This is a genomic window from Mycobacterium tilburgii, from assembly GCF_902168065.1.
In the GTDB taxonomy this organism is placed as follows: domain Bacteria; phylum Actinomycetota; class Actinomycetes; order Mycobacteriales; family Mycobacteriaceae; genus Mycobacterium; species Mycobacterium tilburgii.
In genome coordinates, this window is sequence record NZ_LR655696.1 from 1 (window position 1) to 94081 (window position 94081).

Consider the following 94081-nt stretch of genomic DNA (forward strand, 5'->3'; position numbering starts at 1 on the left):
AAAGCCGATACCCTGGCACCCTCGGTCAAGGGTCTCGGGATCGCCCGCGGCGCGCGCCCGCCGGGTAAGCGCTGATCACAGATTGGCTTCTATCAGCAAAAATCAGTGGACAGCGGTGGCACGATGGGGGACGTGACCACTCACCAGGTGCCCGTACACAGCCCGGCGGGCCACCACCGGCAGCGCACTTTCGCGCAGTCGTCCAAACTGCAGGACGTCCTGTACGAAATCCGCGGCCCGGTGCACGAGCATGCGGCGCGGTTGGAGGCCGAGGGCCACCGGATCCTCAAGCTGAACATCGGTAACCCGGCCCCGTTCGGCTTCGAGGCGCCCGACGTGATCACGCGGGACATGATTCAGGCGCTGCCCTACGCCCAGGGCTACTCCGATTCCAAGGGCATCCTGCCGGCCCGCCGCGCGGTGGTCACCCGCTATGAACTGGTCGACCACTTTCCCCGCTTCGACGTCGACGACGTCTTCCTAGGCAACGGTGTCTCCGAGCTGATCACGATGACGCTGCAGGCCCTGCTCGACAACGGCGATCAGGTGCTGATTCCCTCACCGGACTACCCGCTGTGGACGGCCTCGACCTCGCTCGCGGGCGGTACGCCGGTGCACTACCTGTGCGACGAGACGCAGGGCTGGCAGCCCAATATTGCCGACTTGGAGTCGAAGATCACCGAGCGCACTAAGGCGCTGGTGGTGATCAACCCGAACAACCCCACCGGCGCCGTCTACGACCGCGAGGTCCTCACCCAGATGGTCGAGCTGGCGCGCAAGCACCAGCTGTTGCTGCTCGCCGACGAGATCTACGACAAGATTCTGTACGACGACGCCAAGCACATCAGCCTGGCCACGCTCGCCCACGACGTGTTGTGCCTGACCTTCAACGGCCTGTCGAAGGCCTACCGGGTCGCCGGCTACCGTTCCGGCTGGCTGGCAATCACCGGCCCCAAGGACCATGCCGAGAGCTTCATTGAGGGCATCAGCCTGCTGGCCAACATGCGGCTGTGCCCCAATGTTCCGGCCCAGCACGCCATCCAGGTCGCCCTCGGCGGCTACCAGAGCATCGACGATTTGGTGCTGCCCGGCGGGCGGCTGCGCGAGCAACGCGACGTCGCGTGGACCAAGCTCAACGAGATTTCCGGGGTGTGCTGCGTCAAACCGGAGGGTGCGCTGTATGCCTTCCCGCGGTTGGACCCCGAGGTCTACGACATCACCGACGACGAGCAACTGGTGCTTGACCTGCTGCTACAGGAGAAGATCCTGGTCACCCAGGGCACTGGCTTCAATTGGCCGGCACCGGATCACCTGCGGATCGTGACGCTGCCGTGGGCGCGTGACCTGTCGGCCGCGATCGACCGGTTGGGCAACTTCCTTAGCAGCTATAGACAATAGGTGGGTTCGCGCCGCCTCTACGGTGGAGCGCGTGACTCACTCGCACTCGCACAATTTGTCGTCAGGGCCCTCCCCGTTCGGGAAGCTGCCCGCGAAGATCGTCGTCGGCCTGCTCGTACTGATCGGGATGGCCGTGCTCGCGCGATGGCGCACCCGCGGTGCCGGTGGCCCTGGTGGTGGCGGCGATCCTCTACGTCATCATCTACCTGGCGCACGGGGGTCAGCCTGCGCACCAGCGCCACCCTGCTGGGCACCCTGTCTTCGTTGCTGCTGGCGGGCGGATTATCTTGGGCGGCAATCTAATTAACGCATATGAACGGGCTGTCGGATGAACAGAACTCGGCTGTCAGCGCCTATCTGGGCAGTGTGTCGATCAGCGGGCTGCTGCTCGCCGGGTTCATCATCGGGTCGCTGGGTGTGCTCAACAACGTCACCATGACGCAGGCGTCGACCGTGTTCGAACTGGCCCACCTCGGCGGGGACACCACGCGGCGGGCGATCTTCGTCAGCGCTATCCGGGTAGGGCGCGATCACATCGCCAGCACGGTGTACACGCTGGTGCTGGCCGACGCCGGCAGCTCGCTGCCGCTGCTGTTCAGCGTCGCCAACCGGTCGCTGAGCGATGTGCTGATCAGTGAGAACGTGGCCATCGAGTCGGTGCGCTTGGCGGTCGGCGGAATCGCGCTGACACTCTCGGTCCCACTGACCACCGGGATCGCGGGCGGTGTCGGCCAAGCCCGAGGGGAACGTCAGCCCCGTTCCATCAGTTCCAGCAGATAGCCACCGTATCCGGACTTGAGCATGGTGTTGGCGCGGGTGGCCAACTGGTCGTCGGTGATCCATCCCTGCCGCCACGCGATTTCCTCGGGGACACCGACCTTGAGTCCTTGTCGGCGCTCCAGGGTACGAACGTAGTCGCTGGCGTCCAGAAGCGAGTCGAAGGTGCCGGTGTCCAACCACGCGGTGCCACGGGCCAGCACCTCGACCGAGAGCCGGCCGCGGTTGAGGTAGGTCTGATTGACCTCGGTGATCTCGTACTCGCCGCGCTCGGATTTCTTCAAGCCCTTGACGATTTCGATGACGTCGTTGTCGTAGAAATACAGGCCCGGCACCGCGTATTTCGACTTCGGCGTTTCGGGTTTCTCCTGCAATGACACCGCCATTCCGTCGTCCCCGAATTCGACGACACCGTATGTAGACGGGTTCGCCACCCAGTAGGCGAAAATGGCGCCGCCGCTTACCGATTGGAAGCGGCTCAGATTCGTACCGAGCCCCGGGCCGTAAAAGATGTTGTCCCCCAACACCAATGCCGCCGAGTCGTTGCCAATGTGGTCGGCGCCCAAGACAAACGCCTGCGCCAGGCCGTCGGGCCTCTCCTGCTGGACGTAGCTGAGGTTGATGCCGAATTGCGAGCCGTCGCCGAGGAGCCGCTTGAAGCCGTCCGCGTCGTGCGGGGTGGTGATCACCAAAATGTCGCGGATCCCGGCCATCATCAACGTGGACAGAGGGTAGTAGATCATCGGCTTGTCGTATACCGGCAGCAACTGCTTGCTGATGCCCATCGTGATCGGATGCAGACGCGTGCCCGACCCGCCGGCCAAGATGATTCCGCGCATGTGTGCTCCTAAGCCCTAGGTGACAAGGTCGGCCTCGGTCATTTCGGTGGCCGCCAGCGCCGACGCCAAGTCCTGGTGCCGGAAAACCGAGGTGACCCGGTCGTGGACCACCCGGAACGCCAGCGCACTGGGCGCGGCCGCTTCCGATTGTCGGGACTGCTGGCCTTAAATTCGGCGACGACGATGCCGTCGTGCACATACATCTGTCTCAGCTCCGTGCCGGGGCGCTGCGAGCCCGCCCAACTGCGCAGCGCCTCGTGACCTGCTGGACACCATGCGCGTCGGCCAGGTCGATGTCGTCGCTGGACAGGGTCGCCAGGGTTTCGATATCGCCGGCGTTGAGCGCATCGTGCCAAGCCAGCACGGTGGCGATCTCTCCGAAGTGGTCATGTTTTGCAAATTACCGTATGCCCCATTTCCTGCACGCGGTTTCCCCGCCGATCTAGAGAGGCGTGCACTCCACCCAGTGTTGCCACACGGCATCGTCGCCGAACATCTCGATGCTGGTTTCGGAGAGTGACCTTCGCCGCGTCATGGCCAGCAGCAGCTCGGTGGCGCTGCCTCGCATCGCCAATGTGCCCTTGCCGTGCTCGTTCGCCCAGGTGAAGCGCCCGTGGACACGCTGGCCGTCCATTCGCCGCTCTCACTGAGCCCGGGATCGGTCGCGTGGAGGTGCAGTGTGCTGCCGTCCGCCAGCGGCAGCGGGGCCCTGTTGGCGCCGGCCTGGACGTAGATGCTGTCGAGGAACTCGGAGATCGCGTCGGCCGCGAGGTCGGGTCGCAGGGATAAGTCGCGTCCGAGCGCGAGCGCGGCGTCGGCGCGGTGCACCGCCGCTTCGTGCAGCCGACGGCGGATGCACCAGTTCGCCGGGCGCGCCCCGAGGAACGTCCACACCGGCGTCTCGACGCTAGACAGTTCGACAGCGTCGACAAGCAGCTGCGCCCCGCCGTGCAGCCAGGAGACCGCGTCCGCCGGGTCCGGAGGAGGTTTGCCCCCTTCGACGCTGCGTAGATCGAGCAGCTGGTCGAGACGATCCCGCACGATTTGCGCCGCCCAGCGATCGCCGCGGCCGACATCCCGAAAGTTGGTCGAGGCTCCATCCTGGGCACGTCGGCACCGGTAGCGACATCGGAATCGGTGAAAAGTCCCGCGAAGGCGCGGTTTTCGTCGAGAAAGGCTGCCGCGTAATCCACGGGATCAGGCTACTCACCCGGCCGGTCAAGGTCGTCGGGCACCGAGCCGGAAAACCCGCCAGCCCGCCCGATTCCAACGCGCCACGTCCAAGCAGTTGCGTCCGTCGACAACGACCCGGCCGTGCACCGCGTCGGCGAGGTCATCCGGGTCGAGTCCGGTGAACTCCGGCCACTCGGTCAGAAGAAGGACCGCGTCCGCACCCTCGCACGCTTCGGTAACCGAGACGGCGTAATTCAGCGTCGGGAACATCCGGCGCGCGTTCTCCAGCGCCTTGGGGTCGTAGACGTTGACCGCGGCGCCGTTGAGCTGCAGCTGGCCCGCTACATTGAGCGCGGGTGAGTCCCACACATCGTCGACTCGGGTTTGAAGGCCGCGCCAAGTACGGCGATGTTGGCGCCCAGCAGGGAGCCGCCGCACGCCGTGGTAGCCAGCTCCACCATCTTGGTGCGCTGGCGCATGTTGATGCTGTCCACCTCGAGCAGGAACGTCAGTGCCTGGTTGGCGCCCAGCTCGCCCGCGCGGGCCATGAACGCCCGGATGTCCTTGGGCAGGCATCCCCCGCCGAATCCCAGCCCGGCGTTGAGGAATTTGCGCCCGATGCGGGAGTCGTACCCCAGCGCGTCGGCCAACAGCGTGACGTCGGCGCCGGCCGCCTCGCACACCTCGGAGACCGTTGATAAAGGAAATCTTGGTCGCCAGAAAGGCATTGGCTGAAGACTTGACCAATTCCGCTGTCTGCAAGTCGGTTACCAGAAACGGGACACCGGCGTTGAGGAGCTGAGCATACAGCTCACGAATGACGACCTCCGAGCACACCGAGTCCTGTTGAACGCCAAGCACAATCCGGTCCCGCTCCAAGGTGTCGGCCACGCGTGGCCTTCACGGAGAAACTCAGGGTTCCAGGCAATTTCGACGTCCACCCCGGAGGGTTCCAGTGCCGCGGCCCCGCTGACTGAGCTCCGCGGCCGTGCCCACTGGCACCGTCGACTTACCGACGAGCACCGCCCCGAGCACGATATCCAAGACAAACCACTCTAAAAGCATTGCTCGACAAGCTAAGTCCGGGCAGAGAAAGAATCACGGACCACTTTATACTCCCGCACGGAGCCTGTGCGGTTACCCAGCCGAAGCTATGTGGTTCTTATGAAGTTCTCGTAGGAGCGGGACGGAGTCGGCCCCCGCTGCCCCTGATATTTCGAGCCAACGCGCGAACTGCCGTACGGGTGCTCGGCCGGTCTGGTCAGGCGCAGAATGCACAGCTGCCCGATCTTCATGCCGGGCCACAGCGTGATCGGCAGGATCGCGACGTTCGACAGCTCGAGCGTGATGTGCCCGGTGAACCCGGGATCGATGAAGCCCGCCGTCGAGTGCGTGAGCAGCCCCAGCCGGCCCAGCGACGACTTGCCCTCCAGACGGCCGGCGAGGTCCTCGGGCAACGTGAACAGTTCGAGGGTGGACCCGAGCACGAACTCCCCCGGGTGCAGGACGAACGGTTCCCCGGCAGCGGGTTCGACCAACGTCGTCAGCTCGTCTTGCTGCTTGGCCGGGTCGATGTGGGTGTAGCGGGTGTTGTTGAACACCCGGAACATGCTGTCGAGGCGAACGTCGATGCTGGACGGCTGCACCAGGGTGTCGTCGAACGGATCGATGCCCAACCGGCCCGCAGTGATTTCGGCCCTGAGGTCACGATCGGAGAGCAGCACGCGACGAGCCTAACCGTTGCCCGGCGCCCGGTGTCCTGCATTCAGTCGGCGAGGTACGTTCGCAGCTCCTTGCGTAGCCACCACCGGTCGTCGTGACGTGGACGTGGTCGAAATGCCCCCTAGCAGATTCGGTTGGGCGCCGCCGGACGTATAGTAGACGCCGCGCCAGATCGCGTCCTGGATGCCGAACCGGTGAAAGTTGCCGAGCACGTACGCGACGATCTGGTTGCCCAGCGCGATGCCCTGCGGGCTGTCGGGGTTGGGGATCATCACGTCCAACGCAAGCCGAAGGGATGCCAGGGCAGCGAGTCCGGCCGCACACCGCTGATTTCGTGAATCTGGGGGAACTGGGCGCTGATCGCTCGGGACACCGGGACCGTTCGAATCTGCAAACCCTACTCGGGGGCGAGCTCGACGGGCAGGAACCGGGATCGGACGTGGTAGCGCGAAGCGGCCGGCTGCCGGTCGGCGCTCAGGCCCGCCGCGCTGTGCGGCAGATTGGCTTCGGCCGCGACGAATTCCAAACGATTCGGCGTGACGTCATCAATAACGGCTTTAGCCTCGGCCGGAGCGGTGAATGGACCGACATCGCCGCCTACCACGAAGGAGATTGCGCCGGTAGCCAGCAGCGCTGCCAGGACTACTGACGACTTGCGCCGCTTCCTGGCTAATCTGTGACGACCCACCCCGAGCACATTACAACATGATCTCGAAAGAATAAATGTGAGCATTTTAAATTTGACGGAATAACTACATTCCTACGCTCGGGTCGCACGGCCTGAGCTAGCACCACATCCGGATGCTAGCCTTTCTTGGGCAACCGCGCCGATGTAGTTCAATGGCAGAACATCAGCTTCCCAAGCTGAATACGCGGGTTCGATTCCCGTCATCGGCTCCAAGTTGACCAGGGCAAACACTGGTCGCAACCGCACCCTTCAACAGTTCGTTTTCGTACGCGGACGGATACGCAAGTCGCGGTTGGCCGGGCTCCATTTGGTCGATGAGCTGACGCAGCGCGGGGGTGCCGAACACCGCGCCTCAATCGTCGGAAGACCGACACAGTTCGTATCGATGTAGTAAGCCGCAGCCAACCGACGCTAACACCACCGCCGACACCTTGATCTGCTGTGAAGCGTGAGGGTCGCGACGTACGGTTACCAGATCCACAGCAACCGTCACCCAGAAGCGGTCTTGAGATGGGACAGAAATACCTAGTAGCATGTCGAAACTGGCCACACCGGATCAATCGCGCTTCGGCACATACTTCGGTCGCCCCGCTTGGAGTTAGTTGGCCAACTGGTGCACAGCCCTGACAAGGTAGACTACGATTCTGGCGAGCTAGTCGGCGAGCCTGCCGTCGGCTCGCCGATTATCAGCGGTTCTAGCGCTATACGCATCCGCCGAAGAAGATCCGTCAGCTGAAACATTACCGACAGGAGCGTGCCCTCGACCTGCAACTGCTGACCCGGCGCCAAGTTTCGAGTCTCGGCCTCGACGATCGGGGACTCTTGTTGCAAGGCCTTCAACCCTGATTGCAATCGTCCGGGCTGAGGGCGTCCCAATTGTCGTGCAGATCAGAGATGTGGCGCTGAAAATCCTGGACTGCCACCAGAGCGGGTCGGGATCGACAACGGGACTGGACGGTGGCTGCAGCGTATAAATGTGGGCCGGCACCGGCCCGGCCATCATGTCCGCTTGGGCGGTGCCCGCGGCAAACGAAGTGCTGCTCACGACAGCGGCAATTGCCATCGCGTTAAACCTCATGGGGACTCCCTCGGGTGATCCAAACTACCTCGTCGCGGTAAGTCCATGCCCAGCATGCTGCTACCGATCCCAACATCGAAGCGGCGAGACGCCAACCAGCCAGCTATCTGCGGGCACGCATAGCTTCTACCTAGCTTCCGCAAGGTCCCGGCACAGTTTTCCCCGCAACGATCGGTTCGCAGGGCAATGGACGTCGTACTCGGAGTGTCGATAGCGCCGACCTCGGTTCAGATGGTCATGTTGCAAAAAGAAAACGCGGACGGCCTCACGATCGACGAGAACGCGTTCCCGATCACCCCGGCCGATGACTCGCCCACCGTCAGTGCCTCTGATCGCGTGATCGCCGCCATCGAGTGCACCCGCGAGGACGCGGCCGGCGCCGGCATCGAACTGGACTCCATCGGGGTGGCGTGCACCGACCAGATCGAAGCTGCGGTGCTGCCCGACGCACTCGCTGCCCACAAGATTGAGAACGTCATGTTGGTCTCGGCATTTCTGGCCCCGACCGCACTAACCCAATCCGTCGGCGGTGCAATGGGTTACGAGCGCACTGCAGTGCTCTTCGTGGAGCCCGACACCGCGACGTTGGCCGTGGTCGAGACATCCCACACGTTTCACCAGTGAACCCACCGAGCTTGCAGAACGGCATCCCCGGCTTGATCTGACTCGCGCTCAGCATGCCCCGCACGCGCTGACCGGCGACATCCCCGGCCGGCGTGCTCGCACTCGGGTCAAGGCGGATGATCGCGTCGTCGCGCAGGTCGCCTTCTTCCTCATTCGAGGTGACGGTGCCGAGCGGGATGTTCTCGTCGTAGGTGAACGGCGCACCGTGGTTGCAATGCTCGCTGGTGAACAGGTAGTAAGCACCGTCGCCGCCTTGCGCAGCAAACCCCGCGGTGCACTTGGTGATTCCGTCACTGAACTGGATTCCCGGCGCCGGCGGCGCAGCGGCGCGCGCCGTTGCAGCAATCACCGTCGCATCCAGCAAAGTGACACAGGCCAAGCCGAGCCCTCGCAGCCCACGTCTGAACATTGTGTTCTCCTCGCTTCGTGTCCGACCTCACGTTGTCATAACGGCCGGTCGTAGCAAAATCGTGACCGACATTTGACCAATTGCTAACGCGCCCTTGCGCTTCCGCAGATCAGCGCGCATCTACCATTCCTATTGCAACTCTGTCAGTTAAAGGGAAATTGAGGTCATGCGCGCAGGTTTTCGATGTGCCGTTGCTGTCATCGGGATCGGCGCTACTGTGGTCGGCGGGTCCGCCGTGCTGAACCTGCCGTCACCGGAGGAAGTGGGCCTGGCCGCCGCCAGCGAGTCGTATGTGCCCTTCCCGATCGCGTCGGTGCTACCCGCCAGCAACCAGGCGGTCGGTATCGCCCACCCCCTGGTGGTGACCTTCCGGACGCCCGTGACCAACAGGCCCGCCGCCGAGCAGGCTCTCAAGATCACGTCGGCGCCGCCGATGACCGGCAGATACGAATGGCTCGACAACAATACGGTGCAGTGGACCCCCGACCGATACTGGCCGGCGCACAGCACCATTGCGCTCACCGTGGAAGGCCAACCCACGCAGATCAAGACCGGCCCGGCCGTGATCGGGATCGCCAGCATCGCCGAGCACACTTTCACGGTCAGCATCGACGGCGTCGAGACCGGTCCGCCGCAGTCGCTGCCGTCGCCGCACCACCGTCCGCACTTCGGCGAACCGGGCGTGCTGCCCGCCTCGCTGGGCCGGCCAGAGTACCCGACGCCGGTCGGCTCCTATACGGTGCTGGCCAAGGACCGGTCGGTACAAATGGATTCCAGCAGCGTCGGCATTCCGGTCGACGATCCCGACGGCTACCTGGTTACCGTGAACTACGCCGTCCGCATCACCAACCACGGTCTGTTCGTGCACTCCGCTCCGTGGGCCGTCAATTCGCTCGGACTGGACAATGTCAGCCACGGCTGCATCAGCCTGAGCCCCGAAGACGCCGAGTGGTACTACAACACGGTTAATGTCGGCGACCCCGTCGTCGTGCGGGAACACACGAACGAACTACCCTCGTCGTAAACGCGTAAACGACTGTCGCACAGCTTTGTCGTTTTTTCGTCGGCGTCGGCATCACCGCGGTAAATCTGCCGCACACGAGCAGAAAAGACCCGCTGGGATCACCCAGCGGGTCTTTTTGAGTCGGATGCGGATCAGTTCCCGTGCACCGGAGCGGGTCCGGGCGAAACCGGCTGCCCGGCCACCGGGCCGCCGGTCGGCGGCGGGCTCGTCGGCGCGTCCTTGGCCCCGGCCATGTCGATCAGCGGTGCGGCCGGCAAGCCGTCGGCGACGCCACCCAGGGCCACCAGCGGGGCACCCAGCGGCAACGGCGCCGCGATCGGCACTGGCGGCGCGCCCAGGGGCACCGGCGGGATCGGCGGGATCGGCGGTCCGAGCGCAATCAGCGGTGCCCCAGCGGGAATCGGGACAACCCCGGGGCCCGGCACCACCAAGGGCACGCCGGCCATGTCGGTCAGCGGAGCAGCGCACGGTGCCGCGGCTGCCCCGGCCCCGCCCGCGGCCGGCCCGCCGGCCGCGGGCGCACCACCGACCTCACCGGCCTGCCCGTACATGCAGGCTCCACCCCCGGTCATGTAGGGGACGGCTACCGCGTCCGGGCTCAACGCTATGGCGGCACCGCATAAACCAGCGCAGGCAACAACACCTATGTTGAATCGATCGAAGATCGGCATCAACGTCCAACTCCTTCATTCGCGCAGCAGAACCACATAGCCGTAGGCAAGTCGCTTCGGCGACCGCCCCCATTGTTGGTGGCGCGTGTAGAACACGCCGTGCGCCGCACCGCGCCGTGTCCAAATGGTGACGTCACGACGTCGTCACAAGTCAGTAGCGCGAATGCTGCGGCGCGGCAACGGAAAAGCTCTCGGTGTGACTCTCAGCGCGGCCAGGGCCGGTTGTACAGCAGGATCAGCGCCGTGACCCCGGTGAACACGACGGTGAACAGCGCTGCGGACGCGCACGATTCGTACACGTCGGCGATCGCGATGGTTTTGCCGCCGCGGACCACGACGCCATCGGCGGGATGGATCAGGCCGGTGAAGACCTGGGCGGTGGTGGACAGCCAGAACAGGCAGCAACCAGTATGTGCGGCTTGCGGTGACGGGCCTGCCCGGGAATCGCGGTTCGACGAGTGCGACGAGGGTGAAGACCACCCAGCCCGTCAAGAGCCAGCCCAGGTAGTTGGTCAGTGACACCCCCGAGCGCGCCGCTCAGGTCGTCATAGGAGTACCAGGTGTGGGCTGTCGCCTCGATCGGGTCGTATGTTAAATTATACCCGTCGAGAATGAACGTGGGGATCGACGGGTGCCGAGCTGGCCGGGGTCATCGAGGTTCCCGACGGCGCGGTGCGCGGCTGGGGCGTGTTCGCACACGGCTTCAAGCTCGGCAGGCACGGTCCGGCCGCGTCCCGGATTTGCAAGCAGCTAGCCTCCGACGGCATCGGCATGTTGCGCTTCGACGCGCTGGGTCTCGGCGGGTCGACGGGCGACTGAGGTGACGGGTCGTTTCACCGTCAAGGTCGACGCCGTCGTCCGGGTCTGCGAGTTCATGGTTGAGCACGGAACACCGCCGGACATCCAGGTCGGGCATTCCTGGAGCGGGGCGGCGGTGATCGCCGCGGCGATGCGCACGCCGGGGGTGCGGGTGCAACGGCTGCTCAGTCGGCAGGGCGACACCGCGTGGGGTGACACCTACATGGTCAACGTCCCGGTCGACGGCGACGCCGCCGGCCGGCTGCGTCAGATCGTCGAGTCCCGGCACACGTGGCACACCGACCGCAGCGGCCGGGCCATGGAAAGCAACCTCGCGCTCGAGCGCGTGCTGCATCACAAGGAGCTGCATTCCCAGCAGTGGGCTGCCCGGGGCCACGCGCGCATGATTCACAGCCTATCTCTGGGAAGTGCTGCGCGACAGAGCGTTTGGTAAGACAAATCGACTCGAGGCGCAAGCCGGCCTGGCCGATAACCCACGCCACCCGGCTCAGAGCACACGAATTCCGTTGTGCAACACCATCAAACCGATCAACACCAGGATCACCGCGAGCATCGCGGCGTTGTTCTTCTCCGTCCAGTTCTTGACGCGTTCCAAATCGTCCAGGCGATGGCCCGCGGCCACATAGGCCAGGATCGAGACGGCGACCGTTGACGCGGACACCGCGACAAACACCACGCCCGCCGATAACTTGTCGATGTTGTCGAGGTGGCTGGTACCGATGGCCAGACTGGCCGCCATACACATCAGCAGCACCTCGAGCCGGACCACGGCCAACACCAGCCCGGTGATCGCCGCGCGCCGAGGAGGCATGGTGGAGAACGAACGCATCCAGGCCGGCGACTCGGTGTGACTACCCTGGTGACCCAGCAGACCCAGCACCACCCGGAGCCAGGATGCCCACCTCGGCGTCGAGTTGTGCATGTCGCCGAGCGCGCCGGAACCTTCGACGAACAGCACGGTCTGCACCACCAGCCCGAACACCCAACCGGCCAGGAACATCAGGCTGGCGGGCCGCGGTTGCGGCGCGTGCAGAACGAGGACAGCCGAGATGAGGGAGGGACAGCGGCGAGACAGCGACAACAAGAGCCAACGGAATGAGCGTCGTCAACAGCGAGCTCCAGCGGGCAAGCCATCTCTCGTCAAAATCCGTGCCGTGCCACCGACCGTGCCGTGCCACCGACCGCACCGCGCTTGCAGTCCCGGGTCGCCGAACATGCGCGGTGCGGTTGGATGTGTTTGCAGCGCAACCCCCGAAGGAAAACACTAGGGAAAATCGCGCGGCCCGGCTTCACGTTGGGCACATTTCGCCGATGCCGGCTCGCCGCCGCTGTCGCCACAATGGCGGACGGTCCTAGCCCTTGCGGCGCAGCGTCCACGCCGAGATCCAGTGCGTCACGCTGCACTGCTTGGACCCGTAGGTGATCGGGTAGGTCACCAGCCCCCACCAGTCGCCCTGCTCGCACAGACCCCAGCAGCTCAGTCGCCCCTCGACGACCTTGTGCAGCTGCAGGCCGTTGGGTTGATACCGACCCGACCGATGCGGCTGGCGCGGAAACAGCACCGTCAAGTCGAGAGCACCGTGATCGCCGAGCGCACCACCCGGAACGGCCTGCAGACCGGGTATCCGTCATAGCCGATCGACGTGAGCGAACCCATTGTATGATCATACGTTCGATCAGCCGGGTCCGGAACGGCTCTTGGCGAATGTCGTCCGGCGTTGCCCGCAACTCGATATAGTTCGCTGGCAACAAACCGATCGGCCGGGGAGCACCGTATGAGCAGGGTTATTGCCTCAGGCTTACTGGCACTGGGTGGGCTGATGACCGTTGCGGTGGGCGTGGCCCACGCCGACGAGATCGAGGTCGAGGGCAACTATTCCAGCGAACGTCACTGTCTGGCGGACGCCCCGCACGTCGAGCTCACCCACAACGACAACCTGTACACCCAGTACTCCTGCCGCTTCGGCCCCGACGGTTTCTGGCACGTGTGGCTGAATAACTAGCGCTCTTCACCCGGCCGCGGCCGCCGACCGGGTCCGGGGCCGGTTCTGGCAACATAGCGGCGTGTTCAGTGAGTCGCGGCGTCGCATCCTGGACCCGCTGATCATCGCCGCGCTGGGCACCGCGATCAGCCTCATCGGCGCCGGGCGCCCTTCGTTCTGGTACGATGAGGCGGCCACCATTTCGGCCGCCTATAGCCGGTCCCTGGCTCAGCTGTGGCAGATGCTGGGCAACGTCGACGCCGTCCACGGGCTGTATTACCTGCTGATGCACGGCTGGTTCTGGATCGCCCCGCCCACCGAGTTCTGGTCCCGCTTACCGAGTGGTCTGGCAGTCGGCCTCGCGGCGGCCGGAGTGGTGGTGCTGTCCAACCAATTCTCTTCTCGCACTGTGGCAATGCCCTCCGGGTTCATCTGCGTAGTGTTGCCGCGCGCGACGTGGGCCGGCATTGAGGCACGCCCCTATGCCGTCTCGATGGCTGCCGCGGTGTGGCTGACCGTGCTGTTCGGCTATACCGTCCAGCGCAGCAGTATCGCGAGTTGGCTGTTTTACGGTGTCGCCCATGCGGTTTCGATTGTGCTGGATGTATATCTCGCGCTGCTGCCACCGGTGTATCTGGTGTTCGTCTGCCTATTCCTGCGCCGCCGAACGATCGTGGTGCCCTTTGCTCTGACCTCGGTGCTGACCAGCTGCGCGGTGACGCCGTTTCTGGTGGTGGCCGCCGGGCAAGTGCACCAAATCAGCTGGGTCGCACCGATTGGACACCGAACGATCGAGGACGTGACGGTGCAGCAGTACTTCGAACGGTGTCCGCCGTTCGCGGTCTTGTCGGCGCTGGTGATCGCGGCGGCCGTCGTGGTGTGGCGCTGGACATCGGTGAAACTAGTTGCCGCGGAACGCCAGTTGCTGACCCTGGCGGGCCTGTGGCTGCTTGTCCCGACCGCGGTGATCGTGGCGTGGTCAGCGGTGGTGCACCCGATCTACACACCGCGGTACCTGAGCTTCACCGCGCCGGCACTGGCCCTGGTGCTGGGGGTGTGCATCGGTGCGCTGGCGGCCAGACCGTGGGTGACCGCGGCGATCGTCGCGCTGTTCGCCGTCGCTGCCGCACCGAATTACCTTCGGGTACAACGTAGCCCGTATGCCAAGTACGGAATGGACTACAGCCAGGTCGCCGACCTGATCAACGCCGAGGCGGCGCCGGGTGACTGTCTGCTGGTCAATGACACGGTCACATTCATGCCCGCACCGATGCGCCCGCTGTTGGCGGCGCGCCCTGACGCCTACCGCAAGCTGGTCGATCTCACCCTGTGGCAACAGGCCACCGACCGCAGGGATGTGTTCGACACCAACCTGATTCCCGAGGTCGTCGCCGCCCCGCTGAGCCACTGCCGTGTCGTCTGGATCATCACGCAGGCCGACGAGTCGATGCCGGCCCACGAGCAGGGCGTGGCGCTGCCGCCCGGTCCGCGTTACGGCGTGACTCCTGCCTTCGCGGTCCCGCACGATCTGGGCTTCCGCCTCGTCGAGCGCTGGCAGTTCAACCTGGTGGAGGTGTTCAAGGCCGACCGCTAGTCACCAGATGCGGATGTAGTCCACCAGCATGGCCGCCGGGAAGGTGCCCGCGGCCGGGTCGCCGGCACCGACGCCGCCGACGGCCAAGGTGAACATGGGCGTCATCCAGTAGCCGGGAGCGTTGAACGGCCACCGGAAGTCGTCGGGCGCGCCCCCGTGCACGTGAATCGGCTTGTTGGGCACCTTGAAGTATTCGGTGCCGTCTCGCGCGAACTCGAATCCCTCTTCGCCCCAATGCATTCGCCAGGTGTGCCAGTTGCCGTCCACCAGGCCGGGAATCGATTTGCCTTCCCAAGTCTTGCCGTTGGATGCGGCGTGCACCGTGGTACCGGGGGCCCAGTTGCCGTTGCCGTACCACTCGAAGATGTCGACCTCGCCGTCGGGCAACGGGTCCTCGTTGACGCCCCAGAACGACGGCCACAGGCCGGGGAACAAGCAGTCGAGCTTGATCTTGGCTTCCCAGGTCTGGTTGATCATGCTGCGGAAGTTGCCGCGCAGCTTGCCGCTGTAATAGGTGTTGGTCAGGAAATCGTGGGTGGCGCACAGGACGAGGTTGGAATGACCGTCCTGGAACACGTTTTGGCGGTCGTCCCGATAGATACCCTCGACTGGCGGGAAGACGTCGTCCTGCCAGGTCTGAATCGTCCACTTGGCCGGGTCGGGCGGAGAGCCGGCGGGGCCATCGAACTCGTCGGAGAAGATGTAGGGCCCGCTCGGGCCGGCCGAGGGCGGCGCCTTCGGTGCCGACGGGCGTGCCGCGGCCTGCGGGGACGGCATCGACGCGACCGCCGCCAGCACGCCGAGTCCCGTCGTCAACATCATGCTGCGACGATCCATATCCACCTACCACCAATCGCTAAAGCCGGGGTTTCCGGCTCGGCACGGTTCCCCCGCGGCCTTATCTCGCAAACGGTGTTATAAAATCATGCGCCGCGGACCGGCGCACGCTCCACCCAAGCCATCCGAACACCCGCACCCAGTCGACCAGCATTTCCGCCGGGTAGGACTCCGGTCGTCGGATCGCGCCCGCCCGAGCCGCCGACCGCGAAGTTCAGCATCAGGAACATCGTGTAGCCGACGTCGTTGAACGGCCACATGCGGATCGGGTCGTGCAGATCTTCGTCGTGCAGATCTTCGATGCCTGCCGCCGGCACACTGATGTGACGGTTCGGCGCCGTCGGCATAGTCCTTCCAGAAGTACATGCCGCCGGGGTTCCACGTCACCCGCCGGTGTGCCATTCGCCGTCGACCCTAATCGGGTGGGTCTCGAAGACCGTGCCGTCGGGATTGACGTGCACGGTGGTGCCCGAGGGTCACTCGCCGTTGCCGTACCATTCCAGCAGGTCGACTTCCCCGCTGCGGCCGGGGTCGTCGTTGGACAGCCACCAGGCCGGCCAGCAACCGCCGGTGAGGCAGTTGAGTTTGATGCGGGCTTCCCAAGTAGTGCCGATCGCCCCGCGCCAGATTCCGCTCACCAGACCGCCGAAATAGCTGCCGCCGTCCCGGGTCGCCCGCAGCACCAGATTCGAGTGACCGTCCACGAACACGTTTTGCCGACTGTCGCGGTACTGCCCGAAGAATTCGGGAAAACCCGGCCGGGTTCTTGATCGGCGTACGCTGCTTGGTCACAACCCATTTCGATGGATCCGGAGCCGAACCGGCCGGGCCGTCGAACTCGTCGTTGAACATGTACGTCCCGAATGACCGTCCCGGGGCGGCGCCCGCCGGCGCGGCGGGCCGTGCCGTGGTCAGGGCACCGAATCCCGCCAACAGCATCATCCGCCGGCGATCCATCTCGACCTTTCGGTTACGGGTTCCCGCAGCATAAAACAGTTGCTCGGGTTCGCTTTGCTGCTCGACAGTGAGTCGGGCAAGAATTCGCTGCTAGAGTCCGACGCGGAGCGCGGCGCGTCGATGTTTCCCACCCTGTCTCGGGTCCGCTGGCCCAGCTCAATCATCAACTTTGTTGACATTTCCGTTGTCAGTTGTATCAATTAGGTTGATTTTTTGATCGGAAAAGAACAATGTTCTGTGGTGGATTCCTAGGTAGCCCTGACGGTTTCGGGGGCACCGGCTTCGGGACCACCACCGTCTCGCCCTCCTTCGGCTTGCTGATGTCGGTCATGCCGAAGTAGGCGGTGGCACCCGTCGGGCCGTACACCGACATGATAGTCGGCTGGTCGTCCTCGCCCGAATGGGAGTGCTGCGCCCGGGTCCCAAAGCCGTGCAGGAACCGTTGATAGCCGGCCTCGTCGGCGTGGGCGCGAGCCAGCAGCGCCCGCAGCCGCAGCAGCGGGATCTGCAGCACGAAGCCGGGCTCGGTCGGCACGGCGGCGAGCCGGTCCACCGCCCGCTGAGCCGCCTCGAGGTCGCCCGGGCCGTCGCGGGCGAGCAGCGCCTCGACCAGGTCGGGTCGTCGCGGGTGCACGGAAGATCATGGTGCCGGCGTCGAACTGCGCGTTGAAAATTCGGTCCTCGAGGTCGACGGCGCCGTCGAGATCACCGGATCAGGCGTATTGGCAAGCGATTTCCATGTCGGTCATGTACCGGAGCGCGACGATCAGCTTCTCGTCGACGAGCATTTCCCGCGCCCTGGTCAAGAACTCGAAACCCGCGCCGGCGCACTCGTCGGAGCAATCGATCAGCGTGGTGGCCCGTTCACCAGCGCGTAGGCCAGCGCGGCGTTGTCACCGGAACGTTGTGCGATGTCCAGCGACTCGGCCGTCTGCGCCACGTCTTCTGCGGTGGGCAGCACCGCGCCGTTCTGAACCGCCGCCGCATACTTGTAGAGCTAGGCGAACGGGTGGGTGGTCGGGTCGAAAGAGCGGACCAGCGCGATGCCGTCTTCAAGGTCCCGGCGCCAGCCCGGACATCCCAAGAACATCTCCGCCGCGCCCTTCAGCGTGTTGGCCCAGGCCAGCGGTGACCCGATGACGAAGTCTCCCATGGTCGGATCGCCGTCGGCGACGTCGATGATCCGCTGCGCCAGCTGCAGGCACTCGGTCGCTTCGCCGAACTCCCACTTGGCTTGGGAGACAACGTAGAAAAGCCCGGTGATCATCGCCGGATCGCCGATTGATTCGACAAACGTGGCGAATTCCATTGCCATGCCCGCCGCCTCGCGGTGCTGGGAATTGAAGGTCAACGTGGTGATGTGACCGGCCATGCCGACGGCCAGGGGCCTCTTGTCGCCGGCCGCCGTGGTCAGCGCACGCAACTCGTGGAACCCGGTGTCGGCTGGTGTTCCGCCCCAGCGGACCTGAATATTCGGGTCTATAGACGACGGGCAGCGTTGCCCGCATCGCCGGTATCGCCGCGGCGAATTCGGCCAGCAGCGATTCGCTGACGGCGTCGATCCACTGGGTGTCCTCGATGACGTAGATCGTGGGTTCGGTGCGGTCCACCGAGATAGCCCTGATCAGGTCGACCAACCGCCGGCGCCGGGCATCCGGAGTGATGTCCGGGCAGGGCATGTCGGGGTCGCGGATGCCGAGCAGCACCCGATCCTCCGGGATCGCCGCGCGCTACCCGTGCCCCCGCCATCTCGAGCGTGAGCCCGCCGAGGCCGAAGACGGGCTGCAACAACCGGGAGATCACGTGGAAGGGGATCTCCCGGGTGTGGGATTCGCAGTAGGTGATGAACACCTCGAAACCCGCGCTGCGCGATGGCCAGCGCCTCCCGCACCAACCGGGTCTTTCCCACGCCCGGGCGGCCCGTCACCGCAAAAAGCACGGTCACTTGCTTGTATTCGGCGGGCTCGGCGTTCGGCGCCAATGGAGAACCGCAGGCATCACAAAACCGCGCACCCGGGCGCGGTTGAGCCGCACACCTGACACACCGACGATGCTGGTGTCACGCCTCGACCCTAGGCGTATTCCCTGCTAGAGGGAACGGACCCGGATCGGCGAATCACCCCGGCGCTGCCGCGTCATCGTCAAGCACGCTGACCGCGATGCCGTACGGCAGGAAACGCACCTTGCGCTTAGGATCGACGTTGTCCTTGTTGGCGCGCAACGCGTCAAGCTCGGTCGCAAAGACCTGTTCGACGCGGGCGTCACCCCCGGCGTCGACGGTGTAAATCGCCCAGACACCGTCACCGGCCTCGCCGGTCGTCTCCGGCGTCGGGCGGGCCCGCCGGGACAGGTCCTCGAAGAACGCCGCCCAACCCGTCCGGGCACCCGGGCCCGCGGCGAACCTGCCGACCCGCTCGAACACGTCGCGCAGCCCCTCGCTGCCCTCCCTGATCATCCAATCGAATTCCTCGGGATCAATTCCGAACGCACCGTATTCGCCCACGCGGCCTCCTTAGCATAGCGTTATGCCCAGTGTGCGCCTGCACGAGCTATACGCCAAGGACTTTGCTATGCGCCGAAACCGCCGCTAGTAACCGGGGCCCAGGAACGGGTTCTGCGAATACCCGCCACCGGGATAGCCGCCCCCGTATCCACCGCCCGGATATTGCTGGACCGGCGCCGGGTACTGCGGTGCCGGGTTCGCGGGCACCTGCGTGGCCGGCACCTGGATCGGGATCGGCACCGGCAGCAGCGGCACATGGATCCACTGCGTGGTCATGGGCACCGAGGTGGTGGTCGGCGTTGTCGTCGAGGGCGGTGGCGGCGGGGTGGTCGTCGTCGTGGTCGTCGTCAACGGTGGCGGCGGCGGTTGAGTCATCGTCTGCGCGGGCGGCGGCGAACGGTGCGTGGTGTACACCGGCGGCGGTTGGGTGGTCACGACGACCGGCGGCGGCTCCGGCGAGGGCGGCGGTTCCGGCGACGACGGTGGCGGTGGCGCCACCGAGCTGGGCACCGGGGCGGCCATCGGGGGTGGTGGCACGGCGGTCGGCGGCGGCGCGACGGGGCTGGGCACCAACGTGCTTACCGGTGGCAGCGGGACCGGAGCCACCGACGGCACCGGTGGCGCCTGTCGATTCCCGATTCCGGTCAGCGTGTACGCCACACCACCGATAGCCGTCATCGCGACCAGGGCGGACATCCCGACCATCAGCTGCGAGAACCGCAACCGGCGCCACGGCCGTTCCCGCGGCGGGTCGATCACGTTCAGGCGCATCGACCAACCGGCGGGATTGCTGTCCTCGTCGAAGGCCTCCGGGGTGTAGGGGACCCGGATATCGCCGGGGTATTCGGTTTGCGACCAGGCCAGCTCGCGATCGGTGAGGGCCTCCTCATCGATCACCAACAGGTCTCCGGCGGGCAATTCGATGATGTCGGCGCCCGACGACGCCGCGAGTAGCCCGATTGAGGTGCGGGTGCGGATGTCGACGTCTTCCCCGCGGGAGGCCAGCAGCAGGGCACCGGCCGCGGCGGCAAACGCCGGTTGCGACGGTGACACCACCGGACGACGACTATGCACCGAAAGACGTTCGTTGACAAGCGGAATACTGGCGCCACCGCCGACGGTGACCACCGTGCACAGGTCGCTCCAGCCCTTGCGGTGCCGGGACAACATGTCGTCGAAGGCGTAGATGAATCCGGTCAGCCGGTCCTGGATCAGGTCACCCAGCTCGTCGCGGGTGAACCTCATCGTGGCCCGGCGGCCGCCTAGCTCAACCGCGAATTCTGTTGCCGATTGCGACGATAACTGTTCCTTGGCGGTACGGCACTGCTCCCTGAGCCGGTCCAGCTGCCCGACAGCGGCGGTGTTGGCCGGATCGATGCCACTGACGTGCCCCAATTCCTCGAAGACACAGAGCATCAGCGCCTGGTCGATCACGTCGCCGGAGAAGTCGGTGTAGCGCATGGTGGCGCTGAGCTGCTTGAAATCGCCCGCGAGGTCGATCAGAGTCGCCGACGTGCCCGACCCGCCGAAATCTAGCAACCCCACGACCCCGTTTGCGGCAAGGCATAGCTCGGCGTTCGCCGCGGTCAACGCGGCGATCGCGTCGGAAACCAACCGCGGCGCCATGCCGCTTCGGACGAAGCCCAGATGAGTGCGCAGTCCGTTGCGTAATACCTGGGCGGTAACGGGTTTCCAGTACGCGGGAACGGCAATCGAGATCTCGGAGGACGCGACATCCGCACCCACCGCCAACACCATCGCGTCCAGCGCTTCGACCGTCAGCAGGTCCGGGTCGTGCGCGGAGCCGTCGGTGGACACCAGCACCACCGAATCGCCGATCCGCTCGACGAACCCGCTCATCAGTACGCCGGATTCTATGAGGTTGGAATCCTCCTCGGGCAGACCGATTTTCGGTGCACAGTGCGGATAAAGTGTCAGTACAGCACGACGCGAAACCGGTGGGTTTCCGTCACGCACAGCGACCAGGTTCGTGGTCCCGATCGACAACCCAAGTGGGTCGTACATAGAGCGAATACTTTCGTCTATAGGGGTCGGTGGCCAGCGTCAACGATAGTCTCGGACACGCGTAAAGCCGATGCTTCGCAATGCCATTGGTATCCGCTCGATGCGGTTGCGTCACCGAAGCGGTACCGAAAACCCCTTGACAAGAAACCTTGCGGCAGATCACGGTCAGCGGCAGCGAACGCCTCGGCTCGAACTGAAATGTCGCCCCGCCACTGACTCCCACCACCGAAACCTCAGGAAGTTTTACCGTGGCGACGTCGGTTTCGACCAGTTCGGCTGTCCAGTCGGCGGCCGTTCCGCTAACTCAGACTTTGATGTGCGGATCCACCGCGGTGGCGATCGCCTGTAGTGGCTGCACGGATTCAGGTTAAGCACAAGGAGATCCACGCACCGTCGCCGTGATTCGGCGACGGTGCACGTGCAGTCTGTTCCATTCCGTCTCTTCCACAACGTAGTCCGCCGGGTTCAACAACGGATGCAACTCCAGGACCCGCAGCGCTCCCTCGCTTCCGGCCGGGAGCGTGAGTGCGCGGTGAATACGTTCGGCGGCCAGGCCCGCGATGCCGGTCAGGCCACGGGTGCACACACCGAGCGCTTCTTCGTCGCTCGTGGCGCGCACCCGCACCGCAATCGCGAACGACAGGTACAGCAGGTGCATCTGCAGACACACCTCGTCGGCCATTCGCACCAATAGCCGAATGCGAGAAGGCTGCAAAATCGAAGTCGGACATCAACGGGCCCGAGTAATTGGCCTGCTCCTCGTTCACCGGGTCGATGGGTTCTAGGTCCCATGTCGCAGCACGGTTTGGCTGACGATGTCGAGGGCCGGGATGCTCTGCGCCTCGGGATAGGACTCGTCGATGATCACGGTCCAGGCTCAGTGCGGATGACGATCCGCCGGTGTGCGCGGCGGACGGTGGATGTGCCACATGCCGAACACGTATTTGTCTCCCATCGGTTTGACGTCCAGCAGCGCGCCGCAGTGGTCGAGGTGGAACTTGCCGTGCCAGCGGTCGTGCACCGTGTAGCGGAAGTCCATGAACTGCGGCAGGGCACCGATCTCGAGTGCAGGCCCTTGAAGATGGTGGGCACGTCGTTGCCCACGTAGTTCAGCGCCCTTTGCATGCGCCGGGTGTAGATCGGGCTGGAGCCCGCCCACTCTTCGATGGCGATCTGCACCATCTCCTCGCGGCCGAATGACGAGATGCACCAAGCCATCCCGGACCGGTCTATTAACTGCCCGATCAGCAGGAGTTCGGGGAGCAGACGGCGAGCTGACCGCGGGACAGTCGGGCTACTGCAAGGGGCTGCTCACGCTCATAACAATAGATTCAACTACGTTATAAAGCCAACAATATCTATTTCTGCAGGCCAGACCCGCTCGGTCGCCCCGATCCGGCGGATCAGCGCGCCGCGTAAACGCAGTGACGACACCCGGACGCGGATCATCGACGAGACGGTCCGCTGCATCCAGGATGAGGGTTTCTCAGCGGCGACGGCCAAGCACGTGGCCGAGCACGCCGGCGTCACCTGGGGTGTCATCCAGTACCACTTCTGCGATCGCAACGTCCTGCTGATGGCGGTCGTCGACGACGGGGTGAACAGGTTGATCGACAGCCTGTCGGCGGCGACGTGAGCGAGCTTCCGCCGCAGCGGCGCATCGAGGTCGTCATTGACATGGCGTGGAACTGCTACAGCAGCCCGACCTCGATGGCGGCGTTCGAAATTCTGCTCGCGACCCGCGGCGGCCTGGCGAGTCGTCCCGACGGCACCTGCTTGAGATGAACTCCGCGATCGCCCAACTCGGACGACTGATCACCGATGATGAGTCCAAATCAGGTGTGGCTGAAGTTATTTGGGCGACGTTGCGGGGTGTGGTGCTGGCCCAGATGGTCACCGGTACGGTAATCGATTGGAGCGTGGAACGACGAGCCCTGATCGACAGGGTCACCCGCGTGCTGCAGTGACGACCGCCGCCTGGCACGCCCGCCAACGCGACGCAACAGTGGGGTGCCGTTTGCCCGTGTGCTGCAATGACGGAATGACCTTCGACGATCTGGCCGACATCGAAGCCATCAAACAAGTCAAATACCGGTATCTGCGCGCACTGGACACCAAGCACTGGGACGACTTCGCCAACACCCTGGCCGAGGACATCAAGGCCGACTACGGACCGTCCAAACCGCTACTTGGTGATCGCGATGACCGCGCCCGGCCGCAGCCACTTCATGATAGACACCAGCTGAGCGTCGTCGACCGCGACACAACCCTCGGTGGGATGCCCATCGGTGGTGTGGAAGAAGAACGCGGCACCACCGCCCGGAACCTTGTTCTTGTTGACGCCCATCACGACCGCGTGCTTGTACTGCGGGATCTGCAAATTCTCGCTGTCGGCGGTGCTGAACGGGCACTGCGCCTTCTGGCAGACCTGCATCGAGTTGAACGTCGGGCTGTGGTCGTCGCCGCTCCACCAGTAGTTGGGTCCGACCACCTGGGTGTAGGGCAGCCCGGTACCGGGATTCGGCGTGGTGCCAAAGGCGGCGTCGAGACTGTATACGCCCATCGGTGTGGCCGGGACCCCGCTCTTGGCCTGCGGCGCCATGCCCGCCGACCCGACGTGGGTGGGGATACCGGTGCGCAATGCCTGCCAGCCGGCCGCGGTGCGCTGATAGATGTCCATGGTGGCGTTCGAGCCGCCGATGCCGACAACCGAAACCACCTGTGTGGCATTGCCAACCGCGTTCACAAACCAGGGAGTGCCGGCCGCAGCACCCACCGGCGCGGCGCCCGCGATCGGCGCCAGCGCGAGCGATACCAACCCGAAGCACGCCACAGTGCATAGCGAAACGAACAGTCGGCGCATACCGTCCATCGTCGGGTGACGTCCGGCGCGGGGTCAAGTAAAGCTTCAGCTCCCGTTTGATCACGGCGCTGTGATCAACGAAAAACCCGATATTCCAACGGTTTAGGACAGATCACCGCCAGGCACAGCATGACGTACAGATAGCCGAGGCACCAACCGGCCAGCACATCGGACGGGTAATGCACGTTCAGGGCGACCCGAGAGAAACCCACCAACACCAAATCCAGCACGCTCAGCGCGATCACAACCGCCGTCGTGGCCCGGCGCAGCGCCGGCAACACCACAGCCAGCAGTGCGAGCACCGCAGCCATCGTCTCCATCGCATGCCCCGACGGGAACGACGTCTGCGGCACGGCCACCAACATGGTCGACGGACGCGCCCGATCCGCCAAACTCTTGGCGGCCAACGTCATCAGCCCACTCAGCGGACCGCAGACCACCAGCAGCACCCCCGCCCGCACGTTGCGCCGCACGAACATCAACACAGCCACCCCGGCAGCCAGCACCCGCAGCAGGTCCGGTCCCAGCCAATAGGACACACCCGCCCAGATCGGCACCCACGCCGGGTGCTTGACCGCCACATCGTGCGAGGCGTTCAGCAACGACCAATCGAACCCATACAGCCAGCCCCAATGCAGACGAAAACCCGCCCACATCGCCGCGAAGACCGCCGCTGCTAGTACGGCGACAACTAGGGTCACACATTTCCGATGGGGCATGCCTCTAGCGATACCAGGGGGCGCGTCCGCCCTGCGCACGGGATGCGCACGGCTCCCGCAGCACTGCGTGGCCCGCGTCATACTGGCGTTATGGCCGTCTACGTCCGGCAGGTTGCTCGGGATCGGCAAACTGCCCGACGACCTGCATGCTCAGGTCGAGGCGAAGGGGCTGCTGTACCTCGCCGACTACGTCGCGGTGACCCGGCGCTTCAGCGAGGGTCATTCCCAAGGTGCGGTTACCGCACAGCGTCGCCTACTACACGGGTTCGCTGGCGTTGACCAGACAGGGGGATACTAGGGACGTTGTCAATGCTGCCCAAGCTGGCGGGCATGACCGTCGACGCCCGCTGGGACGGCGCCAGCGGCGCGGCGACCGCTGAGATCTCGTCGGCCGGCTTGGCGGTCCACGTCGACGTTTCGCGGGTCGACGAGAAGTTCAGTGGGGTCATCGTATCTTGCCAACTGCCGCCTCTTCTCGATGCCGTGGTACTACCGGGCGGGGTACGACGCGCTGTTGTACACGTTGCCCTTTCACGGCCAGCGCGCCGAGAAATGCTCGCCATTCAGTGGTTTCGGTTATTTCGCCGGGGACTGAGCGGATTCGCCGAATCGATGGCGCAGGCCGTGCACGACTTCCGGTCCGTCGTTGACTATCTGCGCCACACCGGTGTGGAACGCATTGCGCTGACCGGCATCTCGTTGGGCAGCTACACTTCAGCGCTGGTGGCCTCGGTGGAGGATCGGCTCGAGGTGGTGATCCCCAACTGTCCCGTCGTCACCCCGTCGACGATGTTCGACCAAGTGGTTCCCGGCCAACAAGCTGGTGCGCCTGGGGTTGCAGTTGTCAGGCATCAACCGCGCGGAGCTAGACGCCTGGCTGGCCTACCACTGCCCCGCTGAACTACCGGTTACTGGTTGGCAAGGACCGGCGGATGATCATCACCGGCCTCGCCGATCGGATGGCTCCGCCCGGGCAGGACGAAATGCTCTGGCACCACTGGGATCACTGTGCGCTGCACTGATTTCCCGGCAGCCACATCCTGCACGTCAGCCAGCTGGACTATCTGCGCCGGATGACCGCCTTCTTAAACGGCGTCATGCTGGACTAGTCGTACCGGATCAGGCCGCCCGGTGCGCGCCCGCCGAGGGGTGGGCCAGTCCAGACTCTCCAGCAGGCCGACGGGCGCGTCGGTGTGACCGTCCAGTCGTCGGGTGGACAACAGATCCAGCGCGGCCAGCGCGGGCCCCTGGTTTCCACGCTGGACGACCAGCCCGGGCACCGGCAGCGTCAGCCCGGGCGGGGTATCGGTGAGGAAGGCGCACGCCGCGGCGACGGTGAGCCGCTCGCGCGACGAGCGCGGGCGGGCGAGCTCCAGCGCGGTGCACGTCTCCCGAGCCGCGTGCGACCGGATGGCTTCAAACGTCCCGGGCAATCCGTCATCAACGGAAAGCTGGTATGCCGCAACGTAATCCGAATTACCCTGGTGTACCGCGCGCCACGTCTCGCGGGCTTTAGCGGTCAACCAGCGTGGCGCGTCGTCGGCGTGCACCACGTTGGCATCCCAGCCGATCTCGCGAAGGTGATCCGCGAGCCGCCGCGCTACAACCTCGGCGGTTTCGTGCAGCGGGATGCGCGACGCGCGTGCCTGCAACGCGGCCAGGTTCTCGGCGGCCGCGACGGTGATGGCAACCCAGGTCTCACGGCGTGACACGTCGGAAGCGTTGTTGCGGCTGGTGATACGGATCTTGTCCGCGCGGATTCCGTAGCGGTCCAGGTAGCCGGCGAGTAGCCCCAGTGGAAACACCGCATCGTCGGTGGTGCACGGGCCGATCCGCACCAACGCGGTTGTCTTTGCGTTAACCGCTGATTCGGCGGGCGGCACGTTGGTCGGGTTGGACCGACGGCCCATGATCGCCAGCCGGCGTCGCAGGATGGTGGTGAAATGCAGTCCGCGCCACCAGCCGAACAGCACAATCACCGTCACGGCGGCGATGCCGAGGAGCCAGTAGTCGCGATTCGAGTTCCACGGGTAAGTCAGCATTGCGGGCAGCACGGCCAGGGCCGCCAGGGTTATTCGGGCGCTGCCCGGGATCGGGATCGGGCTCACGGGATAGTCTCCTTCCGTCGGCGCGCGGTGATCGCGGATGCGGCGGCGACCACCGCGACGAGCACCGCCAGCGCGGCAGTCCCAGCGAACGCGACCGTCCGCGGAGTGGTGTCCTTGGGCGCCGGTGCCGGTGGCACGGCGACCGGCTTCGCCGGCGGCGCGGCCGGCCCGCCGCGAGCGGGTAGCTCCCAGGTCAACGCGGCCAGCGCATCGACACTGCCCGTACCGACGAGGTTCGACGGAGCGCGGGCACCGTTGTGCGCGGTCGCGGTGATCCGGCGGATCACGTCAGCCGCGGACATCGTCGGGTATTTACTGCGCACCAGCGCCGCGACTCCGGCCACATATCCGGCCGCGTAACTGGTGCCGCTGAGCGCATCCAACTGCTGGTGCTCGTTGGGTAGGCCGTTGGCGAGGTCGCCGCCGTCACGGTTACTCACCGACACGATCTTTTCGCCCGGCGCGGCGATGCCCACCCACGGCCCGGGCATGGTGAATCTCGACGGCTGGCCGTCGGCGGTCAGGGAGGCGGCCGACAGCACGTACGGCTGCCACCACGACGGGGTGGAGACCGACGTGACGCCGGCCCAATTCCGCGCATCGCCCGGATTGCTGAGGTCGATGAGCGGGTTTGCCTCACACGACATTCCACCGCCAAGCGAGCCGGCCGACCCGGTGTTGCCCGCGGCCGCCACGATCACCGCGTCCTTGTCCACCGCCGCGTAACGAATGGCCGCACCCAGCGCGGCCTGGTCGGTGGGCCGATCGGCGGGCACGCAGGTCGCCTCGGAGATGTCGATCACCCGGGCGCCGAGATCGGCGGCGTGCACGATCGCCCGGCCTAACGTCGCGACCTCCAGGGACACGCGCGCCACCATCGGATCGCCCCCCGGTGTACGCGGTGAGTACCTGCCCGACGCCGTGCGGATGGACAGCACCCGCGCCGCGGGTGCCACACCCGAGAAGCCGTCCTCGGCGGAGGGTTGACCGGCTACGATCCCGGCGACCAGCGTCCCGCGCCCGTCGCAGTCGGTCAGGCCGTCGGTCGTCTCCACGAAATCGCCGCCGGGTTCGACGTTGGGTAGCCGCGGCCCCGGCCGCACACCGCTGTCCAGCACCGCCACCAGCTGACCCTCACCGCGGGAAAACTGCCATGCTGCAGGAAGATTGAGCGCCGCTTGACTGGGTGTCACCGCGGTGCGGTCGCTGCCGGGGATGGCACCGGAGGCACTGCAGGGTCCACGCTGCTCCATCGGCTGCAGCGGCCCGGGGGCCCCGCTGGGCGGCTGCGCACCCGGGTCGACCACCGGCTGGGTGATCGCCGACGCCGACGGGCACGCCCACGGCACGACGACCGGGACGAACACTAAAGCCGCTGTGAAGCAAGCGGATCCGGCACGAATCATCGATTGAGCACCCAGGCGAAAAGACCGACCAGGTAGGCGATGACCGGGATCAGCGACGCATCCAGGCCGGACGAGACGAAGCCCAACAACCGGCGCAGCGGCAACGAATAGGTGTCCGGCGACGCGATACTCGGGTTCAGCGCCACCACGGCCCAGGCCAGCACCAGCACGACCAGCACCGTTGCCGCCACGAGTGCGCCCAGGTACCGTCTGGTCGAGGCGTAGCACACCAGCAGCACACCGGCGACCAGGAACGGCTGAGCCAGCAGCCACGCCTTGCACGCGGCTGAATCCCATACTCGGGCACGCAGCACCGAGGTGGCCGCGGTGGCCGCCAACACATACCAGCCCCACCCGCTCAACGATTCAGGGTGCAGCGCGATCGCGATCGATCCGAGGACGCTGAGCAGCACGGCACCGGCGATGAAACCGTTCTGATGGGCATCACCGACGCGGACCCGCCGGGGCAAATCCTCGAGCAGCCGCAGTCCCGGCGCCGCGGGGGTAGGGTCGCCCGGGGCCGGGATGACCGGCAGCGGGAAACGGGCCCACAGCGCGGACAGCTGCGCCGCCTGAATGGTCACCAGCAGCACGACCACGATCAAGCCCGCGCCGATCTTCAGCAGCGATAGTTGCCAAAGCAATTCGGCGCCGGCCGCCAGCAACACCCCGGCACCCACGACGGTGGCCGCGGTGAAGAAACCGACAACCCGCTCACGCTCGGAGCTCGGCACCATCAACACGATCAGCGCCCACGCGGTGACACCGGCCGCGGCGAGCACCAGCTGTGCCGGCCCGAATTTTCCGGGCACTGCCAAGGCCAGGGCGGCGCCGATGGGAGCCAGCGCAGCTATAGACAGCGCCATCCCGGTGCGTTCGGAACGCAGCGTGGCGAACAAGCCGGTGATCGCCGCCACCGCCGCGATCACGCTGACCGCAACCAGCCCGGTCAGCGCCCCGGTCGCCACCCGATAGGTGACACCCAGGCCGGTCGCCAGCAAAGCCACCACGATCGCCGCGGCCAGCGCGCCGCGACGGATGTGCTCGATCCCCCACGGCCTGAGCCGGGACGTCGAGAAGATCATCGCGGCGTCGGCGATGTCCTCGACGATGCCCGGAGCCGCCGGACCAGCCGGAACCGGCTGTAGCGCAAGCAGATCCCCATCGACGACGCCGACGGTGTCGAGGCTGGCGTCCAGGCTGAACGGTGCTCCCCCGATAGGCGCCAGGCTCAGCTGGGTTACCGTGCCGTCGCGCGTTGCGCCCTCGAGGTCGCCGCCGTCGCCGTTCTGGGCTGTCGGGACCACCAATCGCTGCACCGCGGGCAGGATTTCGCGCAGCGGTAGCTCAGCGGGCAGGGCAACTTCGGTCAGCCTGCTGTGCGCGAGGATGGCCACGCGCACGATCGGCATGACGGCGGTCACGGGACCCTCGAATCAGCCTGGAACATCGTGTTTCTCTCTATCTGGTTGTGGCTAGGCGTATTGGGTGGACAAGTCCCGGGACAGCCGCTGGTTTGGGAATCAGGGGCCGCCGGGCAGGCAAGCGGTCAGGTGCTCGATCGCGACGGCGATCGCGAACAGTGTGCCGGGGGCGAAGGTCGAGACCCATTCGCCGTCAAACGCGCGGTACGGGCTGACCAGAATCCGGCCTGCAGCAGTGTCGACGAGGCTCATTCCGACCTCGGTGGTGGTGTATTGGCCATCGCGATTGCAGCCGGCGACGACTTCGACATAGGCGCGCGGCCCGGTGAACACGGATTCCACCACCGCCCGCGCTGATTCGGGAATGCCCAGGTAATCAAGGACTTCCGTCAGCGCGGCGCCGGAGCGCAGCCGTTCGTCGGCGTGGGCGCCGACCCGTGCCGGCAGGCTGAACTCCGCAAACCGGGCCGGCGCCCGCTGCGCCAGCCCGGCGCCGAGCACCGGGACCAGCGCGCGGGCGTCGTCGATATTCATTGCGGTGAAGGTGACCAGTTGCGCGTTGCGCAGCGCAACGACGGTCTTCGAAAAAATTTGGCAAGACTTGCCGTTGGCACCGACGCGCCGGGCGACAATGCCGCGCAGCAGGTCACCGGAACCGCTCGCCGCGCCGGAGCCCACGTAGCGCAGATCGAGCCATTGGTCGGGAAAACAGACCACCCTGATCCAGTCGGCAACCACCGGGTGCACGCCACCATCCGGCGACATCAGACCCATTCCGGCCAGCTCGTCCTTCTGCTTGCGGAAGAACGCGTCACGTTCCGCGGCGTCGCGGTACGGCGTCGTGATCGCCAAAACCCAGGGGAAGCTGCCCGCCCCAATGGTTTCCGCGATGAACCACGCGTTGTCGACCGTCAGCTCGACGGCGTTGGGCTCCACACTCATCGAGGAAGGATTAACCGCCCCACTTAGCGGCCTCGGCCGTGTCACGGGCATACATGGCCAGCGTGTTGCTCTCGTGGGTGCTGGCCATCGTCTGGTAGGATTGTACTAACGCTTCCATGGCCTGGTTCCACTGTGCCTGCCAAACCTGGTAGGTCATACCGGTGTCGCCCTGCCAGGCGTTCTGCAGTGCGGCCTGCTCGGTGGCGATGTCGGCGCCTAGCCCCTGCATGGTGCCGGCAAAGCCGGACATGTCGGCGGCGTGGCCCAGCATCGCCGGGTAGTTGTACATGATTTGCGACATCACAAGTCCTTTCGCGGTTGCGAATTTGGGTCAGAAAGACGTGTAGCCGGACGCGGCGGCGGCGTCGGCGGCCACATAGGTGCCCGCGGCGTCGCCGAGGTTGGCCTGCGCGATGTCCAGCAGGGTGTTGACCCGCGCCGCCATCTCCACGAACCGGGCGTGCGCGGCCTGGAACGCCGCGGAGGACTCACCCTGGTGGAAGGCCTGGGCGGCCATCGCTTCCTGCTCGGCCGCGCTGATGGTGCTGCGCATCAACGCTGCCTTGGCGCTGAACGCCGACTGCGAGGCCACCAACTGCGGGATGTGTGCATCCAGAAGACTCATGACACTTCCTTTCTCTTGTGCTGCATACGATTTCGGCGATCGATCTGGTTAACTTTCGGGGCCCCTCTCTTCGCTTGGTCGAGATCCGCTGCGCCATCGCCGTTGTGATCCCAGGTGCCAGGGACCATCGGCATCCGCGGGCCGCTGCCGAAGTCGTCGTCGGCCAGTTTGGTCAGACCCGACGCCCGCAGATCCCGTTCCCGGCGCGCGGTGCCAGCGATGCCCAGGCGTCCAGCAGCGCTGCCGGAGACCATCGCGACGGCCAGCTCCCGCTCTTCGTCGGCCCCACCACCCCAGTCGGGATTGACGTCGACGTTCATGTCCGCAAACTCATCGGCGTGGTCACGCATCGCGGCCCGTCGCCGTGGGCGCGCCGCGGCCGCCCGGCCCGACACCACCGCGGTGGTGCCTTGGCCCCGCCACGGCCGGTCATGGTCGGGCCGAAACTGGTTTCGGGGTCGGCGCCCATGGCCACCGCGTAGCCGAATGCTCCAGCCACTGGCGCGGGTGCCGGAGCTGCGGGCGCGCTGGCTGCCGGGAATGGTGCCGAGGCCGGCGCCGCCGGAGCCGCCGCGGTCGAGGCCATGGCCACCACGGTAGGCATCGACGTTCCCTCGGCGACCGGAGCCGGCACCACCGGCACATCCGCCGGTAGCGCCCGCCTGAACCTGCCCGAGCAGCCCGCTGAGTTCGGCTGCCGCATTGGCGTATTTGGCGCTCAGCGCGTTCCACGCGCCGGCGGCCGCCAACAGCTGCCCCGGCCCCGGACCCACCGACAGCAGCGCCGAATGCACATCCGGTGGAGATGCCATCCAGACAGGTGCGGTCATGCTCAGGCGCCCGCCGCTCCGTAGGTGGCGGCCGCCGCGGCGTCTCCCGCCAGATAACTTGCCCCGCCTTCGCCCACGCCGACACCGGCGCGGCCCAGTTCCGCCACGCCCTCGGCGGCCACCACCGAGTGCATCTGGCCCTGGGCGCTGAACCCAGCGGCCGTTGTCAACGACACCGGGTCAGCCGCCGGCGGCACCACCGCGGTGATCGCCGGCGCGGCGGCCGCGTGCGCGCTCGCCAAGCGTGCGGTCAGCGCCTCGACTGCCGCGCTCGTCGCCGCCAGGCCTTCGGGAACTACTCGCAACGTCATAACCTCTCCTTCTGCGGTCCTGTTGTTGCCCGTTCACTCACCAATGGGTTGACCAACTGCACATATGTTGGACTTTCGCTGTCTCCCAACAGAATTCCCCGCCCGGCGGGCAGTCGGCCGAACCGTTGCCCCCGGATCTTGCCGCTGTCCTGTGGATTGCCGGCCAGCATCAGCGTGGTGGCCTGCAGGTCGTTGAAACGCCGGAGCAACGGACTAGTCATCAGCGCGTGACCCGATCCGGTGGCCCGCGCCGTGACTATCACCCGCAGACCCAGGTCGGCGGCCTGGCTGAGCTCCGGGATGAGGCTGCTCCACGGCCGCTGCCCGACGTATGGACCACTCATCGCCGGCGTATCCGGAATCTGGTCGACGTCGTCGATGATCAGGTAGTGGGTGTGGCCCTCGAAGCTCCACCGGGCCAACTCCGCCGCCGACAACCCGGCCGGCGGGCGCCGCGCGGCGATGATGTTGGACAAGCCCAGCACTGCGGGAATCACCCGGTCGATGTTGGCGGTGTACTCGTTGTCCGGGAACAGCGGCTCCTCGACCAGATGCAGCCTGCGGTCCAGCACCGTGAAGGCCACCTGGTCCGCGGCGGAGTTCTCACGAACGGTGCGAATGATGTGACGCAGCAACGTGGTTTTGCCGGCCTTGGCGTCACCGAGGACCATCAGCAGCGGGTTCTCGGCGAAGTCGAGCACGACCGGCGCCAGGTCTTCTTCACGTTGACCGATGACGATCTTCTCGGGCCCCCGATACAGCGGCGCGAGCACCTCGGGTGCCAGGTTGGTCGGCAGCAGCCGCACCGGCGGGGCGACCATATCTGGGTACCGGGCGTTGATCGCCGACACCTGCCCCAGTTCGGGTTCGGCGAACAGGAAGTGCTCGGCCGCCATGGTCAGACCGCGGCCCGGCTGGTCGGCTGGGACCGCCTCGGCGGGACGGCGCAGCGCCCCTACCACCCGTACATTGCTGTCCCGCGCGTCGTGCAGTTTGAGCTCGAGCCGCAGCCCGAGCCCGTCGCGCATCGCCAGCGGCACCTCCAGCCAGCTCGGGGTGGTGATGATGACGTGGATGCCATACGCAAGGCCGACGTTGACGAGCTCAGTCACCTTGGCCAGCAACGGGTTACGCGTGTTGAACTGGTCGGTGTTGTCCCGGGCGAACGCGTAGAGGTTGTCGATGACCAGGAACACCTCACCGAAACCATCGTCATGGGGGGCACCGTGCTTTTCCCGGAACGCCTCGTGGCGCCGCCGAGCGATCAGCAGCTGCTCCAGCTCACCGAAGGTGCGGCGGATGCGCTCCGGTTCCAGCGGTGACGCGACACTGCCCAGATGCGCCAGGTCCGCCAGGGAGCGCAACTGTCCACCGCCATAATCCAGGCAGTAGAAGGTGACGTCGCGCGGCGAGTGCAGGCTGGCGGCGGACAGGATAAACGTCTGCAGCGCAGACGATTTTCCTGACTTGGCGCCACCGTGGATGACCATGTTGCCCGACGCCGAGGTGGCGTCGAACAACAGCGGATCACGGCGCATCTCGAACGGCTTGTCGATCTCGCCGAGTGGCCAGCGCCATTGCCGATCCGGGACTCCGGCGTGCTCGAGCACCGTGGTCAGCGGGATCGGCTCGTCCAGCGGGGGCAGCCACAGCTGCGGTGCCCGCGGGCCGTACCGGGCCAGTTGCCCCCCGATAGTCGCGATCAGCTTGCGCGGCGTCCCGGTGAACTCTGCCTCGTCCGCACCGGTGATCACCGTGCCCTGATCGGGCTCCACCCGTCCCGCCGAGAACAGCTTGGGCTGCGGAGCCGAGTGCACCACAAGCGTTTTCGCGGTTTGCGGCGGCTCGTAGATGCCGTCGACGTAGGTGCTGCGGAACTTGATCGGCGCCGCACCGGGGGCGGGCACCAGAAAGCCCACGCCCTTGTGCTCCTTGCCCGCCTCAATGTGATAAGCGTCGTCCACGCCGATGATCTGGCGCGAAACGCTGGGACTGGCCACCTTCAACCCGATGCGGTAGGAGGTGTTCTTGTCGATGTCCTTGATCTTGCCGACGTCCAGCGTCTGGGAGGCGAACAGGATGTGGATGCGGAACGAGCGGCCTTTGCGCGCCACGTAATCGAACAGCTCCGCGTACTCCGGGTAGTCGGCCAGCATCAGCGTGAACTCGTCGGCGACCACGAACAGCGTCGGGATCGGCGGCAGATCGTGGCCGGCCTCGATGGCGTGCTCGTACTCGACCACCGAGTTGAACGCGCTGCCCTGCACCCGGCGCCCGGCCTCACGCAGCAGCGTCTCGCGCCGAGCCACCTCGCCGCGCAGCGTGTCGGCGAACCGGTCGGCCAGCGATTTCTTCTCGGCCATGTTCGAGATCACCGCGACGACCTGCGGAAAATCCCGGAAGCTGTCCGCCCCGGCCTCACCCTTGAAGTCGGCGTAGATGACGATCAACCGGTCGGCCGGATGGGTTGTCAACAGCGACAACAGGATCGACATTAGGGTCTGCGACTTGCCGGATCCGGTCATACCGATCATCAGGCCGTGCGGACCCATCCCGCCCTCGGCCTCGTCCTTGAGGTCAAAGTAAAGCGGCTCGCCGGTCACGGTGACGCCGATGGGCACCCGCAGTTCTTCGTCGCGCCGCCGCGGCGCCCACAGCGTCGCCACGTCGAGCTGCGACGCGTCCGGAATGCACAGCAGCGTGGTGAAGGTGGCGCCCCGGGTGGCGGCCGAGCGCAGCCCGGTGTGGGTGGGGCTGGAGTCCCAGCGCGACAGCTGGCGAGCCAGGTGGGCGGCTTGGTCGGCGGCCAGTGAATCGGCGTGGTCGACGTAGGGCTGCCAGCCGCCGGTCTGCCAGCGCTGGATGGCACCGCCATTGTCGGCGATGCGCAAAATCGGCTTTTCGGGATCCGAATACTGTTCCCGGTGCGGCGCGGTGGCGCCGCGGTGAATGACGGTCACACCGGCCCGCCCCACTGCGAGCGCCGAGGCGTTCACGTCGTAGTCGGGGTCGTCGACGATGATCAGCAGGTGGCGCAGCGCGCCGCCCGGCTGCCCGGTGAAGGCGGGCCGGTCGGCCAGCACGGGTCCGAGCAGCGCCGCCAGCTCGTCCGGGTCGGTGGCCAGAAAGCGGGCCGGCCCCACACCATCCACCTCGCCGGGAATGTCGATGTGCGGCAACCACTTCAGCCACGACCACTCGCGGCCCTCCAGGTCGCGGGTGGCCAGCGCCACGCCCAGCACGGTCGGGTCGTGCCAGGTGACCGCCTGCGCGACCCAGGCGCGTATCGCCGCGCGCACGTCGCCCGGCTCGCCGAGCACGGTGATCCGCGAGACCTTGGTTAGATCGATTCCGATCGGCACATCGCGGACCGTGCGCTGGGTGTCGAGCAGGCTGCGTAATGCGCTGTGCGACACCGGCTCCAGGTCGATCTCGTCGACGGTGTCCTGAACTCGGAACGCGGTGGCTAGCGGCACGTGATGCCGCCCGGCCCGCACTACCAGGAAGTCGGGGTCGTGCGGGTCACGTTCCCATTGCCGCCGGGATCCGGGCACCGTCGCCAGCGCCGCCGGTTCCGGATGGGACCACTGGGCGGCGGCCCGCTGCGCGGCGGCCTGGGTCCGGATGTTGTCCCGGACCACCGACAGGTAGCGCAGGTAGTCGGCGCGTTCGGCGTCGACCTCCTCGGTGCGCATCTTGTTGTCGTTGCCGCGATACAGCGCCGTTGCCGCCAACAGCAACACGAACGGGAAGAACAGCGTCTGCGGTGAAATCACCCGCATGCCGGTGGCGACCAGCGCGACGATCATCCCAACGATCAGGATCACCAGCACATAGGGCATCACCCGGCGCAGGAACGACGGCGGAATCACCCGCGGGAGCTCGGGCGGGGCCTCGATGGTGATGGTGCCCTGGCGGGTGGTGGGCGGCGCCAGCAGCCGTCGGGCTTCGAAGATCAGTCGACTCATCGGGGTTCTCCTTCGGCCGACACCGGACGACCGGGCCTGCTGTCGGGCGCCAACCCGTCGTGCGCAAGCAGCGCGTCGGCGCGGGATAGTGTCGGGCCCGCCGCGAACAGCGACAGTATCGACCAGGGAATAGGAACGGGAGGTGGGGTAAGACCAAGGGCCTCAACGGTTTTGCCGCGGCCGGTCGCTGGGTTTTCGGCCTCGTTGTCGATGCCGTAGCGCACGCCGGTGTCGGAGACCCAGAACGACGAGCCGGTGCCCGGAGCGGTCGCGCCGCCTCCGACGGTCTGCGCGAAGTAGCCGGTGCCCGGCGCCAGGGCAACACGCGTGGCGACGCCCTGGACGCCGCCACCGATCAAGTTCACGGTGCGCACCGAGTCGGGCACGGGCAGGGCGGATCCGGCCAGCAGGGTCAGCGAGCTGCTGGCGGCCCCGGCAGGCTTGCGCCAGTACGCACACGCGACGGGGTTTTTGGCCGCGTCGACGAGGGCGACCTGGTGGTCGGGGAAGCGGGTGGTGTCCAGCATGCGCGAGACCGGCAACTTGGCCACCTCGTCGGCGGCGAGCCGCGGCGGCTGGTCCAGACCGTAGGAGTTGGTGTTGCGTAACACCGCGGCAAGCACCGGCGAGATCGGTTGCAGCCCATCGGGTAACACCGCGTAGTGGCGCACCCCGCCCGGGTCTACGGCGTAGGAGGTCACCACGCCGCCGATCGGCGCCGGGATCGGATAGCCGGCCGGGGCGCCGGCGTTCGGGATGCCCGGCGCGGTCAGCGACGGCGATTCGGGGATCGCGTTGAACAGTCCGGCCGCGATGGGCCGCGGGGCCGGCACGTCAGAACCCAGCCCCAGCGCAGTGGTGATCGCCTGGTTGCCCAGGTCGATCCGGCTGCGCTTGCCCTCCCACAGCAGCCAGGTGCTGGGGCCGGCCTCGCCGGTGAACTCGACCAGCATCGCCTGGCCGGGCGCGATCGCGGCGGCACGAGCGCCCCTATTGTCGGGTGTCCCGGCGATCACCGTGACCCCGGTGCTGTGCACGGCGTGCGAGTCTTGGGCGGCTTCGCTCACCGCATCACACACCGTCCAGTTCGCGTCATGAGATGTGTTATGCACCATACGTTCCGGTGCTCCCGGTATGCCGATCAGATTTCCGCGCGGAAAACGGTCCAGCTCAGCGCTTTTCACGGTGACGGGATTGACCGGCTTACCGACGATCAGGCGGGCCGAGGTGAGGTTCAGCACCGGGTGCAGCTCGTCACCCACCCGGACGTACAGCGCGGCCGTCTCCCGATCGGCGAGCACCGCATTGCTGCCCGCCTGACCGTTGGGCTGGATCAGGGAGAACACGAAACAGCCCGCCAGCCCGGTGATCAGGATCAGCGCGCCCATCAATACCGCGCGCGACTGCGCGCGCAGCGGGTCGACCAGCATCCTGGTGTCGTGCAAGGCGATTCCCGACGCGATGCGGCGCACCACAAAGCGCCACCCGGTCACCTGGTGGCGCGTGACGAAGCCGCGCCGGTAGACCACCTTGTCGGGATTGTCGTTGGCGGGGGTGCGGGAGGAAAACGAACGCCGTGAGCCCGCCCAATCGCCGTCCGGCTCATTGTTGGCGCTCATGCCGGCACCGAGAGCCCTAGGCCGCGCAGCAGCGGCTCGACGGAATTACTGACATCTACGTCGGTGATCGTCATCAGCTCCTCGTCAGTGAACGCGCCGGTTCCGGCCTGCTCCGAATGAACCAGCCGGAACTCGCGCTCTTCCTCGGCACGCTCGACGATGTTGCGGACAAACCGCCCGTTACCCGCGATGTCGAGGCTGCGCCGCTCGATCCCATTGGCATCCGGCGTCGTCGAGTCCGCCAGCTTCCGGAACAGGACTTCCATGTGATCGAGGGTGGCCTGCTCGAAAATGCTGTCGCGCTGCTCAGCCATCTTGTGCGCGATCTCCACCAATTCATGGGAGGTGTAGGACGGGAAGGTGATGTTGCGGGTGAACCGCGACCGCAGACCCTCGTTCGTGTCCAGGAACTTGTCCATGTCGGCCCGATACCCGGCGATAATCACCACCAGCCGGTCGCGATCGTTTTCCATGCGGGCCAGCAGGGTGTCGATGGCCACCAGCCCGAAGTCGTTCTTGGCGCCGGTGGCGACCAGGGCGTAGGCCTCGTCGAGGAACAGGACTCCGTCCAGCGCGCTGTCGATAATCGCGTTGGTCTTGGCTTCGGTTTCACCGATGTGCTGACCGATGAGGTCGGCGCGGTGTACTTCGCGGATGTTCTCACGCTTCAAAAGCCCTAGGCCGCAATAGATTTTGGCGACCACACGCGCAATCGTGGTCTTACCGGTCCCGGGTGGACCGGCGAACACCAAGTGGTGCGCGCGCTGGGCGACCTGCAAACCACGCTGCTTGCGTACCAATTCCATGGCCACCGAACTCTTCAGCCGCGCCACCTGGTTCTTCACCTCGTCGAGGCCTATGAACCCGGTGAGCTGACGTTCGGCCTCGTGCAGCAGCGCGGCCTTGCGCTCGTGGGCGGCCGGGTCGACTAAATCGTCCACGCTGGGTTCGGTATCAGGATCCCACGGATCGGTGCGGGCCTCGATGCGGGCAGCATTGGTGGTCACAATGCTAAAGCTGGTGTCGGACAAGGCCTGTTCGACTTGTTGGTTCTCGGGATGCGCCGCGTACAAGTCCTTCAGGACCTCGCTCGCCGACTCCTCGTCGACGTGCGCCCGCAGCACGAGCGCCTTGGCCAGTGCGCCGTCGACGGCGGCCACCTGGACCGGGCCGTCGGGTTCTTCGAGATAGGACAGCGCCGGAGCGAACATGCCCAGCCGGGCCAGCGCGGTACCCAGGGTGACCTTGGCCGCATGGGCATAGGCTTCGCCGAGGTCGGAGTCGTTCACGATCGGTGTCAACAGCTTGACGACGTCGGACCACCGCTCGGCGCGATAGTTGGTGACCACCGAGATCCAGCGCGCCTCGCGCCAGCTCGGCCAGCGCGCGGTGAGGTGGGCGACGATCTCGTGCGCGTCGGCGAATCGTCCGGCCGTGGCCAAAGCGGCGGCGTACGCGAGCTGAAAATCGTCGGGGACCGCGGCACGGAATTGAAGGTAGAGACCGCTGTCGTAACGGAAGCCCAACGTGCCGGGCGCCAGATCGACCTGCCGCTGCAGCACGCCCGACGTCGCCGCCGTGCGCGCGATTGCCTCGAGCACCCGCGGCGATGCGTCCCCGGCGGCCGCGAGACCCGTCCACGCGTCGCATTGGTCATGGGCGATGCGGGTCAGGGCCGTGAACCCGGAGCGGGCGGCGGTCAGATCGGCCGGACGCCGGCGTTGGTAGACCGCGATGCCCAGGGCCCGGCAGCAGATAGCAAACCGGCTGACGACGTCGCCGTCGACTCTGGTGTCCGCCCGTGAAGTGCCGGGCTGAACGCCAACCACATCACTGTCAGCGCGTTCCACGGCCGCTGTTTTCCATGAAGATAGTCTCCCCTAACTTAATTGCTAAGTTAGCATTGCGTAAGCTAACTTTCGAGGTTCCCGAGCCCTGGACAGAGCCGGTCCGGGCTCCCTAGGGGCGCCCCTGAACTGGACTTTTGCAACATCATCGGTTGACCGCTCCCGTTATGACATTGACCGCATCGCCTCGTCGGCCCGAGCCTAGTGAGAATGATTTTCATCAGCAAACTCGACGCTGTCGACGCCACGCGGGCCGCGTCGGCTCCGACCGCCAACCCCCCTGGGCCGTTCGTCGCCAGCTGCGGCAAGGTGTGCGCACCTGGCGAAGTCCCCTTGCGTCACTCCGGTGAAACCGGGACCCCCGCCCCAGGCCTTGACGTTACGACGGGGCGAGCACCATTCCCATAGGTCGGGGCGCATTCGATGCCATCCGCCGCCGTCCCGCGACGAGCTGACCATCCACATCGGCGCGGTCACTGCGGCGACTCCTCACCGATCGAGACGGGCGCGGCGACCGCCTCCGCGAAAGGCGGCGCCGCGAGCAGGTAGTTAGTAGTCGGCCACCCGGCTCGAAAAGTTCCCCACCCGGGCCAGCGGCCTGGGTGGGGTGTCGAGGTGGAGAGCGGTCAAGCCCGGAAGGCGCTGACCAACGTGTTGGGCAATCATCGGCCCCGCCATCGGCCCCGCCTCGGTTCCCGGTCCGGAAACCGGTCGCCCGACCTGTCGTAAGTAATCGGCCAGCGGGGTACCCACCGCGTTCCACCCGTGCCGGCCGAACCACTCGGCGGCCGGGGCGTGCTGCTCATTGTAGACCAGCTGGAAAACAACCGCTTTTCGCCCCGCGCGACGGCGGCACGTTACCTCTTCCAGGGCGGCTCGAATGCGTCGTCCGGCAACGATGCGCCGTCTTCGACGGCGACATGGCTACCGGGAGCGGCCAAACTGTCGATGCCGGTGAAGAGCTGCTCCTGAGCCGCGGCCGGCAAATAGATGAGCAGACCTTCGGCAATCCACACGGATGGCTTGGCGGGATCAAACCCGTTGTCCCGCAGCGCTTGCGGCCAGTCGTCACGCAGGTCGACCGCGATCTCCTGGCGCTCGGCGCAGGGTTGGTCGCCGTGCGCGGTGAGCACCCCGCGCTTGAAGTCGAGAACTTGCGGACGGTCCAGCTCGAAGATCGTCGTCCCCGCGGGCCAGTCCAGGCGGTAGGCACGCGAGTCCGCCGCCAGCACCGCCATCATCCGGTCGAAGCATCGTCGCATGGCCGCGTCCCAGGGCAACCGCGTCTCGTCGCGAAACCGTTGCGACAGTAAAGCCGGTGGTGACCTGACCTCCCGCTACTTCTACGAAAGCTTCAGCGAAAGGGACGGATTTGCCGGCGCCGTGTTCGACTCGGTGGTCGCCGAACTGGCCGCCACGACGCAGGCCGCGGTGGCGTCAGTCGGTCATCAGGTCGAACCAGGCGCCACAGATCAGCAGCACGCCGGAGGTGAACGCCGCGAGCAGCAGTACCCGGCGCCGCAGATAGCCGAAAACCGCTGTCGCCGCCATGAATCCGACCAGCAGCTGGCCACTCGACCCCGACCTGGGCGAGACCGTTCGCGACATCGGCGGCTGCACTGTCGGCCTGGTCGGCTACGGCAACATCGCCAAGCGGGTCGAGGACATCGTGACGGCGATGGGAGCGACCGTCGTGCACAACCAGCACCTGCCGACGACGGGCGGCCCGGATGGTTACCGCTGCGCGAATTGCTGGCCGTCAGCGGCATCGTCATCGCTGCACCTGCCGTTGACGGACAAGACGCATCATCTGCTCGACCGGGATCTGATCGACGTGATGAAACCCGGCGCGGTGCTGATCAACACCTCCCGGGGCCCGATCATCAACGAGGAGGCGCTCGTTGCCGCGCTGCGGGACGGGCCGCTGGCCGCGGCCGGTCTCGACGTGTTCGAGGACGAGCCGGTAGCGCTCGACAACCCACTGTTCGAACTGGACAACGCCGTACTCACACCCCGCGTCACCTGGTACACGGTCGACACGATGCGGCGCTATTTGATCGAAGCGGTCGACAATTGCCGCCGCCTGCGGGACGGCGAACCGCTGGCGAACCTGGTGGCCCAACCGACTAGTTATTAAATTGGGGGTGCTTGGCCGAAACTAGCCCCGGGAGCAAGGGAAGGGGCGACCAATGCCGATCGCAATCAACCCCGAGCATCAAGATCTGGCCGACTCGGTGCGGTCTCTGGTGGCGCGCGTCCGCGCCGTCGGAGGTGCTCCACGCGACTCTAGAAGCGGCAACGACACCGGAAACACCCATCGAGAACCCGCCGCCGTACTGGCAGGCAGTGGCCGATCAAGGCCTGCAGGGGTGTGTGCACCTTCCTGAATCGGTCGGCGGGCAGGGCTTCGGTCTGCTCAAACTGGCCATCGTGCTGGCCGAGTTCGGCTATGGTGCCGTACCCGGGCCGTTCGTCCCGTCGGCGATCGCCAGTGCGCTGATTGCCACGCACGACCCCAGCGCCAAGGTGCTCGCCGAGCTGGCATCGGGCGCGGCCATCAGCGCCTACGCGCTGGACTCCGGTTTGACCGCCACCCGCAAGGGTGACCTGCTGGTAATCCGCGGCGAGGTCCGTGCCGTGCCCGCCGCCGCACAGGCGTCGGTGTTGGTGCTCCCGGTAGCGATCGACAGCGGTGACGAATGGGTGGTGCTCAACGCCGACCAGCTCGAGATCGAGCCGGTGCGCAGCAATGATCCGCTGCGGCCCATCGCGCACGTGCGGGCTGAGGCGGTCGAGGTCGGCGACGACGTACTGCTAAGCAGGCTGACCACGACCACAGCGTGCGCCCTGATGTCGACGCTGCTCTCGGCCGAGGCGATCGGAGTGGCGCGCTGGGCGACCGACACGGCCCGCGGAGTACGCCAAGATCCGCGAGCAGTTTGGCCGGCCGATCGGTCAATTCCAGGCCATCAAGAACAAGTGTGCTGAGATGATCGCCGACACCGAACGCACCACGGCGGTGTGAGAACGCGGCGCGGTCACTCGACGAGACCAGCCAGAACAACTGGGACGTCGTCGCCTCCGATGTGGAATTCGCGGCGCGGTTGCCGCGAGGCTCGCCCGCGGCTGCCGCGCAGCGGTGTACACAAGATTGCATCCAGGTGCACGGCGGCATCGGCTTCACCTGGGAACACGACACCAATGTGTACTACCGGCGCGCGCTGATGCTGTGCGCCTGCTTCGGCCACCGTTCGGACTACCCCCAGAAGGTGGTCAACACCGCGACGACCATCGGCATGCGCGCGGTGAACATCGACCTCGACCCGGAGACCGAAAAACTGTGGGAGGAAATCCGCCAGGAAGTCGCCGCGCTCAAGGCCATGGAGCGTGGGCCGCGCACGGTGGCCCTTGCCGAGGGCGGCTGGGTACTGCCCTATGTACCCAAGCCGTGGGGCCGGGCGTCGAGCCCCGTCGAGCAGATCATCATCGCGCAGGAATTCACCAGCGGCCGGGTCAAGCGGCCCCAGGTCGGCATCGCCGCGTGGATCATCCCGTCGATCGTTGCGTTCGGCACCGAGGAACAGAAGCAGCGGTTCCTACCGCCGACCTTCCGTGGCGAGATGATCTGGTGTCAGCTGTTTTCCGAACCGGGCGCCGGATCGGATCTGGCCGGACTGACCACGAAGGCGACCGCGCCGACGGCGGCTGGCGGATCACCGGCCAGAAGATCTGGACCACCGCCGCGCAATACTCACAGTGGAGCGCGCTGCTGGCCAGAACCGACCCCAACGCCCCGAAGCACAACGGCATCACGTACTTCCTACTGGATATGTGCAGTGAAGGTGTGACGGTCAAGCCGTTGCGGGAGCTCACCGGCAACGCGATGTTCAACACCGTCTACATCGACGACGTGTTCGTGCCCGATGAGTGTGTGCTCGGCGAGGTCAACCGGGGCTGGGAGGTCAGCAGCAACACATTGATCGCCGAACGGGTTTCGATCGGCAGCAGTGACGCGAATTTCCTGGCCACCCTCCACCAGCTCGTCGAATTCGTTCGAGACGGCCATCGCCTTTACTGCGATAATAACTCCGTATATCAACTACGCAAAAACTGCTCAAATTAGCAATTAAGGACCCGCACACCTACTGAGACCATTAACTGTCTGTCGTGATATCCAAGCAGTTCAAGTCAGAATTACTGATGTACTGGGGTAAGAATTCTCGGATTTCAGTGCATAATGAAAATATAAATTCAGCACCATACGACTCAGCCGTACGACCCTTGGTTACTTTAATCTGATGTGCGCCTCTATGTCGTTAGTTATAGCCTAACAACTCCAGTGCATAGTGCCCAACCAGATACACTGCAGCTAATCTAGTATTATTGCACGGCTGGGCCCCGCGCCAGCGTACGAGAGCGCGGTGACAACCGGCCCGCCACGGCCGCCACCCACCGTGCCCTCGACATCTGGCAACGCGAGGCCCCGACCGACTGGGCGTGGCCCGCGTCACCGGCCAGGAGGTGCTAACCGCACTGATCGACCAGCTGCTGGCCGATCCCAAACTCTCGGATCAGATCCACCCGGGCCACTCAAGAGCGGCGCTAGCGCCCGCTAGTCGATCTGCATTTCGCGCAGCTCGCGCTTGAGGATCTTTCCGGTCGGGTTACGCGGCAGCTCGTCGAGGAAGATCACGTCCCGCGGCACCTTGTACCGGGCCAAGTGGTCGCGCACGTAGTGCCTGATGGTGTCCTCGTCCAGGTCGGCGTCGCTCTTCTTGACCACGAACGCGCGCAGCCGGTGACCCCACTCCGTGTCCTCCACACCGATCGCGGTCGCCTCCACGACGTCGGGGTGGCCGCTGATCAGGTCTTCGACCTCGGCCGGAAAGACGTTCTCGCCCCCGGACACGATCATCTCGTCGTCACGCCCACTGATGTAGAGCAGACCGTGCTCGTCGAAATAACCGACGTCACCCGACGACATCAGGCCGTCGATGATCTGCTTGTGGCCACCGCCGGTGTAGCCCTCGAACGGGAACGTGTTGCCGACGAAGATGCGGCCCACCTCGCCCTGCGGCAACTCATTGCCGTTGTCGTCGAGGATCTTGACCTTCACGCCCTTGACGACCGGCCCGACCGTCGCCGCATTCTTCTGCAGATCCTCGGGCCGGGCGATGGTGGCGAACGCGATCTCCGTTGAGCCATACATGTTGTAGATGACCGGGCCGATGTCCTTCAGCGCGCGGGTGGCCAGCTCCGCGCCCAGCTGAGACCCGGACACAAAAATGATCTTCAGGCTGGACAGGTCGGGCTTGGAGTCCATCTTCTCGATCGTGTCGAGGATACGAGACAGCATCACCGGCACCACGACCATCGCCGTCAACTTGTGCTTCTCAATGTCCTCGAGCACCAGCGGCGGCTTGAACTTGCGCCGCAGCACCAGCGTGGAACCGAGGAACATCGCGATAGTGGCATGCAGATAACCCAGCGCGTGGAACATCGGCGCCGGCAGCGACGTGATCTCGTTGGCCTTGAACGGAACATGCGACAGGATGCCGCCGACGGGCGCCAACGTGGGCGGGGTACTGCGATTGGCGCCCTTCGGGGTGCCGGTGGTGCCGCTGGTCAGGATGATGATCGACGCATGCTTGCTGGCCTTGGGAGCGAGCTCCTTGCTGCTGCGCTTGATCAGGTCGGCCAGCGTCTCGTCGGTGCTGCCCGACGGCTCGTCGCTGTCCGGGTTCATCCCGAGCGCCCGCAATTTGCCGAGCTCTGGCTCGGCTTTGCTGACCGCCTTGGTGTACTCGTCGTCGTAGATGATCACCTTGGCGCCTTCGCGCTCGGAGACCTCTTTGATCTGCGGGATGGAGAATTCGCTGTTGAGCAGGATGATTCGGGCGCCGACCCGGGCGGCGCCGTAGTTCGCAACCAGGAACCAGCGGTGGTTGCGCGCCAGGATCGCCACGCCGTCACCGCCCTTGACGCCCATATCAAGTAGGCCGTTCGCTACCGCGTGCGCCGCCTCGTCGAGCTCACGGTAGCTGAACTCCCCCTCTTCGTCGATGCACGCCGCGCGGTCCGGGTGGCGCCGGGCGTTGAGCGAAGGCAGCATGCCGAACTCGCCCCATTTGACGATGTCGGAGGCCAGCGCGGCGTAATTTTGCGGCGGCTCCAGCCGGAACGCTCCTGCTTCGAAAATCTTTCGCGCGTAGTGCAACTCTACCGAGCCGCGTTCCACATACTGCAGGAGCTTGGCAACGGCTTGCCCGGGAAGGCTAGAAAGGTTAAGCATAACCTCACCCTATGTAACGTGGATCGCAACGACGCCAGAAAATTTCCCAGAATTACGATGAAGCCCATGACCGGTCCGGTGTCACTGGAGGTTGCCGGGCACGAGGTCACGATCATCCACCCGGAAAAGGTGGTGTTCGAAGCTCATGGTCAGATCGGGCCGTACACGAAGCTGGACCTGGTGCACTACTACCTTGCGGTCGCCGAGGGGGCGCTGCGAGGGGTTGGGGGACGGTCGATGATCCTGAAACGCTTCGTCAAGGGCATCTCGGTCGAGGCGGTGTTTCAGAAGCGGGCGCCGGTCCGGCTCCTGAGGCTTTCACATCTACGCCCGCACTGTCCCGCGCTGGGAGTTCCGCCAGGTCCAGCTGGCCGCCCAAACGGTGGCGCGCGAGGTCGAGCAGCGGGCGCCCCGACGTGGCAACCAGCCGCTGGTGGAAGGAAGAACGTAGGACGTCTTCGTCGACTCCAATCAGAACGCCAAAGACCGTACGGTCGCATCGGCCTACTCTCGGTGCGGGACACTCCGGATGCTCGGGTCTCCACGCCACTGCACTGGGACGAGGTTGCCGACTGCCGGCCGGAGGCATTCACGATCGCCACCGTGCCCGACCGGTTCGCCGACATCGGCGACCCCTGGGCGGGGATGGACGACGCGGCCGGGCAAGCTGGACCGGTTGCTGATGCTCGCCGAGGAGCTGGGCCCCCGGAGAAGGAGCCGCGGAGCTCGGGGAAACAAACCGACGGCAGGCGGCAGTCGTCGAAGCCGTTGATCGAGATCACCCGGACCAAGACCAAAAACGAGGCGATGGCGGCGCTGGACACCTGGCGCGCACCATCCCGCCGCGGCTGAGCGGTTGCAGCCGGTCGACGGTATGCTCGGCCCGAGCTCGATCTGGTATCGGACTCGGATCAACCTGGAGCACATTCCGGCCGGCGAACGCCCGGCCCAGGAGGGGCTGATCGCCGACTACAGCCCGTGAGCGAAATACCGGCACCGCCAGGAGCCGGGATGAGCGGTGCAACCGCACGGCACTGCAGGTCAGGGTCGCCGACGCGATACTGTCACGCGATGCGACAGGGATGGAATCGGCGGGGGTTTCTGCAGCTCGCCGCTACCACCGCAGCAGCCGGGCTGGCGGGTCCCCTATCGGGATGCTCGTCGCCCAAACAGGCGTCGAACTCCCCGGGTCCCGGAGGCGTGACGATCACCCATCTGTTCGGGCAGACCGTCATCAAGACACCGCCCAAGCGGGTCGTCAGCGCCGGCTACACCGAGCAGGACGACTTGCTCGCTGTCGGCGTCGCGCCGATCGCGGTGACCAACTGGTTCGGTGACCAACCGTTCGGCGTGTGGCCTTGGGCCCAACCCAAACTCGCCGGGGCGCAACCGGTGGTGTTGAACCTGGACAACGGAATTCCCGTCAACCAGATCGCCGGGCTGAAGCCCGACCTGATCGTGGCGATCAACGCCGGGGTGGACGCCGACACCTACCAGAAGCTGTCCGCGATCGCTCCCACGATCGCCCAATCCGGCGGCGACGCCTTCTTCCAGCCGTGGAAAGACCAGGCGACCACAATCGGCACCGCGGTGTTCCAGGCCGAGCAGATGAAAACCCTCATCGACGCCGTCGACACGCAGTTCACCGCCGTCGCGCAGAACCACCCCCAGTGGCAAACGAAGAAGGCACTTTTGTTGCAGGGCAGCCTGTTTCAGGGCTCGGTGGTGGCGACCGCGGCCGGCTGGCGGACGGACTTCTTGAACCAGATGGGCCTGGTCATCGCCGACAGCATCAAGCCCTTCATCACGGGTCACCGCGTGGTCATCCCGCGCGGTGAGATCAAGGCGGTGCTCGATGCCGCCGACGTGCTCATCTGGACGACCGAGAACCACGATCAGCAGAAGGCGCTGCTCGCCGACCCCGAGATAGCGCGGACGCAGGCAACCGCGCAGAACCGGCACGTCTTCACCACCAAGGACCAGGCCGGCGCGATCGCGTTCGCCTCAGTGCTGAGCTACCCCGTCGTCGCCGATCAGCTGCCGCCCCAGATCGCAAAGATCCTCGGCTAGGTCGTGCACTTTGAGCATTCGGTAAGGCCGCTCTGGCAGTGCTCGAAAATGACGTGCCGACCCCTTTCGCTTGCCCGATGCCGAAGTTACCGTCGAGTAATGAGCGTGACCGACCTCCCCATCGAATCGCCGGCCGAGCTAGACGTACATGTCGTTCTCGATTACGGCAACCAGGCGCTGCTGATCCAATGTGGCAGCACCGCCGAGGTGTTGGCATGGGCGGACGCGCTGCGCGCCGCGGCGCTGCCCGGGGTGCTCGACATCGTCCCGGCCGCTCGCACGGTGCTGGTCAAACTCGACGGCCCCCGGTATCAGGGCGTCATCCGGCAGCGGCTGCGCAAGCTCCGTGTCGCCCCGGAAACGCCGGCTCCGGCTGTGCGCTCGGCCGACATCGTGATCGACGTCGTGTACGATGGTCCGGACCTCGCCGAGGTCGCCGACCTCACCCGGCTGACCACCGCACAGGTGATCAACGCCCACACCTCGACGTTGTGGCGGGTTGGATTCACCGGTTTCGCACCGGGTTTCGCCTATCTGGTCGACGGTGACCTGCGGTTGCGCGTGCCGCGCCGCTCGGAGCCGCGCACCTCGGTGCCCGCCGGCTCGGTCGCATTGGCCGACGAGTTCAGCGCGATCTATCCCCGCCAATCCACGGGCGGCTGGCGACTCATCGGTCACACCGAAGCCGTCCTGTGGGATCTGACGCGACCCAACTCCGCCTTACTGACGCGCGGCATGTGGGTCCAATTCCGGGCCGCGTAGAGGAGGACAGATGACCACCCTGGAGATTCTGCGCACCGGACCGCTCGCCGTCGTCCAGGATCTGGGCCGGGTGGGACAGGCCGACCTCGGCGTCGGCCGGTCCGGCGCTGCCGACCGCCGCGCGCACAAGCTGGCCAACCGGCTGGTCGCCAACCCCGACGACCGCGCCACCGTCGAAGTGACGTTCGGCGGTTTCGCTGCCCGCGTGCGTGGCGGCGACCTCGACATCGCGGTGACCGGCGCCGACACTGACCCCTCGGTGAACGGAATCAAGTTCGGCACCAACAGTATTCACCACGTCCGAGACGGTGACGTGATTTCGATGGGCACCCCGCGGGCGGGTTTGCGGACCTACCTGGCGGTGCGCGGCGGCATCTGCGTGGAACCGGTGCTGGGTTCACGAAGCTACGACATGATGGCCGCGATCGGTCCCGCGCCACTGTCCGTCGGGGACGAACTGCCGGTCGGCGCGCACACCGACCAATACCCCGAGCTCGATCAGGCACCGGTGGCGGCCATCACCGGTGACACCGTCGAACTGCTGGTGGTTCCCGGACCGCGGGAGGACTGGTTCGTCGATCCCGACGTGCTGGTGCACACCGACTGGGTGGCCTCCGACCGCAGCGACCGGGTCGGGATGCGGCTGATCGGCCGCCCGCTGCAATACCGGGTACCGGACCGGCAGCTGCCCAGCGAAGGCACCTCCCGAGGCGCAATCCAGGTGCCGCCCAACGGGTTACCGGTGATCCTGGGACCCGATCATCCGATCACAGGCGGTTACCCCGTCGTAGGCGTGGTGATCGACGAGGACGTCGACAAGGTCGCCCAGGTGCGGGCGGGTCAACGGGTGCGGCTGCATTGGTCGCGCCCGCGCAGCCCGTTCGGGGCGCATGCCCGCGTGGGCGCGGCACTCTCCTGATGCGTGTGCGGCGATTAAGACGGTAGACATGGCGTGTGCACACCCAGGTCCAAATCACCCGCCTGGTCCATACCACCGATCTCGGCGACGACACTCGGGAACACATCCACCGGATGATCACCGAGGCTTTCGCAGGTGACTTTGGCGACCAGGACTGGGAGCACACCCTGAGCGGCATGCACGCCCTGATCTGGGATCACGGCGCAATTATCGCGCACGCCGCGGTGGTGCAGCGCCGGCTGTTCTACCAGGGCACCGCGCTGCGCTGCGGCTACGTCGAAGGCGTCGCGGTACGCGAAGACCATCGCGGGCACGGACTGGTACACGCCCTGCTGGACGGGGTCGAGCAGGTGACACTCGGCGCCTACGATCTGGGGGCTCTGGGTTCGCCCGACCGTGCCCGCGATCTCTTCGCGGGGCGCGGTTGGTTGCCGTGGCGCGGCCCGACCTCGGTGCTGACCCCGACGACGGAATGCTGTTCGTCCTTCCGATCCAGAGGGATCTGTACACCTCCGCCGAGCTGATGTGCGATTGGCGCGCCGGCGACGTCTGTTAGGCCGCGCGCGGGCCAAATCCCTTTGCTGTCATCGTGATTCATCACACCGCCGTCGGGTGCGCGATTAGGTATTCGCAGCTGTGCTGTGGCGTATGTTACACCATTTGCCACCCTCACATAGCTAACCCTAGATCGCGTTCCTGGGGCCACTGCTCGGGTCGCTGTCGCGGGTTTACGGTGGTAAGCTGGCCGACCGCATCGGCGGCGGCCGGGTCACGCTGGCCGTCTTCTTCTCCATGATCCTCGCCGCCGGAATCCTGATCGTTGCAAGCACTTTCGGCGGCCACGGCGCACACCGGATCCCATTGGCGATCATGGTCGGGTACGTGATCGGATTTGTCGCCCTGTTCATCGTGTCCGGCATCGGCAACGGCTCGGTGTACAAGATGATCCCGTCTACCTTCGAGGCACGCAGCCACTTGCTGCAGATCGACGAGGCGGAACGCCGGCAGTGGTCGCGGTCCATGTCCGGTGCGCTGATCGGCATAGCCGGCGCGATCGGGGCCCTGGGGCGGGGTGGGTGTCAACCTGGCGCTGATTTATACAGCGTCACCGCGACCTCGGCGTTCTGGGCGTTCATGTTCTGGTACGTCGCGTCCGCGGCACTGACGTGGGCGGTCTATATCCGCCGCCCGGTCGAGGTCATCGCGCCGACCGAGACCGAGGCACCCGCGGTCCTGGCTCACGTATAGGTCCGCATAGGTCGAAGCCGGATATCAACTCGATGGAAACCCCCCGAAATGTATTGCACATCACTTTGATTTCTACCGCCGACGGCATTCACCAATGGGTTCGTCGCTGCGACGCCTTCGCTGTCGACAGCGCCGGTCCTGAGCTGCGAGTTTCCGGGTGCGAATTCCCCTCAGGTTTTTGCCAGATAACTAGGATTCAACTTAGAGGGGAAATGCTGCGAAATGAGTTAACGGAGTTCGGTTCCGAATGTGAGCATCGGAACAGCGCGCGGCATGTCTTTCAACTCGGGACCGCCGCAAGGGCATTCAGAGTAAGACTCACCGCAGCTCTTCCCGTGATGGGTGGAGCTGTTCGACACCCAGACGATTCGACCGCTCGTCCACGAAAGGTACCGATTGCATGGGCCGCAACCACCGGATCACGGACTGGAACCCGGAAGATGCCGCCGCCTGGGAAGCCGGCAACAACAAGATCGCGCGCCGGAATCTGTTTTGCACCATCGCCGGCGATCACGTCGCGTTCTCGATCTGGACGCTGTGGTCTGTGATGGACTGCGGCAGCCAAGTCACCCTCGGTGTGCTTGGCGGCATGATTCTGGCAGCCGGCCTGTTGGTAGTCCTGAGCATGGTCGACGACCGACACGGGGGCGCCACGTCGATTGCCCTGGTCAGCTCCGTCGTCGGCTTTCTTGCGCTATTCGTCTTGTCCTGTACGGGCAACGGCTCGGTGTTCAAACCTGATTCCGTCCGTCTTCGAGGCGCACAGCCGCTCGCTGGACGTCAGTGAGGCCGAGCGCCGGCACTGGTCACGGGCGAAGTCGGGATCGCTGATCGGGATCTGCTCGGCGGTCGGGGTACTCGGCGGGTCGTCATCAACCTGGCGCTGCACGAGTCCTACCTGCACAGCGGCACCGAAACGTCGGCCTACTGCCTGTTTCTGGTGTCCTACCTCGTGGCCGCGACCCTGAACGTGGACGGTGTATGTGCGCCGCCCCGCGGGGGCGCCGAGCACGCCGGATCCAGCCGTCGACACCGAACCGGCGCGAGTGTAATGACAACCGCAACGCGAGCAATGCGTCAGCAATCGCCGGGTAACACCTGCGAAACCTCGTGGGCATACACAGGTCGTATGGACCGGCCCGACTCGGCGCCGCTTACCGGTTACCGGGTAGCGGTCACGTCGGCGCGCCGTTCCGAAGAGCTGTGCGCGTTGTTGAGCGGCAGGGCGCCGAGGTGTCCAGCGCGGCCGCGATCAACATGATCGCGTTGCCCAAAGATGAAGAGCTGCTAAGCACCACCGAGGCCGTGATCGCGGATCCGCCCTATATTCTGTTGGCCCACACCGGGATCGGGTTTCGCGGCTGGTGGCCGCGGCCGAGGGCTGGGGCCTGTCCAATCAACTGCTCGCGTCGTTCGCCGATGCACGCGTGCTGGCGCGCGGCCCAAGGGCGACAGTCGCCCTGCGCGCGGTCGGTCTGCACGAGGAGTGGTCACCGAAATCCGAATCCCAAGAGCTCCTCAGGTATATTCTCGAATCCGGGGTGTCCGGCAAGCGGATTGCGGTCCAGCTGCACGGCGCCGCCGATGCCTGGGACCCGTTCCCGGAATTCATCGGCGGGTTGCGCGCCGCAGGTGCCGAGGTGGTCCCCATCCGGGTGTACCGGTGGAAGTCCACCCCGATGGGCGGTAACTTCGACCAACTGGTGACCTGGATCGCCCGCCGGCAGTTCGATGCCGTCAGCTTCACCTCGGCGCCCGCTGCCGCGGCGGTGCTGGAACGCAGTCGTGACTTGAACATCGAGGCGCAGGTGATCGACGCGCTGCGCACCGACGTGCACGCGATGTGCGTTGGCCCGGTGACGGCGCAGCCGTTGCACCGTAAGGGAATTCCGGCCTCCGTGCCCGAACGAATGCGGCTGGGTGCGTTGGCCCGGCACATAGCCCAGAAGCTTCCGCTGTAGGTATCAGCACGGTCCGGGCCGCCGGTCACGTGGTGGAGATCCACGGAAACTGCGTCCTGGTCGACGGTACGGTGCAATCACTGTCAGGATCGGAAATTGCGGTATTGCGCGCACTAGCCCTGCGGCTCGGCGACGTTGTCGCCCGCGGCGACCTGTTGCGGGTGCTACCCGGCAACAGCAATGAACCGCACGCGGTCGACACCGCGGTGTTGCGTTTGCGAACGGCGTTGGGCGACAAGAACATTGTAGCGACCTTCGTCAAGCGTGGCTACCGGCTGGCAATCGATGAGCAAGCGTGTGTGTCGTGAGCCCGATTCTCGCCGCGCATGGCACCCGCCGCCCCGGCGGCGTCGCGATGATCGGTGATCTGGCGGCGCAGGTGAGCGGCCTGCTGAACCGGACGGTGCGGGCGGCCTTTGGCGACGTCCTGGGACCCACGCCCAGCGAGGTGCTGTCCGTCGCCGGCGAGCATCGAGCGATCATGGTGCCGGCGCTCCTCTCCCAAGTGCGCACCGATGTGCCCAATCACGTGGTGGCCAGCGGCCATCCGGATGTCGTCGTTACGGCGGCATTGGGGCCGGGCGGTGAGATCGCGCGTATCGTCGTCGATCAACTTGCGCAATCAGGTTGGCGTCCAGGCGACTCGGTGATACTCGGCGCCGAGGGAACGTTGGACCCGATCGCCCGCACCGACCTGCATACCATCGCCAGGCCGATGGGCTGCTCCAGGAGCCACTCCAGGATGCCTGTGCCGACATGGTCAGCCGTCCGCTGGGGACGCATCCGCGGCTGTCCCGGCTGATAGCGAACCGGTTTCGGCGCTCGGTGCCGTCGGCCGCCAGGCACCCGATCCGCCACTACCGGCTGGGCGCGCCGACACGGGTAGTGCTTGATCTTTGATCGCGCACGAGTGATCCTGGCAACATGCCCCGTCGCGAAGAGCCATCGCGTGGGCTCCTGGATCCGGTAGCGAAGTTGTTGCGGTTGCCGTTCGGCACACAGGAATTCATCGATCACATCATCATCGGCGGCCCATCGCGTCGCCGAAGCTCGCGACGTCGACGCCGAGCAGCTTGAGCTTGGTGGACAGATCCACTTCGGGGAACTCCGCGGCACCACCGAGTAGCCGGTCCACGACGACCTCGGCCGAGGTGTACCCCGGCCCGACCAGGCCGTAGAGCCGGCCCTCGATAGCCGCCACCTCGCCGATGGCGTAGATATCGGGATCGCTTGTCCGACAGGACAGGTCGGTGAGAACGCCGCCACGCTCGCCGAGGGCCAAGCCCGCGGCCGCGTCCAACTCGTCGCGCGGCCGTCGAATTACTCAACTCCGACGTTTCGGAATTGGACCTGGCCTGCGCCACGGTGCAGCAATCCGGTGCAGTTAATCCGCGGAAAAGATCACCATTCCGATACCCTAGTACGATAGCGATTTTTGCGCGATGTCGACGATGAGGGCGTCGGCGACCACCACAGATCCTGACAGTCAAGCCCCCCGAAAATTTGGGGTGCTTCTCTGTGTACCCTTCGACCAACAGCTTCGTTAAACAGCCCGTTCGAAGAGGAACACTTGATGAGCGCACCTACGGCGAACCGTCCTGTGTCCGGAGTTTTTTCCCCGAGGCGCGCCAGGATCCAGCAACGCACACTGCGCACCGATCGCTGGTGGATGTCGCCGCTGCGGATCGACCTGGGCTTAGCCGCATTCCTCATCTACGCGACGGCGCGGGCGTTCCAGCAGAACTACTTCTTCGTCCCGCAATACCACTACCTGACGCCGTTCTATTCGCCCTGTGTCAGCAAGGCGTGCGGCGAAGCAAGCAACTTCTGGCCCCAGCTCTTTCCGGACGTGTGGTGGCTGCCCTATGCTGCCCTGTCACTACCGTTTCTGCTGCTATTCCGGCTGACCTGCTACTACTACCGCGGCGCCTACTACCGCACGGTCTGGCAGTCACCCAGCGCCTGCACCGTCGCCGAGCCCCGGGTGCACTACACCGGCGAGACTAGGTTCCCGCTAATCATCCAGAACACGCACCGGTACTTCTTCTACATCGCCGGCATCATCTCGATCACCAACACCTACGACGTGATAGTCGCCTTCCACTCCGACGCGCCGGACTCGCCGGGCGGATTCGGGTGCGGGCTGGGCAACCTGATCCTGCTCGGCAACGTCATTATGCTGTGGATCTACACCCTGTCCTGCCATTCGTGCCGGCACGTGACCGGCGGCCGGCTCAAGCATTTTTCCAAGCACCCTGTGCGGTATTGGATTTGGACTCAGGTCAGCGCTATCAACACCCGGCACAAGCTGTTCGCCTGGATCACGCTAGGCACCCTGATGGTCACCGATTTCTACGTCGCGCTGGTGGCCAGCGGCGCTATTCACGACCCGAGGTTTGTTGGCTGAATCGCCATTTCACAGAAAACCCGAATTTAGCTAGCGAGGGATTTATGGCTGAGGTCGAGCGGCACTCCTACGACGTCGTCGTGATCGGTGCCGGCGGCGCTGGTTTGCGCGCGGTCATCGAAGCGCGCGAACGCAGCCTGCGAGTCGCCGTGGTGACCAAGTCACTGTTCGGTAAGGCCCACACGGTGATGGCCGAGGGCGGCTGCGCCGCGTCGATGGGCAACACCAACCCCAAGGACAACTGGCAAACCCACTTCGGCGACACCATGCGCGGGGGCAAGTTCCTCAACAGCTGGCGGATGGCCGAACTGCACGCCAAAGAGGCACCGGACCGGGTCTGGGAGCTGGAGACCTACGGCGCGCTCTTTGATCGCCTCAAAGACGGCAAGATCAGCCAGCGCAACTTCGGTGGGCACACTTACCCGCGACTTGCCCACGTCGGTGACCGCACCGGCCTGGAGCTGATCCGCACCATGCAGCAGAAGATCGTCTCGCTGCAGCAGGAGGACTTCGCGGAGCTCGGCGACTACGAGGCGCGCATCAAGGTGTTCGCCGAGTGCGCCATCACCGAGCTGATCAAGGACGGTGACGCGATCGCCGGGGCCTTCGGCTACTGGCGGGAAAGCGGGCGGTTCGTCGTGTTCGAGGCGCCGGCGGTGGTGCTGGCCACGGGCGGCATCGGCAAATCCTTTAAGGTGACCTCTAACTCCTGGGAGTACACTGGCGACGGCCATGCCCTGGCGCTGCGCGCCGGCGCGACGCTGATCAACATGGAGTTCATCCAGTTCCACCCGACGGGCATGGTGTGGCCGCCGAGTGTGAAAGGCATCCTGGTCACCGAGGGTGTGCGCGGCGACGGCGGAGTGCTGAAGAACTCCGACAGCAAGCGCTTCATGTTCGACTACATCCCGCCGGTGTTCAAGGGTCAGTACGCCGAATCCGAGCAAGAGGCCGACCAGTGGCTCAAGGACAACGACTCAGCCCGCCGCACCCCGGACCTGCTGCCCCGCGATGAAGTCGCGCGCGCGATCAACTCAGAGGTCAAGTCGGGCCGCGGCACACCGCACGGTGGTGTCTACCTCGACATCGCCTCCCGGTTGACGCCCGACGAGATCAAGCGGCGGCTGCCGTCGATGTACCACCAGTTCATGGAGCTGGCCGGTGTCGACATCACCAAGGAGCCCATGGAGGTCGGGCCGACCTGCCACTACGTGATGGGCGGTGTCGAGGTCGACCCTGATACCGGCGCGGCCAAAGTCGCCGGCCTGTTCGCCGCGGGCGAGTGTTCCGGCGGCATGCACGGCTCCAACCGGCTCGGCGGCAACTCGCTGTCGGACCTGCTGGTCTTCGGGCGGCGCGCCGGACTCGGCGCCGCCGACTACGCCCGCAGCCTGGCCAGCCGGCCGTCGGTCAGCGAAGCTGCCATCGAGGCCGCGGCGCGACGGGCACTGGCCCCGTTCGAGGGACCGGCCGACGGCGCCACCCCCGAGAACCCGTACACGCTGCAGCTGGACCTGCAGCAATCGATGAACGACCTGGTCGGCATCATACGCAAGCCGGAGGAAATCACCGAGGCGCTGGACCGGTTGGCCAAACTCCGCGAGCGGTTTAAGAACATCAAGGTCGAGGGCAACCGGCAGTACAACCCGGGCTGGAACCTGGCCATCGATCTGCGCAACATGCTGCTGGTGAGCGAATGCATCGCGAAGGCGGCGCTGGAACGCACCGAGAGCCGCGGCGGACACACCCGCGAAGACCACCCCGGAATGGACTCGCAGTGGCGCAAGGTCCTGCTGGTGTGCCGGGCCACCAACGGCGACGACGTCATCCCGGAGATCACCATCACCCGCGAAGATCAGGTGCCCATGCGCCCGGACCTCATGGAGCTGTTCGAACTCTCGGAGCTCCAGAAATACTTCACCGAAGAAGAGCTGGCCGGTCACCCAGGACGCACCACGAGGACGGAGAGCTAATGAGCTACAACGCAACGATGCGGGTGTGGCGCGGCGACGACACCGACGGCGCGCTGGAGAACTTCACCGTCGAGGTCAACGAGGGCGAGGTGGTGCTCGACATCATCCATCGCCTGCAGCAGACGCAGACACCCGACCTTGCGGTACGGTGGAACTGCAAGGCGGGCAAGTGCGGATCCTGCTCGGCCGAGATCAACGGCACGCCGCGGCTGATGTGTATGACCCGGATATCGTCCTTCGCCGAGGACGAGGTCGTGACGGTCACGCCGCTACGGACCTTCCCGGTGATTCGCGACCTGGTCACCGACGTCTCGTTCAACTACGAGAAGGCCAGGGAGATCCCGTCTTTCGCGCCCCCCAAGGAGCTGCAACCCGGCGAGTATCGGATGGCCCAGGCCGACGTGCAGCGCTCGCAGGAGTTCCGCAAGTGCATCGAGTGCTTCCTGTGCCAGAACGTCTGCCACGTGGTGCGTGACCACGAGGAGAACAAGAAGTCGTTCGCCGGGCCGCGATTCCTGATGCGCATCGCCGAACTCGAGATGCACCCGTTGGACACCCGGGACCGTTGCAATGAGGCGCAGGGACGGCATGGTCTGGGCTTCTGCAACATCACCAAATGCTGCACCGAGGTGTGCCCCGAACACATCAAGATCACCGACAACGCGCTGATCCCGATGAAAGAGCGTGTGGCCGACCGCAAGTACGACCCGATCGTCTGGGTGGGCAACAAGCTGTTCCGCCGCTAGCCGACGGCGAAACTCGGACGCCGACGGGCGTCAGTGTGATGTGAGGCGCCGAAACCCGCTGCGGTGAAACACGATCGGCGCGACCTCGGTATCGACGGTCACCTCGTTCACCTGTAATACCACGATCGTGTGATCCCCCGCGGGGATCAGTTGTTCGATCGCGCTCTCCAGCCACAGGCCGGTGCCCTTGATGAAGACCGCCCCGGAACCGGTGGACACCGTCTCCAAGCCGGCGAACCGATCACCGGTCTTGGCGGCCAGGGTGCGCGCGGCCTCGTCGTGCTCCTCGCCCAGCACACTGATGCCCAGCATCGGCAGGTCCTTTAGCTTGGGCCAGGTGGTCGAAGTGTTCTGCACGCAGAACGACACTAGCGGCGGTTCCAACGACACGGGAACGAAGGTGCTGGCCGCCAATCCGATGCGGATACCCGAAACTTCCGCGGCGATCGCCACCACGCCGGACGGGAAGTGGCCGAAGGCTTCACGAAGTGTCGAAGCGGTCAGCTTGTTCAATGCGTTCACTGGACTTCACTCGCCCCTTGCCGCCGACGACAAATTCGCTCGTCCGAGATTACCCGCCGAGTATCCGTGCTCCTCGGCGACGTCGGGATGGGCGCGCAATCTGCTTTTCTGCTTTTCCAGGCGTTGCGGCCGTAGACGGCGAAGATCGGATCGGACGGCTTGTGCGCCGGATTCCAAGACCGATCGGCGCGCGGCGAGTTCGGGCGGCAGCGACAGCACCGGCAGTTACACGTCAAGCCGGGGATTGAAAAAGATAGGGCACCGAGATGCGCTCGCTCGTTTGCCCGTCTAGGTTGACCCGGTTCGGTGGCACGCAGGTAGCCGCTGGTCGCGACCTCCAGAAGTTAGCCGATGTTCACGATAAACGCACCGTCCAGTGGCGCCATGTAGACCCATTCGCCGGCCCGATCATCGGGTGCCGGACGCCGCCGCACCTGCAACTCCCGGCTGCCCGTCTCGGCGAGCAGCCGCACGGGCGGGATAGCCGGATGACCTTGATCAAGGTAGCCGGCGTCTCGGCGAAGGCGTCGTCGAAGACCTCCGGCAGACTGCCCAGAGATGCCGCCCAATGCCGGAACAAGGTGCGGGCCACCCGGGGGCGACATCCCACTCCGCGATGAGACCCGGGAACTCTGGCAGCGCGGCCGGCCATTGGTTGGGGCCCTGCAGCCAGAGCAGCCAGAGGTAGTCCGGGCTTGCCGGGCCCGCCGATGGCGGGACGTTCGGGCCCGATATCAATCTGCTCGCGCCAATCCACTTCGCCGAGCGTCCTCTCGCCACCCATCCGGGTGTAGCCGCGGAAATGCGGGCTGCGCACCATGGCGACGGCGTCCTTGTCGGCATCGGGCAGCGCGAACAAACGCCGGGCCGCCCCGAGCAGCCGGGCGATCAGCGTCTCGGGTACGCCGTGGCCGGTCAGGTAGAAGAACCCCACCTCGTGCGCGGCCTCGCGCAGGCCTTCCCGCAGCTGCTCGGCACCGGCCCGCAAATCCACCACCGGTACCGCGGTGGTGGATTTGCGGGCCCGTCACGTGTCCATTATCGCCGCAGTTAGACGAGCCTTCGACGCCTAAGCGGTGCTTGCCAACCGGTTGGTTAATTAGACAATGAAATCTCGGTCACAGTCTCTTGCGCGAATCTAACGGCGCGGGATATTTTAGCGGTGTTACTGGTGGGTAACTTAGTCTAAGTACCCAACCGCATGTGGCGTTCTCAATGAGGAGGAAATAGAGTGAGCCACTACAAGAGCAACGTCCGCGACCAGGTATTCAACCTCTTCGAGGTGCTGGGCGTTGACAAGGCGCTAGGCCAAGGCGAGTACACCGACCTCGATGTCGAGACCGCCACCGAAATGTTGAACGAGATCAGCCGGCTGGCTGAGGGGCCGATCGCGGAGACGTTCGTCGAGGGTGACCGCAATCCCCCGGTGTTCGACCCCGAGACCCACTCGGCGACCTTGCCGGAGGCATTCAAAAAGTCTGTTTACGCCGTTCAAGAGGGCGGCTGGGACAAGGTCGGCCTCGACGAGGCCCTGGGCGGTGTGCCCGCCCCCAAGGCGCTGCTATGGGCGCTGCACGAGCACATCCTCGGCGCCAACCCGGCCGTGTGGATGTACGCCGGCGGTGCCGGATTCGCCAACATCCTGTACCACCTCGGCACCGAGGAGCAGAAGAAGTGGGCCGTCCTGGCCGCCGAGCGCGGGTGGGGCTCCACGATGGTGCTGACCGAGCCGGACGCCGGTTCGGACGTCGGCGCCGGCCGCACCAAGGCGGTGCAGCAGGAAGACGGTTCCTGGCACATCGAGGGCGTCAAGAGGTTCATTACCTCGGCCGACTCGGGTGACCTGTTCGAGAACATCTTCCACCTGGTGCTGGCCCGCCCGGAGGGCGCCGGCCCCGGCACCAAGGGGCTGTCGCTGTTCTTTGTGCCCAAGTTTCTGTTCGACTTCGAGACCGGGGAAATCGGCGAGCGCAACGGCGCCTTCGTCACCAACGTCGAGCACAAGATGGGTCTCAAGGTCTCCGCGACCTGCGAGCTCTCCTTCGGTCAGCACGGCGTGCCCGCGAAGGGCTGGCTGGTCGGCGAGGTGCACAACGGCATCGCGCAGATGTTCGAGGTCATCGAGCAGGCCCGCATGATGGTCGGCACCAAGGCGATCGCCACGCTGTCGACCGGTTACCTGAACGCGCTGGCCTACGCCAAGGAGCGGGTGCAGGGCGCCGACATGACCCAGATGACCGACAAGACCGCACCGCGGGTGACCATCACGCATCATCCCGACGTGCGCCGGTCGCTGATAACCCAGAAGGCCTACGCCGAGGGGCTGCGCGCGCTGTACCTGTTCACCTCCACCTACCAGGACGCGGCGGTCGCGGAGGCGATCCACGGCGTGGACGCCGACCTGGCGGTCCGGGTCAACGACCTGATGCTGCCCGTCGTCAAGGGTGTCGGGTCCGAGCAGGCCTACGCGAAGCTGACCGAGAGCATGCAGACCTACGGTGGCTCCGGCTTCCTGCAGGACTACCCGATCGAGCAGTACATCCGGGACGCGAAGATCGACTCGCTCTACGAGGGCACCACGGCCATTCAGGCGCAGGACTTCTTCTTCCGCAAGATCGTCCGTGACAAGGGTGTGGCCCTGGCGCACGTGTCGGAGCAGATCCAGCAGTTCGTCGACAGCGAGTCCGGCAACGGGCGGCTGAAGACCGAGCGGGAGCACCTGGCCAAGGCGTTGGCCGACGTCCAGGGCATGGCGAGCACGCTGACCGGCTACCTGATGGCCGCGCAGGAAGACGTCACCAGCCTCTACAAGGTGGGCCTGGGCTCGGTGCGCTTCCTGATGAGCGTCGGTGACCTGGTCATCGGCTGGCTGTTGCAGCGTCAGGCGGCGGTAGCCGTGGCGGCGCTCGACGCTGGTGCCAGTGGCGCCGAGCGGTCCTTCTACGAGGGCAAGATCGCGGTCGCGTCGTTCTTCGCGAAGAACTTCCTGCCGCTGTTGGCCAGCACTCGCGAGGTGCTCGAGACGCTGGACAACGAGATCATGGAGCTGGACGAGGCGGCCTTCTAAGCCGCCTCGTCCAGCTGGACCGCACGCGAATCCCCCGCTTCTGCCTCACTTCGAAGCGGGGGATTTGCCCAAAAGGCCGCCTCTGGATCCTCTCACTCCAGCGGCGGCCTTTTTCGTGCGCCCATAGTTTTCCTACCGGCGGCCGACTCAGGGATGCCCCGTGTTGCCGTCGGGGTCGGGGGTCAGACCACAACACGGGGCAATCCGGTCTTCGGTTACCCATCCCTCGGCGTTACTAATCCGCTGTGACGAACTTCATTCGCCGACGGTCACCATGACCCGGTCTACCGGGTTCAGGGCAGTTCACGCCTCCAAGATCGCGGCGACACCCTGGCCACCCGCGGCGCAGATTGAGATCAGCGCGCGCAGCGGCGCCCCACCTTTCGTCTCTTTCTTCTTTTCGGCGAGTTGCTTGGCGGCCTGGGCGAGGATCCGCCCGCCGGTGGCCGCGAAGGGGTGCCCGGCGGCCAGCGACGAACCATTGAAGTTCAGCTTGGACCGGTCGATCGAGCCGAGGGCGGCGTCAAGGCCCAGCCGTTCCTTGCAGTACTCCTCGGACTCCCAGGCCTGCAGATGCGCCAGCACGACCGACGCGAACGCCTCGTGGATCTCATAGAAGTCGAAGTCCTGCAGGCTCAGCCCGTTGCGAGCCAGCAACCGCGGCACCGCATAGGTGGGCGCCATCAGCAGCCCGTCGCGCCCGCTGACATAGTCGACCGCGGCGGTCTCGGTGTCCACCAGATACGCCAGGACAGGCAGCGAGTGATCGGCCGCCCACTGCTCGGTCGACAGCAGGGCGACCGAGGCCCCATCGGTCAGCGGGGTGGAGTTGCCCGCCGTCATCGTGGCGTCGCCGGCCTTCACCCCGAACACCGGGCGCAGCGTGGCGAGCTTTTCCACGCTGGAATTGGGCCGCAGGTTGTCATCGCGGTACAGCCCCAAAAACGGGGTGACGAGATCGTCGAAGAAGCCGCGGTCGTAGGCCGCGACCATGTTCCGGTGGCTAGCGACAGCGAGTTCGTCCTGGTCTATCCGCTTGATGCCCATCTTCTTGGCGGTGATGGCGGCGTGTTCGCCCATCGACAGCCCGGTGCGGGGCTCGCTGTTGTCCGGCACCTCGATGCCCAGGGTGGCGGGCAGCGCGCCGACCAGCTTCAGCCGTTCCAGGTTGGACTTGGAGCGGCGCAACTTCAGCAGCTGGCGCCGCAGGTTGTCGCTCAGGCCGATCGGCGGATCCGACGTGGTGTCCACCCCGCCCGCGGCGGCGACGTCGTAGCGACCGGACGCGATGCCGTCGGTGGCGGCGATGGCCGCCTGCAGGCCGGTGCCGCATGCCTGCTGAATGTCGAATGCCGGCGTGTATGAAGACAATTGGGAGCCGAGGACGCACTCGCGCATCAGGTTGAAGTCGCGGCTGTGTTTGAGCACCGCGCCGCCGACGACCGCGCCGAGGCGCTGGCCCCGCAGCCCGAACCGGTCCACCAGCCCGCCCAGGGCGGCGCTGAACATGTCCTGGTTGGACGCCTCGGCGTAGGCGCCGTCCGACCGCGCGAACGGGATGCGATTGCCGCCCAGGACGGCGACCCGCCGCGGGGATTTCAGGCTCGTCTGAGCTGCTTGATCAGTTGTTTCAGAACTTGCAGGGGCCACGTTCATCTCCGGTTATCAGTTTGGGGAATTGGCCGTTGCGACCCATACTACCGACTGTTCTTACTTTACAGTAAGTTAGTACTCGTTACGGTTGGTTTGTCCGATACGTTCGACCCAGAAAGACAACGGAAGGCAGCTCAGTGGCTCCCAATCGTTCCTCCGACCTGTTCTCGCAAGTCGTCAATTCGGGCCCCGGATCTTTTCTGGCCAAGCAACTCGGGGTCCCACAGCCGGAGAATCTACGCCGCTACTCCCCCGGCGATCCGCCGCTGGCCGGGTCTTTGCTGATCGGCGGCCCCCAGTACCGGCAAGGGCGGATCGTCGAGCCGCTGCGGGCCGCATTGGACGGCGACTACGACCTGGTCGGCAACAACCTCGGCGGCCGCTGGGCCGACAAGTTCGGCGGCCTAGTGTTCGACGCCACCGGCATCACGATGCCGGAAGGCCTCAAGGCGCTGCACGATTTCTTCACCCCGCTGCTGCGCGACCTGGGCCACTGCGCGCGCGTCGTGGTGGTCGGCACCACTCCCGACGCCGCCGCCAGCACCGACGAGCGGATCGCACAGCGCGCCCTGGAAGGCTTCACCCGCTCGCTGGGCAAGGAGCTACGCAATGGCTCCACCGTGGCGCTGGTCTATTCGTCGCCGGAGGCGAATCCGGCCGCCACGAGCCTGGAATCGACGATGCGGTTCATTCTCTCGGCGAAGTCGGCGTACGTCGATGGTCAGGTGTTTTACGTCGGCGCCGCCGATTCCACCCCGCCGACCGACTGGGACCGGCCGCTGGACGACAAGGTCGCCGTCGTCACCGGAGCCGCCCGCGGCATCGGCGCGACGATCGCCGAGGTGTTCGCCCGCGACGGCGCCCGCGTCGTCGCGATCGATGTGGAATCCGCGGCCGAAACCTTGGCCGAGACCGCCAGCCGGGTCGGGGGCACGGCGCTGTGGCTGGACGTCACAGCCGCCGACGCGGTCGACAAGATCACCGAACACCTGCGCAACCACTACGCCGGTCACGCCGACGTGTTGGTCAACAACGCCGGCATCACCCGCGACAAGCTGCTGGTCAACATGGACGCCGCCCGCTGGGATGCCGTCCTGGCGGTCAGTCTCCTTGCCCCGCAACGCCTTACCCAGGGTTTGGTGGCCAACGGCAGCATCGGCGAGGGCGGCCGGATCATCGGACTGTCGTCGATGGCCGGCATCGCCGGTAACCGCGGGCAGACCAACTACGCCACCACCAAGGCCGGGATGATCGGGCTGACCCAAGCGCTGGCACCGGAGCTCTACGAGAAGGGCATCACCATCAACGCCGTGGCGCCGGGGTTCATCGAGACCCAGATGACCGCGGCGATTCCGCTGGTCACCCGGGAGGTGGGCCGCCGGATGAACTCGCTGCTGCAGGGCGGCCAGCCGGTCGACGTCGCCGAGACCATCGCCTACTTCGCCAGTCCGGCATCAAATGCGGTGACGGGCAACGTCATTCGCGTCTGCGGTCAGGCAATGTTGGGGGCATGATGGACCAGCCGAGCGGCTTGAGAAACATGCTGTGGGCGGCCGCCGGGGCGCTGCCGGTGGTGCTCCGGACCGACCAGTTGCCCAGCCAGACGGTGACGGTCGAGGAGTTGCCGATCGACCGGACGAACGTGGCCGAGTACGCGGCGATCACAGGCCTGCGCTTCGGCAACAACGTGCCCCTCACCTATCCCTTCGCGTTGACCTTTCCAGCGCTGATGTCTCTGGTGACGGGCTTTGACTTCCCTTTCGCGGCAATGGGTTCGGTACACACGGAGAGCCACATCACCCAGTACCGGCCGATCGCGGTTACGGATACCGTCGGCGTGCGGGTACATCCGGAGAATCTGCGTGAGCATCGCAAGGGACTGCTCGTCGACCTGATCACCGACGTCAGCGTCGGCAACGAAACCGCCTGGCATCAGGTGACGACGTTCCTGCACCAGCAGCGCACCAGCCTGTCCGACGAGCCCAAGCCGCCGCCGCAGAAACAGCCCAAGCTGCCGCCACCGAGCGCCGTGCTGCGTATCACCCCCGGCCAGATTCGCCGGTACGCCGTCGTCGGGGGTGATCACAACCCGATCCACACCAACCCGATCGCCGCCAAGCTGTTTGGGTTCCCGACCGTCATTGCACATGGAATGTTCAGCGCCGCAGCGGTATTGGCGAACATCGAAGCGTGGATCCCGCATGCGGTGCGGTACTCGGTGCTGTTCGGCAAGCCGCTGATCCTGCCAGCGACCGCGGGGCTGTACATCGACGAAAAAGAACACGGCTTCGAGCTGTCGTTGCGCAACATCGCCAAGGGCTACCCGCACCTGACCGGAACCGTCGAGCCGCTGTAGCCGTCTCAGCTGACGCGTTCGTCCCGTTTGAGCCCCCGAAAGCTCAACAGCCTGCTCAGTCCGTGCGCGCCGGTCGAGGTCATCAAAAACACCAAGAGCAGCCAGAGCGGCGGCCGGGCCAGCTCCCAGATGAAGATCGCGGCCCAAATCGGTGAGCCCTGGGTGACCGCGAGCACCCCGGCGGACCCGGCCAGCGAGAGCGCCGGCACGTGCAGGTCCGTCCCCGCGATCCAGTTGATCGTCAGCACCAGCAGCGCGCCCGTCGCCGCGCCAGCGGCTGCCAAGTGTTGAGCATGATGCGGGCCGAGAACAACGCACCCGCCAGCGGCACGGCATACACGCGCCCACTCCGGCCCCGGTAGCGCAGGCAAGCAGGATCTCCCGGTCTCGCGAATCCAGACGCCGCAACCATCCGTTGCCGAAATCACCGAGCGCGGCGGCGAATTGGCGCGGCACCCCTTCCTATCCCAGCGACGCTCCCGAGCCGACCAGCTGCACCTGCAGCATGGCGTCGACGCTCCACGACAGCCGCGGTATCGGCTCGTGACGGGCGATGGTGCCGGCCAAGGGCGGCACCGCGGCCCGGCGCCGCAGCAGCCACCACCCCAACCCCGCCAGCGCGGCGCCGACCATCGGCCCCCAGCACCCGGCGCACCGGCTGCTGTCGCTCACCGCGGCCAACAGGGGGCCGAAGCTGTAGTGATAGGTCAGGTGCTGGACGAACCGCAGTACGAACGTGATCGACACCCCGGCGAACCCGGCCAGCAGACCGACGATGATGACCGTGCAAAAGAAGTCCACGTTGCGGCCCGGGGGCGGGCGGGCGAACGGGACACGGCATGAATCTAGCCCGCGAACGCCGCGCCAGCCGGACGCGGGTTAGGACGCGGGCCGCTGGGCGGGGCCGGTTTCTTGTTTCTCGGGCACCCCGCGCAGGCCGTGCCAGAACAAATCGATCATCAACTCGGCCGCCTCGTCGACATCGATGTGTCCGGTTGACAACCGGTTGGCCATCGCCTCACCGGCACCCACCAGCACCACCGCCATCATCTGGTGTTCGGCGTCGGTGCGCGGGGTGCGGCTGTTCTCCCGCACCAGCCCCGCGACCAGCTCGATGATCTGCTCGCGCCCTTCCCGGACAGTGTGCGCGAAAGCCTGCGAGCTGATCGCCTGGGTGTACATCACGATCCAGGACGCTTGGTTGGCATCGATGTAGCGCAAAAACGCCCCAATGGTGTTGCGCAGCAAGTCCCGCGGGCTTTGGGTGTAGTCGATGTCGGCGCGGACCGCGTCGATGAATCGGGTCATCTCGCGGTTGAGGCAGGCGCCGAACAGGTCCTCTTTGGAGCCGTAGTACAGGTACAGCATTGGTTTGGAGATCTCGGCGGCGGCGGCAATGGTGTCCATCGAGGTCTCGTGGTAGCCGTTGACCGAGAACATCTGCACGGCCGCGTCGAGCATCTGCTGTTCCCGAACGGCGCGGGGTAGCCGCTTGGTACCACCTGCCATCGCTCTGACCTTTCAAGCCCTTCGGGCTCCGCTTATCTGCCTCCAGGGTAACGATTGACCTGACGGTTAGTGTTCACAAGCCCGGCCGGGGCCCTTCATCATTGCCACCCGCAGCAGCGACTGGTCCACCGCAGGTAACGCCAATTCACCTGCGGCCAAAGCCTTTTCGAGACGGATCAGCACGGCGGGGACCTCGTCAGTGGTGACCCATAGCGCGATGTCGGTGCCCGCTTGCAGGGTCCGCAGCACGGCCTCGGCAACCCCATAGCGATCCGAGATCGCCGCCATGCTGGACAGGTCGTCGCTGAAGATGGGGCCGTTGAAGGGCGGGCCGCCGTACCTGGTTCCCTCGCGCAGCAGTTTGACCGCGGCGGGACTCAGGCTGGCCGGCTCGTCATTGGTGGTCAAGCCGGGCACCTGCAGGTGGCCGATCATCACCGCGACCGGGGCCTGAGTCACCAGCGCCTTATAGGGCACCAGGTCGTCGTTGATCAGCTCGGGCAGCGGCGGTGTGATGACCCCGCCCTTGTGCGAGTCACCGGAACCGTGGCCGTGGCCCGGGAAATGCTTGAGCACCGGCAGCACTCCGGCATCGCGCAGGCCCTGGGCGTAGGCCCCGGCGTAGGTGGTGACGGTAACCGGGTTGTCGCCGAACGAGCGGTCCCCGATCACGCTGTCGTTGGGCTCGCCGGTGACGTCGACGACCGGCGCGAAGTCGATGGTGATGCCCTCCTCGCGCATCTTCTTGCCGCGCTCGGCCGCCTGCGTGCGCACCTGCTCGGGGGTCTGGATGCGGGCCAGCTCCTTCGGCGACGGGGCGGTGCCGATCAGCGACTTCAACCGGGACACCCGGCCGCCTTCCTCGTCGACGCTGACCGCCAGTGGCAATGGCCCTGCGCTGCCCGCGATGTCGGCCAGCGGCCCCTGGAAGATGCCGAGATCGGTCCAGCTGCCGATAAAAATCCCGCCGACGTGGTAGCCGTTGACCACGGCACGGGCGTCGTCGGCGTTCTTCACACCCACCATCAGCAGCTGGGCCAGCTTGTCGCGGGTGGACAGCTTGGCCGTCGGGTCACCGCAGATCGGCGGTGCGGGCGGCGCGGCGGAATTGCTGGTCGTCGTCGAGCCGGGCGGTTTGGCACCCTCGTGACCACACGCCGCTACCAGCGTTGACACGGCGGCGAGCAGGGCGAGGGTGCGCGAAAAAGCCATCGGGACATGTTGTCACGGCCGGCGCTCACCCGGGCGCGGCCCCACCGCGCGGTCCGGCCCGGCAAATCCCGCCTGAACCAAAACACGCTTTACTGCGCGCCGCCAAGACCCAGCTTAAGTTAGCCGCAAGCCCAGTCCCGCAGGCACGGAGGAACCGCGATGGCCGCTTTCACCCTGGCTACCGTGGCGGGTGCCGCCGCGGGTCTGGCAATCGGTGCCGTCGCCACCATCGGCGTCACGCTGGCCGCCGAGGACCACACCATCGTGCCGGTCCGCGCGCCGTCGAGCCCGTCGTCGCCCTATCTGGTGCAGTACGCGGCGACCGGTGCATCGGCGGGTATTGCCCCTTCCCTGCGACAGCCCTGACAGCTGCCTGAACGAGTTGCCGGCGGTGCCGCCGGAACTGCAACCCTGACGACACCCCTGCTCGCCGCGCGCTGTGACCGCCCGCTGCCGTTAGGTTGGGCGTGGACCCACCCAAGGGAGGAGCCAGCGATGACGGGGTTCGCGCTGGCCACTACCGCCGGCGTCGTGGTGGGGCTGACGATCGGCGCCGCCGCATCCATCGGCGTAACGCTGGCCGTCAAGAACCAGGGCGACGGCGACGGTCGCGGCGATCACGGCGGTGACGCACGCACCAGCCGCGCCCGCGGGACGGAACCCGACCGGGCCGTATCTGGTGAACTACGGCGAGCGATGTTGGCACGGGCACTGCATCCCCTGGTCATGACGCTTCGCGACGCGAGGCCCGAAAGGCGACGGCTGTTCTGCTAGGTTGACGTTTGGGTAGCCCCCGTGACATCCACAAAACCCAAGGAGTAGCCAATGAACCGGATCATTGCGCCCGCCGCAGCGAGCGTGGTGGTTGGTTTGCTGTTGGGCGCGGCCGCGATCTTCGGGGTCACTCTGATGGTGCAACAGGACACGAAGCCGCCACTACCCGGGGGCGATCCGCAGTCGTCAGTGCTCAACCGGGTGGAATACGGCAACCGTAGCTAGCGGCGATCGCAAGCACGGCATTGGCGATCGCAGGCAGGAAGAAGCCACGCGCAGCGGGTCGGCGCCTTCGGAGTCCGCGGCGACACGAACGTCGCCCGCGGCACCCGCTGCGGACCTGTCGGTCGCACCCTTGTCCCGCCGCTGGTTGCTTCTGGTCGGCGCGATCTCGCTGACGCTGACGTTCGCGCAATCGCCCGGGCAGATCTCGCCCGACACCAAGCTCGACCTGACCGCGAACCCGCTGCGATTCCTGATGCGTGCGACCAACCTGTGGAACAGCGAGCTGCCGTTCGGGCAGACGCAGAACCAGGCCTACGGCTACCTGTTCCCGCACGGCACCTTCTTCCTGCTCGGCCACCTGCTCGGTGTGCCCGGCTGGGTGACCCAGCGCCTGTGGTGGGCGGCGCTGCTCACGGTCGGCTTTTGGGGCGTGGTGCGGGTCGCCGAGGCGCTGGGCATCGGCAGCCCGACGTCGCGGCTGATCGGCGCGATCGCGTTCGCGCTGTCCCCGCGGGTGCTGACCACACTCGGCTCCATCTCGTCGGAGACCCTGCCGATCATGCTGGCGCTCTGGGTGTTGCTGCCGACGATCCTGGCGTTGCGAGGGAGTTCGGGCCGGTCGGTGCGCGCGCTGGCCGGTCAGGCCGGGCTGGCCGTCGCACTGATGGGCGCGGTCAACGCGATCGCCACCCTGGCGGGTTGTCTGCCGGCCGTGATCTGGTGGGCGTGTCACCGGCCCAGCCGGGTGTGGTGGCGCTACACCGCGTGGGCGGCGCTGAGTCTGGTGCTGGCGATGCTGTGGTGGGTGGTCGCGCTGGTCCTGCTGCGCGACGTCAGCCCCCCGTTCCTGGATTTCATCGAATCGTCCGGGGTGACGACGCAATGGTCGTCGCTGGTAGAGATGCTCCGGGGCACCGACAGCTGGACCCCGTTCGTGGCTCCCAACGCGACCGCGGGTACCCCGCTGGTGACCGGGTCCGCGGCCATTCTGGCGACCTGCCTGGTCGCCGCCGCCGGCCTGGCCGGGTTGGCCAGCCCGCGGATGCCGGCTCGCGGGCGGCTGGTGACGATGCTGGTGGTCGGGGTGGTCTTGATGGCCGTCGGCTACTCGGGCGGTCTGGGCTCGCCGCTGGCGCATCAGGTGCAGCTGTTCCTGGACGCCACGGGCGCGCCGCTGCGCAACGTGCACAAACTGGAATCGGTCATCCGCATCCCGATCGTGCTCGGAATCGCCGAGCTGCTGGGGCGGGTGCCGTTACCCGCCTGGGGGCCGGACAGCGCGCCCAGGACGCAATGGCTGCACGCGTTCGCCCACCCCGAGCGTGACAAACGGGTCGCCGTCACGGTGGTGGTGCTGACCGCGCTGATGGTCAGCACCTCGCTGGCGTGGACCGCCCGGCTCACACCGCCGGGCACCTTCAGCGCCATCCCGCGATACTGGCACGACGCGGCCGACTGGCTCAGCACGCATAACACCGGCCGCCCCACCCGCGGGCGGGTGCTGGTGGTGCCCGGCGCCCCGTTCGCCACCCAGATGTGGGGCACCACCCACGACGAGCCGCTGCAGGTGCTCAGCACCAGCCCATGGGGCGTGCGTGACTCCATCCCGTTGACGCCACCACAGACCATCCGGGCGCTGGACTCGGTACAACGACTCTTCGCCGCCGGACTGCCGTCGGCCGGACTGGCCGATACCCTTGCCCGCCAAGGTATTTCGTACGTGGTGGTGCGTAATGACCTGGACCCGGACTCGTCGCGGTCGGCCCGCCCAATCCTGGTACACCGCGCCATCGACGGGTCCCCACGACTGCAGAAGGTGGTGCAGTTCGGCGAGCCGGTGGGGCCGGGAACCTTGGCCGGTTTTGTCACCGACAGCGGGCTGCGGCCCCGCTACCCGGCGGTGGAGATCTACCGGGTGGCGGTACCCGGGGATGCCGGCGCGCCGTACCTCGTCGACACCGACCGGCTGGCCCGCATCGACGGCGGGCCCGAAGTGCTGTTGCGCCTCGACGAGCGGCGCCGGCTACTCGGCCGGCCGCCCGTGGGCCCGGTCCTGATGACCGCCGACGCCGCGGCGGCAGGCCTCCCGCTGCCCCCCGGCGCCGCGGTAACGGTGACCGATACCCCGGTGGCGCGCGAGACCGATTACGGCCGGGTCGACGAGCATTCGTCGGCCGTGCGGGCCGACGGCGACAGCCGACACACCTTCAACCGGGTGCCGGACTATCCGGTCCCCGGTGCCGCCCCGGCCGTCGGCGCCTGGAACGGCGGGCGGATCACCGTGTCGAGTTCGTCGTCGGACTCCACCGCCATGCCCGACGTCGCGCCGGCGACCTCTCCCGCCGCCGCGATCGACGGCGACCCGGCTACCGCGTGGGTCACCAACGCACTGCAAGCCGCCGTCGGGCAGTGGCTGCAGGTCACCTTCGACCATCCTGTGACCAACGCCGCGATCAAGTTGACCCCCAGCGCAACCGCCGTCGGCTCCCAGGTCCGCCGCATCGTGATCGACACCGCCACCGGCAGCACCACCCTGCGGTTCGACCAGCCCGGCAAACCGCTCACCGCCGCCCTGCCCTACGGCGAGACTCCGTGGGTGCGGATCACCGCTGCCGGTACCGACGACGGATCCCGCGGCGCGCAATTCGGCATCACCGACCTGTCGATCACCCAGTACGACGCCTCCGGGTTCGCGCACCCGGTCGACCTGCGGCACACCGTGCGGGTGCCCGGGCCGCCGCCGGGGGCGGCGATCGCGGGCTGGGACCTCGGCTCGGAATTGCTCGGCCGGCCCGGCTGCGCGGCGGCCGCCAACAGCGTGCGCTGCGCGCCGTCATTGTCGTTGGCCCCGGAGGAGCCGGTCAACTTCAGCCGCACGCTGACGGTGCCCGCACCGGTGTCGGTGACACCGCGGGTGTGGGTCCGGCCCCGCCAGGGCCCCAAGCTGGCCGACCTGATTGCTGAGCCGAATACCGTTCGCGCTCAAGGCGATTCCAACACGGTCGATATCCTCGGTTCGGCGTTCGCGGTCACCGACGGCGATCCGGCCACGGCCTGGACCGCGCCACAGCGGGTGGTGCAGCACAAGACGGCCCCCACGTTGACGCTGACCCTGCCGTACGCCACCGAGGTCACCGGGCTGCGGCTGCTGCCGAGCCGGTCGACGTTGCCCACCCGGCCGACAATGGTGGCGGTCGATCTCGGCGACGGCCCGCAGGTCCGGGAACTGCGGGCGCCGGACGAGCCCGGTGACGAAGGGTCCGCGACGCCGCAAACGGTGCAGCTGCACCCGCGGGTGACCGACAGCGTCACCGTCAGCCTGCTGGATTGGCAAGACATCATCGACCGCAACGCGCTGGGTTTCGACCAGCTCAAGCCGCCCGGCCTGGCCGAGATCGCGGTGCTCGGCGGCGACGGCAATCCCGTCGCCCCCGCCGACGCGACCCGCAACCGATCCCGCGACATCGTCGTCGGCTGCGACCGCGGCCCTGTCATCGCGGTCGCCGGCCGGTTCGTGCACACCTCGATCCACACAACGGCGGCCGCTTTGCTCGACGGTGCACCGGTCGCCGTTGAGCCGTGCGATCACAACCCGATCGCGCTGCCGACCGGCCAGCAGGAATTCCTGGTCAGCCCCGGCGCCCAGTTCGTCGTCGACGGGGCACAACTGCTGACCACTGGCGTAGCCGAATTGCCCAGTACGACAAGTGTTTCGACGTCCCCAGCGACGACCGGAGGCTGGGGTCCCGACCACCGCGAGGTGCGGGCCCCGGCATCGGCCGTGTCCCGGGTTCTGGTAATCCCGGAAAGCATCAATCCCGGCTGGGTGGCCCGCACCGGCAGCGGCACCCGACTGACGCCGGTGGCCGTCAACGGTTGGCAGCAGGGGTGGGTGGTGCCCGCCGGTTATCCGGGCACGATCACGCTTATGTTCGCATCCAACTCGCTGTACCGGGCGGGGTTGTCTTTCGGTCTGGCATTGTTGCCGATCTTGACGCTGCTGGCGTTGTGGCGCACCCGGCGCGGGCGTTCGGACGACCCGCCCGCGACGCCATGGTCCCCCGGCCGTTGGGCCGCGGTGGCGGTGGCGGCGGCCGGGGGGCTGATCGCCGGGGTGGCCGGCGTCGTGGTGGTCGGCGCCGTTCTCGGACTGCGTTATGCGCTGCGGCGCCGCGACCGGGTCACCGTCACGATTGCCGCCGGCGGCCTGATTCTAGCGGGGGCGGTCCTGTCCCGGCACCCGTGGCGTGCCGTCGACGGTTACGCCGGCCATTCGGCGAGTGTGCAACTGCTGGCACTGATTTCGGTTGCCGCCGTCGCCGCTTCGGCGATCGTGCTGCCGAAGCGGCGGGGCGCGGGTCCCGGCGATTGACATTTCGAGGGCGTCCGGAAAGTGATGGCCATGGAATGGCTTTCCGCACCCGACTACTGGGTGAGCAGATTCGTGCTGGAACGCGGCATCGCGGCCATCTACCTTATCGCGTTCGTCACGCGGCCAGACAGCTCCGGGCGCTGATCGGCGCCGACGGGATGCGGCCGGTAACCCACATATCTGGCGCGACAGTCATTTTGGCAATCGCCGAGCACTTTCCAGCTGCGCTATTCGACCGGCCGTTCGCCGGCGTGTGCTGGTGCGGTTCGGCGCTCTGGCCCGGTGTGCTCACCGCGTATTGCCGATTCGCTCCGCGGTTGAAGGAAAGACGGTACCGGAAGACCTACAGTGCCGCATTTCGACTCATACGCATGCCGGGTGCCCTACTGGCTTCCCTGTCCGCGCTGACGCGCCAATCCAGCATCTCTACCGGGCGATCAGGTTAGTCGGCTGATGTCCGTAATCAGCTGAGGCACCAGCGTGATCGTGGCGATCCGGCGACCGCAGTTGTTGTCGAGGTCCGCGCCCAGCACCGCGTTGGTCTTCGTTAGCTTCAGCACCTGCACCGTCACCACATAGCTTTTCGCCGTCCCCGCGCGCAGAATCGTCACCGTAATGCCCAGCGTCGTGCAGGGACAACACGTCACCAGCTAGCCGCAGTGGTTGGCTGTCTAATCCAGCATCTCGGCCATCGAGCCGCCGCTGGGTTGAGCGAAATTGAAAGCACCGGAACCAGGTTCGTACGACATCCGCAGCCATCGTTCGGCACGGGACCCGTCCAGAAACGTCGCATTCAGCGCGGTGAGGTTGGGCGTCAAGTTCTTGTTGGCGTGTGCGATCCACTCCGGTTCGGTGAGCGCGGTGCCCGGTTCCCCGAACAAGCCCAGATAGCCATTGATATCCACACCCGACAGATTAACGCCGACGGCGGTGTTGCTGCGCAGGCCGTCTCGAAGGACGCGTGTTTTATCCGATCCGTTGGCTGCGGCTGCGTGCGGGCTCAACTGGGATAGCCTGCCGCTGCGACTATTCGCAAGCGGCAACGCGAAGTTCTGGAACCCCGCCGACATCGACTTCTCCCGCGATCGCGCGGACTGGGAACAACTGACCGGCGACGAACGCGACCTCGCCCTCCAGCTGTGCGCGCAGTTCGCCGCCGGGGAGGAAGCGGTAACCCACGAAATCCAACCGTTCATGGCGGCCATGGCGGTCCGAAGGCCGACGCGGCGACGAAATGTATCTCACGCAGTTCGCCTTCGAGGAGCCCAGACACGTCCAGGTGTTCCGGTTGTAGCTGGACGCCATCGGCGTGACCGAAGATCTGCAGAGTTACCTCGACCCACTGCCGACGTTCCGGCACATCTTCTACGAGGAGCTGCCAAAGTGCCTCGACACCTTGATATTGGCCCGTAACCGGCCGCCCAGGTGCGCGCGTCGGCCACCTACAACCACGTGATCGAGGGCATGATGGCGCTGACCGGTTACCACTCCTGGCACCGGATCTGCAGCGGCCGCAACATTCCGCCCGGTATGCAGGAGCTGGTGCGCGCATCGGCAACGACGAACGCCGCCACATGGCCTGGGGCACCTTCACCTGCCGGCGCCACGTCGCCGCCGACGACGCCAACTAAGGCGTCTTCGAGGCGAGGATGAACGAACTTCTTCCCGCTAGTCCTGCGGTCCGCCGAGGAAAGCTATGCGATGTATGGCGACGATATCCCGTTCGGCTTGCAGATGGATGGAGTCACGGCAGTACGCTGCGGACAAGGGTATGCGGCGATTCGGCACCATCTCGAGCACCCGCGGCCGCCCGCTCGCCGAGATCGACCTCGACTACTCACCGCTGCAGCTCGAGGACGCCTTCCGACGAGGACCAGAAGGCGCTGGCGGCCCCGGACTGAAAGCGCCGGGCGCTACCGGGTTTCGTCGAGTTTGGGCCTTAACGCACCAAAACCGTCCCGGTTGGTGCATAGGCACCACGCTCGGCGTCACGCGCTACAGGGTTTCGTCGAGCTCACCGAGACGGTCGGTCAGCCGCAGGTTCTCCGAGTAGTCCACCGGGCAGCAGATCACTACACCCCGCGTCGAGCGCGGCCCGTAGCGTGGGCAGCAGCTCGTCGACGTGAGAGGCCCGATACCCCTTGGCGCCAAAGCTTTCGGCGTACTTCACGATGTCAGGGTTGCCAAAGCGCACGTAGTGATGCTAGCCGATCTCGAGGGTCCATCTTCCATTCGATGAGACCGTATCCCCCGTTCTCCCAGACCAGTACCACCAGCGGGATCTTCTCCCGCAGGGCAGTCTCGATCTCCCACGAGTTCATCAGGAAGGCGCCGTCTCCACACTCACGTCCGGTTGCGCCAGCTGCACACTCAGTGCGCCGGGTAACACAAATCCCGTGGTGGACAAACCGTTTGATATAAGACAGGTGTTGCGTTCATACGTCAGATACAGCCGGGCAATCCACATCTTGGTGGCACCGGTGTCGACCAGCACCACGTCCGAGCGGCCCAGCGCTGCCCTGGTGTCGGCGACGACCCGCTGCAGCGCCAACGGATATCGTGAATCCTGTTGTCCCCGAGCAAATTACTAGGCCAGCAAGCCCGAGCCCGGCACCTCGGCGTCGTCGAAGCGGCAGCCGGAAAGCGCGTCGGCCAGTTGGTTCAGCGAATCGCTGATGTCGCCGATGATGCCGATAGCGACCGAGTAGTGCGCATCCACCTCGGCCGGGAAGCGGTGAATGTGGATGATCTTCTTGTCGGCCTGCGGGTTGATCCGGACCGGATCGAACTCCTGCAGCTCGTAGCCGACGGCGATCACCACGTCGGCATTGTCGAACCCGAAGTTGACTGTAGTCGTGCCGCATGAAACCCAGCGTGCGATGCTGTTGGGGTGATCGTCGGGCATCACGCATTTGCCGTGGAAGGTGTTGGCCACCCGGATGCCCAGCTCCTCGGCGAACCGCACCAGCGCCGCCGTCGCGTCGCTGCGCGCGGCCCCGTGCCCGGCCAGCAGCACCGGCCGTTGCGCGGTCCGCAAAATGTCGACCGCCCGTGCCACCTGTCGAGCCGCCGGCGCTTCGGCGCGAACAACGTTGCGGAGCAACAGCTGCAGCTCGTACTCGGTGTCGTCCTCGTCGATGTGCTCCGGGACGGCCAGGTACACCGCGGCGGGCCGTTCGGTCTCGGCGACCTTGAACGCCTTGCGGACCATCTCAGGTATGGCGCGCGGTCGGTACCGGCGCCGACCAGCGGGTGATCGTCGCGTACATCGAGACCAGGTCGACGTACTGGTGGGATTCCTTGTATTCGCGGTCCTGTCCGACCTGCGGTATTCGCGGTCCTGTCCGACCTGCGCCGAAATGGCGACCACCGGGGTGCTGTTGGTGGTGGCGTCGGCTACGCCGAGCTGCATGTTGATTGCGCCGGGACCAGTGTGGCGGTCACCACACCGGCTCGCCCGGTCACCCGACCGTACATCTCGGCCATGAAGGCCGCGCACTGTTCGTGCCGGGTCAGGATGTAGCGGATTTCCGACGCTGCCAACGCCTGGATGAAGCGGATGTTCTCTTCCCGGGGATGCCAAAAACGACGGCGACCCCCTCGTTCTCCAGGCATTTCACGATCAGTTGAGCCGCAGTGCTCATACGCCACCTCCCCTGCTGGGAACGATAGTGGCAGGCTAGGTGTTGAACATTTTTGCGACCACTTTGACCAACGCAGATGAAGGAGGCCCCACCGTGGCGATCGCCACCATCAACCCGGCCACCGGCGAGACGATCAAGTCTTTCACCCCAGCCACAGACGACGAGGTCGATGCGGCGATCGCGCGGGCTTACGCACGGTTCCAGGACTACCGCCACTCCACCACCTTCGCCCAGCGCGCCGAATGGGCCAATGCGACCGCAGACCTGCTGAAAAAGGAGGCCAACGATGTCGCGGCGATGATGACGCAGGAGATGGGCAAGACCCTGAAGTCAGCCAAGGCCGAAGCGCTCAAGTCCGCCAAGGGTTTTCGCTACTACGCTCAGAACGCCGAGCGGTTGCTGGCCGACGAGGTCGCGCGGGCCGAGGATGTCGGGGCGAAACAGGCGTATGTCCGCTACCAGCCGCTCGGGGTGGTGCTGGCGGTCATGCCCTGGAACTTCCCGCTGTGGCAGGCGGTGCGGTTCGCCGCGCCTGCGTTGATGGCGGGCAACGTCGGGCTGCTCAAGCACGCGTCGAACGTGCCGCAGTCGGCGCTCTATCTCGCCGACGTCATCGCGCGCGGCGGCTTCCCGGCCGACTGTTTCCAGACGCTGCTGGTGTCCTCCAGCGTCGTCGAACGCATCCTGCGCGACCCTCGCGTCGCCGCCGCCACGCTGACCGGCAGCGAGCTCGCCGGGCAGTCCGTCGCGGCGATCTGCGGCGAGGAAATCAAGCCGACCGTGCTCGAACTCGGCGGCAGCGACCCGTTCATCGTGATGCCGTCGGTCGATCTGGACGAGGCGGTCAAGACCGGGGTCACCGCGCGGGTGCAGAACAATGGCCAATCCTGCATCGCCGCCAAGCGGTTCATCGTGCACACCGACATCTACGACGCCTTCGTCGATAAGTTCGTCGAGCGCATGCAGGCGCTCACGGTCGGCGACCCGACGGACCCGGACACCGACGTGGGGCCGCTGGCCACCGAGTCGGGCCGCGAGGAGGTCGCCAAGCAGGTCGATGACGCCGTCGCCGCCGGCGCCACAGTGCGCCTCGGCGGCAAGGTTCCCGACCAGCCGGGTTGGTTCTACCCGCCGACCGTGGTCACCGACATCACCAAGGACATGGCCCTCTACACCGAAGAGATCTTCGGACCGGTCGCCTCGATGTACCGCGCGGCGAGCATCGATGAGGCCATCGAGATCGCCAACGCCACCACCTTCGGGCTGGGCTCCAACGCCTGGACCAACGATGAGGCCGAGCAGCAACGCTTCATCGACGAAATCGACGCCGGTCAGGTGTTCATCAACGGGATGACTGTGTCCTATCCGGAGCTGGGCTTCGGCGGCATCAAGCGCTCCGGCTACGGCCGAGAGTTAGCGGGTCAGGGTATCCGCGAGTTCTGCAACGCCAAGACCGTCTGGGTCGGCTAACGCCGTGGGCCGTCGCCGAGTGTGCGGCCTACGCATCAACCGCGGCGGTCTCGGTGCGTTAAGGCACACACTCGGCGCCGTGGGGCCGAGCCCCGCCGCTCAGGCCGAGGCGTCGGCAAGCGCCCGCTCGTCTTCCGCGGCGAAGGTGTCCTCGAGCTGCAGCGGTGCGTAGTCCAGATCGATCTCGCCGAGCGGGCGACCGCGGGCGCTGGCGATGGTGTCGAACCGCCGCATCCCCTTGTCGGAGGCGTAGGCCATGGACTCCTCCGTCGACAGGCCTAACGGCATCGGGTCGTAGAGGGTGAAGCCCCGTCCTCGGTTAGTCGCTACCAATCGGCGCGGTCGCGGGAGAAGTCGATGTCAGCGGGATCCCAGAATTTGGCATTGCCGCCAGCAAAGAGCTTGAGCGGCGAGCTATCCCAGTTGAGGCCGCCCTGGGCCATTGAGGCAACTCGGGTTCTGTTCATGTGACCTCTCACCGTTGGCATGGCTCACCTCGTTTCAACGACCACTAGTTATCTTACGGTGAGATATGTCATAGTCAAGACCTGAGCTAGGACCGCATCTGGTAGGCGCCGTTGATGGGTTCGATGTGCCCCTTCCAGACCTGGTCGTAACGCGCCGGGTCGTGGACCGGGGGCGGCGGACCATGCGCATCGCGAAACAGGCCTGCTCGTCGGTCGTCGCTGATTTGTCGTGCAACTCGACGGCGTAGCCGTTGAAGTCGCGCACCAGCACCGCGAAGATCTCGTCGAGCAGCGCCTCATCTCGACGCCGGAAATCGGCGCCTCTTCAGGATCAGCTGAGCATAGGGCGCCGTGGCGAACAACTGCCCCACTCCGAACGCGAAGTCGCTGTCCTTCTGCTGCGCCGGGTCCGGGGTGGCGCTGGCCAACATCTCGGCTAGCAGGTCGATCTGCTCGCGCAACAGCGCGACGTTGGGCAAGTGGACGTAACTCTCGAACGGCGCGCGCCAATCGTGGAAGCGCACCTTGCCCAAACCCCGGTAGGCCCCTGCCGGAACAGGAACGCGTCGGCGGCCGCGTCGTCGCGACGGCCGATCAGCGGCAAGTCGGCGTTTGGCGCAAATAGGAAGTTGGGCATGAACTTGGCAAGCAGCCCGACGTTGATGTGCACCGTGCCCTCAAGCCTTGAGCAGCAAACCGTTTTCGCGTGTCATGACCTCGAAGATGGTGTCCTTCTCGACGCCCTTGGCGGCGATGACGTCCCATAGGACGGTGATCACCCGCTCGCCTTCGCTAGTGATCTTCGCCTTGGTCAACGGGCTGTACAGCAGGTAACGGCGGTCGTCGGTGATGCGCTGCGCATGTAGTCGCACGCCCGGGTGGCGACCAGTTTCATCGCGATCAGCCCGCACGTAGGCGTCGGTGAGCAACCGCCGCACGTGACTGAAGTCGGTGACGACTGTCCCGTACAAGTGCTGGTGGACGCGTGGGTGACCGCCTCGTACATGGCGTGGGTGCACATGCCCACCGCACCCCAGCCGAGGTTGTAATTGCAGACGTTGACCGTGTTGAGCGCGACGTGGAAGGCGTCCGGGCCGCGGTGCAGCAGGTCGGCTTCGGTGACCGGGTAGTCGCGCAGCGCGTAGTTTGCGACGAAGTTCTGCAAGTTGACGACGTTCTTAATCAGCTCGTAGCGGTCGTGCTGGGAGTCGGCGACGAAGAAGACGTACTCGTCGTTCTTCGGCGAGGAGCCGGCGATCTTGCCGAACGTCGACACCATCCGCGCGACGTTGGCGATGCCGATGTAGTACTTCCCGCCGTTGGCCGTCCAGCCGCCCTAACCGTCGGCGCGCTACACCATGTCGGTTTGGTAGACGTCGGCGCCGTGCGACTGCTCGGACAGGCCGAAGGCGAACACCTCGCCGGCCTGAAGCTGTGCGGCGGCCTTGTGCTTGGCGTCCTCGTTGGCACTCATCCAGATCGGCCCCAGGCCGAGCGCGGTGACCTGGAACGGGTAGCAGTAGTTCAGCCCGTAGAAGCCGACGATCTCGGCGAACTCGCTGATCTGGTAGGTATCCCAGCGACAAGCCAGGTCAGCCGAGGCGCCGTACTCCGAGGGCGTCAGCACGGAGGCGAAGATGTGCTCGCGCCCGATGTGGTCGAGGAACTCGGAGTACCAGCGGCGCCCGTGATCGTGGGCCTTGAGCCGGGCCTTGCCAACCGTTGACGGCCGCCGAGTTGGCAGGCCTGCTTCAGCTGCGGCCGCCGGCCCTGCTGGTGGGGCAGGAACATCCCGACATCCCCGGCTTGCCAATGGGTTTCACCCACCGATCCGACGCTGTCCGACGCCGCGCTGCCCGAGGCGGTGTCACCGGTGTGGAAGGCAATGGGATCGGGCGACAGCACGGGCCGACCCAAACTGATCGAGTCTGGCGGACCACACTTTGGGAAGCCGGATACCGCCGGCGATCGGCTATCCGCTGGGCGCCCAGGAGGGTGACGTCACGCTGTGCCGGTGCCGCTGTCGCACAACACCGGCTTCACGCGGCGACGGTCGCGTTGCTGATGCGCCACCACCTAGTGCTGATGAGCAGGTTCGATCCGCACCGGTTTCTGCAATCGATTACCGAGCACCGCGTGACGTTCCTGACCGCGGTGCCGACGATCATGCAGCGGACCCTGCCCGTGTACCATGCCGACCCGGTGGCCTACGACCTCTCGTCGATCCGGCGGTTCTGGCATCTGGCCGCGCTGTGCCCGCCCGCCATCAAGCAGGCCTGGATCGACCTGCTGGGACCGGAAAATCTGGGAACTCTACGGCAGCACCGAATTACACGCGCTGACCTTCATCTCCGGCGACCAGTGGCTGACGCACCCCGGTTCGGTGGGCGTGGTCTTCGCCAGCGAGATGTAAGGTGCTCGACGACGACGGCAACCCCTGGCCGCCGAGCGTGGTCGGCGAAATCTACATGCGGCCCAGCCCCGGCAGCGCGCCGACCTACCGGTACGTCGGCGCGACGGCCAAGACCCGCGACGGCTGGGATTCGCTGGGCGATCTGGGCTATTTCGACGTCGACGGGTTTCTGTACCTGTCGGATCGGCGGGTCGACATGTTCACCGTCGGCGGGCGCAACGTCTATCCCGGAGAGATCGAGAACGCACTGTCGGCGCATCCGGATGTGTTGTCCTGCTTGGTCGTTGGTGTGCCCGACCCGAACGCCGGCGATCTGGGCCAGGTGGCCCTACGCCCTGGTGCGGACCGGCGAGGGAGCCAGCCTGGACGCCGCGGGCGCGCTGCAGTTTCTGCGTGAGCACCTCGCGGGATACACGGTGCCGCCCACCCCGGACTTCGTCGAATTCGTCGACACGCCCCTGCGCGACGACGCCGGCAAGGCCCGCCGATCGGCGGTGCGGGCCGAGATCATCGCGCGGCTGCCGGCCGCGGAGGCAAACCGACCGTCACGCTCGACGGCGCCAAGAATCCTCCAAGGCCCCGGCGCCACCATCAGGCCGATTGATGACCGGCGTGCCGGAGAGGGGCCATGAAGATCGAGCCATTGAGCTCCGAGTTGATCGAACGTTATCTGCGCTCGCGCCAGTTGCGGTTCTTCCGCAGTGACGACGACCAGGAATTCCTGCTGATGCTGTCCAACATCGAATGGGGCAGGCTGCACGTCATCCTGCGGATCAACGGCTTGCGGCCCGACATCTTGGAATCTCGGTAAGCCCGGCCGGCTACTACCACGCCGGCGAACGGCCGCGGTTGATGGAACTGGTCAACAACTGGAATCGAGACACGCACTGGCCCAAGGCGTTTTGTGCGCGAAACCGCGCAGCCCCAGGTCAGCGTGGTCGGAGAGAGCGCTTACCTGCTCACCGACGGCATCCCACCCTCGCGGCGCTGGGCAACTTCATCAGGTCCACCGTCGAGTACGGAACCGATCTGTTCACGAAGATCGAGCAAGCCATCGCCCTGCCCTCGGCGCAGGCGCTGGAACAGTGGATGGACCGCACCGGTTAAGGGCGACGCGTCCGCCTCGGCGTCAACTGGTTCTTGCACTCTCGACCGGCTTCGCGTGTTTCTCCCAGCCTCGCAACGCTTCCCGGCACGGCGCCTCGACCAGGGCATAACTCACCGCCGCGATCGCGAAGCCGAACAGCAGCGTCAGCACCAGCACCGTCGGCATGTTGCCGGTGAACGGGAAGGTCCCGATCACCGGGAACACCATGGCCAACGCGGCCAGGTGCCAGATGAACAGGCCATAGGACCAGCGGCCCAGGGTGACCAGCACGACGCTGCCCAACACCCGGTGAGCGGTGCCGGGGCGGTCCAGCACCAACGGAGCGATCAACGCGAACGCGACCAGCGCGCCCATCGCCGTCTTCGCCGCGAACTGTGCGGCGGTACCCGGAACCAGCCCCTCCGGCCCCGCCAGCGGCGACGCCGCCACCGCGAACGCGAGTAGCGCGACACCGGCCATCAGCCACCGCCGCCGTGCCAGCCGGTGCGCCGCGCCGATCGGGGCGTGCACCCACTCGGCGAGCAGCATGCCCGCGGCGAACCAGGAGAAAAATGCCGGCGGCCAGTTCAGCGGGTTGCCCGACGCCGACTGCCCGGTGAACAACGGCAGCCAGGCCCAACCCCAGCTGAGTACGGCCAGCGTGGCGATCACCGGCACCCGCGCACCTACCGGCAGACGCCGGGCCAGCAGCGCCAGAATCGGTAACGCCAGATAAAAAGTGACCTCGACCGACAGGCTCCACATCTGGGTCAGGCCGCCGGTCAGGGTGAGCGGCACATAGATCTGAGTCAGCGTCAGGTTTGCCAGCCACACGGTCGGGCTGGCGTGATCCGCGTCGGGCAGCAGGGTGAGGATCACGACGACCGCCACCAGATAGGCCGGCATGATGCGCACCACCCGCGACCGCAAGTAGTGGCCGGTCGGCGGCGGCCGCGTCAGCCCGCGCGCCGCACCGGCGTGGCCGCGCCACAGCAGGAATCCCGACAGCGCGAAAAACACCGCCACGGAGAGGTCGAAGCGCCCGAACAGCCGTCCGTCGACACCGCTGGAATGCGCGGTCTGGAACGCCACGTGCGTGACGACCACGCCCATGGCCGCGCAGGCACGCATACCCTCAAGGGCGGGGAGGAAACTTCGGGTTCCACCCACCTGCCGGCCTTCGGTCACGGTCCCAGTCTGCCTGCGCTGTGTTACCTGCCGGACCGGGTACTGCTGTTAGGGTCAAACGGGTTTGCCTAGAGCACTTAGGAGGGCACGGCAACGTGAACCGGGCGGTTATGTTGCGGTTCGCCGCATGCGGAATCATCGGACTCGGGGCCGCCCTGCTGATTGCCGCGTTGCTGCTGTCGACCTACACGACCAGCCGGATCGCGAAGATTCCGCTGAACATCGACACCACGCTGGTCAGCGACGGCAGCGGCACCGCGATAGACATGGCGTCGCTGTCCGGCGACCACGTCGTCGTCAACCAGAACGTGCCGCTGGTGGCTCAGCAGCAGGTCAGCGTCGAATCGCCGGCCAACGCCGACGTCGTCACGCTGCAGGTCGGCAGCACCCTGCGGCGCACCGACAAGCAAAAGGACACCGGACTGCTGCTGGCGATCGTCGACACCGTCACCCTCAACCGCAAGACGGCGATGGCGGTCTCCGACGACACCCACACCGGCGGGGCCGTGCAGAAGCCGCGCACCATCAACGACGAGAACCCGCCCACGTCGATCCCGGTGCGCCACGACGGCCTGGCCTACCGCTTCCCGTTCCACACCGAGAAGAAGACCTACCCGTACTTCGACCCGATCGTGCAGAAGAGCTACGACGTCAACTACGACTCCGAGGACGACGTCAACGGCCTGACCACCTACAAGTTCACGCAGAACATCGGCTACAGCACCGACGGCAAACTGGTGGCGCCGGTGAAGTATCCGTCGCTCTACGCCGGCGACGAAGACGGCCAGGTGACGACGTCCGCGGCGATGTGGGGCCTGCAGGGCGGCGACCCGGCCGAGCAGATCACCATGACCCGCTACTACGCGGCGCAGCGGACATTCTGGGTAGACCCGGTCTCGGGCACCATCGTCAAGGAGACCGAGCACGCCAACCACTACTACGCCCGGGACTCGCTCAAGCCCGAGGTGACGCTGACCAACTACAAGGTCACCTCCAACGAGGACACCGTGGAGTCTCAGGTGAACGCGGCCCGCGACGAGCGTGATCGGCTGGCGCTGTGGTCGCGGGTCCTGCCGATCACCTTCACCGCGGTCGGCCTGATCGCCCTGATCAGCGGCGGCGTGCTGGCCTCATTCAGCCTACGTACCGAGAGCGCGCTGACCGATCCCGGCCTGGACCGCGGGGACGAGGAGTTCTTCGACCGCAGTGGGGTCGAGGAACGGGTGCCCGGCGCCGAAGCGGAGACCGAAAAGTTGCCCACGCAACGCTCGGAAGCACGCGACGATCCGCCCGGCCCCGACCCGCTGCCCGAACCGGGGCCGCCGGAACCGAATCCACCCGGCCCATCCGATCGGACTAGCCCGCAGTCCGACCGACGGTGACCGCACCACACCGCCGGGCGGTGCAGTGGTCAGTACCCGTCTACTCCCTGTTGCTGACGCTGCTGGTTGCCGGACCGCTGCTGCGCCCGGGGTACCTGTTGTTGCGCGACGCGGTGTCGACGCCGCGCTCCTACCTGTCGGACACCGCCCTGGGGTTGACGGCCCCGCCGCGGGCGGCGCCCCAGGATTTCGCGGTGGCGCTGGCCTCGCACGTGATCGATGGCGGCGTCGTGGTGAAGGCGCTGCTCGTCCTGGGACTGTGGCTGGCGGGGTGGGGTGCGGCACGGCTGGTCACGACCGCGCTGCCCGACGCCGGCATCGCGGGCCGGTTCGTCGCGGTCACCCTGGCGGTATGGAATCCCTATGTGGCCGAACGGCTTTTGCAGGGGCACTGGAGTCTGCTGGTCGGTTACGGCTCTCTGCCGTGGGTCGCGGCGGCGGTGTTGAGGCTGCGCTTCGGCGGGCCGGGTTTTTTTGCGTTGGCGTGGTGGATCGCGCTGGCCGGGCTGACCCCGACCGGGCTGATGCTCGCCGCGACGGTGGGGCTGGCCTGCGTCGCCGCGTCGGGTACCGGCCGACCCCGGTGGCTGTGTGCAACCGCGGTCCTGGGTGCGGGGCTGGTGGCGGCGCTGCCGTGGCTGGTGGCCGCGGCGACCGGCCCGTCGATGGCCGGCACCAAGGCGGCGAGCACGCTCGGGGTTGTCGCGTTTGCGCCGCGCGCGGAGCCGGGGTTGGACACGCTGGGCAGTCTGGCCGGGCTGGGCGGAATCTGGAACAGCGAGGCGGTGCCCAGCTCGCGGGCCACGCTGTTCGCCGCGGTGTCGACGCTGGTGCTGCTGAGCGTGGTGGCGGCCGGGCTACCGACCGTGCTGCGCCGCCGCGCCGTGGTGCCGCTGCTGATGCTGGCGGCGGCCGCGGTGCTCGTTCCCGCAGCGCTGGCCACCGGGACCGGCCTGCACCTGCTGGCCGCGGTCGTCGATGCCGCGCCCGGGCTCGGCGTGTTGCGCGACGGCCAGAAGTGGGTGGCGCTGGCGGTGCCGGGATACACGCTGGCCGGGGCCGGCGCGGTGGTGACGGTGCGCAGGTGGCTGCCCGCGCCGGCCGACGTCGCCGCGGCGCTGACCTGCTGTCTCGCGCTGATCGCGCTGCTGCCCGACGCGGCCTGGGGCGTCGGCGGCAAGGTCGCGGCGGTGCACTACCCGCCTGGGTGGGCTGCGGTGGCGGCGCAGATCAACCGCGCGCCCGCGCCTGTCGCGGTCTTGCCCGCCGGGTCGATGCGGCGCTTCGCCTGGTCGGGTCCGACGCCGGTGCTCGATCCGCTGCCGCGCTGGGTGCGGGCCGAGGTGTTGTCCACCGGCGACATGGCGATCTCGGGCCGGGTGGTGGCCGGGGAGGGGAACCGCGCCCGGGCGGTTCAGGAGCTGCTACTGTCCGGGCGCGACCCAGCCGCCCTGGCCCCGGCCGGGGTGGGCTGGCTGGTCGTCGAGACCGACACGGCCGGTGACCTAGGGTCGGCGGCGCGCATGCTGGGCACGCTCACCCCGGTCTACCGCGACCAGCACATCGCGCTGTACCGCATCGGCGGCCAGGGCGCCGGTGTGCCGGTGTGCCGGCGGCAGGCCGTCCTGATCGCGCATCTGGCGTGGCTGGCGATACTGATCGGGGGTGCAGGCGGTGTCCTGGTCGGCGCGATGCGTCGGCGCGGTACGCCGCGACACTTGAACCATGGCTGACCCACGGCGATCGACGTCGCTGAGGATCAGGTTTCGCGAATCAGATGACGCCGCTGACGAATTCGCCGGCCCGGGCGGCTTCCAGCACGGCGCGCATCGAGTCGGTGCTCTGCGTCCAAGAGAACTCGCCGCTGCAGGTCTGCGCCTTGGCGCCGAGCTGGTCGCGCAGCACCGGCTCGCGGAGCAGTTCCTCGAGGCGGACCACCAGTTCGGCACGATCGTCGACCAAGATCCCGGTGACGCCGTCAACGATGGAGTCGGACAGACCACCGGAGGACCGGTAGCCGATGGTGGGTACCCGATGCTGGGCGGCCTCGACGACGGCCAGCCCCCAGCCCTCTTTGCGCGAGGGCAGCACGTGCACCCACGCGCTCTGCAGCACATGATGTTTGGTCACGTCGTCGACGTGGCCGTGGAACGTCACGGCATCGCAAATGCCGAGACTGCGGACGTGGTCGACCAGCCGCTGCCGCCACCAGCCGTCGCCGACGATGTCGAGGTGCAGGCCGGCGAACCGGGGCCGCAGCTCGGAAACCGTGTCCAGGGCATCCTCGATCTGCTTGTGCGGCACCAGCCGCGACAGCACCACCACCCGCGGCACCGACGAACGCGGCCCGGACAACGAGACGGACGGCGCCTCGTCAAGCCCGTTGCGCACCACCGCAATCCGCTCGTTGTCCACACCGAGGGCGACCAGGTCGCGCGCCGACGGCAGCGACACCGTCAGGTATTGATTGCGCCGGTGCAACCGCGGCGACAACCACGACTCGACGAACCAGCCCAGCCGGCCGAGCACCGGCCCGGCGACCGGCCACTGCTCGCGGTGACAGTGGTGCACCAGAACGACCACACGGCGGCCGAACAACAGCCGGGCGCAAAACGGCAGACCGTTTTGCGCGTCGACCACCACGTCGGGGCGCGCCGCGCGCAGCGGCCCGAGCCCCAGTCTCGCGGCGGCCAAGGCCAGCAGCGCCCACACGTAGACCGAGTAACGCCCGCCGGCGCGGTTTATCCGAACACCGTCGACGACGTCGTGGCGCGGTGAACCCGGATAGCGCGCGGTGCGCAGGGTGACGGTGACGCCCGAGGCAGCCAGTTGCGCGCCGATGCGCTGCAGATAGGTTTCGCTGCCGCCGCCCTGCGGGTGGCCGGTGTCGCGCCAGCACAGCAGCAGTACCGAGCGCAGACCAGACATCACTGTCAGCCTAACCGTTGCCCGACGTAGGGTGTGGCCGGTGGCGGTCACTGAGGTGTTTGCGCGACGAGCGACGCTGTCGCGTTCGGTGCGGCTGTTGTCGGAGTTCCGCGACGAGCAGCCCGACCCGGCCCGCTTCTACCGCGCCCTGGCGGCCGATACCGCGGGCATGATCGGCGACCTCTGGCAGGCGGCCCACGGCGAACCGCTGACCGGCCGGACCGTGCTCGACGTTGGCGGCGGGCCGGGCTATTTCGCGGAAGCGTTCGCCGACGCCGGAGTCCGCTATTTCGGCGTGGAGCCCGACCCGGCCGAAATGCACGCCGCCGGACCCGCGATCACCGCCGCGACGGGCAGCTTCGTCCGCGCCTCGGGCATGGCGTTGCCGTTCGCCGACGACTCCGTGGACATCTGCCTGTCGTCCAACGTCGCCGAGCACGTGCCGCGGCCCTGGCAACTCGGCGCCGAGATGCTGCGCGTCACCAAGCCGGGCGGCCTCACGGTGCTGTCCTACACCGTGTGGCTGGGCCCGTTCGGCGGGCACGAAATGGGCCTGACGCATTACCTGGGCGGCGCCCGCGCCGCCGACCGCTACGCCCGTAAACACGGCCACCGGGCCAAGAACGACTACGGGTCATCGTTGTTCGCGGTATCGGCCGCGGACGGACTGAGCTGGGCCGAGAACACCGGCGCGCTGGTGGCCGCATTTCCGCGCTACCACCCACGATGGGCCTGGTGGCTGACCGCGGTGCCGATGCTGCGCGAGTTTCTGGTCAGCAATCTCGTGCTAGTGCTCTCGCCTAGAGAATGAAACATGTTCTCGTTTTGCTTTGCCTTGGGTAGGGTGGCGCCCATGGGCGAGTTGAAGACCGAATACGACAAGCTTTCCATCGGCGGCAAGTGGACGGAGCCCTCGACGTCCGAGGTAATCGAGGTGCACTGTCCGGCCACCGGCGAGTACTTCGGCAAGGCGCCGCTGGCCGCGACGGCCGACGTGGACGCCGCGTGGCCGCGGCCCGCGCCGCGTTCGACAGCGGCCCCTGGCCCGCCACGCCGCCGAAAGAGCGCGCGGCCGTCATCGCCAACGCGGTGAAGCTGATGGAGGAGCGCAAGGAACTGCTGAGCGCGCGGCTCGCCGGGGAAACCGGCCAGCCGCCGACCACCGTCGAGACGATGCACTGGATGGGTTCGGTGGGCGCGATGAACTTCTTCGCCGGCCCGGCCGTCGACCAGGTCAAGCGGCGCAAGATCCGCAACGGGTCCTACGGCCAGACAATACGTCTACCGCGAGCCGAGCGGTGTGGTCTGCGCGATCGTCACCTGGAAGGTGCCGTTGTTCCTGGCGGTCAACAAGCTGGGTCCCGCGCTGCTGGCCGGCTGCACGGTGGTGCTCAAACCGGCCGCCGAAACCCCGTTGACCACAAACGCGTTGGCGGACATCTTCGCCGAGGCCGGCCTGCCCGAGGGCGTGCTGTCGGTGGTGCCCGACGGCGTCGAGACGGGCCAGGCCTTGACCTCGAACCCGGACGTCGACATGTTCACGTTCACCGGCAGCTCGGCGGTCTGCAAAGAGATCGGCCGGCGCGCCGCGGAACTGCCCAAGCCGTACACGCCCGAGCTCGGTGGCAAGTCAGCGGCCATCCTCCTCGAGGACGTCGACCTGGCGTCGGCAATCCGATGCTGGTGTTCTCCGGGATCATGGACACTGGGCAGGCCTGCGTGGGCTAGACCCGCATCCTGGCGCCGCGCTCGCGCTACGACGAAATGTGTGTGTCATCACGTCAGTCAAACCCAGAAGCCAGATTATGCAATAAGCCTAATCCTTAGGATCTGCTCAGCTTATGCTCACCGCGAGTAAATGACCTGTGTCACATGTTTCCGTGGTATGTGAGTTGGTAGCACTAACAAGGCGCAGCACCTTGCCCGTGGGGTGTGGTTGGCAGCTCGTCGCGAAACACGACGCGGTCCGGGGTCCACGAACCGCGCAAGCTCTTGCGGACGTGCTCGCGCAATTCTTCGGGGTCGGGATCGGCGCCGGGCCGGTGCACCACCACGGCGACGATCGCCTGACCCCACTGCGGGTCCTCGACCCCGAACACCGCGACGTCGCGCACCTGCGGATGCTCGACGAGTACCTCCTCCAGCTCGGCGGGCGCGATGTTCTCGCCGCCGCGGATGATGGTGTCGTCGCTGCGGCCGCCGATGAACAGATAGCCCTCGTCGTCCAGCATCGCGATGTCTTTAGTTGGGAACCAACCGTCTTCGTCAAGGACGGACCCGATGCCGGTATAGCGGCCGGAGACCTGCTCGCCGCGCACGAAGAGCTCGCCGGCCGACGGGCAGCACGTTGCCGTCGTCGCGGATCTCGATCTCGACGCCGGGCCACCCGGCCGCCCTACCGATCCGAGCCGCCTGATGGCGGGGTCCTACGCGGCCAGCGCCGCGCGACGGTCCTCGGGCGTCAGCACCGCGATCGTCGAACTCGTCTCGGTCAGCCCGTAGGCGTTGATGAAGCCGCCCCCGGGTAACAGCTCGAGCGCGCTGCGCACCAGGGGCAGGCCGACCTTGGAGTCCGCCGTCGGCCAGGTTGCGCAGCGACGGCAACTGGTGACCGCCAGACTCCAGCGCCGTGACGACGCGGTCCAGCATGGTGGGCACCAACGTCGCGGTGGTGACGTGCTAAGCGTTGATCAGCCGTACCTTCGTGCGCGTCGAAGTTGGGCAGGTACACCATAATACTTGCGACCAGCGTAGCGGTTCGACAGCGCGGCGCCGACACCGGCGATGTGATACGGCGGCAGACAGATCAGCGCCGCGTCTTCGGCTGCGGCGGAATCGAATTCGACCGTTCCGGTGACGTAAGTGGTCAGGTTGCTGTGCGAGAGTTCGACGGCCTTGGGCTGCGACGTGGTGCCGGAGGTGAACAGCTACCGCCAGCGGCCTGTTGGCGGCGATCTTCTCGGCCAGCGCGATCGCGCCGTCCAGGGCAGCGCCCGGCTCGGTCAGCACGTTCACCATCCCCAGCGCGTGCGCGCGTTCGGCGCTCAGGTTCTCCCCGGTCAGCGCCAGCTCCATCGCGATGGCCGACGGGATGCGCTGCGGCCGCAACAGCCCCCCGCCGCCGGCCACCAGCCCGCGCTTGACCTCCGGGATCCCGAAGGCCGAATCCTTGGACGCCACGATCAGGTCGGTAGCCAGGGCCAGTTCGGTGCCGCCCGCCAGGGCGTAGCCCTCGACGGCCGCGATCAGCGGCTTGTCCGGGGACGCTCCGTGAAGCTCATGCCGCGGCCCTAGACTATGGGCAGTTCCCCGCGGGCGAACGCCTTGAGGTCCATGCCCGCACAGAACGATCCGTCCGCGCCAGTCAGGATGCCGACGGACAGACCGGGGTCGTCGTCGAGTTGGTCGACGGCCGCGGCCAGCCCGTTGGCCACCGCAGCGTTGACCGCCTTCTTGGCCCTGGGCCGGTTGATCGTGATGATCAAGATCCGGTCCTGCTGTTCGACGATGACCTCGGGCTCGTTGGCTTCATTCGTTTCCACTCACGGCGTTGCACATCTCCTCGGTAGTCGTGGCAAACCAGGGCTGCTATCGACTGATGGTAGCTGCTGAAGGAAAAGGTATTGGCATCAGGAGAGAGTCCTGTTACCCGAATTCGTGCCGTGGCGTGCGGCCGGGCCTCTCAGGCCGGGGCCATGCGGCGTCGACGAGCCGCCGCACCGCTTGCCCGTCTCCTTGATGTTGGCCAGCGCGAGGGTGGCCGTGGCGAACCGGCGCTCCGGGGTGATCCGGTGGTTGATGAAAGGTGGCCGGCGGGGTGAAGGGCATGGTCAGCTACGGCGAGAGTTTTCGCGAGCTGCGCCGGACCCGGTTGATGCCGCGCGGTGTAGCGCACCGTCCCGGGCAGTTTCGCGAACTGGCGCAGGTGGTCGGCGAACGCCGACCGCAGCAACTGCGCTTTGGTGGGTACAGGATCGGTGATACGGGGACCGCTTTCCGGGGTCGGGCAGCAGATCCATGCCGCGCGCTATCAGGTTGGCGGAGGGGCGACTCCGTCGGCCGGGTCGTGGTGGATCTTGCCGACCACCACGACCCGGTTGTTGGCCAGGCCCTCGATGAAGTACATCTCCCACAACGGGCGGCTGCGGTCCAGCGAGGTACTGGCAATCTGCCCGATCGCGTCGTCGAGCTCGCGGCGCCCGCCCGGCTCGGGCAGCCGCATCGGCCCGGATGTGGTAGTCGAGGTCCACCGCGCAGTGCTCGCGCCACATCGGGTAATGGAATTTCCAGGGGATGTCGACGAGTTGGTAGGTGAAGGGCCTGAGTTTGTTCAGTCGCGCGCCGATGACCTGACGGAATGCGTCGATGTTGAAATCGCGATGCTCGGGGTCGATCTCGACGATGGCAACCTTGCTGGTGTGCATGTGCACGTTCGGGGTCTCGTTGTATAGCAGGACCGAGTCCCAGTCGCTGAGCTGTTTCATCGCTGGCCCCTTCCCCTCAGCAGCGACCTTACTAGCGGCGCCCGCAGTAACCACTTCAACACAAGGTGTCATGCCCGAAACCCGCGCCGTCATGTACCGGACTGTACTTCCAGGTTGTCGACACAAACTGACGTTTGCGTCGAAACCGCGAAGATGGCGGCGTTATGTTTGCTTATATGTCGGATTACCAGCTATATACTGCCTGCTTCACTTTGCTGAGCGGCGCGCGGCGACGCACCACGACCAGCCGGATCGCGTAGGCGACCGCACTCACGCCGAACATTGTCGCGGTGAGCAGCAGCCACCTTCCCAGGAAAGGCTGCTGGGTCGGTCCCGTCGCCGCCTGATATGTGGGAGCGTCCTACTCGACTATCCCGGGCAGGAAGATCAGCAGGGTCAGCCCCGCGCACAGGGCAGAAACCCGAATATAGTTTCGGGCCAGTACTTTTGGCTGCGCACGCGACCGCTTCCGTTGGGCCGTGCGGCGAGTACCCGATCGGCCACCGCATACAGCGGGAAGAACAGCAGGTCATGGGCGACGATGGTGGCGGCGAACCACACCGCGATGGACTGCCACCGGCTGTCTGGATTCCACAGCGTGGCCGGCTTGAAGGTGGCCAAAATGTAGCCCAGCAGCGCGAAACCGAACGCCATAGTCAGCAGATGCAGCAGATGTGATCCGTAAAGCGTCGTGAAAAGTGTTGTGATTCTTGACATCTAACGCCTAGTATTCGAGGCTGCCCACCCACTTGGTGCAGTGCACACCGGGCAGCGCGGGAACGATGATCCGGTCCGGGTAGCCGTGATCCAACGACAGGTCCTCGCCATCGACCCGCATCGCCAGCAGCGCGTCGGGATCGCCAACCTAGTTGGCCTGCAACGTCGCCTCCCCGAACGCCCCGCCGCGCTGCAGCAACACTACGCGCGCCATGCGGGGTGCCGGGCACACCCGCGACGCGGGCCAGATCGCCCAGCCGGACACCGCTCCAGGTCTGCACGGTCGACCAGCCTTCACGCAGGCGATCGGCAGGCGCGCGATGTGTTGCAGCAGCGCGGCCAGCCTGGCCCGATCCAGCACCACCTCGGTCGTCCCGCCGCGTAACCGCAAAGCCCAACGCGGACCGACACTTTTGGGGCTGATACTCGCCACGATGGCGGTCTTGTTGAC

The 94081-nt window shown here is 66.4% G+C and carries 58 protein-coding genes, 1 tRNA gene and 43 pseudogenes; 46 read left to right on the plus strand and 56 right to left on the minus strand.

Going from position 1 to position 94081, the window contains the following annotated elements; all coding sequences use genetic code 11:
• Positions 1–105: 105 nt before the first annotated feature.
• The gene (locus FQ389_RS04855; RefSeq protein ID WP_144206224.1) at positions 106–1398 is read left to right on the plus strand and encodes a pyridoxal phosphate-dependent aminotransferase; all 1293 of its coding nucleotides are present in this window, start codon (positions 106–108) and stop codon (positions 1396–1398) included.
• Between the two features lie 131 nt (positions 1399–1529).
• A pseudogene (locus FQ389_RS04860) lies at positions 1530–2178 on the plus strand (YibE/F family protein); the annotation flags it as partial.
• Here FQ389_RS04860 and rfbA read toward each other — a convergent pair.
• From rfbA to FQ389_RS04890, 6 genes and pseudogenes are all read right to left on the minus strand, one after another.
• The gene (rfbA, locus tag FQ389_RS04865) at positions 2148–3014 is read right to left on the minus strand and encodes a glucose-1-phosphate thymidylyltransferase RfbA (RefSeq protein ID WP_144206225.1); all 867 of its coding nucleotides are present in this window, start codon (positions 3012–3014) and stop codon (positions 2148–2150) included. The pseudogene FQ389_RS04860 and the gene rfbA sit on opposite strands and share 31 nt — an antisense overlap.
• Before the next feature lie 15 nt (positions 3015–3029).
• Positions 3030–3404: pseudogene (locus tag FQ389_RS04870) on the minus strand (nuclear transport factor 2 family protein).
• 52 nt (positions 3405–3456) lie between these two features.
• Positions 3457–4207, minus strand: a pseudogene (locus tag FQ389_RS04875) (maleylpyruvate isomerase family mycothiol-dependent enzyme).
• A 25-nt stretch (positions 4208–4232) separates the two neighbouring features.
• Positions 4233–5213 (minus strand): annotated as a pseudogene (locus FQ389_RS04880) (UDP-glucose dehydrogenase family protein); the annotation flags it as partial.
• 125 nt (positions 5214–5338) lie between these two features.
• The gene (gene dcd, locus FQ389_RS04885; protein WP_144206226.1) at positions 5339–5911 is read right to left on the minus strand and encodes a dCTP deaminase; all 573 of its coding nucleotides are present in this window, start codon (positions 5909–5911) and stop codon (positions 5339–5341) included.
• A 73-nt stretch (positions 5912–5984) separates the two neighbouring features.
• A pseudogene (locus tag FQ389_RS04890) lies at positions 5985–6597 on the minus strand (hypothetical protein); the annotation flags it as partial.
• 138 nt (positions 6598–6735) lie between these two features.
• Between FQ389_RS04890 and FQ389_RS04895 the strand changes: the two are divergent.
• The 3 genes and pseudogenes from FQ389_RS04895 to FQ389_RS04905 all read left to right on the plus strand — a co-directional run bounded on the left by FQ389_RS04895 (position 6736) and on the right by FQ389_RS04905 (position 9732).
• Positions 6736–6809 (plus strand) — tRNA-Gly (locus FQ389_RS04895).
• A 1052-nt stretch (positions 6810–7861) separates the two neighbouring features.
• A pseudogene (locus FQ389_RS04900) lies at positions 7862–8281 on the plus strand (DUF7159 family protein); the annotation flags it as partial.
• A gap of 593 nt (positions 8282–8874) precedes the next feature.
• Complete coding sequence (locus FQ389_RS04905) at positions 8875–9732, plus strand: L,D-transpeptidase (protein ID WP_144206227.1); 858 nt, start codon at positions 8875–8877, stop codon at positions 9730–9732.
• Between the two features lie 131 nt (positions 9733–9863).
• On the opposite strand, the gene FQ389_RS04910 is transcribed toward FQ389_RS04905, so the two are convergent.
• Positions 9864–10403 (minus strand): hypothetical protein, encoded by a 540-nt coding sequence (locus FQ389_RS04910; protein WP_144206228.1) that lies wholly within the window; start codon positions 10401–10403, stop codon positions 9864–9866.
• A 203-nt stretch (positions 10404–10606) separates the two neighbouring features.
• Entirely contained in the window at positions 10607–10738 is a 132-nt protein-coding gene (locus tag FQ389_RS19070; protein WP_260860500.1) for a hypothetical protein, read from the minus strand.
• Positions 10739–11042: 304 nt separating this feature from the next.
• Here FQ389_RS19070 and FQ389_RS04920 point away from each other — a divergent pair.
• Positions 11043–11373, plus strand: a pseudogene (locus FQ389_RS04920) (serine aminopeptidase domain-containing protein); the annotation flags it as partial.
• A 336-nt stretch (positions 11374–11709) separates the two neighbouring features.
• Here FQ389_RS04920 and FQ389_RS04925 read toward each other — a convergent pair.
• Together FQ389_RS04925 and FQ389_RS04930 are read right to left on the minus strand one after the other, a co-directional pair.
• Positions 11710–12334 (minus strand): annotated as a pseudogene (locus FQ389_RS04925) (GAP family protein).
• Between the two features lie 240 nt (positions 12335–12574).
• A pseudogene (locus FQ389_RS04930) lies at positions 12575–12879 on the minus strand (hypothetical protein).
• A 163-nt stretch (positions 12880–13042) separates the two neighbouring features.
• Here FQ389_RS04930 and FQ389_RS04935 point away from each other — a divergent pair.
• Positions 13043–13225 carry a hypothetical protein gene (locus tag FQ389_RS04935; RefSeq protein ID WP_260860501.1) on the plus strand — a complete coding sequence of 61 codons (183 nt, stop codon included), beginning with the start codon at positions 13043–13045 and terminating at the stop codon, positions 13223–13225.
• Positions 13226–13286: 61 nt separating this feature from the next.
• The gene (locus FQ389_RS04940; protein WP_260860502.1) at positions 13287–14798 is read left to right on the plus strand and encodes a glycosyltransferase family 39 protein; all 1512 of its coding nucleotides are present in this window, start codon (positions 13287–13289) and stop codon (positions 14796–14798) included.
• Here the strand turns inward: FQ389_RS04940 and FQ389_RS04945 are convergent, their stop codons facing one another.
• From FQ389_RS04945 to FQ389_RS04975, 7 genes and pseudogenes are all read right to left on the minus strand, one after another.
• Positions 14799–15635, minus strand: coding sequence for a glycoside hydrolase family 16 protein (locus FQ389_RS04945; RefSeq protein ID WP_144206230.1), 837 nt, complete (start codon positions 15633–15635; stop codon positions 14799–14801).
• A 127-nt stretch (positions 15636–15762) separates the two neighbouring features.
• Positions 15763–16592: pseudogene (locus FQ389_RS04950) on the minus strand (glycoside hydrolase family 16 protein); the annotation flags it as partial.
• Positions 16593–16878: 286 nt separating this feature from the next.
• Positions 16879–16989 (minus strand): annotated as a pseudogene (locus FQ389_RS04955) (NADP-dependent oxidoreductase); the annotation flags it as partial.
• A gap of 600 nt (positions 16990–17589) precedes the next feature.
• The gene (locus FQ389_RS04960) at positions 17590–18015 is read right to left on the minus strand and encodes a hypothetical protein (RefSeq protein ID WP_144206231.1); all 426 of its coding nucleotides are present in this window, start codon (positions 18013–18015) and stop codon (positions 17590–17592) included.
• Positions 18016–18708: 693 nt separating this feature from the next.
• Positions 18709–19095 carry a hypothetical protein gene (locus FQ389_RS04965; RefSeq protein ID WP_144206232.1) on the minus strand — a complete coding sequence of 129 codons (387 nt, stop codon included), beginning with the start codon at positions 19093–19095 and terminating at the stop codon, positions 18709–18711.
• Between the two features lie 84 nt (positions 19096–19179).
• Entirely contained in the window at positions 19180–21120 is a 1941-nt protein-coding gene (locus tag FQ389_RS04970) for an Hsp70 family protein (protein WP_144206233.1), read from the minus strand.
• 157 nt (positions 21121–21277) lie between these two features.
• Positions 21278–22409: pseudogene (locus FQ389_RS04975) on the minus strand (hypothetical protein); the annotation flags it as partial.
• Positions 22410–22474: 65 nt separating this feature from the next.
• Between FQ389_RS04975 and FQ389_RS04980 the strand changes: the two are divergent.
• Both FQ389_RS04980 and FQ389_RS04985 read left to right on the plus strand, forming a co-directional pair.
• Positions 22475–23087 (plus strand): annotated as a pseudogene (locus FQ389_RS04980) (TetR/AcrR family transcriptional regulator).
• A 56-nt stretch (positions 23088–23143) separates the two neighbouring features.
• Positions 23144–23299: pseudogene (locus tag FQ389_RS04985) on the plus strand (nuclear transport factor 2 family protein); the annotation flags it as partial.
• A 6-nt stretch (positions 23300–23305) separates the two neighbouring features.
• Here the strand turns inward: FQ389_RS04985 and FQ389_RS04990 are convergent.
• Positions 23306–23983 (minus strand): L,D-transpeptidase family protein, encoded by a 678-nt coding sequence (locus FQ389_RS04990; RefSeq protein ID WP_144206234.1) that lies wholly within the window; start codon positions 23981–23983, stop codon positions 23306–23308.
• Between the two features lie 74 nt (positions 23984–24057).
• Entirely contained in the window at positions 24058–24585 is a 528-nt protein-coding gene (locus tag FQ389_RS04995) for a phosphatase PAP2 family protein (RefSeq protein WP_260860503.1), read from the minus strand.
• A 207-nt stretch (positions 24586–24792) separates the two neighbouring features.
• Between FQ389_RS04995 and FQ389_RS05000 the strand changes: the two are divergent.
• Positions 24793–25146, plus strand: a pseudogene (locus FQ389_RS05000) (hypothetical protein); the annotation flags it as partial.
• Positions 25142–25811, plus strand: a pseudogene (locus FQ389_RS05005) (alpha/beta hydrolase family protein); the annotation flags it as partial. The pseudogenes FQ389_RS05000 and FQ389_RS05005, both read left to right, overlap by 5 nt.
• Here the strand turns inward: FQ389_RS05005 and eccE are convergent.
• From eccE to FQ389_RS22100, 13 genes and pseudogenes are all read right to left on the minus strand, one after another.
• Positions 25788–26810, minus strand: a complete 1023-nt coding sequence (gene eccE / locus FQ389_RS05010; RefSeq protein WP_313901955.1) for a type VII secretion protein EccE — start codon at positions 26808–26810, stop codon at positions 25788–25790. The pseudogene FQ389_RS05005 and the gene eccE overlap by 24 nt on opposite strands.
• Positions 26807–28216 carry a type VII secretion-associated serine protease mycosin gene (mycP, locus tag FQ389_RS05015; protein WP_144206236.1) on the minus strand — a complete coding sequence of 470 codons (1410 nt, stop codon included), beginning with the start codon at positions 28214–28216 and terminating at the stop codon, positions 26807–26809. The genes eccE and mycP overlap by 4 nt, the downstream gene beginning before the upstream one ends.
• Positions 28213–29628: a type VII secretion integral membrane protein EccD gene (eccD, locus tag FQ389_RS05020; RefSeq protein ID WP_144206263.1), complete on the minus strand. Its 1416-nt coding sequence runs from the start codon at positions 29626–29628 to the stop codon at positions 28213–28215. The genes mycP and eccD overlap by 4 nt, the downstream gene beginning before the upstream one ends.
• A gap of 111 nt (positions 29629–29739) precedes the next feature.
• Positions 29740–30582, minus strand: a complete 843-nt coding sequence (locus FQ389_RS05025; RefSeq protein WP_144206237.1) for an ESX secretion-associated protein EspG — start codon at positions 30580–30582, stop codon at positions 29740–29742.
• A gap of 10 nt (positions 30583–30592) precedes the next feature.
• Complete coding sequence (locus FQ389_RS05030; protein WP_144206238.1) at positions 30593–30883, minus strand: WXG100 family type VII secretion target; 291 nt, start codon at positions 30881–30883, stop codon at positions 30593–30595.
• Between the two features lie 30 nt (positions 30884–30913).
• Positions 30914–31207, minus strand: a complete 294-nt coding sequence (esxG, locus tag FQ389_RS05035; RefSeq protein ID WP_044509502.1) for a type VII secretion system protein EsxG — start codon at positions 31205–31207, stop codon at positions 30914–30916.
• Positions 31204–31557 (minus strand): PPW family C-terminal domain-containing PPE protein, encoded by a 354-nt coding sequence (locus FQ389_RS22090; RefSeq protein ID WP_407662763.1) that lies wholly within the window; start codon positions 31555–31557, stop codon positions 31204–31206. The genes esxG and FQ389_RS22090 overlap by 4 nt, the downstream gene beginning before the upstream one ends.
• Before the next feature lie 294 nt (positions 31558–31851).
• Positions 31852–32037: pseudogene (locus FQ389_RS22095) on the minus strand (PPE domain-containing protein); the annotation flags it as partial.
• A gap of 2 nt (positions 32038–32039) precedes the next feature.
• Positions 32040–32348 (minus strand): PE family protein, encoded by a 309-nt coding sequence (locus tag FQ389_RS05045; protein ID WP_144206239.1) that lies wholly within the window; start codon positions 32346–32348, stop codon positions 32040–32042.
• Positions 32345–36316, minus strand: coding sequence for a type VII secretion protein EccCa (eccCa, locus tag FQ389_RS05050; RefSeq protein ID WP_144206240.1), 3972 nt, complete (start codon positions 36314–36316; stop codon positions 32345–32347). The genes FQ389_RS05045 and eccCa overlap by 4 nt, the downstream gene beginning before the upstream one ends.
• Positions 36313–37935, minus strand: a complete 1623-nt coding sequence (gene eccB, locus FQ389_RS05055) for a type VII secretion protein EccB (RefSeq protein WP_144206241.1) — start codon at positions 37933–37935, stop codon at positions 36313–36315. The genes eccCa and eccB overlap by 4 nt, the downstream gene beginning before the upstream one ends.
• Positions 37932–39785, minus strand: a complete 1854-nt coding sequence (eccA, locus tag FQ389_RS05060; protein ID WP_144206242.1) for a type VII secretion AAA-ATPase EccA — start codon at positions 39783–39785, stop codon at positions 37932–37934. The genes eccB and eccA overlap by 4 nt, the downstream gene beginning before the upstream one ends.
• Positions 39786–40674: 889 nt before the next feature.
• Positions 40675–41026 (minus strand): annotated as a pseudogene (locus FQ389_RS22100) (SAM-dependent methyltransferase); the annotation flags it as partial.
• A gap of 82 nt (positions 41027–41108) precedes the next feature.
• On the opposite strand from FQ389_RS22100, the pseudogene FQ389_RS19075 reads away from it, so the two are divergent.
• From FQ389_RS19075 to FQ389_RS19080, 4 genes and pseudogenes are all read left to right on the plus strand, one after another.
• A pseudogene (locus tag FQ389_RS19075) lies at positions 41109–41225 on the plus strand (TetR/AcrR family transcriptional regulator); the annotation flags it as partial.
• Positions 41226–41331: 106 nt separating this feature from the next.
• Complete coding sequence (locus FQ389_RS05075; protein ID WP_144206243.1) at positions 41332–41919, plus strand: 2-hydroxyacid dehydrogenase; 588 nt, start codon at positions 41332–41334, stop codon at positions 41917–41919.
• 52 nt (positions 41920–41971) lie between these two features.
• A pseudogene (locus FQ389_RS05080) lies at positions 41972–43842 on the plus strand (acyl-CoA dehydrogenase); the annotation flags it as partial.
• 381 nt (positions 43843–44223) lie between these two features.
• Positions 44224–44388: pseudogene (locus FQ389_RS19080) on the plus strand (ATPase); the annotation flags it as partial.
• A gap of 6 nt (positions 44389–44394) precedes the next feature.
• On the opposite strand, the gene fadD2 reads toward FQ389_RS19080, so the two are convergent.
• Complete coding sequence (fadD2, locus tag FQ389_RS05090) at positions 44395–46074, minus strand: long-chain-fatty-acid--CoA ligase FadD2 (RefSeq protein ID WP_144206244.1); 1680 nt, start codon at positions 46072–46074, stop codon at positions 44395–44397.
• A 57-nt stretch (positions 46075–46131) separates the two neighbouring features.
• Here fadD2 and ligD point away from each other — a divergent pair.
• From ligD to FQ389_RS19090, 10 genes and pseudogenes are all read left to right on the plus strand, one after another.
• Positions 46132–47056 (plus strand): annotated as a pseudogene (ligD, locus tag FQ389_RS05095) (non-homologous end-joining DNA ligase LigD).
• Between the two features lie 89 nt (positions 47057–47145).
• Complete coding sequence (locus FQ389_RS05100; RefSeq protein WP_144206245.1) at positions 47146–48144, plus strand: ABC transporter substrate-binding protein; 999 nt, start codon at positions 47146–47148, stop codon at positions 48142–48144.
• A 99-nt stretch (positions 48145–48243) separates the two neighbouring features.
• Positions 48244–48906, plus strand: coding sequence for a 5-oxoprolinase subunit B family protein (locus FQ389_RS05105; RefSeq protein ID WP_144206246.1), 663 nt, complete (start codon positions 48244–48246; stop codon positions 48904–48906).
• 10 nt (positions 48907–48916) lie between these two features.
• Positions 48917–49825: a 5-oxoprolinase/urea amidolyase family protein gene (locus tag FQ389_RS05110; protein WP_144206247.1), complete on the plus strand. Its 909-nt coding sequence runs from the start codon at positions 48917–48919 to the stop codon at positions 49823–49825.
• Between the two features lie 35 nt (positions 49826–49860).
• Positions 49861–50381 (plus strand): annotated as a pseudogene (locus FQ389_RS05115) (GNAT family N-acetyltransferase).
• Between the two features lie 131 nt (positions 50382–50512).
• Positions 50513–51073, plus strand: a pseudogene (locus tag FQ389_RS05120) (MFS transporter); the annotation flags it as partial.
• Positions 51074–51473: 400 nt separating this feature from the next.
• Positions 51474–51860 (plus strand): hypothetical protein, encoded by a 387-nt coding sequence (locus FQ389_RS19085; protein WP_260860504.1) that lies wholly within the window; start codon positions 51474–51476, stop codon positions 51858–51860.
• Positions 51861–52202: 342 nt separating this feature from the next.
• Positions 52203–53342, plus strand: a pseudogene (locus FQ389_RS05130) (uroporphyrinogen-III synthase).
• Positions 53339–53934 (plus strand): annotated as a pseudogene (locus FQ389_RS05135) (sirohydrochlorin chelatase). The pseudogenes FQ389_RS05130 and FQ389_RS05135 overlap by 4 nt, the downstream one beginning before the upstream one ends.
• Before the next feature lie 24 nt (positions 53935–53958).
• Positions 53959–54063 (plus strand): annotated as a pseudogene (locus tag FQ389_RS19090) (hypothetical protein); the annotation flags it as partial.
• Position 54064: 1 nt separating this feature from the next.
• On the opposite strand, the pseudogene FQ389_RS05140 reads toward FQ389_RS19090, so the two are convergent.
• Positions 54065–54349, minus strand: a pseudogene (locus FQ389_RS05140) (FAD-dependent oxidoreductase); the annotation flags it as partial.
• On the opposite strand from FQ389_RS05140, the pseudogene FQ389_RS22105 reads away from it, so the two are divergent.
• The 4 genes and pseudogenes from FQ389_RS22105 to FQ389_RS05155 all read left to right on the plus strand — a co-directional run.
• Positions 54301–54517 (plus strand): annotated as a pseudogene (locus FQ389_RS22105) (hypothetical protein); the annotation flags it as partial. The pseudogenes FQ389_RS05140 and FQ389_RS22105 sit on opposite strands and share 49 nt — an antisense overlap.
• A 90-nt stretch (positions 54518–54607) precedes the next feature.
• Positions 54608–55441 (plus strand): hypothetical protein, encoded by an 834-nt coding sequence (locus FQ389_RS05145; protein ID WP_144206248.1) that lies wholly within the window; start codon positions 54608–54610, stop codon positions 55439–55441.
• Positions 55442–55485: 44 nt separating this feature from the next.
• Positions 55486–57414 carry a fumarate reductase/succinate dehydrogenase flavoprotein subunit gene (locus tag FQ389_RS05150; RefSeq protein WP_144206249.1) on the plus strand — a complete coding sequence of 643 codons (1929 nt, stop codon included), beginning with the start codon at positions 55486–55488 and terminating at the stop codon, positions 57412–57414.
• Positions 57414–58160 (plus strand): succinate dehydrogenase/fumarate reductase iron-sulfur subunit, encoded by a 747-nt coding sequence (locus tag FQ389_RS05155; RefSeq protein WP_144206250.1) that lies wholly within the window; start codon positions 57414–57416, stop codon positions 58158–58160. The genes FQ389_RS05150 and FQ389_RS05155 overlap by 1 nt, the downstream gene beginning before the upstream one ends.
• Positions 58161–58190: 30 nt before the next feature.
• Here the strand turns inward: FQ389_RS05155 and FQ389_RS05160 are convergent, their stop codons facing one another.
• Both FQ389_RS05160 and FQ389_RS21155 read right to left on the minus strand, forming a co-directional pair.
• Positions 58191–58682 (minus strand): flavin reductase family protein, encoded by a 492-nt coding sequence (locus tag FQ389_RS05160; RefSeq protein ID WP_144206251.1) that lies wholly within the window; start codon positions 58680–58682, stop codon positions 58191–58193.
• Between the two features lie 6 nt (positions 58683–58688).
• Positions 58689–59679 (minus strand): annotated as a pseudogene (locus FQ389_RS21155) (isopenicillin N synthase family dioxygenase).
• A gap of 234 nt (positions 59680–59913) precedes the next feature.
• Here FQ389_RS21155 and FQ389_RS05170 point away from each other — a divergent pair.
• On the plus strand, positions 59914–61749 hold the full coding sequence (locus FQ389_RS05170) for an acyl-CoA dehydrogenase (RefSeq protein ID WP_144206252.1): 1836 nt from the start codon (positions 59914–59916) through the stop codon (positions 61747–61749).
• 303 nt (positions 61750–62052) lie between these two features.
• Here FQ389_RS05170 and FQ389_RS05175 read toward each other — a convergent pair whose 3' ends face one another.
• Positions 62053–63399: an acetyl-CoA C-acetyltransferase gene (locus FQ389_RS05175; protein WP_407662764.1), complete on the minus strand. Its 1347-nt coding sequence runs from the start codon at positions 63397–63399 to the stop codon at positions 62053–62055.
• Positions 63400–63539: 140 nt separating this feature from the next.
• Between FQ389_RS05175 and FQ389_RS05180 the strand changes: the two genes are divergently transcribed.
• Together FQ389_RS05180 and FQ389_RS05185 are read left to right on the plus strand one after the other, a co-directional pair.
• Positions 63540–64916, plus strand: coding sequence for a 3-oxoacyl-ACP reductase (locus FQ389_RS05180; protein ID WP_144206254.1), 1377 nt, complete (start codon positions 63540–63542; stop codon positions 64914–64916).
• The gene (locus FQ389_RS05185) at positions 64916–65758 is read left to right on the plus strand and encodes a MaoC/PaaZ C-terminal domain-containing protein (RefSeq protein ID WP_144206265.1); all 843 of its coding nucleotides are present in this window, start codon (positions 64916–64918) and stop codon (positions 65756–65758) included. The genes FQ389_RS05180 and FQ389_RS05185 overlap by 1 nt, the downstream gene beginning before the upstream one ends.
• A 5-nt stretch (positions 65759–65763) precedes the next feature.
• Here FQ389_RS05185 and FQ389_RS05190 read toward each other — a convergent pair.
• From FQ389_RS05190 to FQ389_RS05200, 3 genes and pseudogenes are all read right to left on the minus strand, one after another.
• Positions 65764–66559, minus strand: a pseudogene (locus FQ389_RS05190) (chloride channel protein).
• Between the two features lie 78 nt (positions 66560–66637).
• Positions 66638–67267 (minus strand): TetR/AcrR family transcriptional regulator, encoded by a 630-nt coding sequence (locus tag FQ389_RS05195; protein WP_144206255.1) that lies wholly within the window; start codon positions 67265–67267, stop codon positions 66638–66640.
• 66 nt (positions 67268–67333) lie between these two features.
• The gene (locus FQ389_RS05200) at positions 67334–68479 is read right to left on the minus strand and encodes a glycoside hydrolase family 3 N-terminal domain-containing protein (RefSeq protein WP_144206256.1); all 1146 of its coding nucleotides are present in this window, start codon (positions 68477–68479) and stop codon (positions 67334–67336) included.
• 159 nt (positions 68480–68638) lie between these two features.
• Here FQ389_RS05200 and FQ389_RS05205 point away from each other — a divergent pair, with 159 nt between their 5' ends.
• The 4 genes from FQ389_RS05205 (at position 68639) to FQ389_RS05220 (ending at position 73850) form a co-directional block, all read left to right on the plus strand.
• Complete coding sequence (locus FQ389_RS05205) at positions 68639–68845, plus strand: DUF2613 family protein (protein WP_260860506.1); 207 nt, start codon at positions 68639–68641, stop codon at positions 68843–68845.
• A 129-nt stretch (positions 68846–68974) separates the two neighbouring features.
• Entirely contained in the window at positions 68975–69253 is a 279-nt protein-coding gene (locus FQ389_RS05210) for a hypothetical protein (RefSeq protein ID WP_260860507.1), read from the plus strand.
• A 51-nt stretch (positions 69254–69304) separates the two neighbouring features.
• Positions 69305–69478 carry a DUF2613 domain-containing protein gene (locus FQ389_RS05215; protein WP_066947240.1) on the plus strand — a complete coding sequence of 58 codons (174 nt, stop codon included), beginning with the start codon at positions 69305–69307 and terminating at the stop codon, positions 69476–69478.
• A gap of 115 nt (positions 69479–69593) precedes the next feature.
• Positions 69594–73850, plus strand: a complete 4257-nt coding sequence (locus FQ389_RS05220) for an alpha-(1->3)-arabinofuranosyltransferase (protein ID WP_186296274.1) — start codon at positions 69594–69596, stop codon at positions 73848–73850.
• Between the two features lie 437 nt (positions 73851–74287).
• Here FQ389_RS05220 and FQ389_RS17735 read toward each other — a convergent pair whose 3' ends face one another.
• Together FQ389_RS17735 and FQ389_RS05225 are read right to left on the minus strand one after the other, a co-directional pair.
• Entirely contained in the window at positions 74288–74461 is a 174-nt protein-coding gene (locus tag FQ389_RS17735) for a hypothetical protein (protein ID WP_186296269.1), read from the minus strand.
• Positions 74462–74521: 60 nt separating this feature from the next.
• The gene (locus FQ389_RS05225) at positions 74522–74854 is read right to left on the minus strand and encodes a hypothetical protein (RefSeq protein ID WP_260860512.1); all 333 of its coding nucleotides are present in this window, start codon (positions 74852–74854) and stop codon (positions 74522–74524) included.
• Here FQ389_RS05225 and FQ389_RS05230 point away from each other — a divergent pair.
• Positions 74787–75751: pseudogene (locus FQ389_RS05230) on the plus strand (R2-like ligand-binding oxidase). The gene FQ389_RS05225 and the pseudogene FQ389_RS05230 overlap by 68 nt on opposite strands.
• Positions 75752–75864: 113 nt before the next feature.
• Here the strand turns inward: FQ389_RS05230 and FQ389_RS22110 are convergent.
• From FQ389_RS22110 to FQ389_RS22125, 4 genes and pseudogenes are all read right to left on the minus strand, one after another.
• Complete coding sequence (locus FQ389_RS22110; protein WP_260860513.1) at positions 75865–76044, minus strand: thiamine pyrophosphate-dependent enzyme; 180 nt, start codon at positions 76042–76044, stop codon at positions 75865–75867.
• Positions 76025–76317 (minus strand): annotated as a pseudogene (locus FQ389_RS22115) (thiamine pyrophosphate-dependent enzyme). The gene FQ389_RS22110 and the pseudogene FQ389_RS22115 overlap by 20 nt, the downstream one beginning before the upstream one ends.
• 120 nt (positions 76318–76437) lie before the next feature.
• Positions 76438–77061: an acetolactate synthase large subunit family protein gene (locus tag FQ389_RS22120; RefSeq protein ID WP_407662762.1), complete on the minus strand. Its 624-nt coding sequence runs from the start codon at positions 77059–77061 to the stop codon at positions 76438–76440.
• 185 nt (positions 77062–77246) lie between these two features.
• Positions 77247–77465: a thiamine pyrophosphate-binding protein gene (locus tag FQ389_RS22125; protein WP_260860509.1), complete on the minus strand. Its 219-nt coding sequence runs from the start codon at positions 77463–77465 to the stop codon at positions 77247–77249.
• A 122-nt stretch (positions 77466–77587) separates the two neighbouring features.
• On the opposite strand from FQ389_RS22125, the gene FQ389_RS05240 reads away from it, so the two are divergent.
• Positions 77588–78964: an NADP-dependent succinic semialdehyde dehydrogenase gene (locus tag FQ389_RS05240; RefSeq protein ID WP_144206266.1), complete on the plus strand. Its 1377-nt coding sequence runs from the start codon at positions 77588–77590 to the stop codon at positions 78962–78964.
• 99 nt (positions 78965–79063) lie between these two features.
• Here FQ389_RS05240 and FQ389_RS22130 read toward each other — a convergent pair.
• The 3 pseudogenes from FQ389_RS22130 to FQ389_RS05250 all read right to left on the minus strand — a co-directional run.
• A pseudogene (locus FQ389_RS22130) lies at positions 79064–79273 on the minus strand (R2-like ligand-binding oxidase); the annotation flags it as partial.
• A gap of 20 nt (positions 79274–79293) precedes the next feature.
• Positions 79294–79431 (minus strand): annotated as a pseudogene (locus FQ389_RS22135) (R2-like ligand-binding oxidase); the annotation flags it as partial.
• 86 nt (positions 79432–79517) lie between these two features.
• Positions 79518–81148 (minus strand): annotated as a pseudogene (locus FQ389_RS05250) (acyl-CoA dehydrogenase family protein); the annotation flags it as partial.
• Between FQ389_RS05250 and FQ389_RS05255 the strand changes: the two are divergent.
• From FQ389_RS05255 to FQ389_RS05260, 3 genes and pseudogenes are all read left to right on the plus strand, one after another.
• A pseudogene (locus FQ389_RS05255) lies at positions 81148–82380 on the plus strand (AMP-binding protein); the annotation flags it as partial. The pseudogenes FQ389_RS05250 and FQ389_RS05255 overlap by 1 nt on opposite strands.
• 107 nt (positions 82381–82487) lie before the next feature.
• The gene (locus tag FQ389_RS17740; RefSeq protein WP_260860510.1) at positions 82488–82655 is read left to right on the plus strand and encodes a hypothetical protein; all 168 of its coding nucleotides are present in this window, start codon (positions 82488–82490) and stop codon (positions 82653–82655) included.
• Complete coding sequence (locus FQ389_RS05260) at positions 82589–82951, plus strand: YbjN domain-containing protein (protein WP_144206259.1); 363 nt, start codon at positions 82589–82591, stop codon at positions 82949–82951. Before FQ389_RS17740 ends, FQ389_RS05260 begins: the two co-directional genes overlap by 67 nt.
• A 22-nt stretch (positions 82952–82973) precedes the next feature.
• On the opposite strand, the gene FQ389_RS05265 is transcribed toward FQ389_RS05260, so the two are convergent.
• A complete protein-coding gene (locus FQ389_RS05265) occupies positions 82974–84119 on the minus strand; it encodes an acyltransferase family protein (protein WP_260860511.1) in 1146 nt (381 codons plus the stop codon).
• A gap of 95 nt (positions 84120–84214) precedes the next feature.
• Here FQ389_RS05265 and FQ389_RS05270 point away from each other — a divergent pair, with 95 nt between their 5' ends.
• Both FQ389_RS05270 and FQ389_RS05275 read left to right on the plus strand, forming a co-directional pair.
• Entirely contained in the window at positions 84215–85501 is a 1287-nt protein-coding gene (locus tag FQ389_RS05270) for a DUF3068 domain-containing protein (protein ID WP_186296272.1), read from the plus strand.
• A gap of 20 nt (positions 85502–85521) precedes the next feature.
• Positions 85522–87234, plus strand: a complete 1713-nt coding sequence (locus tag FQ389_RS05275) for a hypothetical protein (protein WP_144206269.1) — start codon at positions 85522–85524, stop codon at positions 87232–87234.
• A gap of 40 nt (positions 87235–87274) precedes the next feature.
• Here the strand turns inward: FQ389_RS05275 and FQ389_RS05280 are convergent, their stop codons facing one another.
• Entirely contained in the window at positions 87275–88429 is a 1155-nt protein-coding gene (locus FQ389_RS05280) for a glycosyltransferase family 4 protein (protein ID WP_144206260.1), read from the minus strand.
• Between the two features lie 40 nt (positions 88430–88469).
• On the opposite strand from FQ389_RS05280, the gene FQ389_RS05285 reads away from it, so the two are divergent.
• Both FQ389_RS05285 and FQ389_RS05290 read left to right on the plus strand, forming a co-directional pair.
• The gene (locus FQ389_RS05285; protein ID WP_144206261.1) at positions 88470–89240 is read left to right on the plus strand and encodes a class I SAM-dependent methyltransferase; all 771 of its coding nucleotides are present in this window, start codon (positions 88470–88472) and stop codon (positions 89238–89240) included.
• Positions 89241–89282: 42 nt separating this feature from the next.
• Positions 89283–90154, plus strand: a pseudogene (locus FQ389_RS05290) (aldehyde dehydrogenase family protein); the annotation flags it as partial.
• Positions 90155–90263: 109 nt separating this feature from the next.
• Here the strand turns inward: FQ389_RS05290 and FQ389_RS05295 are convergent.
• The 5 pseudogenes from FQ389_RS05295 to FQ389_RS17745 all read right to left on the minus strand — a co-directional run.
• A pseudogene (locus FQ389_RS05295) lies at positions 90264–91356 on the minus strand (ANL family adenylate-forming protein); the annotation flags it as partial.
• Positions 91322–91971: pseudogene (locus FQ389_RS05300) on the minus strand (crotonase/enoyl-CoA hydratase family protein); the annotation flags it as partial. The pseudogenes FQ389_RS05300 and FQ389_RS05295, both read right to left, overlap by 35 nt.
• Before the next feature lie 165 nt (positions 91972–92136).
• Positions 92137–92913: pseudogene (locus FQ389_RS05305) on the minus strand (wax ester/triacylglycerol synthase domain-containing protein); the annotation flags it as partial.
• Between the two features lie 184 nt (positions 92914–93097).
• Positions 93098–93630 (minus strand): annotated as a pseudogene (locus tag FQ389_RS05310) (hypothetical protein).
• Positions 93631–93637: 7 nt separating this feature from the next.
• Positions 93638–94081: pseudogene (locus FQ389_RS17745) on the minus strand (molybdopterin-dependent oxidoreductase); the annotation flags it as partial.

Coding starts and splice junctions, on each gene's coding strand:
- esxG (WP_044509502.1), bottom strand. CDS start 31,207: ATGAGTCTTCTGGATGCACACATCCCGCAGTTGGTGGCCTCGCAGTCG.
- FQ389_RS05210 (WP_260860507.1), top strand. CDS start 68,975: ATGACGGGGTTCGCGCTGGCCACTACCGCCGGCGTCGTGGTGGGGCTG.
- eccB (WP_144206241.1), bottom strand. CDS start 37,935: ATGAGCGCCAACAATGAGCCGGACGGCGATTGGGCGGGCTCACGGCGT.
- FQ389_RS05215 (WP_066947240.1), top strand. CDS start 69,305: ATGAACCGGATCATTGCGCCCGCCGCAGCGAGCGTGGTGGTTGGTTTG.
- eccCa (WP_144206240.1), bottom strand. CDS start 36,316: ATGAGTCGACTGATCTTCGAAGCCCGACGGCTGCTGGCGCCGCCCACC.
- FQ389_RS05280 (WP_144206260.1), bottom strand. CDS start 88,429: ATGTCTGGTCTGCGCTCGGTACTGCTGCTGTGCTGGCGCGACACCGGC.
- FQ389_RS05205 (WP_260860506.1), top strand. CDS start 68,639: ATGGCCGCTTTCACCCTGGCTACCGTGGCGGGTGCCGCCGCGGGTCTG.
- FQ389_RS19085 (WP_260860504.1), top strand. CDS start 51,474: ATGGGCCGCAACCACCGGATCACGGACTGGAACCCGGAAGATGCCGCC.
- FQ389_RS04990 (WP_144206234.1), bottom strand. CDS start 23,983: ATGCGCCGACTGTTCGTTTCGCTATGCACTGTGGCGTGCTTCGGGTTG.
- FQ389_RS05145 (WP_144206248.1), top strand. CDS start 54,608: ATGAGCGCACCTACGGCGAACCGTCCTGTGTCCGGAGTTTTTTCCCCG.
- FQ389_RS04935 (WP_260860501.1), top strand. CDS start 13,043: ATGACCGTTGCGGTGGGCGTGGCCCACGCCGACGAGATCGAGGTCGAG.
- FQ389_RS05195 (WP_144206255.1), bottom strand. CDS start 67,267: ATGGCAGGTGGTACCAAGCGGCTACCCCGCGCCGTTCGGGAACAGCAG.
- eccD (WP_144206263.1), bottom strand. CDS start 29,628: ATGCCGATCGTGCGCGTGGCCATCCTCGCGCACAGCAGGCTGACCGAA.
- mycP (WP_144206236.1), bottom strand. CDS start 28,216: ATGATTCGTGCCGGATCCGCTTGCTTCACAGCGGCTTTAGTGTTCGTC.
- FQ389_RS04945 (WP_144206230.1), bottom strand. CDS start 15,635: ATGGATCGTCGCAGCATGATGTTGACGACGGGACTCGGCGTGCTGGCG.
- rfbA (WP_144206225.1), bottom strand. CDS start 3,014: ATGCGCGGAATCATCTTGGCCGGCGGGTCGGGCACGCGTCTGCATCCG.
- FQ389_RS22120 (WP_407662762.1), bottom strand. CDS start 77,061: ATGGTCCGCAAGGCGTTCAAGGTCGCCGAGACCGAACGGCCCGCCGCG.
- FQ389_RS05105 (WP_144206246.1), top strand. CDS start 48,244: ATGAGCGTGACCGACCTCCCCATCGAATCGCCGGCCGAGCTAGACGTA.
- FQ389_RS05025 (WP_144206237.1), bottom strand. CDS start 30,582: ATGAGTGTGGAGCCCAACGCCGTCGAGCTGACGGTCGACAACGCGTGG.
- FQ389_RS04910 (WP_144206228.1), bottom strand. CDS start 10,403: ATGCCGATCTTCGATCGATTCAACATAGGTGTTGTTGCCTGCGCTGGT.
- FQ389_RS22125 (WP_260860509.1), bottom strand. CDS start 77,465: ATGCCTGGAGAACGAGGGGGTCGCCGTCGTTTTTGGCATCCCCGGGAA.
- FQ389_RS05155 (WP_144206250.1), top strand. CDS start 57,414: ATGAGCTACAACGCAACGATGCGGGTGTGGCGCGGCGACGACACCGAC.
- FQ389_RS04970 (WP_144206233.1), bottom strand. CDS start 21,120: ATGTACGACCCACTTGGGTTGTCGATCGGGACCACGAACCTGGTCGCT.
- FQ389_RS05110 (WP_144206247.1), top strand. CDS start 48,917: ATGACCACCCTGGAGATTCTGCGCACCGGACCGCTCGCCGTCGTCCAG.
- FQ389_RS05100 (WP_144206245.1), top strand. CDS start 47,146: ATGCGACAGGGATGGAATCGGCGGGGGTTTCTGCAGCTCGCCGCTACC.
- FQ389_RS05260 (WP_144206259.1), top strand. CDS start 82,589: ATGGGGCAGGCTGCACGTCATCCTGCGGATCAACGGCTTGCGGCCCGA.
- FQ389_RS05075 (WP_144206243.1), top strand. CDS start 41,332: ATGAATCCGACCAGCAGCTGGCCACTCGACCCCGACCTGGGCGAGACC.
- FQ389_RS05150 (WP_144206249.1), top strand. CDS start 55,486: ATGGCTGAGGTCGAGCGGCACTCCTACGACGTCGTCGTGATCGGTGCC.
- FQ389_RS05185 (WP_144206265.1), top strand. CDS start 64,916: ATGGACCAGCCGAGCGGCTTGAGAAACATGCTGTGGGCGGCCGCCGGG.
- FQ389_RS05030 (WP_144206238.1), bottom strand. CDS start 30,883: ATGTCGCAAATCATGTACAACTACCCGGCGATGCTGGGCCACGCCGCC.
- FQ389_RS05045 (WP_144206239.1), bottom strand. CDS start 32,348: ATGACGTTGCGAGTAGTTCCCGAAGGCCTGGCGGCGACGAGCGCGGCA.
- FQ389_RS05200 (WP_144206256.1), bottom strand. CDS start 68,479: ATGGCTTTTTCGCGCACCCTCGCCCTGCTCGCCGCCGTGTCAACGCTG.
- fadD2 (WP_144206244.1), bottom strand. CDS start 46,074: ATGCTTAACCTTTCTAGCCTTCCCGGGCAAGCCGTTGCCAAGCTCCTG.
- FQ389_RS04905 (WP_144206227.1), top strand. CDS start 8,875: ATGCGCGCAGGTTTTCGATGTGCCGTTGCTGTCATCGGGATCGGCGCT.
- FQ389_RS22090 (WP_407662763.1), bottom strand. CDS start 31,557: ATGCGTGACCACGCCGATGAGTTTGCGGACATGAACGTCGACGTCAAT.